This is a genomic window from Lysinibacillus contaminans (assembly GCF_001278945.1).
GTDB classification, from domain to species: Bacteria; Bacillota; Bacilli; order Bacillales_A; family Planococcaceae; genus Lysinibacillus; species Lysinibacillus contaminans.
This window is the reverse complement of record NZ_LGRV01000003.1, coordinates 230,687-346,029: the sequence shown is the minus strand read 5'-3', so window position 1 is coordinate 346,029 and position 115,343 is coordinate 230,687. Positions and strand designations below refer to the sequence as shown.

Annotated in this window: 113 protein-coding genes, 1 tRNA gene, 5 pseudogenes, 2 riboswitches and 1 other annotated feature (2 of these 122 running past the window's edge); of the genes and pseudogenes, 34 read left to right on the top strand and 85 right to left on the bottom strand. The window is 35.6% G+C overall.

Annotation, left to right across the window (positions count from 1 at the left end; translation table 11 throughout):
- Positions 1-414 carry the 5' end (the start) of an S-methyl-5-thioribose kinase gene (gene mtnK, locus AEA09_RS04070; protein ID WP_053582625.1) on the bottom strand. The gene continues 762 nt to the left of window position 1, outside the view, so only the first 414 of its 1,176 coding nucleotides appear in the window; it begins with the start codon at positions 412-414; its stop codon lies beyond the left edge, outside the window.
- A 208-nt stretch (positions 415-622) separates the two neighbouring features.
- Here mtnK and AEA09_RS04065 point away from each other — a divergent pair, with 208 nt between their 5' ends.
- Positions 623-2,281, top strand: a complete 1,659-nt coding sequence (locus AEA09_RS04065) for a glycerol-3-phosphate dehydrogenase/oxidase (protein WP_053582624.1) — start codon at positions 623-625, stop codon at positions 2,279-2,281.
- Between the two features lie 117 nt (positions 2,282-2,398).
- On the opposite strand, the gene AEA09_RS04060 is transcribed toward AEA09_RS04065, so the two are convergent.
- Positions 2,399-3,922, bottom strand: coding sequence for an LTA synthase family protein (locus tag AEA09_RS04060; RefSeq protein ID WP_053582623.1), 1,524 nt, complete (start codon positions 3,920-3,922; stop codon positions 2,399-2,401).
- 702 nt (positions 3,923-4,624) lie between these two features.
- Between AEA09_RS04060 and AEA09_RS04055 the strand changes: the two genes are divergently transcribed.
- Positions 4,625-5,560, top strand: coding sequence for an IS30 family transposase (locus tag AEA09_RS04055; protein WP_053582622.1), 936 nt, complete (start codon positions 4,625-4,627; stop codon positions 5,558-5,560).
- A 151-nt stretch (positions 5,561-5,711) separates the two neighbouring features.
- On the opposite strand, the gene AEA09_RS04050 is transcribed toward AEA09_RS04055, so the two are convergent.
- Positions 5,712-6,134 carry a universal stress protein gene (locus tag AEA09_RS04050; RefSeq protein ID WP_053582621.1) on the bottom strand — a complete coding sequence of 141 codons (423 nt, stop codon included), beginning with the start codon at positions 6,132-6,134 and terminating at the stop codon, positions 5,712-5,714.
- A 67-nt stretch (positions 6,135-6,201) separates the two neighbouring features.
- The gene (locus AEA09_RS04045) at positions 6,202-7,275 is read right to left on the bottom strand and encodes a PQQ-dependent sugar dehydrogenase (protein ID WP_053584595.1); all 1,074 of its coding nucleotides are present in this window, start codon (positions 7,273-7,275) and stop codon (positions 6,202-6,204) included.
- Between the two features lie 470 nt (positions 7,276-7,745).
- On the opposite strand from AEA09_RS04045, the gene AEA09_RS04040 reads away from it, so the two are divergent.
- The 5 genes from AEA09_RS04040 to hmpA all read left to right on the top strand — a co-directional run bounded on the left by AEA09_RS04040 (position 7,746) and on the right by hmpA (position 13,730).
- Entirely contained in the window at positions 7,746-8,471 is a 726-nt protein-coding gene (locus AEA09_RS04040; RefSeq protein ID WP_156312037.1) for a hypothetical protein, read from the top strand.
- A 161-nt stretch (positions 8,472-8,632) separates the two neighbouring features.
- Positions 8,633-8,965, top strand: coding sequence for a hypothetical protein (locus tag AEA09_RS04035; protein WP_053582620.1), 333 nt, complete (start codon positions 8,633-8,635; stop codon positions 8,963-8,965).
- A 454-nt stretch (positions 8,966-9,419) separates the two neighbouring features.
- Positions 9,420-10,424 carry a nucleoid-associated protein gene (locus AEA09_RS04030; RefSeq protein ID WP_053582619.1) on the top strand — a complete coding sequence of 335 codons (1,005 nt, stop codon included), beginning with the start codon at positions 9,420-9,422 and terminating at the stop codon, positions 10,422-10,424.
- Positions 10,425-10,832: 408 nt separating this feature from the next.
- Positions 10,833-11,477 (top strand): hypothetical protein, encoded by a 645-nt coding sequence (locus tag AEA09_RS04025; protein WP_053582618.1) that lies wholly within the window; start codon positions 10,833-10,835, stop codon positions 11,475-11,477.
- 1,044 nt (positions 11,478-12,521) lie between these two features.
- The gene (gene hmpA / locus AEA09_RS04015; protein WP_053582617.1) at positions 12,522-13,730 is read left to right on the top strand and encodes an NO-inducible flavohemoprotein; all 1,209 of its coding nucleotides are present in this window, start codon (positions 12,522-12,524) and stop codon (positions 13,728-13,730) included.
- Between the two features lie 198 nt (positions 13,731-13,928).
- Here hmpA and AEA09_RS04010 read toward each other — a convergent pair whose 3' ends face one another.
- A complete protein-coding gene (locus AEA09_RS04010; protein ID WP_053582616.1) occupies positions 13,929-15,314 on the bottom strand; it encodes an aminotransferase-like domain-containing protein in 1,386 nt (461 codons plus the stop codon).
- A gap of 146 nt (positions 15,315-15,460) precedes the next feature.
- Between AEA09_RS04010 and AEA09_RS04005 the strand changes: the two genes are divergently transcribed.
- The gene (locus AEA09_RS04005; RefSeq protein WP_082332555.1) at positions 15,461-16,354 is read left to right on the top strand and encodes a DMT family transporter; all 894 of its coding nucleotides are present in this window, start codon (positions 15,461-15,463) and stop codon (positions 16,352-16,354) included.
- A 237-nt stretch (positions 16,355-16,591) separates the two neighbouring features.
- Here AEA09_RS04005 and AEA09_RS19800 read toward each other — a convergent pair.
- Positions 16,592-16,750: pseudogene (locus AEA09_RS19800) on the bottom strand (SDR family oxidoreductase); the annotation flags it as partial.
- 95 nt (positions 16,751-16,845) lie between these two features.
- Positions 16,846-17,028, bottom strand: a complete 183-nt coding sequence (locus tag AEA09_RS04000) for a DUF6366 family protein (protein ID WP_053582615.1) — start codon at positions 17,026-17,028, stop codon at positions 16,846-16,848.
- Positions 17,029-17,274: 246 nt separating this feature from the next.
- On the opposite strand from AEA09_RS04000, the gene AEA09_RS03995 reads away from it, so the two are divergent.
- Positions 17,275-17,922, top strand: a complete 648-nt coding sequence (locus AEA09_RS03995) for a pentapeptide repeat-containing protein (RefSeq protein WP_053582614.1) — start codon at positions 17,275-17,277, stop codon at positions 17,920-17,922.
- A 367-nt stretch (positions 17,923-18,289) separates the two neighbouring features.
- Here AEA09_RS03995 and AEA09_RS03990 read toward each other — a convergent pair whose 3' ends face one another.
- The 7 genes from AEA09_RS03990 to AEA09_RS03955 all read right to left on the bottom strand — a co-directional run bounded on the left by AEA09_RS03990 (position 18,290) and on the right by AEA09_RS03955 (position 25,204).
- The gene (locus AEA09_RS03990) at positions 18,290-18,493 is read right to left on the bottom strand and encodes a cold-shock protein (RefSeq protein ID WP_053582012.1); all 204 of its coding nucleotides are present in this window, start codon (positions 18,491-18,493) and stop codon (positions 18,290-18,292) included.
- Positions 18,494-18,975: 482 nt separating this feature from the next.
- Complete coding sequence (locus AEA09_RS03985) at positions 18,976-19,179, bottom strand: cold-shock protein (protein ID WP_053582012.1); 204 nt, start codon at positions 19,177-19,179, stop codon at positions 18,976-18,978.
- Positions 19,180-19,755: 576 nt separating this feature from the next.
- A complete protein-coding gene (locus AEA09_RS03980) occupies positions 19,756-20,133 on the bottom strand; it encodes an SET domain-containing protein (RefSeq protein ID WP_053582613.1) in 378 nt (125 codons plus the stop codon).
- Between the two features lie 603 nt (positions 20,134-20,736).
- Positions 20,737-21,510, bottom strand: a complete 774-nt coding sequence (locus AEA09_RS03975) for an alpha/beta fold hydrolase (RefSeq protein ID WP_053582612.1) — start codon at positions 21,508-21,510, stop codon at positions 20,737-20,739.
- Between the two features lie 531 nt (positions 21,511-22,041).
- Positions 22,042-23,187 (bottom strand): DUF418 domain-containing protein, encoded by a 1,146-nt coding sequence (locus tag AEA09_RS03965; RefSeq protein WP_053582610.1) that lies wholly within the window; start codon positions 23,185-23,187, stop codon positions 22,042-22,044.
- Positions 23,188-23,563: 376 nt separating this feature from the next.
- Positions 23,564-24,655 (bottom strand): copper resistance D family protein, encoded by a 1,092-nt coding sequence (locus AEA09_RS03960; RefSeq protein WP_053582609.1) that lies wholly within the window; start codon positions 24,653-24,655, stop codon positions 23,564-23,566.
- A 3-nt stretch (positions 24,656-24,658) separates the two neighbouring features.
- Entirely contained in the window at positions 24,659-25,204 is a 546-nt protein-coding gene (locus tag AEA09_RS03955) for a copper resistance CopC family protein (protein ID WP_053582608.1), read from the bottom strand.
- 399 nt (positions 25,205-25,603) lie between these two features.
- On the opposite strand from AEA09_RS03955, the pseudogene AEA09_RS20585 reads away from it, so the two are divergent.
- Positions 25,604-25,654 (top strand): annotated as a pseudogene (locus tag AEA09_RS20585) (hypothetical protein); the annotation flags it as partial.
- Positions 25,655-26,041: 387 nt separating this feature from the next.
- Here the strand turns inward: AEA09_RS20585 and AEA09_RS03950 are convergent.
- From AEA09_RS03950 to AEA09_RS03920, 7 genes are all read right to left on the bottom strand, one after another.
- The gene (locus tag AEA09_RS03950; RefSeq protein ID WP_053582607.1) at positions 26,042-26,242 is read right to left on the bottom strand and encodes a hypothetical protein; all 201 of its coding nucleotides are present in this window, start codon (positions 26,240-26,242) and stop codon (positions 26,042-26,044) included.
- A gap of 290 nt (positions 26,243-26,532) precedes the next feature.
- The gene (locus tag AEA09_RS03945; RefSeq protein WP_162212717.1) at positions 26,533-28,746 is read right to left on the bottom strand and encodes a sensor domain-containing protein; all 2,214 of its coding nucleotides are present in this window, start codon (positions 28,744-28,746) and stop codon (positions 26,533-26,535) included.
- A gap of 195 nt (positions 28,747-28,941) precedes the next feature.
- Complete coding sequence (locus AEA09_RS03940) at positions 28,942-30,120, bottom strand: beta-ketoacyl synthase N-terminal-like domain-containing protein (RefSeq protein WP_053582605.1); 1,179 nt, start codon at positions 30,118-30,120, stop codon at positions 28,942-28,944.
- An 832-nt stretch (positions 30,121-30,952) separates the two neighbouring features.
- A complete protein-coding gene (locus AEA09_RS03935; RefSeq protein WP_053582604.1) occupies positions 30,953-31,396 on the bottom strand; it encodes a hypothetical protein in 444 nt (147 codons plus the stop codon).
- A gap of 215 nt (positions 31,397-31,611) precedes the next feature.
- Positions 31,612-31,881 carry a BRCT domain-containing protein gene (locus tag AEA09_RS03930; protein WP_053582603.1) on the bottom strand — a complete coding sequence of 90 codons (270 nt, stop codon included), beginning with the start codon at positions 31,879-31,881 and terminating at the stop codon, positions 31,612-31,614.
- A gap of 366 nt (positions 31,882-32,247) precedes the next feature.
- Positions 32,248-34,305, bottom strand: coding sequence for a HAMP domain-containing sensor histidine kinase (locus AEA09_RS03925; RefSeq protein WP_211263229.1), 2,058 nt, complete (start codon positions 34,303-34,305; stop codon positions 32,248-32,250).
- Positions 34,292-34,978, bottom strand: coding sequence for a response regulator transcription factor (locus AEA09_RS03920; protein ID WP_053582601.1), 687 nt, complete (start codon positions 34,976-34,978; stop codon positions 34,292-34,294). Before AEA09_RS03920 ends, AEA09_RS03925 begins: the two co-directional genes overlap by 14 nt.
- A 632-nt stretch (positions 34,979-35,610) precedes the next feature.
- Between AEA09_RS03920 and AEA09_RS20210 the strand changes: the two are divergent.
- Both AEA09_RS20210 and AEA09_RS03910 read left to right on the top strand, forming a co-directional pair.
- Positions 35,611-35,988: pseudogene (locus AEA09_RS20210) on the top strand (transposase); the annotation flags it as partial.
- Positions 35,989-36,212: 224 nt separating this feature from the next.
- On the top strand, positions 36,213-37,118 hold the full coding sequence (locus tag AEA09_RS03910; protein WP_053582600.1) for a cation diffusion facilitator family transporter: 906 nt from the start codon (positions 36,213-36,215) through the stop codon (positions 37,116-37,118).
- A gap of 363 nt (positions 37,119-37,481) precedes the next feature.
- Here AEA09_RS03910 and AEA09_RS03905 read toward each other — a convergent pair whose 3' ends face one another.
- From AEA09_RS03905 to AEA09_RS03895, 3 genes are all read right to left on the bottom strand, one after another.
- Positions 37,482-37,724: a hypothetical protein gene (locus AEA09_RS03905; RefSeq protein WP_053582599.1), complete on the bottom strand. Its 243-nt coding sequence runs from the start codon at positions 37,722-37,724 to the stop codon at positions 37,482-37,484.
- Between the two features lie 163 nt (positions 37,725-37,887).
- Positions 37,888-38,427 carry a hypothetical protein gene (locus AEA09_RS03900; protein WP_053582598.1) on the bottom strand — a complete coding sequence of 180 codons (540 nt, stop codon included), beginning with the start codon at positions 38,425-38,427 and terminating at the stop codon, positions 37,888-37,890.
- Positions 38,428-38,461: 34 nt separating this feature from the next.
- A complete protein-coding gene (locus tag AEA09_RS03895) occupies positions 38,462-39,067 on the bottom strand; it encodes a hypothetical protein (RefSeq protein WP_245622774.1) in 606 nt (201 codons plus the stop codon).
- Positions 39,068-39,369: 302 nt separating this feature from the next.
- On the opposite strand from AEA09_RS03895, the gene AEA09_RS03890 reads away from it, so the two are divergent.
- The gene (locus tag AEA09_RS03890) at positions 39,370-40,059 is read left to right on the top strand and encodes an ArsR/SmtB family transcription factor (RefSeq protein WP_053582597.1); all 690 of its coding nucleotides are present in this window, start codon (positions 39,370-39,372) and stop codon (positions 40,057-40,059) included.
- A gap of 72 nt (positions 40,060-40,131) precedes the next feature.
- Here the strand turns inward: AEA09_RS03890 and AEA09_RS03885 are convergent, their stop codons facing one another.
- From AEA09_RS03885 to AEA09_RS03850, 8 genes are all read right to left on the bottom strand, one after another.
- Complete coding sequence (locus AEA09_RS03885) at positions 40,132-41,013, bottom strand: DMT family transporter (RefSeq protein ID WP_053582596.1); 882 nt, start codon at positions 41,011-41,013, stop codon at positions 40,132-40,134.
- 490 nt (positions 41,014-41,503) lie between these two features.
- Positions 41,504-42,667 (bottom strand): acyl-CoA dehydrogenase family protein, encoded by a 1,164-nt coding sequence (locus AEA09_RS03880; RefSeq protein WP_053582595.1) that lies wholly within the window; start codon positions 42,665-42,667, stop codon positions 41,504-41,506.
- A gap of 63 nt (positions 42,668-42,730) precedes the next feature.
- On the bottom strand, positions 42,731-43,426 hold the full coding sequence (locus AEA09_RS03875; protein WP_053582594.1) for an amino acid ABC transporter permease: 696 nt from the start codon (positions 43,424-43,426) through the stop codon (positions 42,731-42,733).
- 14 nt (positions 43,427-43,440) lie between these two features.
- Positions 43,441-44,202, bottom strand: coding sequence for an amino acid ABC transporter permease (locus AEA09_RS03870; protein ID WP_053582593.1), 762 nt, complete (start codon positions 44,200-44,202; stop codon positions 43,441-43,443).
- A 39-nt stretch (positions 44,203-44,241) separates the two neighbouring features.
- A complete protein-coding gene (locus AEA09_RS03865; RefSeq protein ID WP_082332553.1) occupies positions 44,242-45,072 on the bottom strand; it encodes a transporter substrate-binding domain-containing protein in 831 nt (276 codons plus the stop codon).
- A 22-nt stretch (positions 45,073-45,094) separates the two neighbouring features.
- Positions 45,095-45,847: an amino acid ABC transporter ATP-binding protein gene (locus AEA09_RS03860; RefSeq protein WP_053582592.1), complete on the bottom strand. Its 753-nt coding sequence runs from the start codon at positions 45,845-45,847 to the stop codon at positions 45,095-45,097.
- 309 nt (positions 45,848-46,156) lie between these two features.
- The gene (locus AEA09_RS03855) at positions 46,157-46,687 is read right to left on the bottom strand and encodes a thioredoxin domain-containing protein (protein WP_053582591.1); all 531 of its coding nucleotides are present in this window, start codon (positions 46,685-46,687) and stop codon (positions 46,157-46,159) included.
- A 354-nt stretch (positions 46,688-47,041) separates the two neighbouring features.
- Positions 47,042-47,845 carry a MerR family DNA-binding transcriptional regulator gene (locus tag AEA09_RS03850; protein ID WP_053584590.1) on the bottom strand — a complete coding sequence of 268 codons (804 nt, stop codon included), beginning with the start codon at positions 47,843-47,845 and terminating at the stop codon, positions 47,042-47,044.
- 134 nt (positions 47,846-47,979) lie between these two features.
- On the opposite strand from AEA09_RS03850, the gene AEA09_RS03845 reads away from it, so the two are divergent.
- Positions 47,980-48,612 carry a GNAT family N-acetyltransferase gene (locus tag AEA09_RS03845; protein ID WP_053582590.1) on the top strand — a complete coding sequence of 211 codons (633 nt, stop codon included), beginning with the start codon at positions 47,980-47,982 and terminating at the stop codon, positions 48,610-48,612.
- A 290-nt stretch (positions 48,613-48,902) separates the two neighbouring features.
- Positions 48,903-49,628, top strand: coding sequence for a metallophosphoesterase family protein (locus tag AEA09_RS03840; protein WP_053582589.1), 726 nt, complete (start codon positions 48,903-48,905; stop codon positions 49,626-49,628).
- 235 nt (positions 49,629-49,863) lie between these two features.
- Here AEA09_RS03840 and AEA09_RS03835 read toward each other — a convergent pair whose 3' ends face one another.
- The 5 genes from AEA09_RS03835 to AEA09_RS03815 all read right to left on the bottom strand — a co-directional run bounded on the left by AEA09_RS03835 (position 49,864) and on the right by AEA09_RS03815 (position 55,507).
- Entirely contained in the window at positions 49,864-52,014 is a 2,151-nt protein-coding gene (locus AEA09_RS03835) for a pectate lyase family protein (RefSeq protein ID WP_162212716.1), read from the bottom strand.
- A 162-nt stretch (positions 52,015-52,176) separates the two neighbouring features.
- Positions 52,177-52,263: riboswitch (cyclic di-GMP riboswitch) on the bottom strand.
- A gap of 310 nt (positions 52,264-52,573) precedes the next feature.
- On the bottom strand, positions 52,574-53,320 hold the full coding sequence (locus tag AEA09_RS03830; RefSeq protein ID WP_053582588.1) for an alpha/beta family hydrolase: 747 nt from the start codon (positions 53,318-53,320) through the stop codon (positions 52,574-52,576).
- A gap of 549 nt (positions 53,321-53,869) precedes the next feature.
- On the bottom strand, positions 53,870-54,166 hold the full coding sequence (locus tag AEA09_RS03825; protein WP_053582587.1) for a putative quinol monooxygenase: 297 nt from the start codon (positions 54,164-54,166) through the stop codon (positions 53,870-53,872).
- An 82-nt stretch (positions 54,167-54,248) separates the two neighbouring features.
- Positions 54,249-54,677 (bottom strand): MarR family winged helix-turn-helix transcriptional regulator, encoded by a 429-nt coding sequence (locus AEA09_RS03820; protein WP_053582586.1) that lies wholly within the window; start codon positions 54,675-54,677, stop codon positions 54,249-54,251.
- Positions 54,678-54,868: 191 nt separating this feature from the next.
- A complete protein-coding gene (locus tag AEA09_RS03815; protein WP_053582585.1) occupies positions 54,869-55,507 on the bottom strand; it encodes a nitroreductase family protein in 639 nt (212 codons plus the stop codon).
- Positions 55,508-56,153: 646 nt separating this feature from the next.
- On the opposite strand from AEA09_RS03815, the gene AEA09_RS03810 reads away from it, so the two are divergent.
- Positions 56,154-56,411 carry a DUF7669 domain-containing protein gene (locus AEA09_RS03810; protein ID WP_053582584.1) on the top strand — a complete coding sequence of 86 codons (258 nt, stop codon included), beginning with the start codon at positions 56,154-56,156 and terminating at the stop codon, positions 56,409-56,411.
- Positions 56,412-56,435: 24 nt separating this feature from the next.
- Here AEA09_RS03810 and AEA09_RS03805 read toward each other — a convergent pair whose 3' ends face one another.
- The 3 genes from AEA09_RS03805 to AEA09_RS03800 all read right to left on the bottom strand — a co-directional run bounded on the left by AEA09_RS03805 (position 56,436) and on the right by AEA09_RS03800 (position 58,109).
- On the bottom strand, positions 56,436-57,095 hold the full coding sequence (locus tag AEA09_RS03805) for a hypothetical protein (RefSeq protein WP_053582583.1): 660 nt from the start codon (positions 57,093-57,095) through the stop codon (positions 56,436-56,438).
- A gap of 147 nt (positions 57,096-57,242) precedes the next feature.
- Positions 57,243-57,398: a hypothetical protein gene (locus AEA09_RS19795; protein ID WP_156312032.1), complete on the bottom strand. Its 156-nt coding sequence runs from the start codon at positions 57,396-57,398 to the stop codon at positions 57,243-57,245.
- A 369-nt stretch (positions 57,399-57,767) separates the two neighbouring features.
- Entirely contained in the window at positions 57,768-58,109 is a 342-nt protein-coding gene (locus AEA09_RS03800) for a hypothetical protein (protein WP_053582582.1), read from the bottom strand.
- Between the two features lie 339 nt (positions 58,110-58,448).
- Between AEA09_RS03800 and AEA09_RS03795 the strand changes: the two are divergent.
- Positions 58,449-58,703 (top strand): annotated as a pseudogene (locus AEA09_RS03795) (TSUP family transporter); the annotation flags it as partial.
- A gap of 120 nt (positions 58,704-58,823) precedes the next feature.
- Here AEA09_RS03795 and AEA09_RS03790 read toward each other — a convergent pair.
- The 6 genes from AEA09_RS03790 to AEA09_RS03765 are packed head-to-tail and all read right to left on the bottom strand — an operon-like array spanning position 58,824 to position 63,654.
- Positions 58,824-59,531, bottom strand: coding sequence for a response regulator transcription factor (locus AEA09_RS03790; RefSeq protein ID WP_053582580.1), 708 nt, complete (start codon positions 59,529-59,531; stop codon positions 58,824-58,826).
- A gap of 33 nt (positions 59,532-59,564) precedes the next feature.
- Positions 59,565-60,218: a phosphate signaling complex protein PhoU gene (gene phoU, locus AEA09_RS03785; RefSeq protein ID WP_053582579.1), complete on the bottom strand. Its 654-nt coding sequence runs from the start codon at positions 60,216-60,218 to the stop codon at positions 59,565-59,567.
- A gap of 15 nt (positions 60,219-60,233) precedes the next feature.
- The gene (pstB, locus tag AEA09_RS03780) at positions 60,234-61,040 is read right to left on the bottom strand and encodes a phosphate ABC transporter ATP-binding protein PstB (protein WP_425411991.1); all 807 of its coding nucleotides are present in this window, start codon (positions 61,038-61,040) and stop codon (positions 60,234-60,236) included.
- A gap of 21 nt (positions 61,041-61,061) precedes the next feature.
- Positions 61,062-61,886, bottom strand: coding sequence for a phosphate ABC transporter permease PstA (gene pstA / locus AEA09_RS03775; RefSeq protein WP_053582577.1), 825 nt, complete (start codon positions 61,884-61,886; stop codon positions 61,062-61,064).
- 1 nt (position 61,887) lies between these two features.
- A complete protein-coding gene (gene pstC, locus AEA09_RS03770; RefSeq protein ID WP_053582576.1) occupies positions 61,888-62,802 on the bottom strand; it encodes a phosphate ABC transporter permease subunit PstC in 915 nt (304 codons plus the stop codon).
- Between the two features lie 21 nt (positions 62,803-62,823).
- Positions 62,824-63,654 carry a phosphate ABC transporter substrate-binding protein gene (locus AEA09_RS03765; protein WP_053582575.1) on the bottom strand — a complete coding sequence of 277 codons (831 nt, stop codon included), beginning with the start codon at positions 63,652-63,654 and terminating at the stop codon, positions 62,824-62,826.
- Between the two features lie 726 nt (positions 63,655-64,380).
- On the opposite strand from AEA09_RS03765, the gene AEA09_RS19790 reads away from it, so the two are divergent.
- The 3 genes from AEA09_RS19790 to AEA09_RS03760 all read left to right on the top strand — a co-directional run bounded on the left by AEA09_RS19790 (position 64,381) and on the right by AEA09_RS03760 (position 65,554).
- On the top strand, positions 64,381-64,557 hold the full coding sequence (locus tag AEA09_RS19790) for a hypothetical protein (protein ID WP_156312031.1): 177 nt from the start codon (positions 64,381-64,383) through the stop codon (positions 64,555-64,557).
- 139 nt (positions 64,558-64,696) lie between these two features.
- Complete coding sequence (locus AEA09_RS20580; RefSeq protein WP_082332552.1) at positions 64,697-64,843, top strand: site-specific integrase; 147 nt, start codon at positions 64,697-64,699, stop codon at positions 64,841-64,843.
- Between the two features lie 381 nt (positions 64,844-65,224).
- Positions 65,225-65,554, top strand: coding sequence for a DUF378 domain-containing protein (locus AEA09_RS03760; RefSeq protein ID WP_053582574.1), 330 nt, complete (start codon positions 65,225-65,227; stop codon positions 65,552-65,554).
- A gap of 145 nt (positions 65,555-65,699) precedes the next feature.
- On the opposite strand, the pseudogene AEA09_RS03755 reads toward AEA09_RS03760, so the two are convergent.
- Both AEA09_RS03755 and AEA09_RS03750 read right to left on the bottom strand, forming a co-directional pair.
- Positions 65,700-66,264 (bottom strand): annotated as a pseudogene (locus tag AEA09_RS03755) (DUF2935 domain-containing protein).
- Positions 66,265-66,734: 470 nt separating this feature from the next.
- Positions 66,735-67,244, bottom strand: coding sequence for a DUF6584 family protein (locus AEA09_RS03750; RefSeq protein WP_053584588.1), 510 nt, complete (start codon positions 67,242-67,244; stop codon positions 66,735-66,737).
- A 746-nt stretch (positions 67,245-67,990) separates the two neighbouring features.
- On the opposite strand from AEA09_RS03750, the gene AEA09_RS03740 reads away from it, so the two are divergent.
- Positions 67,991-68,521 carry a GNAT family N-acetyltransferase gene (locus tag AEA09_RS03740; protein ID WP_053582572.1) on the top strand — a complete coding sequence of 177 codons (531 nt, stop codon included), beginning with the start codon at positions 67,991-67,993 and terminating at the stop codon, positions 68,519-68,521.
- Between the two features lie 592 nt (positions 68,522-69,113).
- Here AEA09_RS03740 and AEA09_RS03735 read toward each other — a convergent pair.
- Positions 69,114-69,470, bottom strand: coding sequence for a DUF3221 domain-containing protein (locus AEA09_RS03735; protein ID WP_053582571.1), 357 nt, complete (start codon positions 69,468-69,470; stop codon positions 69,114-69,116).
- Positions 69,471-69,960: 490 nt separating this feature from the next.
- Entirely contained in the window at positions 69,961-71,313 is a 1,353-nt protein-coding gene (locus tag AEA09_RS03730; RefSeq protein ID WP_053582570.1) for an MATE family efflux transporter, read from the bottom strand.
- Positions 71,314-71,443: 130 nt separating this feature from the next.
- Between AEA09_RS03730 and AEA09_RS03725 the strand changes: the two genes are divergently transcribed.
- Positions 71,444-72,124, top strand: coding sequence for a TetR/AcrR family transcriptional regulator C-terminal domain-containing protein (locus AEA09_RS03725; protein ID WP_053582569.1), 681 nt, complete (start codon positions 71,444-71,446; stop codon positions 72,122-72,124).
- Positions 72,125-72,554: 430 nt separating this feature from the next.
- A complete protein-coding gene (locus tag AEA09_RS03720) occupies positions 72,555-73,793 on the top strand; it encodes an IS110 family RNA-guided transposase (protein WP_053582568.1) in 1,239 nt (412 codons plus the stop codon).
- 275 nt (positions 73,794-74,068) lie between these two features.
- On the opposite strand, the gene AEA09_RS03715 is transcribed toward AEA09_RS03720, so the two are convergent.
- Positions 74,069-74,524 (bottom strand): hypothetical protein, encoded by a 456-nt coding sequence (locus AEA09_RS03715; RefSeq protein ID WP_053582567.1) that lies wholly within the window; start codon positions 74,522-74,524, stop codon positions 74,069-74,071.
- The gene (locus AEA09_RS03710; RefSeq protein WP_053582566.1) at positions 74,521-74,913 is read right to left on the bottom strand and encodes a hypothetical protein; all 393 of its coding nucleotides are present in this window, start codon (positions 74,911-74,913) and stop codon (positions 74,521-74,523) included. Before AEA09_RS03710 ends, AEA09_RS03715 begins: the two co-directional genes overlap by 4 nt.
- Positions 74,914-75,204: 291 nt before the next feature.
- Here AEA09_RS03710 and AEA09_RS03705 point away from each other — a divergent pair, with 291 nt between their 5' ends.
- On the top strand, positions 75,205-75,537 hold the full coding sequence (locus AEA09_RS03705; RefSeq protein ID WP_053582565.1) for a DUF771 domain-containing protein: 333 nt from the start codon (positions 75,205-75,207) through the stop codon (positions 75,535-75,537).
- 138 nt (positions 75,538-75,675) lie between these two features.
- Positions 75,676-76,791 (top strand): site-specific integrase, encoded by a 1,116-nt coding sequence (locus tag AEA09_RS03700; protein ID WP_053582564.1) that lies wholly within the window; start codon positions 75,676-75,678, stop codon positions 76,789-76,791.
- A 321-nt stretch (positions 76,792-77,112) separates the two neighbouring features.
- On the opposite strand, the gene AEA09_RS03695 is transcribed toward AEA09_RS03700, so the two are convergent.
- The 4 genes from AEA09_RS03695 to AEA09_RS03680 form a co-directional block, all read right to left on the bottom strand.
- Positions 77,113-78,009 (bottom strand): FRG domain-containing protein, encoded by an 897-nt coding sequence (locus tag AEA09_RS03695; protein WP_053582563.1) that lies wholly within the window; start codon positions 78,007-78,009, stop codon positions 77,113-77,115.
- 982 nt (positions 78,010-78,991) lie between these two features.
- Complete coding sequence (locus AEA09_RS03690) at positions 78,992-79,678, bottom strand: hypothetical protein (RefSeq protein WP_053582562.1); 687 nt, start codon at positions 79,676-79,678, stop codon at positions 78,992-78,994.
- 279 nt (positions 79,679-79,957) lie between these two features.
- Complete coding sequence (locus AEA09_RS03685; protein WP_053582561.1) at positions 79,958-80,365, bottom strand: DUF1700 domain-containing protein; 408 nt, start codon at positions 80,363-80,365, stop codon at positions 79,958-79,960.
- A 2-nt stretch (positions 80,366-80,367) separates the two neighbouring features.
- Positions 80,368-80,703 (bottom strand): PadR family transcriptional regulator, encoded by a 336-nt coding sequence (locus AEA09_RS03680; protein WP_053582560.1) that lies wholly within the window; start codon positions 80,701-80,703, stop codon positions 80,368-80,370.
- A 260-nt stretch (positions 80,704-80,963) separates the two neighbouring features.
- Between AEA09_RS03680 and AEA09_RS19785 the strand changes: the two genes are divergently transcribed.
- Positions 80,964-81,470 carry a hypothetical protein gene (locus tag AEA09_RS19785; protein WP_156312029.1) on the top strand — a complete coding sequence of 169 codons (507 nt, stop codon included), beginning with the start codon at positions 80,964-80,966 and terminating at the stop codon, positions 81,468-81,470.
- Here AEA09_RS19785 and AEA09_RS19430 read toward each other — a convergent pair.
- From AEA09_RS19430 to AEA09_RS03670, 3 genes are all read right to left on the bottom strand, one after another.
- Positions 81,389-81,826, bottom strand: a complete 438-nt coding sequence (locus AEA09_RS19430; RefSeq protein WP_156312027.1) for a helix-turn-helix domain-containing protein — start codon at positions 81,824-81,826, stop codon at positions 81,389-81,391. The genes AEA09_RS19785 and AEA09_RS19430 overlap by 82 nt on opposite strands.
- On the bottom strand, positions 81,823-82,047 hold the full coding sequence (locus AEA09_RS19425) for a transposase family protein (RefSeq protein WP_082332549.1): 225 nt from the start codon (positions 82,045-82,047) through the stop codon (positions 81,823-81,825). Before AEA09_RS19425 ends, AEA09_RS19430 begins: the two co-directional genes overlap by 4 nt.
- Positions 82,048-82,370: 323 nt before the next feature.
- Positions 82,371-82,444, bottom strand: a tRNA-Arg gene (locus AEA09_RS03670).
- A 250-nt stretch (positions 82,445-82,694) separates the two neighbouring features.
- Between AEA09_RS03670 and AEA09_RS03665 the strand changes: the two genes are divergently transcribed.
- A complete protein-coding gene (locus AEA09_RS03665; RefSeq protein WP_053582559.1) occupies positions 82,695-83,441 on the top strand; it encodes an SDR family NAD(P)-dependent oxidoreductase in 747 nt (248 codons plus the stop codon).
- A 246-nt stretch (positions 83,442-83,687) separates the two neighbouring features.
- On the top strand, positions 83,688-84,263 hold the full coding sequence (locus AEA09_RS03660) for a hypothetical protein (protein WP_245622773.1): 576 nt from the start codon (positions 83,688-83,690) through the stop codon (positions 84,261-84,263).
- Between the two features lie 39 nt (positions 84,264-84,302).
- Here AEA09_RS03660 and AEA09_RS03655 read toward each other — a convergent pair whose 3' ends face one another.
- The 5 genes from AEA09_RS03655 to rph form a co-directional block, all read right to left on the bottom strand.
- Positions 84,303-85,016 carry a YqjF family protein gene (locus tag AEA09_RS03655; protein ID WP_053582557.1) on the bottom strand — a complete coding sequence of 238 codons (714 nt, stop codon included), beginning with the start codon at positions 85,014-85,016 and terminating at the stop codon, positions 84,303-84,305.
- Between the two features lie 106 nt (positions 85,017-85,122).
- Positions 85,123-85,293: a DUF2639 domain-containing protein gene (locus AEA09_RS19420; protein WP_211263228.1), complete on the bottom strand. Its 171-nt coding sequence runs from the start codon at positions 85,291-85,293 to the stop codon at positions 85,123-85,125.
- A 346-nt stretch (positions 85,294-85,639) separates the two neighbouring features.
- A complete protein-coding gene (locus AEA09_RS03650) occupies positions 85,640-86,143 on the bottom strand; it encodes a metallophosphoesterase (RefSeq protein WP_053582556.1) in 504 nt (167 codons plus the stop codon).
- Positions 86,144-86,155: 12 nt separating this feature from the next.
- Positions 86,156-86,749 carry an XTP/dITP diphosphatase gene (locus AEA09_RS03645; protein ID WP_053582555.1) on the bottom strand — a complete coding sequence of 198 codons (594 nt, stop codon included), beginning with the start codon at positions 86,747-86,749 and terminating at the stop codon, positions 86,156-86,158.
- A gap of 1 nt (position 86,750) precedes the next feature.
- The gene (gene rph, locus AEA09_RS03640) at positions 86,751-87,500 is read right to left on the bottom strand and encodes a ribonuclease PH (protein ID WP_053582554.1); all 750 of its coding nucleotides are present in this window, start codon (positions 87,498-87,500) and stop codon (positions 86,751-86,753) included.
- 175 nt (positions 87,501-87,675) lie between these two features.
- On the opposite strand from rph, the gene trhA reads away from it, so the two are divergent.
- Complete coding sequence (trhA, locus tag AEA09_RS03635; RefSeq protein WP_053582553.1) at positions 87,676-88,317, top strand: PAQR family membrane homeostasis protein TrhA; 642 nt, start codon at positions 87,676-87,678, stop codon at positions 88,315-88,317.
- A gap of 75 nt (positions 88,318-88,392) precedes the next feature.
- Here trhA and racE read toward each other — a convergent pair whose 3' ends face one another.
- The 7 genes from racE to AEA09_RS03600 form a co-directional block, all read right to left on the bottom strand.
- The gene (gene racE / locus AEA09_RS03630; RefSeq protein ID WP_053582552.1) at positions 88,393-89,190 is read right to left on the bottom strand and encodes a glutamate racemase; all 798 of its coding nucleotides are present in this window, start codon (positions 89,188-89,190) and stop codon (positions 88,393-88,395) included.
- 10 nt (positions 89,191-89,200) lie between these two features.
- The gene (locus tag AEA09_RS03625) at positions 89,201-89,653 is read right to left on the bottom strand and encodes a MarR family winged helix-turn-helix transcriptional regulator (RefSeq protein ID WP_053582551.1); all 453 of its coding nucleotides are present in this window, start codon (positions 89,651-89,653) and stop codon (positions 89,201-89,203) included.
- A gap of 75 nt (positions 89,654-89,728) precedes the next feature.
- Entirely contained in the window at positions 89,729-89,950 is a 222-nt protein-coding gene (locus tag AEA09_RS03620) for a helix-turn-helix domain-containing protein (RefSeq protein WP_053582550.1), read from the bottom strand.
- Between the two features lie 191 nt (positions 89,951-90,141).
- A complete protein-coding gene (locus AEA09_RS03615) occupies positions 90,142-90,600 on the bottom strand; it encodes an acyl-CoA thioesterase (protein WP_053582549.1) in 459 nt (152 codons plus the stop codon).
- Between the two features lie 223 nt (positions 90,601-90,823).
- A complete protein-coding gene (gene sdhB / locus AEA09_RS03610) occupies positions 90,824-91,603 on the bottom strand; it encodes a succinate dehydrogenase iron-sulfur subunit (RefSeq protein ID WP_053582548.1) in 780 nt (259 codons plus the stop codon).
- Positions 91,604-91,617: 14 nt separating this feature from the next.
- Positions 91,618-93,363 (bottom strand): succinate dehydrogenase flavoprotein subunit, encoded by a 1,746-nt coding sequence (sdhA, locus tag AEA09_RS03605; RefSeq protein WP_053582547.1) that lies wholly within the window; start codon positions 93,361-93,363, stop codon positions 91,618-91,620.
- A 67-nt stretch (positions 93,364-93,430) separates the two neighbouring features.
- On the bottom strand, positions 93,431-94,045 hold the full coding sequence (locus AEA09_RS03600; RefSeq protein ID WP_053582546.1) for a succinate dehydrogenase cytochrome b558 subunit: 615 nt from the start codon (positions 94,043-94,045) through the stop codon (positions 93,431-93,433).
- Positions 94,046-94,318: 273 nt separating this feature from the next.
- Here AEA09_RS03600 and AEA09_RS03595 point away from each other — a divergent pair, with 273 nt between their 5' ends.
- Entirely contained in the window at positions 94,319-94,753 is a 435-nt protein-coding gene (locus AEA09_RS03595; protein WP_053582545.1) for a YslB family protein, read from the top strand.
- A 63-nt stretch (positions 94,754-94,816) separates the two neighbouring features.
- On the opposite strand, the gene AEA09_RS03590 is transcribed toward AEA09_RS03595, so the two are convergent.
- The 9 genes from AEA09_RS03590 to AEA09_RS03550 form a co-directional block, all read right to left on the bottom strand.
- Positions 94,817-96,043 carry an aspartate kinase gene (locus AEA09_RS03590; protein ID WP_053582544.1) on the bottom strand — a complete coding sequence of 409 codons (1,227 nt, stop codon included), beginning with the start codon at positions 96,041-96,043 and terminating at the stop codon, positions 94,817-94,819.
- Positions 96,044-96,146: 103 nt separating this feature from the next.
- Positions 96,147-96,325: riboswitch (Lysine riboswitch) on the bottom strand.
- Between the two features lie 49 nt (positions 96,326-96,374).
- A complete protein-coding gene (uvrC, locus tag AEA09_RS03585; protein WP_053582543.1) occupies positions 96,375-98,165 on the bottom strand; it encodes an excinuclease ABC subunit UvrC in 1,791 nt (596 codons plus the stop codon).
- 93 nt (positions 98,166-98,258) lie between these two features.
- The gene (gene trxA, locus AEA09_RS03580) at positions 98,259-98,570 is read right to left on the bottom strand and encodes a thioredoxin (protein WP_053582542.1); all 312 of its coding nucleotides are present in this window, start codon (positions 98,568-98,570) and stop codon (positions 98,259-98,261) included.
- A 134-nt stretch (positions 98,571-98,704) separates the two neighbouring features.
- Positions 98,705-100,063 (bottom strand): amino acid permease, encoded by a 1,359-nt coding sequence (locus AEA09_RS03575; RefSeq protein WP_053582541.1) that lies wholly within the window; start codon positions 100,061-100,063, stop codon positions 98,705-98,707.
- A gap of 58 nt (positions 100,064-100,121) precedes the next feature.
- Positions 100,122-100,357: a binding site (T-box leader), on the bottom strand.
- A gap of 639 nt (positions 100,358-100,996) precedes the next feature.
- The gene (locus AEA09_RS03570; RefSeq protein WP_053582540.1) at positions 100,997-101,974 is read right to left on the bottom strand and encodes an electron transfer flavoprotein subunit alpha/FixB family protein; all 978 of its coding nucleotides are present in this window, start codon (positions 101,972-101,974) and stop codon (positions 100,997-100,999) included.
- A gap of 39 nt (positions 101,975-102,013) precedes the next feature.
- Entirely contained in the window at positions 102,014-102,787 is a 774-nt protein-coding gene (locus AEA09_RS03565) for an electron transfer flavoprotein subunit beta/FixA family protein (RefSeq protein WP_053582539.1), read from the bottom strand.
- A 109-nt stretch (positions 102,788-102,896) separates the two neighbouring features.
- Positions 102,897-103,670 (bottom strand): enoyl-CoA hydratase, encoded by a 774-nt coding sequence (locus tag AEA09_RS03560; RefSeq protein WP_053582538.1) that lies wholly within the window; start codon positions 103,668-103,670, stop codon positions 102,897-102,899.
- A gap of 15 nt (positions 103,671-103,685) precedes the next feature.
- Positions 103,686-104,267, bottom strand: a complete 582-nt coding sequence (locus AEA09_RS03555; RefSeq protein ID WP_053582537.1) for a fatty acid metabolism transcriptional regulator FadR — start codon at positions 104,265-104,267, stop codon at positions 103,686-103,688.
- A 174-nt stretch (positions 104,268-104,441) separates the two neighbouring features.
- Complete coding sequence (locus AEA09_RS03550) at positions 104,442-106,133, bottom strand: AMP-binding protein (protein WP_053582536.1); 1,692 nt, start codon at positions 106,131-106,133, stop codon at positions 104,442-104,444.
- A gap of 554 nt (positions 106,134-106,687) precedes the next feature.
- Here AEA09_RS03550 and AEA09_RS03545 point away from each other — a divergent pair.
- Positions 106,688-107,026: a hypothetical protein gene (locus tag AEA09_RS03545; RefSeq protein ID WP_053582535.1), complete on the top strand. Its 339-nt coding sequence runs from the start codon at positions 106,688-106,690 to the stop codon at positions 107,024-107,026.
- A 275-nt stretch (positions 107,027-107,301) separates the two neighbouring features.
- Here the strand turns inward: AEA09_RS03545 and AEA09_RS03540 are convergent, their stop codons facing one another.
- From AEA09_RS03540 to zapA, 5 genes are all read right to left on the bottom strand, one after another.
- The gene (locus AEA09_RS03540) at positions 107,302-107,715 is read right to left on the bottom strand and encodes a DUF350 domain-containing protein (protein WP_053582534.1); all 414 of its coding nucleotides are present in this window, start codon (positions 107,713-107,715) and stop codon (positions 107,302-107,304) included.
- Between the two features lie 88 nt (positions 107,716-107,803).
- Positions 107,804-110,170, bottom strand: coding sequence for an endonuclease MutS2 (locus tag AEA09_RS03535; protein WP_053582533.1), 2,367 nt, complete (start codon positions 110,168-110,170; stop codon positions 107,804-107,806).
- Positions 110,171-110,188: 18 nt separating this feature from the next.
- A complete protein-coding gene (gene polX / locus AEA09_RS03530) occupies positions 110,189-111,898 on the bottom strand; it encodes a DNA polymerase/3'-5' exonuclease PolX (protein ID WP_053582532.1) in 1,710 nt (569 codons plus the stop codon).
- 61 nt (positions 111,899-111,959) lie between these two features.
- Positions 111,960-112,499 carry a CvpA family protein gene (locus AEA09_RS03525; RefSeq protein WP_053582531.1) on the bottom strand — a complete coding sequence of 180 codons (540 nt, stop codon included), beginning with the start codon at positions 112,497-112,499 and terminating at the stop codon, positions 111,960-111,962.
- Between the two features lie 5 nt (positions 112,500-112,504).
- Complete coding sequence (zapA, locus tag AEA09_RS03520; protein WP_053582530.1) at positions 112,505-112,765, bottom strand: cell division protein ZapA; 261 nt, start codon at positions 112,763-112,765, stop codon at positions 112,505-112,507.
- A 147-nt stretch (positions 112,766-112,912) separates the two neighbouring features.
- Here zapA and rnhC point away from each other — a divergent pair, with 147 nt between their 5' ends.
- The 3 genes from rnhC to AEA09_RS03505 all read left to right on the top strand — a co-directional run.
- Entirely contained in the window at positions 112,913-113,848 is a 936-nt protein-coding gene (rnhC, locus tag AEA09_RS03515) for a ribonuclease HIII (RefSeq protein WP_053582529.1), read from the top strand.
- A 249-nt stretch (positions 113,849-114,097) separates the two neighbouring features.
- Positions 114,098-114,676, top strand: a complete 579-nt coding sequence (locus AEA09_RS03510; protein ID WP_162212715.1) for an SMI1/KNR4 family protein — start codon at positions 114,098-114,100, stop codon at positions 114,674-114,676.
- A 187-nt stretch (positions 114,677-114,863) separates the two neighbouring features.
- On the top strand, positions 114,864-115,343 hold the 5' portion of the coding sequence (locus AEA09_RS03505; RefSeq protein ID WP_053582527.1) for a hypothetical protein. The gene runs 51 nt beyond the window's last position; the window shows 480 of its 531 coding nt (coding positions 1-480); the start codon lies at positions 114,864-114,866; the stop codon falls past the right edge of the window.

The window sequence follows — 115,343 nt, the reverse complement described above, 5'->3', positions numbered from 1 at the left end:
GTCTTTTGCGAAATGTGAGCTCTCTGTATCATTTATTAATGCTGTTCGCCCAACCTCTAATGGTGCCATATCCTCTGTAATTAAAATCGCTAAATCACTATCTAAATGAAGCACTTTTGGTACACTACCTACAATTATTTTTTCGTATTGTTGTAGGACCTCTGCCTCTACACGTACACGCTCAAGTGGTAATGGCATATCTTCGCCTACCGTTCTGGCATAAGGAACTGCTTGTTTATAAATAACCGAGTGCTCCTGACTGTAAATGCGGAAAACATGGTTGATTTTACCATCGCTAATTTCTACAACTTGTAGCTCAGCTGCTTGTGGAAAAAGTTCTAGTTTTTTTACATATTGTGCGATTTCCTGTTCATCTAAAAACGCATACGTCTGTTGCTGGTATGTTGTTGTCACGAAAGTATTCTCCTTTTACAATTGCTCTTTTTATGTGGAAGAAACTCAAAGCTTACTAACAAGCTAGGTTTTTTAAGGCTAATTATTCCACAAGGATTTTAAAAAGTCAAACTATTTTGGCATATCATTATTTTCTGTTTTATTATTGGCATTTTTATAATTCGTGGTATAAATTGTATGAATACATAAAATTCAAAAGGAGCTATCGATGAATAAATTAACATCTACTATTGAGCGATCTAACATCGTCCAACAACTAACAAATCAAACCTACGATATTCTTGTAATTGGCGGAGGTATTACTGGAGCTGGCATTGCGCTAGATGCAGCAAGCCGCGGCTATAAAACTGCGCTTGTTGAAATGCAAGATTTTGCTTCAGGTACCTCTAGCCGTTCTTCTAAAATGATTCATGGTGGACTCCGTTATCTAAAAAACTATGAAATAAAAATTGTTTCTGAAGTAGGACGAGAACGAGCAATTGTATACGAAAACGGTCCACATATTACCTCTCCGGAAAAAATGATTCTTCCCATTTACAAAAATGCAGACTATGGCGTGTTTATGACGTCAATTGGATTATCGGCCTATGATTTGCTTGCCGGAGTAAAAAAAGAAGAACGTAAAAATATGCTAAAGATTCCACAACTTCTTGCGATGGAACCAAAAATAAAACAACAGGATTTGCTTGGTGGAGGTTATTTCATTGAATATCGTTCTGATGACGCACGTTTAACAATTGAGGTCATGAAAGAAGCGATTGAAAAAGGGGCTACTACTCTTAACTATGCAAAAGTAAGTGATCTACTTTACACGAATAATAAAATTTCTGGGGCAAACATATTCGATGAAATTTCAGGAGAATCGTTCCAAATTCACGCTAAAAAAGTGATTAATGCCTGTGGTCCGTGGATTGATCAAGTACAGGATAAATACGAAGACAACACTATTACAAAACTCCATCTTTCAAAAGGCGTACATCTTGTATTTTCACAGGAAGATTTGCCTCTTAACAATTCCCTATACTTTGATACTCCAGATGGACGCATGGTGCTCATCATTCCACGTGATGGTAAAACCTATGTCGGTACAACTGATACTAATTACCAAGGTGATATACATAATCCATCCATTACTCATGAAGACGTTGATTATTTATTACGCATGATGGAATATATTTTTCCACATCACCCGCTATCAAAAGAACAAATTGAAACAGCTTGGGCTGGCATCCGTCCACTTATTGAGCAGAAGGGAAAAAGCGAATCCTCCATCTCTCGTAAAAATGAAATTTGGACTTCTCCTGCGGGTCTCATCACAATTGCTGGTGGTAAGCTAACAGGCTATCGAAAAATGGCAGAATCCATTGTTAACCTCGTTTCGAAACAGCTTCACAATGAATTTGATTATCCATTGAAGCCATGCTTAACACGTAAACTACCTGTTTCTGGTGGACATGTCGGCGGCTCAAAACATTGGGGCGTTTATTCAGCAAGAAAACAGCAATCACTCGTGGACCTAAACATTCCGACAAATCGTGCACAGCAGCTTGTAAAACGTTACGGTTCAAATATTGATATCCTGATTGATTTCATCAAATCAGCTGAAACCGATGCCCAAAAATATAATGTTCCCGTTGACTTATATGCAGAAGTTCTCTATTCAATCCAATATGAGCTAACGGCAAAACCTGTCGACTTCTTCGTTCGTCGCACAAGCGCGATGCTATTCCAACATGAATGGCTACAGCAGTGGAAGGCACCTGTCATTACCATTATGAAAGACCTTTTACTGTGGGATGAAGCAACATGTGAAAACTACACAGCAGAACTTGAACAATATATTCGCATTGCGACTACCATCGAATAACGAAAAAAATTGCTAGGGACAATAATATCCCTAGCGATTTTTTAGATTTAATTAATTTAGATGCTCTAGCCTGATGACAAAATCTTGTTTGGACGAAAACCGATTTCGACCGCCCTATTATCTTTGAAAACCAAACATACCAAGCTTAATAGCATATTGCTCTCCAGCATTAATGTCATATAGAATCATTCGATAGTCCTCTACCAATTCCAGAGCGCTTTTCGGTAACTCATCTTCCAATACAAATGCTTCATTTGACTGTAACAAGTACTCTCCCCACCTGATAACCGGCAGTGTTTTTTTCAGTTCATCCATGAGAACATAATAAGGTGTTGATTGTAAATTCAATTGTTCATGTACAATTGAACCCATGACATTTGGGCTTACAATTGGATAATCTAATGTTTTCGTTTCGAAGTTGTTATAAATAAAATAATCTGTTTCATAAAATGGTAAGTCTTCTTCCCTTTCCCCATCGAAGCGCTCAAAGACCCCTGAAGGCAAATGATCTCCAAAAAATAACACAGTAATGGGTTTATCGATTGTTGCAATGTTTTTAATGAAATTTTCCGTTGCCAAATCTGTATAATATAAGCCCTGAACATAGGTTTCAATTTGTGATTTTTCACGTTCATCCAGCTCATTTAATACTTGAAATTGATTGTCATATTGATTCTTTTCATAAGGGCCATGATTTTGCATCGTCGTTAATAAAATAAATAAACTACCTTCATTTTTATCATTTACAATATCTAAAACTTCTTGATATCCCGATTCATCACTAATATAATGACTGTTATCTACTGTTTCTTTATAAGAAAGATCCGGATTTCCGTCTTCATATACAAATGATTCAAACCCAAATTTTTCAAACACTTCTTTCCTTCTATAAAGATTTGCATTATAGGTGTGGACTGCAATTTTATGTTTAAATAGTTTTGTAAAGTTTGGTACTTCGTTCAAATTTGGCACTAATAATGTGTACGGAATAAGTAAAGAACGATGAAAATAATTCGTGCTAAATCCTGTTAATACTTCGTACTCCACATTTGCTGTACCCCCACCGTAGTTGGAACCCAACATTAAACCAGAAGTTGTTTCATTTTTTAGAGACCTAATAAATGGAATAGGGTCATTCGATAATTCTAGTGAAGGGATTCTCAAAGGATCCATAAAACTCTCACTCAAAATAAAGATGACAGTATGATCTTCTAACGTGTTAGTTGGCACATTCGCTTCTGTTAATTTCCCTTTATATTTTGTGACAATTTCCCTTACCGCTTCAAAGGAATAGTTTGCAGGCTCTTCTTCCATCACCTGGATATCTAAATTTTTTATAAACCCAGCTAAAGGACCGTTTGAACTATAATCTTCTGATAAATCCCAATAATTATCTGCAATCCCGAATGATGTCGCAATCACTTTATACGGATTATTGGCGTGATTACTGTTGAAAACACTAAAGAATATTAAGAGCAAAACAAATGATGCTAGAATTCGCTGAATAGGTGTGAGGATTGGCTTTGATTTGATTTTTGTGAGGAATAAAAAAGCTGTGGTTAGCAATGCTAGTACAACTATACTTGTAATCATATGGACTTCATTTATCATGTGGATAATTTGGTTTATTTCAAAAACCATCGAGAAGTCACTTGGTAAAAGCGGCTCACTTCTATAACTCAACTTTAAATAATTTGCGATTGAGAAAAGGAGAATCGTACTGAAAAATAAGAACCAAGCATATGTTTTTCGATTAAACAGAACAAGGAAAGCAAAATAAAAGATGTACAATAAAATTATATCAAAAATGTAATTATGCCAATAATTAAACGTATAGTACCATACATCTTGAAGATTAAATTGACATTGAAAAGTAACTAAAATGAATTGAGCAATTAGCAATAATAATATAGTTAAACAACTATTTTTTACTCTATGCATAATAACCTTCTTTTCCTATGATTTTCCCCTTTGTAAATCACACTAAAAATCCCATTACATTCTTTAATTTGGCTCTACACCAAAATCTGTACTTGATAGCACATTCCACTATTAGCGGACGCTTTCATTTAGTGGGGATTATTACAAGTCAAGTACATGTTTTGGCAATGACCCTTTAATTTATTTTATTTAAACTCCAAATGAACAGTTAGACTAAAGTGGAAAATGTGAACTTTTATTAAATTTATTACGATATTTACAATAGTCATACTAGCTAGTATGACTATTCTATAAGATGAATTGTAATATTAAGCGCAACACCTTTAAGACAAAATAAAAGAAGCCCATAACGACCTCGTATAAAATGTAGTTACCACACCAACATTTAGAGGAGGAATCGTTATGAGCTATACTCATCTTACCATATCTGAACGCGCTAAAATAGAAGTCTATCTTGAATTAGGTTATTCCAAACGAGAAATTGCGAAGCAGCTAAAACGCAGCCCCTCGACCATTTCAAGAGAGCTGAATCGCCATACAAATTGGTCAGCCGAAGTAGCACACAATCACTATCAAACGAATAAATCGAACTGTGGTGCGAAGCTAAAACTAACATCAGATTTAAAAGAAGCTGTTCAAGAAAAGTTGGGCGAAACGTGGTCACCTGAACAGATTGTCGGCCGCTTGTATCAGGGAAAGCTGAGCTTTAAAAGCATTTACCGCTGGATTTATAATGGCTTATTAGAAATGCCTTTAACGGTTCTTCGTCAAAAAGGAAAACGCCAGAAACCTCGTGAAACAAGAGGGCGTTTCAACATTGGCACGCCCATTTCAAAACGTCCAAAAGAAGTCCGTAAACGGGAATCATTTGGACATTGGGAGTTAGATACAGTCGTTTCTGGACGTGGACAAGCTAAGGGCTGCGTCGCTACATTTATTGAGCGTAAAACCCGCTGGTATACAGGCATTTTGATCCCAGACCGTTCCGCAAACTCAATGGAAACAGCCGTCAAACAGTTACACCAACAATTGCCCAAAGGTGCAATCCAAACGGCGACAACCGATCGTGGAAAAGAATTTAGCTGTTACAACGTGCTTGAGAAAGAACTAAACATCCAAGTCTATTTTGCGGATGCTTATTCTTCCTGGCAACGTGGCAGTAATGAAAACGGAAACGGCTTACTGCGCGAGTTCTTCCCTAAGAAAACGAATTTCGATCACGTAACACTAGATGATATGAATCAAGCACTCCATCTCATTAACAATCGGCCAAGGAAATGCCTTGGTTGGAAAACTGCATACGAAACGTTTCGGGAAGAACTGTTGCACTTAATTTGACAAACCGTCATAAAGTAAAAAATGCGAATGTCAAAATTTCTTAATAAAAAAATGCCTTAAACCCCTGATAACAAAGGATTTAAGGCGTTCAAACTCCTAATTCGTCATAGATTAAAAACTCATGGACCAATAAGGCTGTCAAAATATTAAATTAGCGAACGATTAGCACATCACATTTTGCTAGACGAACGATGCGCTCTGCTACTGAACCAATTACCATTTTTTCTAATTGATTTAGTCCTGTTGCACCGCAAACTATTAATCCAACATCAGGAAGTTGTGTTAGTACTACTTTAGGAGAACCCGTTTCTACAACAGCTTCTACATTCGTAACACCCGCAGCTTCCGCATCATTTTTCAACTTCTCTATTTTGATAAGGTTTTCCTCTTTAAGCTTCTCCGCATATTTCAAGTCATAAGCAGAAACAGATCCAAATGATCTTGTGTCAACAACATTGACTAATTGTAAAGTAGCCCCACGCTCGATTGCTACATTAACTGCGCGTTTGTATGCTTTTAACGACTGTTCTGAAAAATCAATTGCTACTGCAATTTTTTTAGTATTAGTTGGCATGATAATCCTCCTTTAAGTTAATCCAATTATAACAAATTTTATGCTATTACTAAACAAGGTAAATTACTCAGTCATTCAATTGTAAAAGTGAAATTCTATACAACTTGTCGTCATTCTCCTGTGGATTACCGCGGCCGTCTGTATTATTACTAATAAAATACAGAAAGTCATCTTCAATTAAAATATCTCGAATTCTGCCAAGACCAGTAATGATTTCTCTTTGTTCACCTTTAACAAGGTCAAATTCTAAAATTGCAGTTCCTCTTAATGATGCAACGTACAATTTGCCGCCATACGTATCCATTCCTGAAGGCGCCCAAGTTGCATTATCCCCTGATGTAAACAGTGGTGTAACCATGCCAACTTGTTCTTCAAGACCCTCGATTAGCGGCCATCCATAATTTTGACCCGCTTCTATTTTGTTAATCTCATCATGAGCTGAATTGCCGTGATCACTAGCATAAAGCATCCCGTCAGACACCCAGGTAATTCCTTGAGGATTACGATGGCCGTAGCTATACACATAGGAATCCGGAAATGGATTATCACTTGGTACAGATCCATCTAAATTTATTCTGAAAATTTTCCCTCCTAATGATTTTGGGTCCTGTGCAATCGATGGTTGACTCGCATCTCCTGCTGTTGCATAAAGTTTCACATCAGGGCCGATTTCTAGCCTTCCGCCATGATGGTAAGTACCACTTGGAATCTTATCGAGGAGCAAACTTTTTTCCTCCCAAACATTATCTTTCAAACGAATTGTTACAATGCGGTTAAATTGTCCGGAACTATCCTCGTACGTGTAATAAGCGTACGCGAGATTCGATTCCGCAAAATCTGGAGCAAGTACAAACCCCAATAACCCTGCCTCTGAGACGAGCGCAAGTTCTTTTTCGAGTTTTACACGTTGCCGCTCTACTACTCCATTTTCTATCTTCACAATGTTACCTGGTCTTTCTGATAGATAGAATGTATTGTCCATTTTCCCTATCGACCATGGTGTTTCTAGATTATTCGCTATGACTAAGAGTTCTTCATTGGCTATATTTTTGTCTTCAAGAACCACATCTTGTTGTTTATTTGTAGAGCACCCAATTATCAGGGGGATTGTCAACAAAGTTAAAAATAAGACCTTCTTCAATTGCAATCACTTCTTCCTTTTAAGTTTCATTATTACATTAATATCGGACATATGCCAAAATATGTCTTTACGAAAGATTAGCTTGGATTCTGAGTAAATCAAAATAGCGAGGTCGCATTCGTTTTTCACAAGCGAATAGTGAACAGCAAATTTTCTTAGAATATTTTTCAATCGTAAAAAAGCTTATTTGCCAAAATTGATATACGACTTAAATATAAATATGTGACAAACTAGTCTAAAGACCTAAAATAGCACTTATTTAAAAATATGTCGTATATAATAAACCCAAGATTATTTAAGTTACTATTAATATTTCCAATGTTAAAACAAGGCTCTTTTCTCAAAGATTGTTGCTGTTTACGGTTTCAAATAAAACAGAGTTACTTACATATCAAAGGATTATTGCAGGTTGTGAATATTTATTTATAATTAATTATGTTCAAATTTTGCATTAGAAAGGTTTTGAATATATGGATTGCAATCTACACCCCGCTACTTTTCCTTTCCCAGGAAAATGGATTGGTGGAGTATCAATAATACTTGGACCTATTTTCTTATTCGTAGGAGTGATTTTAAGGTTCAAGTTTAATTTCTTTTTCCCCGATCAACTTGAAGCTTTTGAGAGTTCCTCTATTTTAATGACTATTTCGTACAGCCTTTTTTTAGCCGGAAATATACTATTGAGTTTAGGAATCATAACTTTAACAAATCTCATTTATAAGCACAGTCCAACTATAGCAATATGGGGCGGGATTTTTACGGTTTTTGGTTTATTTGCAAGAACGTTTCACGCTGGAATTGATCATCTAGCGTTTCAAATTGTAAATATTAAAAACGTTGCAGTAGCAACAAATATCGTAGCCGAATCGTATGGAGCATTTCATATTGTTAGTACTTTAAACGGGGCTATTATGTTAGGGTGGATCATTTTGGCCACTGGAGCATATCGAGCTAATGTGTTAAATATTTTTCAAGTTACCTGTTTAGCATTGATGTCATCTCTTCCACTCGGTGTGTTAAAAGGAACTACCGTTTTTTCAATTATTGCGACATTAGGATTATGTATAGCTGTCATACCACTAGGCATTAAGATTTTGAAGAGCGGACCCCAACCCAGTGTTCGAAAAATTATTGCTTGGGTGGTGTTTGTGCCTATTTTAGTAGTGGTTTTCTTTGTTTTCGGAAGGTTGGGTTGATAAATTATAGCTTCATCTACAATATTTAGTTGAACAAGACAAAGTGAAATACAATTTGCCTTGTTAAGGCTGTTTTCGTATAGATTGACAGCCACTATCTTTGAGAAAACAGCCTTCAATAAACAAGGATGTAATTTTAATAAATGGAGGTGAGGGCTGTTATGGAATTATTTTTTGAATCATTAGACCCTATCCTGGTGCAGTTGTTTGCTCCTATTATGGCAGTTGTATTAGGGATTTTAGTATCTATTCTTGCTAGAAAGGCATTTGTTGCACCTTTGATAACATTGTCATTGACTCTTTTATATGAAAGTTCGTATACGACTTGGTATATGAAAAACTATTATCCCGAACACGATTTTAGTTACACATCTCTTAATATTGTTTGTCCTATAATCTCACTAATGATTTCTTTTGCAGTAGTATCATATCTGAAACCAAAAAGCAAAAAAATAGACTACCTAATGCGTTCAATGATTTTCGGCAAAGTATAACCATTGAAAATCATAAATAAGAAAGCAACAATCTTCGAGAAAACAGCCTAAAACAAAAATGACCTCGATACATGTTGATGAAAAAAAGTAGCTTGAGGAAAGATCAACAAAGAACGTTTGCTGATTTACATTCGTCTTTACAATTTTTTAGCTGCTCTAATTTTTCAAAAGAAGCTGAGTGGACTCCATGTATAGAATCCTTTTTATATAGCCGTTTTAAAGTGCATTCAAACAATCTCCACTCTTTTTCTAAAGCATCTTTTTCATTTATATACAGATTGATGTTCCCTCAAAATATAAGTAATACACCTTTTGGTAATTAACCATAATATTTATCCTCTATTTTATTATTAACACTTAAAAATAATCATTACTATATGTAAAACACATGAAAATATTGTGCCGAGTATGTTATGTTAAACTATCTACAACTAATGATTAGAAGGTGAAGACCATGTTAGAAGTAAGTGATAGTAAATTAGCACAGTATGTCGTACATTATGTAAGCGATACGCTTGTTTTGGGAGAAGAGGCATTCACGCGTCCAGAGATCATGCTAGAAGCAGCCTTTACACAATTAGCATTTAACAAACTCGACTTTGAGCAACAATACGAATTTTTTCATGAAACCGATATTGGATTAAATGAAATGTATACGTATGTGAAGTCTATTTTTGATAACGAGAATAGTTTCCTTGAACAATCAAAGCATATCGCCACACACTTACATAGTGCATCTGGGCACCCTAATATTAAAAGCGGTGAATTGTTCATTGGCTTATTCGAAAATTGTTTAATGTCTACAGAGATGAAAAAGGTAATTGCCATTGTCAAAATTGATGAAAAAGAAATGTTTTTAGATGTGAAAAACGAGCAGAACAAAGTGATTGTGAATGGCATCGACGGTATTAATGTGAAGAAAATCAACAATATGGCTGTCATCGTGGATATGGGAGCAGACGAAGCACCTGCTGTCTTTATGAAAACGAAAAGAAAAGAAGATGTTGTCTACTGGCAAGAACGCTTTTTAAAGGTTAAGGTTGCGGATGAACATTATCATAAAACGAATTTAGCGTTAACAGAATGTAAAAAATATATATTAAAAGAAGAGAGTTTTACAAATACTGAGAAATTAGGTTTGTTAAACAAAACGCTCGATTATTTTAGAAATGAAGAAGAATTCCAAGTGAATGATTATATTGAAACAGTATTTGAAAAGACAGAGCCAGCGCAAAAAGATATTATCGTAAATAAAGTAAAACCCTACGAAACCGTTATTTCCGATAGCGCGATTGCAAAGGTAGAAAAAAGTTATAAGCGGAAAATCAAACTTGATTCCAATATTGAAATTCAGGTTAACGTACGTGACATCGAACAAGTGGATGAATTGATTGAAGTCGGCTATGATGAAGCAACAAATCGAAAGTTTTATAAAATTTATTTCCAAGAAGAAGCATAATTAAAAAATGACCGAATCCCACACTTCATATAAGATGTGGGATTTTTAGTATAACTGTAACTTTCACTGTTATTTTCTATAAGTTGAATAGTAATCCTGATGCACAACCCAGCGGCTCAATCAAAATATTTACGAAAGGATCTGTTACATTTATAAGCGGACAATAGCATTTTAATAGAAAAACGGTGATCTCCCGTTGGTCGTACGCTAACAAATTGTATACAGTTTCAGGTATTTTATAACCCTTAATTTACCTAATGTGACAAAAAATGATGAAAAATGACTATGGATTAATAACCATAATTTGCTAAAATTGTAATCGGAGTGTATGGGATTTTTTGTACTATATTTTTTTGCTACATTAATAAACGTACATTTTAAATAATTTTCATTTGGAGGGAAAAAGTAATGCGGAAAGTTTTATTATTAATTCTAGCTATAATGCTAATTGGGTGTTCTGAGAAGGAAACTGAGAAGAATATAGAGAAAGATGTGGAAAAGGAAGTTGTTGTAAAAGAAGAAGAGAAAATCGTTCCAGTAAAGTATGAAGAGGTTGCTCCTGAATCAAAAGAGATGGTAGATAAATTTGTTAAAAAATATAATGTCAGAGTTGATTTTTATAAAGAGGATTTAGAAGATCCAACTATAATAGCGAAAATTGCAGAACCAATAACTAGTGAACTAAATAAAGAGGATAATATTTTTAAACAAATTCTCTTGGATACTGATTTTAAAGAATATGAAGGCCATTATAAAATAGTAGCTAAATATAATGAGGATAAAAAAATTACTGGCTATACTCTTTCTGTAGAAGGACTTCCAATAAATGAGATAAGCGAAGAGGCAGATGAGTGGGAAGAAGGGATGTTGTCAGCTATGTCCATTGTTGATTCACTAGGATTGAATTTAGATAAATTTGATGAAGAATTCGATAAAGTTTTAGATGAGGAAAAGGACACTCATACATATACTGACTCTAACTATAAGATTACTTTCCTTCTCCCTGATATCGATTTAGGATTATATGAAATTGATTATGATTTAACGAACTAGAACAAAAAAGCATCTCTAAGGATGCTTTTTCAACAAAGTGAACCCACTTTTCTACCTAAAGAAAAGTGGGTTTTAAATTGTAAATGTAAGCATAAATTTTAATGCTACAGATTAAGTGCTCTGTATAAGAAAGCAGAGAATTGAGCGCGCGTTGTTGTTCTTCAGGCTTTTCTGGTACTTCAGTTGTATTCGTTTCAGGAACTGGTGAAGGGTTTAGACTGGACTAGGGTACGAAAATCTTACTGTCACTGCAGCTACATTACCAGCAGTTGTTGCTGTTTGATTACCAGTTGCACTGGTTGCTCCTACAATCTGGTTTCTAGCATAATTAACAAACACTCAACAAATCAATAGTTTTCTACCGTATCCTCAATAATCTGATTCCAGTTATTAAGCTGTCAGTTATCCTTTAACTCCTGTACAACTTCTCTCATTTGTTTTTTAATTGCACTAATAATCCTTTTTCCGAATGTAAAAAATCGGCTAATGTATGTGGTCTAGTACATGAAGATACGCTTGTAACACTTAGTACAAAACATGTTTCAACTAGTTATCTGGTGAAATTTCACATATATTATTTGCTGTATCAAAACATTCTATTAGATAAAAATTATCTTCCAATTTACGTACAACATTCCAAATATCAATCTCTTCTTGACGCATTGACAAACGTATACCACCACCTCGGTCACGTACTATTTAGACTATACCTAAACGACCTAGCTCGTGGGCCACCTTCAACAAATATTTTTAAAAAATAATATAGATACCAACAATTTCTTTAATTGATATTAACTTCCCCTTTTTTGTACGCCTAAGAATGTCAATACACATAACGTATAACCTGTACATGAAGTTAAACACACATCATTCTTCATACCCTCTTTTAATTATATAAAAATAATATTATAAGGGTTGTAAACTTATTTCAAATAAAAGAAGTATTTTAGATGCATGTTTGTGTCTGTTTTGTTAAATATGTATTTTATATATTGCTTTAAATTGTATATAGGCTTATATTTATCACGAAAGGACGTGTTCAACATGTTAGATCAACACACAATTAACGTCATTAAATCCACAGTACCAGTTTTAGAAGTTCATGGAGTTGCCATTACAAAAACTTTTTATAGCAACCTATTCAAGGATAATCCATCCTTATTCAACATTTTCAACCAAACAAATCAAACAAAAGGTCGTCAACAAGGCGCCTTAGCAAATACTGTTTATGCTGCCGCTCAGCATATCGACAACTTAGAACCAATCGTCCCTGTAGTGGTACAAATTGCACATAAACACGTAAGTCTTGGAATTTTACCAGAGCATTACCCAATTGTAGGTCAATACCTACTTGCAGCAATTAAAGAAGTATTAGGTGATGCCGCAACAGACGAAATCATCGATGCATGGGGCAAAGCATATGGCGTTATTGCAGACATCTTCATTTCAGTTGAAGAAGATTTATATAAAGCAGCAGAACAAAATGGCGGTTGGCGTGCATTTAAACAGTTCGAAATTGCTCGTACTGTAAAAGAAAGTGATGATGTTACATCATTCTACTTAACACCAGTAGACGGCTCAAAAGTACCAGCGTATAAACCAGGTCAATATATATCTATTCGAGTAAAAGCTCCTGGCGAAGAGTATCTGTTAAACCGTCAATATACTTTATCACAACCAAGTAATTCAGAGGAATTCCGTATTTCTGTTAAACGTGAAAGCGAGCATAATCCAAAAGGGAAAGTCTCAAACTTCCTACACGAGGCTGCCATTGGTACAACAATTGATGTTAGTGCTCCAGCAGGTGTATTCACATATGAACCTACAGAAGCACCAGTACTATTCATTAGTGGTGGGATTGGTGTAACACCGTTAAATACGATGTTACAATCTATACAAAACAAAGAAAACGTTACATTCATTCAATGTGCACGTAATGAAAATGTTCTTGCTTTCCACGAAGCAATCCAAAATAAAATGAACTCATTAAACGGCCCAACTGGTTTAAGAAAGCTATTTAGTGCATTCAAAAAAGACAGTAATCCACATCATAAAGTGTTATACTCTGACAAAAATGAGTACATCGATGCTAACGTGTTACGTCCAATCTTAACAAGAGATACACAAGTATATATTTGCGGACCAACACCATTTATGGAAGCAGCAATTAACGCTTTACATGAATGCAATATTGCAGACAGCCAAATTCATTATGAATTCTTCGGCCCTGCACTACAATTAAATACAAAGTAAAAAATGAACTAGCCCCTGGTATAAGCATGGGCTAGTTTTTTTGCTCTCTTTAACTTGATTGTTATTTTTCATACAAAAACATCTCTCCTAATATGGTTCACTCTTAAACTAAACTGCAACGTTGAGTAGAAGAATTTCAACATATATATTTCATAGAGTTGGAAATCAGCATAATCTCGATACTCTCCCTCTATACAATTAACCATTCTGAAAGTGTGAAAAGTTCTTTGAAGTAAAATGATTTTTTCTACTGTCAATTAAAGTAATACAGTGAGCCAACCGCTCTACACCTAGTTTAATTTGACTTTCGTTTACTTGAGAGATACTTAAGCGAAGAAGATTTTCTTTTTTATATTCTGGTAAAAACATTCTAGAGGCATCATCAACATATATATGCTGCTCATTTAGCATATGAACTACCTGTTTTGCTGTCACATTCTTGGGCAAATAGATGGATAAAAAGAATCCTGATGTCGGTTTAGAAAAATGAGTATTAGCTGGAAGGTATAATTTACATGCTTCTTGAAGAATTTGCATTTTAGTACGATATAGCTCTTTAATTTTTTTGAGATGACTAGTAAACATGCCACTTTTCAAATAGATTTCTAATGCCCCTTGAGACAAAGCGGAACTATTAAAATCCGAACTAAATTTATAACGTAAAAAATTGTCAACCATTCGTTTAGGAAGCACGACTGTCGCAATTCTTAGCCCTGGAAGGAAGACTTTCGAAAAGCTTTTTATATAAATTACTCTTCCTGAAGGGGCATATGAAAACATAGGGTCTGACTTCACATTTGGATCAAGGTCTCCTAAAAAATCATCTTCCACGATATAAACATCGTATTTTTCAGCTAATTCCACGATTTTTTTCTTTTCGCTAATTGTATAACTATGTCCAAGTGGATTATGAAATCTCGGTATAACATAGAAAAATTTTATATCATTATTGCGGAAAATATATTCCAAACGGTCAAGGTCAATTCCTTCCATAGATAACTCGATTCCAAAAGTAGTAACTTGATGCAGATTAATGGACTCAATCATTCCAAAATAACTAGGTTGTTCGATTAAAATATTGTTTTTGCCATTAGGAAAAGGCATAGAAACGAATAAATTAAGGGCTTGCTGTGAGCCAGATACAACGACTAGTCTCTCTGGCCGAGTGAAGACCTGTAAACTTTGCAAATATTTCACTAGCTGTACTCGTAAAGAATAAAGTCCCTGTTGATCTGAGTAGGTGAACAGTTCTTCTTTATATTGTTCAATTGCTTGATTCATACAGTGCTGAAAATCAACATAAGGCATCATATTTATATCGGGACCAGCAGAAAAGAAATCAATAATTTCATTTCCCTGCTTAATATGCTGAAATTCATTGACAACATAGTAACCACTTTTAGAAACAGCATAAATTACATGCTCCTTTTCTAATTCTGTATACGCTCGAATCACCGTATTTTTACTGCATGAAAAATGCTCAGATAATTGACGAACAGAAGGAAGTTTACTACCTGCATGGAGTGTGCCATTTGCTAACTGCCCTTTAATTTCCCCCATAATTTGAATGTATTTTGAACTCATATATCAATTCTCCTTTATCTGTACCATGACAGATGGATAAAATAACTGTTTATTTATAATGTGTATACCTATTAATATTTAATTATATCAGAAATGCTTTTTTAAGCTTAAAAACTGGTACAGATAAAAAATAGGAGGTGGACCATATGCAGATGGAAAAGAGAGAAAAATTCGGGTTATTCTTAGGGCTAATAGGCGTTATTTGTTTTAGCTTAACGCTCCCTTCTACAAGTATTGCTGTAGAGTATTTTGGAACTACGGTCGTAGGTTTAGGAAGAACAGTTGTTGCTGCTATTTTAGTAGCTGTGGTATTGGTTGTAAAAAAAGAAAAACTCCCTTCCCCTCGCCAATTCAAAAGTCTACTTATTGTGGCTGTTGGTGCTGTTTTAGGATTTCCGCTCCTTACTTCTTGGGCAATGGAATCCTTGCCAGTTTCTCATGGAGCTGTAGAATTAGCCCTGTTACCATTAGCAACAGCCGGCTTTGCTATATTTAGAGCAGGTGAAAGACCATCTCTTAAATTCTGGATTTCAAGTGTAATCGGCTCTTTAGCTGTTATTATGTATGCACTTCATCTTGGATTCGGTCAATTACAATTTGCCGATTTAGCTTTACTGGTAGCAGTGATTATACTTGGACTTAGTTACGCAGAAGGTGGGGTGTTAGCGAAAGAATTAGGTAGTTGGCAAGTGATTGCCTGGGCAATTATGATTGGCGCTCCATTTTTCATTATTCCAGTTGGACTACATCTTACAACTGAAATGCTCCAGGCCCCTTTACAAGCTTGGGTTAGCTTTATTTATCTCGCAGTAGTTAGTCAATTTCTAGCATATGTTGCTTGGTATAGTGGAATGGCTATGGGTGGAATAGCCAGAGTTAGTCAGATTCAATACTTACAACCATTTTTGATGATTCTATTTGCAACTGTATTTCTAGATGAATCCATCACATGGTTCACTCTAGTCATCGCAGTGATTGTTGTCTTTTCTGTTCTAATAGGCAAAAATGCTCCTGTATCAAAAAAAGGAGATATATCATAGAAAAACTAACTGTAGCTTAAATTGAAATAACAATATAAGAAAAGCAGATGTGTTATTAAGTTCAAATATTAATAATATATCCAAAATCCAAAGTTCTCTATTGTCTAGCAGCTCACTTGTTATTGTTAGATAAATTAACGTGGTGGTTATATTGTCAAATACGAACCAAAGGACTAAAAATAGGCAGGTATGAATCCAATGCTGAATTCATACCTGCCTATTAACTGCTTTCTCTAACTTTTGGAGTCTCCTCAATTGATTAATTCTTTTAGCTAATACACAGATGTGCTTCGCACCGTTTAAAAATACAGAGGCTGCCTCTTGCTTTGTTGCTAGAATACCCATTGATCCACCTGCATGAATAATCACATCCGTTTTCAAGACCCTATGCTTGTTTCATCTCTTAAAACTTAGGTAGGCTACACTAAAAAGTAAATATAAATCTGAATAAACTTTTCTTAACACTAACCTGTTGCTTTACATCAATATGATTAGTTTGAACACGCTCTTACCAACAGTATAATTGCTACAATTATTACAATAGAACCAATATTGACTAAACAGCCACCGCTAGGTGCTCCTGTATAGGCTTGAGCCCACGCACTGTTTAAAGCGCCACCAGGGTTTTTTCGTTGTTCTTTAGCTTTTAATCTTTCTCTTTCTTTCTCAGACATAATAACCCCTCCATCTTTTGAGTGTTCTCTATAATTTGTGGATATACTATTTATTCATTTTCTCATATTGTACAGCATTACTTCCCAAAATTAAGAAATTAATAATAAAAAATACAAAAACTATTATCTATTCAAACAATTATTTTGCACACACTTTTACTAAAAAATATAGTCTTATAAATTTAGGTCTTTTTAATTATACTTATATATAAATAGTAAATAACTGCAGTTGAAAGGTGTGCTATTGTGGCAAAAGGTTTCAAAATTGAATTACCAAAATTACCCTCAGATTTAGAGAAAGCAAATTTTCAAGATGTTTTTTATGAAGAAGAACCATATTTATCAAATTGCATTATCACTAACACAGTAATTGATCAAGAGGTTGTTGAAAGACTAGTTTTATCTAAAGTTATCTTTAAAAATGTAAGATTCATAGATGTTTCATTTAGAAAAATTGATTTAACTGATGTGATTTTTGAAAACTGTGATTTATCTAATTCCAGCTTTAGTGAAGGCATTATACACAGAGTCAAATTTGAAAACTGCAAATTATTAGGATTAGATTTATCAGGAGCTAATCTAGGAAACGTTTCATTTGAAAATTGCATTGCAAATTTATGTGACTTTTCAGAGACTCGTTTAAAACATGTAATATTCGATAATTCATCTCTACAAGGTGCAAACTATTATGAATGCACACTTAATAAGGTAATATTTTCTCAAAGTGATATTAATGATGTTGATTTTTCTCAAACATCACTAAAGGGAATTGATATTAGCTCATGTAGATTTGAAAGACTTAGTGTTACTTTGGAAAGCTTAAAAGGTTGTGAAGTATCCTCAGAACAAGCTGTTGGATTTGCTTCACTGTTAGGATTAAAGGTCAAATCATAAAATTTGTGAAATTTTAATTTTTATCTTTATTTAGGTTCATCATTAAAAGTCGATAATGACATTTAATTAAAGATCGTACAGACTTCAGATTGCTTGTTGATTGGAGTGGAGGCCGGGCGACTCCCTCTTTTGGAGGAAAATAATAAAAGAACGAAAACTAAAAACGTCACAGTGTGTGACAATTTATCTGCGCGGAAATGTAGCATTGACGTAGTGACAGTAGCACACGCTTTCTGATCAACGTCGTTTTGACTCCTCCAGGAAAGCGCCAAGCCAGAACGGAATTTAACCCCAATTGTAGGGATGAACAACAAAAAAAGAGGCATCCTAATGAAAGGATACCTCTTTTATGTTTACATCATTAAAATTAAAGTTTTACGATGTTTGTAGCTTGTGGTCCACGTTGGCCGTCTTCTACTGAAAATTCAACTTTTTGACCTTCGTCAAGTGATTTGAAGCCGTCACCTTGGATAGCTGAGAAGTGAGCGAATACGTCGTTTCCGCCTTCAACTTCGATGAAACCGAAACCTTTTTCTGCGTTAAACCATTTTACTGTACCTTGTTGTGTCATTTAAATGACCTCCATTAATTGTATTAAATAATATCATATTTCTTCAAAAGAAAAAATTCACATATTGCAAAAAGTATCGAATAAAACATGATTACTCTTTGTAATATGTGAATTCATTGTTTCTTCGTTAACGATCTTATTACATTTATTATATAATAGAAAATCATATTTGTCTAGTCAAACGATTCCTTGTTAACTATCAATAGTATGTCTATAGTAAATAAGATAAATTCTAAAGTTACTTCAAAATCCAGTACTCCTCCAATTGTCCCTATAAAACAAAGCATTGCACGCTTCTCAAAACGCAACGAATCTCCTCTTTTACTTGTTGGTAGGCATCACGTATTTACGTCAAGGATACCTCGATCTTCAATATTTTTTATACAATTAGATACCAATTATTAATCGATTAGACTTCTTACATAAAAAAAAGAGGCATCCTAATGAAAGGATACCTCTTTTATGTTTTACATCATTAAAAATTAAAGTTTTACGATGTTTGTAGCTTGTGGTCCACGTTGGCCGTCTTCTACTGAGAATTCAACTTTTTGACCTTCGTCAAGTGATTTGAAACCGTCACCTTGGATAGCTGAGAAGTGAGCGAATACGTCGTTTCCGCCTTCAACTTCGATGAAACCGAAACCTTTTTCTGCGTTAAACCATTTTACTGTACCTTGTTGTGTCATTTAAATGACCTCCATTAATTGTATTAAATAATATCATATTTCTTCAAAAGAAAAAATTCACATATTACAAAAAGTATCGAATCAAACATGATTACTCTTTGTAATATGTGAATTCATTATTTCTTTATTAACGATCTTATTACATTAACTATATAATAAAAAATCATATTTGTCTAGTCAAACGCTTCCTTGTTAACTATCAACAATACATCATAGTTAATTAGTTCAATTCTTAAGATACTTTAACGTTGCATTTCATGCTTCTCAAAATGCAACGAATATTCCCTTTTACTTGTTGGCAGCCATCACGTAATTATGTCAATGCTCCTACATAAAAAAAGATTAGACGACCCGCCGTTACCATACTATTTCCAGTTGGGGTCGAGGGTCAATTCTCTCTGTCACTAACCTTTTGATGCGTTGAGATATTAAAGTTGTCCATTTGGTTCCTAAAACACAATAACCATCTATCAGTTACTTTGATAGATGGTTATTATAGATGTTGTTTTCTTAAATTCTAAATTCCCCAAGTATAAAGTTGGTTCATTTCGGAAGCCGAACCGTCACTATATCTTTTTATTCCTCATTAAACCACAGTGGATCTTGGTCATCAACGTCGCCATTATAATTAATAAAAATTTCATCGCCTGCTTTTATATCTGTAAAAGCAAAGAAATCAAATGTGTTATTTTTAAAATTAATCTCATACGTTGCATTTGGTTCATACGAATGGTTAAATAACATACCATATCCAAGAAGGATAGCAGATTGGCCTATGCCAAACTCAAAAGCGTAATCACCGAGTATTGTTTTCTCTAAATATTTATGTTGTTCATTTGGATAAGAAATGACAGGTGCTTCATGTAAAAGCTCCCCTTTTTGGATATCACGTGTAGCAAATACCCCTCTATTGAATTCTCCACCACTTATTGGAGATGTTTTTACCTCAATCATGTTTGTTCTCCTATTCACTTAAAAAATTTACTTTCTAACTGTAACATTAATTTGAACATTGAGCTCTTTTTATTTGTTTTCAAACAACTATATTACATAAAAACCTTTTTATTGTCACCGAACAATTCAAATTAGGAAAGGACATTAAGGCCTGAAAAAAGATATTTTACATTCTTAAATAATTTAACTTGGTCGTCTTAGCTCATCTTCAATTGAAATGATCAATCTTTATTAAAAACCAACACAAGTAGCATCTCCGTTCTACTTTTTCTTGTGTAGAAACTTTTTACCCCCTAACATATTCTCAAAAAAGGAAAATCACCTTCCCCCCTGATACTAAAGGATTTGAAACACTTTCCAGTTGATTCAAACTTATTCTATCTGAACCTCGAAACATCTCGAATAGCCTTTTTGAAACATAAAAACAGTAAGAACTGCTTTTAAATCAGCAATTCTTACTGTTTATTATTTGTAATTTCTTATTAAAGACAATTTTATCTACATTAAATAAATCCCGTATTTTACCCAAAGATAAGTAACTCTTCACAAAAAAATAAAGTAGAACATACTATTTTTAAATAACCTATGTAGTAAATTTCCGTGTTATTTCAATGCGTTACATAAAAATTGTAAAGATACTTCATTAAATTTCTCAGTTTGATCTACATTACATACATGACCGCTGTCTTTTAAAATCACTAATTTACTTGATGGTTGCGTTTTCACTAATCGCTTAACTGGTTCTAAAAATACATAATCCTCGTCTCCCATAATATATAGTGTCGGAATCTTTGTGTCCTTTTCATTAAATTTCACTAAATATTTTGCGATACCACCTGTTAAAGTTAACCAACGTAAAAATTCTCTATTCTTAATTTTTTTTGCCTCTTGAATAAATAAATGGCGTGAAGACTCATGGGTTTTTCTCGGCATTAAAATCCACGCGAATAATTTATATAGCCACATAAACGGAATCATTTTTTTAAACATATTGGCTATACCAAGTAAAATATGGAGTCTAGGTGTAATACGTATCACAGCGCCTGCTAGCAACATTGTGTGGAAACGTTCTGGATTCGTTTCAGCTAATTGACGAATTAACATCGTACCTAGTGAAATCCCTACAAAATGAGCCTTTTCAATCTTTAGTGAATCTAGCACATCTATAATATCCTGACTAACTAAATCCAGTGTATATTTAGTCGGACTGTTTGTAATCATACAAGCACCATGACCTCGGAGATCGACTACCAACACATTAAAATGCTTGCGATATGCTCGAATTTGCTTGTACCAAATTGTCGAGCTACCACCAGCTCCATGTACTAAAACTACCCACTCTTTGTGTTGTTGACTATATATTTTATAATGTAACAAGTACTTCTCATCCTTTAATTATTTAACTTATACTATGTATTACGAAAGTAGCACGTAATAGTTTCATTTTTCACGTATATTTCTAGTAATTTTGATATTTTTTTGCTACACAAATAAGGCACTTAAACAGATTGTATTGTTTAAGTGCCCTTTACTTTATGTCGTATATATCATATCTCCGTCATCTTGGATTTCTCCCACAATTTCAGACAGAATATCTTCCATTGTTACTAGACCAACGATAAAACCCTTACCATATGTTTACGTATTTGCAGCATTTTTAAGAATACATCTTTAATAGCAGCCGAATTTTAATTTGTAGAATATCGTGGATGAAGGAGGTCACATCATTTGTGCGCCCAGCTGCGCTATCTGTTAACATTTCCTTCGTATTAATAACTCCAATGACATCATTTTTCTTTTGGCTGTTTTCGCATAGTTTGTTGCTTCTATAAAGAAAAGGGTTCAACACAATAGAAGACCAGAGGGATCCAATACCCCTTTTAGGACAGCTCCACCCGATGCACAATATTAATCCACTTTCCGTGGATTTTTAAAATAAACGAACCACCTTAAAATTGTTTCTACTGGACCGAGTGAAAATCGCTTTAAATATAGTTGACTTGCTTTTAGCTGAATGGCATAAATGATGACCGATAAAAGTATTCCAACAAATATACCCAATTTCCCAAACAATCCAAAACCGTAACCATAAAAAATAGTCGTGCAAATGATGGATTGCATTAAATAGTTTGTGAGCGATAATTTTCCGATTGGGGCAAAATAATAGTTCATTTGCGTTTGATAGCGGCTAAATAACCATGCAAATAAAGCAATATAACCAATCGCTAACACATATGTCCCTAGCGAATAAATAAATAAGCTGTACGGTGTATAAAAAATAATGATTCCCTTCAGCAATAGCCCGCCTGGTACGAGCAGCGCCACTTTTTTATATGTCCGAGTGCTATTTTCTAGCTGTAAAAATGCGCCCCTTTTCGCCATGCCCATTCCGAATAATACAAATGGACCTACTCCAAGAAAGCATATACAAACATAGAAAAGCCAGCCAATTGGTAGGGCTAATAATAGTAAAAAACCACCATCTACCATAAATACACTTAATCGTTGCGTCAATATTTCTGCATATGTACCGTCCTGATAAATCATGATTTCCGATGCCGTTAAAGGCTTCACAAGCTGTAAAAAACTAGTACCAAATAAGCTGCCCACTCCAAGGATTGCTATTAAAATGGAGCCCCAAACAAAATACGTTTTCACACGTCGATTTAAGAAGAATAATAATAACATGAAAAGAGTCGAGCCATATGTTAATAAAATGTCGCCTTCCCATACAAGCGCAAGATGCATCGCCCCTAATACAGATAGGCCAACCGCCCGTCGAAACACAATATTTTTGTACTTTAACCCCGAAGCCTCTCGTGATTCAATCATTTTTATCAAAACATAGCCAAATACAAAACCAAAAATCGGATAAAATGACCCTTCTACAACAATTTTCACAAAATAATAACTTACTTTATTAAGCCCACTCGCCGATTCAATAATTTCTACTCCTGATGAACCAAATTGGAATAAAAGCATATTGGCTATTAAAATTCCGATTAGCGAAAAACCCCTCAATGCGTCTAGCAGTTCCACACGTTCTGCCTTCAATCTCTCACCTTCTTTTTCGTAATTAATTACTATACGAATGTAGCGGAGAATAGTTTCATAATTATTGTAATAAATGGTATTATAAACAAAATGATTACCAGGAACCCTAGACAATCGGGACTCATAGTAATACGTTTTTCTAGGGCTTGGTTCGCTTGGATTTACTTACAATAACTTAATTAAATAGGGCTGTTTCTTAAAATATTGTTGTTATTCAACTAGCAAAGTAGGTTAGTTGGAAAAGGATAAAATTTTTTCTCAAATTAATTTCGGTTTCAAAAAGTGCGCCTATTTCTTAATACAACTTCTAAAATATCCAAAATTGACAATAAAAAAAGAGCGACTCAACTTAATAATTTGTTGAGTCACTCTCCTTTTAGCGAATCACCACAGTCACCATTAGCATAAAGTATATGCTGGTTACAAATAAGCAACTAAACAGAAAAGATACAATAATCGATGCTTTTTTGAAAAACGATAAAGCAATTAATCCTATAAATAAGATGGATAGGAAAAAGAACAATACTGTATTTAAGTTCACAGCAAAGCCAATTGTATTACTATAATTGATGATGTCAGCGTGAAATAGACGGAATAAAGGTGACACCGTATCACTCGTTAAATAATTGCCATGAGGTGGTGATTGTTGTGAATAAGTAGCTGTAATCGTAAAAATTGTTAATAAAATAAAGCCCTCCACACGAATCCAAGGAATTGGATTGAATGAATCATCTTTAGATAGTTTATGTTTAACAATTAAGCTATTCACTAAAGCATAAAAAACAAGTGGCAGTAGGAATAAATGTTTTAATAATAATCCTTGTCCATAAGAAACCATCCAAGAATCGATATATCCATCAACCATTATATCCATCAGAAACAGTCCACTAAGAGCTGTAGCAATTAAACAGCCAAAAGCGACCATCGAAAACCAACTTAAAAATTCGAGCCAATTATTTTGATTAATCGAACACCAAGCAATTATAAGTAGAATCCCAACCCAAATGCTTACAGCTGTTAAATGAATAAAGTCACTTATAATCCCTAGCATTGGATCAACAGCGCCCGCATGGCTTGACCAAGCAATTGTTAAAATTAAAAAAAATGTAACAAATGCCCCTAAATAAGCGAAGATGTCCTTTTCAGGGAACCTCGTCAAAGAAATTAATAGAATTAACACTACCGAGCCAAGTAGGGTAAAGTCCCATGCATTCCCTACTGTGTAGGTTGTGAGAACGATTTTAAACGATTCAAATAAACCTAAGCGTGGAGCAATATATAATATACTCTCAAGTACAGGTATAAAGGATAAAATTGGTATAGCTATCGCACTAATAAGTAAGAAACGTTTTGGAATTTTTATATCAGGACGATATTTACTTGGGACAAGCAAAAGAATAAAACTACCAACTAAGATCGAAAAAAATAAATATAAAAGCGCCTGACTAATAATCAATATTATTTCCATAAATTATTTCTTTCTTTTAGTAAAGAAGAAGAAACCACCTGCTACAATGATAACTAAAAGAAGAATTAGAATTATTGTCGTAAAAGATGATGAATCTTTCTCTTCATCCGCTGATGCTGCTTCTTTTGTTTCTTCAACCGTATTCGTTACTTCTGACGGTTCCTCAGTTTCTTTTTCCACTGATTCAGAAACTGGCACATTTACTGTAAATGAGAAATCACCTTCTAATGGGTGACCATCTGTACTAATAATACTCCAATTAACTTGATATTCGTTATTCGGAAGGGGCTCAGCAATAGTTCCTGTTAATGTACCTTCACCAATAATAATTTCTTGTAGTTCAATAGCTTGACCCGAAGTCGTTGTTACATCAATAAAGCTACCTTGTTCAATTTGACCGTCAAAATTTAGAACAATTTCATTTAACGGTTCCGTTATAACGTCACCATCTGCTGGATTCGATCCTCCTAAATGTGAGTGAGCAAATGCACTATTTGAAAGAGACATAACTAATAAGGCTGCAGCTGCAGCTGTGAAAATATGTTTCAAAATAAATCCTCCTAAAATTTCTATTATATTGATAATGAATATCACTATTTATTATCACTGATTATTTTATCAAAAAAATGTGAAATTTATATGAAATCATCCTTATATAATAGAAATTTTATAATTGCTCACCCTCTATATCAAAGTAGTCTTCTTAAGTCTGCTAAATATACAAGTGAAAATGAGCTAATTTTAATGGAATGAAGAAAAGCAACTTACTAAATTGGGGTATAAAAAAGTGGGATTGTGAGAAGTATTTATTCAATTAACTGGGGCAAGAGTTTAAGATTAAGTTGCCGAAGTCAAAGGTAGGTTTTCTTTGAGCTAGTGGTGCCCCTTTTTTGCTATCCAGGGTGAAGTTTCAAATCACTTAACAAAGGTCAAAAAGTTGGATTCTCAGTAGAAGACGGCCAACATGGACCACAAGCTACAAACATCGTAAAACTTTAATTTTTAATCATGTAGCCATAAAAAAGAGGCACCCTTTCATTGAGGCCACTGAAAAACTCTAAATTAGTATTTTTTTATAGTATTTTTTTGCACTAATATTATTTTACTCTGCAAGGATTTATGTCTTCCACGCGAAAACAAACCGACAGCAGCGTGAGACTCCTGCAGGAACAGCACAAAACGTAAGACGCAACAAACCTACCCAAAGCGAGGGTTGCGGCTTACGCTGTGCCTGCGGAAAGCGAACGCTAGAACGCTAAATCCTTAAGGTCATACTTTTGTTAAAGAATTTATTGGATGCCCCTTTTTAAAAAGGAATTCACAATATCTTGTTGTAGATACTGGTTACTGAATTCGCCTAGAATGATTGTGAGAATTGGCATTTAGTTAATTTACGAGCCTTTGGTTATAGTCAATCCACTTTTCCATTTCCCGCTCCACTGCTCGATTTTGCCACTCAAACCAAATACCTAAACATTCACTACAATGACTGTCTACTCCACTATTTTTATGCATATCTCTACGTGTAAATAAAGTCTTTTTACGGCAGCTGTAGCAGTAAATTTCTTTATCTTCATAAAATGCCATGACTATCAGCCCCTTCATTTTACACATATTCATTACCAATTTTTATATATTCCATTCTAAATTACAAAGTATTTCATTCAGAATGATGATTGGCATTCAAGAATAGTGGTTTAATGAAGACTTCCGCTAATTGTGTATCCGAGTAGTTACACTTAACCTTATATGGGCTTTAGTACAATAAGGATTATCATAAAATAATCAGGTTTTTTATACAGAAGTTAATCTGCCCTCTTCACCTCTTTAATTAGAGTATTAATGGTAAACTATACTTAATTTTAGTGTATTACCAGTCAGTCACCCGCAGTAAGCCATTTTTCTTTGAAATCGTTTACGGAGAGTGGACGGCTTATGAAATATCCTTGAGCGTAGTCACAGCCAATCTCAGACAAGAAATGATATTCGTCTTCTCCTTCTACCCCTTCAGCTATGACTTTCAGATCGAGTTGTTTTGCTATCGCTATAATGGTTTTCACAAGCGCTTTATTCTCATCATCTCGATTCATCCCAATGACAAAAGATTTATCAATTTTCAAAGAATCAAGTGGATATTTATTCAGATAACTAAGCGATGAATATCCTGTTCCAAAGTCATCCATTGATAGATTTATACCCAGTTTCTTTAATGCACATAACTTTTCTATCATTGACTCTGCATACATCGCAATACTCTCAGTAATCTCTAATACAACGTAGGTCGCATCAATTGAGTTGTTCTCTATCGAGTTTTTCACACTTTCTAAAAATGTTGGCTCAAGTAACTGCCTCACAGATACATTAATACTTATTTTAAATGGCTTATATACTTCTTTTTGCCAACGGACATTTTGTTCAATTGCAGTATCCAAAACCCATTGACCTATTGGAATAATCATTCCTGTCTCTTCCGCAATTGGTATAAATTCATCTGGTGTAACTTGTCCCAATATTTCGTTATTCCACCTAATGAGAGACTCCATACCTATGATTTCATTTGTTTTCACATTCATAATGGGCTGATAGAAAAGTTCAAATTCCTCATTATCTAGTGCTGTTCGTAATTGTTTTTCAATCATCATTTTCCTATAGAAATGCTGTTGCATTTCTGATGTGAATAATTGATAGTTATTTTTCCCTCTTTCTTTAACATAGTACATTGCGGTGTCTGCATTTTTTATTAATGTGTTAGCATCATCCCCATCTCTTGGAAATATGCTAATTCCAATGCTTGGTGTAATAAAATACTCACAACCATCGACTAGAAAACCATCTTTAAATTGTTCCAATAATTCTTTGGCAAAAGCCTCACTATCTTCCGCATTATAATACGGAAGTAAAATAGTGAATTCATCTCCACCAAGACGATAAATATCTGCGCAGTTATGTCTTTGCTTTAGTAACATTTCAATCCGTCTTGATACTTCTGTTAATAATAGATCACCGATATCATGTCCGAGTGTATCATTTATGTATTTAAATCGGTCCAAGTCGAGAAACATAATTGCATTCTGGCTTGACTCAATTTTAGCTTTTTCCAGAAGGTTCGTTAAATCCTCATTGAACATTCTTCTATTCGGTAACCCTGTTAATGCATCATGATTTGCTTGAAACTTGATTTCATCTTCATATTGCTTTCGCTCCGTAATATCTGTTGATACAGCAAGTACCGCTGAGCTATCATTTAAATTAATAGGTACTTTGACAGTCTGTACCCATATTTCTTCTCCAGATGCAGCAGTAATGGATTCTTCTCTAATAAAAACCTTTTGCTGTAATTTGTATTGATCCGTCTCTTTATCATCAGATTGTTTCTCTACAAATGTATCTCTATCTATGTCATCATCCGTTTTCCCTATCATATCTTGAATGTTCATGCCCATTAACTTTGCATATGATTTATTCATAAGTGTATATCGACCAATTTCGTCGTTAGCATAAATGTAGTTTGGGTTTAAATCAATGACTTGGAATAGAAACTTCTTTTGCTCATTTAACTTCTTATTCATGTTGTTGACTATATTAAGGTGCATTCGGACTGAAAGAATTAACACGGAAATAGCAAATACCAGAATTGCAATCGAACTTGGGAACAATCTTGACGTTTGGAACATATTTAAGAAGCCTATTGCAAATCCAATTGATGTGAAGATATTAAAATACACTAAAAATGAACGTTCACTCTTATTTTGTACATCTAAACTAATCAAAAAACAAATAATCATATTAACTACAAAGAAGAGAATATTTGAATTAAAGATCCACGATAGGTCTCCGTTAACGGGATAGTAAAATATATTAGAACCAATTTGTATAAGTTCTAATCCACTTACCCCTTTATCACTCCATCCGATTATGTAAACAAGTAAGGCCAATGCATAGGATAGTAGAACAGTAGTACGATTTACAAGAAAACTCCACTTTTTTTTAAACTCATTTGCGAGTATTTCTTGAACAATTGTATACCCTACATAGAAAATCGTTGGTGTTACCATGATAGAGCCAAACCGAAAGAATTTAAAAAATAGCATGGTAGTTTCTTCTTTAAACAGTTGATAGGAATACAAAAATGAAACATCTATTTGCCAAAATGAGGCCAAAAGAAGAAATAGAAAAATAATTTTTGATAGTTTACTTCTTTTGAATAATACTAATATCGTAATTCCAACACAAACGGGTATACAAGATAACAAAATTAAAAAAATAAAAAACATAAAAATGGCCTCCTATGTACGTGTCAGTAATAGACAAGCATTATTCCCACTACCCCCATGAGTAGTAATACATACAGATTCCACAGTTTGATGCCTAGTTTCATAAACAATAGGTACTTCTTCAAATCCATCCCCTGATGTTTTAATTGTAGGTGGGATAAACCCGTATTCCATTGACAGCAAAGATGAAATGATTTGCATTGCTCCCATTGCACCAAATGTATGTCCTATCATTCCTTTTATTGAAGTGATAGGAACATCAAAACCAAATGTTTCCTTAAGGATAAATCGTTCTATCTGATCATTTATTTCTAAACCAAGTGCCTGACTGTTTACATAGCTTGGTATTGTATTTCCAACGGTTTCTTGAAAAACTTCAAGCATATGTCTACCAGTAATATCGGAACTTAATAGTTTTTGACCTTCATTTCTTGAAACGACACGTTCAATCTTCCCGTATATTTTCTGTTCTCGTGCCTGTGCTGATTGTCTACGCTCTAGAACGATTACACCTGCTCCTTCGGATAAAACAAAGCCGCGATGCTTGGTCGAAAATGGGACTCCAGCTTTTTCGATAGAGGTCTCAGTTGAGAGTGCTCTTATTTTTTTAAAGCCATTGATTGTCCATTGGCCTAAAGGGGCATCTGTTCCCCCTACTATGCAAGCATCTACACTTCCTGACTCAAGTAATTGCTTCCCAATCAATACTGCATCTAGACTGGCTGTACACCCCGTTGTTACGGTGAATGCAGTCCCTGACAAACCAATCGCTTCAGCAACAGAACCTGAGAGTGTATGTGTATCAACAATTGAAACCCCATGGATTGGAAATTTTTTTAAATCAAAACCATCAGCAGCGTATTGTTCGATCTCAAGAATTGCTCCAGCAGATGTTCCCATAATTACAGCAACTCGATTTGGCTCAAAATAATTTAACTTCGACATTTCAGCCGCATCCATTGCAGCCGCAATCGCCATTCTTACAGAACGCGGATATCGTCGGTAATTTACCCCATTTATCTCTAAGAAGTTATCATCAATCAAACCCGCAACCATATTAGTATGAGGCTGATCAACATTTTTTAAAATGCTCTGAGTGCAAATGCCTTTATCTAATACATTTAAAAAGCTAATTTCATCTAAAACACCAGGTGCTTTTATTCCATACCCTGTAATTACTATATCATCCAATTATTTCACCTACAAAATTCAACTTTATACCATTATATACAACAAAATTAGATATAGTCTATATTGACAAGTCTTAAGTTCTATGAATTTGATTTTAATAGGTAATATGGATTACATTAAATCAAAATACTATTTTAATCTAAGTAATATTTTTCTTTTTTATATTAATAATCCGCTACCGTTCGCACTTCTTATTGAGATTACCGTTTGAAGAAGGGAAATACTAAAATTGCAGTGAATCTTTTTTGCAAAATTAAATTATGAGAAAGAATAAAATAATGCATAAATTTATTATATTAAAATTACAAATATAACTGATTTATGTAATTTATAGATAATTATGTAATAAACATTCCGTTTCTTTTACGAAAAAGTGATTATTTCATAATTGTAAAAAATTTATATGTCCCATGATGATACCGCCGATTAGTTATCAAATAAATTAGAAACCTATTTAATTAACGTTTTAAGCATTAAAAGTTAGGCGTGCATAGCACTCAGGGTTAGTATTGCATATGTGTTTTACTATAACTCTTGTAAAGTGTGTGACTCAAAATTATTAGAACATGGGACAATATGTTTGATTAGTAACAATCAAATTTGTTGGAGAATTTATCTTTTTAGATAAGAGAAAATAGAATAAGCTGATAAGCAAAAATAAAACCGCAACCAGTGACGGCTACGGTCGTTTAGCGTGATTATAAATGTAATGGTGAGAAATTAGGCTTCATTTTTTCTGTTTCAGAAATCCATTCAGCTAGTCTATCAAAATATGATTGCACTTCTTCAGCTGAGCGATTTTCTGAAGCATCCCAACTATCAGAAACGATTCTCACAAAATACTTTTAGATGAAAAGTGAATCCAAGCTAAACACCTGGAGAAATCAGCAAACCACTCCAATGTATCAATATTTATAAATTTCCCGATTTCTGCCCTGTCTGCTATGTAAGGTATGTTGGGTGGATTTGCGATGTTTGTTGCAAGAGGTAAATCACTTGATGAATGTAAAACTTCCCACATTTTACTTCCTGTCTCGTTAACAAAGGCGCTTGTTAAAATAGGGACATTCTCTAAATCGAAAATAGTTGTTACCACTCCGTGACCTTTAGCGTGTGTGCTTTTTACTATGTATTTCTCTAATAGCTCTATTCCACTAACATCAAAAGATTCTTTATAAACTCTTTTCAGAACGAAAAAAAATTCTTTATTAACATCTCCTGGAAAGGATTTTTTTAAGTGTCCAGAATTTAATGTTATGTGATTTATGTACTCCACATTTTCACACTCCTTAAGTTGTTAAATCTCAATATATTACATATATTAACAAAAATATAAGTGTGATGTGTATTTTATTTTAATTTTACTGAACTTAACAGATTTTTGATGACATTGAAGAATAGCACACGCGAAATAAAAAGAAGAATAAAGCTAAACTATTATTCTTCTTTTTGTATGCTTTTAATTAGCGTAAATAGTAATTAGTTGTCTTATTAACTAATTTGAAGTTCTTCTTCAGTTATTACCCGCGTTCCCGCTATTTCAGCTGCGCCTATCTTCGTGGCTCCAACTTTTTCACCAATGATCAAATAATCGGTTATTGAGGATACTTCCGCTAAGATAGTGCCGCCTCTGAATTCAATTTCTTTTACAATTTCTTCGTGAGGTATTGAAAGCTCCCCGGTGATAACAAAATTTTTTCCAGTATAAATAACTCCAGCGTTTGAGTGCATAACTGAATTATAGTCAAGGTCTTTAATCAAATGAAGCTCCCCCTAATAGATTATTATTGAAGGATGCCCAAAGTGTCGGATATTTAAACATAAACTTGTAGAAGACTTTACTTTATGACTTTTGAAAAATATAAGGAAGTGCTCGTTTCTGAATTGACAAGGAGGGTCACTGGTCGTGATACAAGACCATCATTTTAAACACCTTTAACTATTGTTATATCAATAGTTAAAGGTGTTTCTTTTAGTCCTTCATATCTTAATCATCATACTCCCACTAATCCATAGTGTAGCCTATTCAGAACGTTGAAATTTTCCAACAACATCTCTATCACTTTTTTAGCTACCCTATACACAGAAAAAGAATAGGACACTCATATATCCTATTCCTTTGCTACATTATTCATTTGGAAATTTCGCTAGATAAATCATGGACTTGAATAAATCGCCATCTACTTGAACTAAGAACTTTCCTTGCTGGATGTGAATAAGGCTTTCAGCAATCGACAAACCTAATCCGCTACCTTGACTTGATCGAGATTCATCCCCTCGTTTAAAGCGTTCCATTAGCTCATCGACTGAAATATTTAATTCATATGCTGAAATGTTTTTAAATGTCACGAGTATTTCATTCCCTAAATCTTCAACATCAATATATACCCTTGATGCGGGCTGTGCGTATTTAAAAATATTCGAGAATAAGTTTTCGATGGAGCGCCATAGGAGTTTACCATCAGCCTTTACATACACCTTTTCTGTTGGGTAGGCTAACTTAAAATCTAATGCCGAGGCTTCAATTTTTTCACCCATTTCTCCTATTCCTTGAGTAAGTAATGATAAGATGTCAATCCGTTCTAACTGAACAGGCATACTTCCACTTGACGCTTTAGCCGCTTCAAATAAATCATCCGTTAAGTGCTTGAGTCTTTTCGATTTTTGATCTAACACGTCTATATATTCAGTAATTAAATCAGGGTCTTTTTCTATTTTTAATAAATCAACATACGTAATGATTGACGTTAAAGGTGTTCTGATATCATGCGAAACATTCGTAATGAGCTCTGTTTTTAAACGCTCGCTCTTGATCTCACTATCCACCGACTTTTTTAACCCATCTGTAATACTATTGACGTTCGCTGCAAGTCGGCTAAACTCCCCTTTTCCGTCTACTTCAATTCGATGATGAAGATCCCCATTCTTAATTTGCTCTACACCCTCTTTAATGCGGTTAAACGATTTCACCTTTTTCATCGCAAACCAGGCAGCTAGACCTATGGTAATAGGAAACACGAAGAACGTTGCCGCAACTACTATTGGATAGCCAACGACAAGCAGCACTACTTTCACACCTATACTGCCATTATCAAATACACTTTTTACCCAAAGAAAAACCTTTTTGAAAATTTGATATATGAGTGTATGCTGAAGTAATGATCTATTTTTGATATGCTTTACGAGCGATAAAATCATCAGTAAGGCAATAATAAAAATAGGTACTGTGAGAATCATGTACATATCAAGCAGTACTTCAACTTCAATAAGCATGGCTATCCACAACGAAGTTAAAGAAACGACTATCACAATATTAAGATCGTTATATAGCTTGTCAATAACATTTAAATTAATTTCTTTATCTTTAAATGACGTTTTTCCAATAACAATGATTAAGTAAACAAAAGATAAAATAAAACCTGCTAGAAATACAATGAATTCATTTAAACTACTTTTGGCAATGGCCTTGTCTTTCTCCCATTCCGCTATTTTCTTTTGTAAAAAAGATTCTCTAAACGCCAAATAAATGACGTCTGTTTGTGGATTCAACTCCTCAACACTGTGTGTAAAGTAATCCAAGTATTTACTTTTTTTCACTTCATTTGGGTAAAGCTTTTGTTGGTAATCCTCAAATAGCATATATGCATCAAATGATTCAAATTGCTCTTTCTTATTTAGTTCACCATTGGAGAATACATGCTCTCCGTCGCTCGCATAAAACACGATTCCTTCATTTGCTTCTAGTTCGCTTAGTAACCGATAAAATTCTCTTACCTGTTCTTTCATGCTTTCGTCTTTATTAAGATTTATATCATCAGCATATTTTTCTTGATAGATGCGATTATTTTCCTCTTCACTCAAATTGTCATTATATCTGTATGAATAACGAAACTCATTATATAAATCTTCTTCGATTTCTCTAATATCTTCTTCTGTTAGTGTCTTACCACTTAAAATATGTTCTTCACTTTTGTATTTTCCGATTAATTGCGCTAAAGAAGAAAGAATGCTGTAACTTTCATCAGCGAATGCTCGGCTTTCAAAATAATTATCTTGATTTATACTACTAAGATGAACCTCATTTACTTCCATGTCGATAATTGCCTTCGTTGTACCAGTTATACAAACGACGGCAATCAGAAACACAACCACTTTCGTAATGAGTGCATGACTAATATTTCTCAACTTTATATCCAACTCCCCATACAACTTTTAAATACTTCGGCTCTTTCGGATTAATTTCAATTTTTTCTCGAATCTTTCGAACATGAACCGAAACCGTATTTTCTGGATTAATGGCCTTTTCATTCCATACCTTTTCATAAATCTCTTCAATTGTGAATACTCTCCCAGCATTTGCTGTGAGAAGCTTTAAAATTTTATACTGCACTGGTGTCAAATGAACCTCTTGTTTATCAACGGTAATGACTTTCTGTTCATCATCAATCATGAGCCCACCCGTTTGCAATACATCGCTATTTACCTCAAGACTCCCAAATGTCGTATACCTTCTTAGCTGCGATTTCACTCGAGCCACAAGTTCTAATGGATTAAACGGCTTGGCCAAATAATCATCTGCTCCGATATTTAATCCGAGTATTTTGTCATAATCCTCCGACTTAGCAGAAAGCATAATTAACGGAATCATATGATCTTGCCGAATCTTCATCGTCGCCGTAATCCCATCCATTTTTGGCATCATAACATCCATAATAATTAGGTGAATCACGTGATCTCGAATAAGATCGATTGCCTCTATACCATTGTAAGCTTTGAATATTTGATATCCCTCATTCTCTAAATAAATGCTAATCGCCCTTACAATTTCTTTATCATCATCACAAATCAAAATGTTCAACTATATTCACTCCTCCATCTCTTTAGGCTCATGTGATCAGACCTATAGGATTCGTATAAAGATATAATACTAATTAAATCTTAACAAACGCACACACAATTTCTTAAGATTTTCTTAGTGTTTTCCTATGTACATTCATTATGCCGAATAGACGATTCTATTTTTCCTGATTCAATAACACAAGTTTAATATAATATCCTCGAAAATATTGCAGTTAGCCAACCCGTTACACCCAGTGAAATTAATGACTGTATTCAAATGCTATACCAAATACAAGTCGGGACATCGGGTAGGGTTTCGTCAGCCAAACTATTACGGTAAATTCTTACGTCGATTAACCGAGCTTATAGTACGCTTTTCCTTACTAAACAGCGTATTTCAAAAAAACAAGCGGAACAATTAATTGCTTCTGGCAAGAAAAATGGATTAACAATTTTAAAACACGATTAGGGATACTTTAAGCTATTTGGTTTTTTAGCATGAGATTTATCAGTAAGATTAAGTTTTAAAAAATCGCTCTTCTTCATACAGTGAAGATAGCGATTTTTTTTGCTTTTTGCTAAAAAAAATAATGACATACATAGAAGCATCCCTCGATTATCGTTATGCAACAACTGTATAGGCTACACTAGGTTGGACATAGTGCTGGTGCGAATAAAACCGCAGAACTTGTGTATCAAGGGATTGTGAGCATCCATGCCAATTTAAATGATGTCAAAATGTTTCATACAGACCGAGGAAAAGAGTTTGATAACAAACTAATTTCAGAAGCTCTTGAAACATTCGGTATCCAACAATCATAGAGCATGAACGGATGCCCTTATGACAACGCTGTGGCTGAAGCGACGTTTAAGGTATTTAAAACAGAATTCGCTAACGGAGCTCACTTCTCTTCTTTTGAACAACTCGCTCTTGAACTTGATGACTATGTTCATTGGTTCAATACCTTTCGAATACACGGAACACTAGGCTATTTAACACCGATGGAATTCAAGCAACAGACCTTATAATTTTTGTCCAGTTTAGTTTTGACATACAAAACTATTGAATAAAACATCTGCGAGAGTAATTTGTATTTATGTGTATAGCATTATTGAATTTTTTCAATTATAGGCCCCATTCTTTTTCGAATCTATGTTATACTTTATCTCTATAAATTGAGGTTACATTATTTGCAAAGGCAAATAATGTAGCCTCTTTCGTGTTTAAAGAAGTCTTTCGGAGGGGAAACATTTTGGAGCTATATACAAACTTGCGTGCTGGAGAAAAAGGTGCGTATTTATCTATTTTCGCTTATATCTTTTTAAGTGCTTTGAAATTAACGATTGGATATATTGGAAACTCAGAGGCTTTAATGGCCGATGGTTTGAATAATACAACTGATATTATTGCATCTATTGCCGTTTTAATTGGACTACGTATTTCTCAGAGGCCACCAGATGATGACCATCGTTACGGCCATTTCCGAGCTGAGACCATCGCTTCTTTAATTGCTTCATTTATTATGATTTATGTAGGCATAGAAGTGCTAATATCTTCTGGAAAAAATTTATCTACACCCTCTAGTGAGAATCCAAATATTTTAACAATTGTTGTCGCATTATTTAGTGCACTTGTTATGTATGGGGTATATAAATACAATATAAATTTAGCTAATAAGATTAAAAGTACCGCTGTAAAAGCAGCCGCCTATGATAATCGATCAGATGCAATTGTTAGTATAGGAACTGCGATTGGAATTACAGCATCAATTTTTGGTTATCCAATTATTGATACTATCACAGCTTTCATTATTGGCATTATTATTATTAAAACTGCGATTGAAATTTTCAAAGAAGCTGTTTATTTATTAACAGATGGTTTTGATAGTAACTTTTTACAGAAAATACGTGTCGAAGTTACACAAATACCCCGAGTGCGCGAAATTTGCGAAATCCGTGGCCGAAAGCATGGGAGTATGATATTAATTGATATAACTGTTGCAGTTAATCCAAATTTAAATGTAAGACAATCACACGATATTACAGAATCTATTGAATCAACAGTCCAAAGGCTAAGTAATTATGCAGTTACCTTTATTCACATTGAACCTTATGAACCAAAAGATGTAATTATTTGTGAAGACGATTATCATTTCTAATTTTTAAAAATCAAATTGAGGTTCTCTTTTAGGTTTATATCGCGATTTTAAAATTCGCAACCTAAAGGCTAAACGTATCTAAGTATGAACAGCCCCCAATAATGTTAGACAAAAGCAAGGTAATTTCTAAGATCTAAGTTCAGTGTTCTACTGGACTTAAATCTTTTTATTTCCTTTCATTTTTGTGCGATTGCAGCAACCACACTATTTATGTAGGTTAGTTTAAAATGCCTCAAACTGAAACCCTATTATGTTTATCCACTTATTGAACTAAACCGCTTCGTTAGTTCAATAAAGAAAAAAAGAGCTGCATATGTACCTCAATGATCTTTAATTAACGCACTTTGTTAGTTGAAGTGCCTTTTATATAAAAAATATTATAATTCCGCAAATTACTGCTACTCCTACAAATGTGAATAAGTAAAGAAAAGGAAAGTTAGCCTTACTAAAAACCACTTCACTTTGAAGTGTATCTACATTATCCCACGCACTAGCAATATCTGGTTTATAATTTCTTGTTTTTATATAACTGACTATCATCATTCCGACAAAATAGACTACATGAATTGCAATTGAACTAGTAAAAGCTTGAAGAACCAACCTCATTTAGACACCTCCTTTGCAACCCCTTCTCACCAAGATAATCCATATATCTTATTACACTAATCTGCTTCATTAGCACAAGAAGCATTATATATTAAAGGTATTGATAATTTGCTAAATGGAAGGGAAACACCAAAATAAAACGATACCCTTTTTCTCGTAATAATTATTTAAATGGAATGATAGTTTCTTCTCCACTCTCATCAATAATTACTAAATTTTTAATATCTTTAGATGTTTCTTTATCAATCTCAATTACAAATGTTCTCGGAGTTGCTGCTAAAAAACAAGCACCATATTGTTTCGGTAAAGTCAATTTGATAGCTTTGTTAACTGGGCTTAGTTCCATATTTTCATTATCTATCTCATATGGACAACTATTGGACTCCACAGTTCCGATGAAAATAATATCTTTTTTGTCAAGGTCAACTTTTGGTGTTTTATTTTCAAATCTATAAAAATTCCAAGCTTCTTCAAATTCAGACTGATTAATACTTTTTCTAACCATATAGTCAAGCCCTCCAGATGAAACGTCATAAAAGCTATCAGGTAAGGTTTTTTCACTTGCAATTAATCCAAAATCTATTTGATTATCTTCTTTACCATCACTGCAACCGAATATAAAGAATATGGACAGAACAATTGTAAAAATAATTAATGCTCTATAATCTTTCAACTTAAGTTCACTTCTTTCGATCTTCTCCAACTATTCTGCTCCTTAATTTCAACAAGAATCATTGCTATTTTCTGATTCGTCTTAATATATATATACCAACTATTAATAATCCCAAGATTAGCAGAATGATATATATTTTATTATTATTTGTTGAATTTTCGGTGGGTATATGGTTCTCACCCTTGTTAACATTTGATATTTGTTCAATTGGTTTTTCTCCTTTTTCTAATTCAGAAATATCCTCTTCTGCTGTTACCAAAGGAGTGGTTCTTGAACAACGATTCACATTAAGTGCTCCATTGGCTTCATGTGCATATACTAAATACTCTGCGTTTAAATTAAATTCGTAGCCACAACTAACTGAACTTCTTTCCGTATAAACGGTAATTTGTTTCTGATTCAGCCCCTTCCAATATTCTTCCACCTCAAATATTACAGCCAGGCGGTCAGCAGAAGATTGTTTAAACTTATTTTTGTTCTCATCTACAATTTCAACAACTTTCCCAGAAAAAACTACTGAACTTTGCTCCAATTCTTCTTCCACAGTATTAGGACCAGCACATGAACAAGCATAACTAGTAATAGTAGAAAAATTAAAAAGAGAAAAAAAAGTGATCATAAACAATATAACGTACTTAACTTTATTATTTTTCGCAAGAATTTTCTTCAAATATTTACCTCCCTTTTAACTTTATAGACGAGTCTAAACAGCTGAAGTTACAAATATAGACCCAGGGGAACTAGAGATATAACCTTAGCTCCTTTTTTATCTTTATACAATTCCATACACTTTAAATTGACATAATCACAGAAGAAGAAAGCCTAGGATACGCTCCTAACTTCCCCTTTATTTCCATATGCCAATTTACTTCAACAAACGCCTTCGTTACTTGAATAAGATTTGACTTGTCATTGTACACAATAAATTCTTCTACTATAATCGTAATATGGAATACAGAAAGGTCGGCTAAAATGAGTATAAATCCAAATTTAGTGGAAGTTGCCTCTCTACTTGGAGAAGCGTCTCGTGCAACAATTCTAACAAGTTTAATGGATGGGAGATTTCATACAGCAGGTGAATTAGCTATTATGGCAGCTATAACACCTCAAACTGCCAGTTTTCATCTAGCTAAATTGGTAGAAGGTCAACTTGTTAAAGTTGAAAAACATGGACGTCATCGCTATTATCAGCTAGCTAATAGAGAAGTAGCTAGCATTTTAGAATCGTTTCTTGCCATTTCTCCACCTCCTGAAGTGCGTTCTTTAAGACAATCTAACCAACTAAAAATGCTTCAGGAAGCCAGAACTTGCTATGATCACTTAGCTGGAAAATTAGGTGTCGATTTAACCGAATCCATGTTGAGCGCAGGTTTTATGATAAAAGAAGAGAGGGAATTTGTAGTTACATCAAAAGGAGAACAGTTTTTTACTAATATAGGCATTGATTTAGACGAATTAAGAAAAAAACGCCGATCATTTTCTCATGCGTGTTTAGACTGGAGTGAGCGTCACCATCATCTTGCTGGAGCCTTAGGTCAGGGCCTACTTACTCACTTTTTTGATTTAGGCTGGATAGTACGAGTTCCAACTATCCGCGCTCTAAAAGTCACGGAAAAAGGAAAAGTAGGGTTTAAACAAGTTTTTAATATAGATATTGATTAAACTCATAAAATACCCCCTCTTTAGTAGATAGATAATTTCTATCCTCTTTGAGGGGGTTAGATACTAGTACTATTATGTTCGATTAGGTAGACCATTTGCCTTCTGAAAATTACTATTTACCAGATAAATACCAACAAGAATAAACACCCCGCCAACTATAAGGGAAGGGTATAATGACTCCTCTAACAGTAACCACCCAGATAATACACCGAAGAAAGGTGCTAAAAATAAATAAGCACTTGTTTTTCCCGGATCAGTCTTTTGTAAAAGATAATACCAAACTGCAAACTGAACAATAGAAGATATAAGACTTAGCCATAATAAAATAATCAATGAAGTATTGTTCAAAATGAAAAATGGTTTTTCAAAGACCAAGCTTCCCAGTAATAATAGTAAGCCTCCAAATAGCATCTGATAGGCTGATAGAACCCATGTATCAAATAATGCTCCCCATTTTTTAGCTAATAAAGTTGAAATCGCCCAAAAAACAGCAGAAAGAATACCAAAAAGAATGCCAATCTTAAATTCTATTTGGCCGCCCATTGTAATACTTACCCCAATTAGCCCTAACAGAACCCCAATCCATTGATAAAGTTTATAGCGGATTTGCAGAAAAATGGTACCGAATACTATAACAAGTAACGGGTTCATGAATGTAAGAATGGATGATTCGCTAGCTGATATAGTTCGTAAACTTAAGAATATGCACCCCATAACACCGGCTGTTTGGAAAGAACCAATAATAAACATCTTTATCCAGTTTCCTTTAGTTGTTGGGTGAGGTCTTTTTAAAACAAGAACGATTAATGACATTATAATTCCAGCAAGTGTGAAACGTAATGCAGCTAACAATAATGGTGATGAATAAGGCAAACCAATCTTAACTACAGCAAAAGAAGAACCCATTAAAAATGTTGTTAAAAGTATTAACAATGTAAATTTGAATTTATTCATATTTTATCTCCCTTCCTAATTTTCAATCTAAAACTATTATAACTTTTAAATATTTCAAACATTATCGAAATATGGAATGCAAAAGAAGGTGAATTAAGAAGAGCTGTGTATATAGCGAGGCAAATTTATTACTGGGATTTGGCATTCGATTTCAGCGGGTGAGCCACGATACTCCACCAACTTATGTCTCTTGCGGAATCTTGTCCTGCTCGCTATCCCGCAAGAGACATAAGTTGGTTTGAAATAAAGTTTGATCAAAAATATCACTAGAACCTGCTTTGGATAGGTTGAATGAGGAGAGAATTTATCAAACTATTTTTATTCAATATGTATTAAAGTTTCCTTCACTTCAAGTTATTTAAAATAAAGAGATTGAGCCGAATACAACTTCGGACTCAATCTAGGTAGCAACTTTAATTATTCATCTGATTTTTCAGACAAAAATTAGAGGGACCTTTAAATAAGGCCCCCCCCTAATCTTTACATCCTACTAGTGATTTTTGATTTCTGAGATAGCTGCTTGCGCCAATTTTGAAATTGTCATATCATCCATTGGTGGATTATGAAGACCAGCTCTTACATCACGATAATATCTTTGCAATGGGTTGGATAATTGAAGACTTTTTGCACCGACTAATCTCATGGCTTTATCAACAATTTCGATAGCGGAATTTGTGACAATATGTTTTGCTACGCCTAGTTCGTTCGTCAATAGTGGTCGACGTGATTCATCGTCATAAGCTTCCGCAACACTATATAAAAAGTGTCTAGCTTTCATTAATTCTATGTCAATTTCTCCGATTAATCTTTGTACATTAGGTAATTGACTAATTGGCCCATTTAAACTATTTGGGGAGTGTTGTGTAGCAAACTGAACTGCATAGTCACGAGCAGCTTGCGCAATACCTAGATAACAAGCCGGAATGTGAAGAATCCAACCATTTATACTGTCACCTCGAGGTCCATCATTGATTTCTACTAAATTTTCTTCAGCTACTTCCACATTTTCTAATACAAGATCATGACTTGCCGTTCCTCTCATCGCTATAACGTCCCAATTTTCTTGAATAGATACGCCATGCGCATTTTTATCAATTAAGAATACGCCGATTCTTTCTTTTTCTTCTACCCATGCAGTAATCAGAATATGCGTTAATGCTGGAGACATGGTTGCATAACTTTTAGTTCCAGAAATCACCCATTTCCCATCTTTTTTAACAGCAGATGTACCCGGACGACCGCCCCGTGTTGGACTACCCGTTTGCATTTCACTAGCAACCCTGTTCACTAAAGCACCATTCAATACTTCTTCTGCAAAAGTATTTAGCTTAGTTTCTTCCCAAAGTTTTTTTTCGTACAATTCAGCGACCACCCCTTGGTGCCAGCCAATGGATAATCCTGTCGCACCATCGAAACTAGAAATTATTTCTTGAAGGAAGATCATTTCTGTCACACTAATACCCTCACCACCATACTCCTTAGGTAATGTTAGTTTTGTGTAGCCGATATCAACTAGTGCTTGAATATTTTCACTTGGAAACTTGGACTGTTCATCGATTTCTCTTGAATGGCTTTTAAAAGCCTCTTCAAGTGGTAACAATTTTTCTAGCCATTCACTCTGAGTTTTTGTTTTAACAAATAATGTTTTCGACACAGTAACACTTCCTTAATAGATTTAATTATGTACACTTATCGTTTCTACATCTTATTGCACTTATCAATGAAAACCATGTCTGAGTTTTAACTCAAATCGGTTAGATATAAACGTAAGAATTACACCAATCAGCCAATATATCAGTGCGGCTCCAACAAAGGCCTCTAGGTATCTGTAACTTAAAGCACCCACCATTTTAGCTTGGCCAAGAATATCTACAACTGAGATCAAATATGCAAGAGAAAGTGCTTTTATTATCACCAGTAAAGAATTCAAAATATCTGGAAAAGCTGCAACTAATGCTTGAGGTATTATAACTCTTCTAAAAGTCTGCCAAAAACTAAATCCTAATGATTGGGCAGCTTCTATTTGTCCTTTTTCAATAGATAAAATAGATCCTCTGATAATTTCTGATTGAAACACAGAATAACTAATTGAAAAAGTTAGAATTACTGTAACAATAGGATTCAAGGAGTTAGCATCAAATTCAATCCTTAGAATACCTGCAAAAAAAGTTAAAATTCCTGGCAGAGCATAATACATCAAATATAATAAGACAACGTTTGGTGTTCCTCTTAAAAAAGATTGTAGAACTTTAATAATTTGAGAGAACACAGGTACTTTATATTGTTGGATTAAAGCTATAATAGCACCCATAAGTAAAGATAAGAGAAGGATAAAAATTGCTAAAACTAGTGTTTTAGGAACAACGGTAGCTATTTCTATAATGCTTTCTAGTAGAACCTTAAAATCAAACAAAAATTATCCCTCCTTCAATCTAAATTAGATTTAATATTCCTTTTTGTAAACTTTTGGTGCAGCTTCAAACTTTGTGAATTAAAAGCTCTTTTATTTTCGATTTTTCTTAAATATGTATGGTTTTCGCATAATTTAATAAATCTATCTGACAATAAGCAAACCATCCAATAAATAATCGCAATAGTTAAGAATACTTCAACCTTATTTTCGCCGTACGAATTTGCCATAATTAAATTGGCTTTCCCCATAATATCCACAATACCAATTGTAAACACCAAGGAAGTATCATGAATGAGATATATCACTGCATTTCCTAACCCTGGCAAGGCTACTGGAGCCATCTGCGGGATAATAAACTTCCGTATTTTTGTGAAAGATGTATATCCTAAACTGTCTGCAGCTTCATGTTGTCCCTTCTCTACAGCTAAATAAGCAGGTCTTAGAATTTCAGATAGATAGGCACCATTAAAGATAATTAGTGTTATCATAGCTGACACTATTGCACTAAGATCATTCATATTCAGATTTAAAAGAGAAAAGAATACAGGTAATCCGTAATACACTAAAAATAATAGTAATAATATAGGAATACTTCGCATGAAAGAGATATAGGCTTCCAAAATTGGTGATAGAAACTTTATTCTTTTAATTCTTAGAGCAGTTATTACAATACTAAGCATTAATCCCAATATACTTGACGTTAATATAATTAATAGAGATATTGGCAAGGTACTAATTAATTTAGGGAAAATTTCTATCATATACCCTATATCCATTGGGCCACCTCCTGATGATAAATAGATTAATCTACTAATCTATTCATAAATGAAAACATCTTCATCGTAATATTTTAAAGATAATTCTGAAAGTGTTCCTTCACCTTTCAATTCTTTTATTGCATTACTAACAGCTTCTGTTAAAGCTTTATTATCTGCAGAATTATGAATTAAAAAATGAGTTGGGAATACTTTAAGTGGCTCTGAAACTAGTATTTCTAAATTTTGTGATTCAATAATTTCTTTTTGACCTAAGTTTGAAGGCAACACAAGTGCATCATATTTCCCTGATTCTACTTCTCTTAATCGTTCAACCACTGCAAATCCTTGATCGGATGTTGCAAATTCTATTGGATTATCCGGATTTTCCTTATTATAATCTGTTAATAAATTAAACACCCCACCACTTGGTGAAGAAGGGAAAATCTTCTTGCCTACCAAATCCTCAAAAGAATCTATATTTTCATTGTTTTTATTACTGTATACACGCATTAAACTTGCTCCGTTACTTTCTTCAGGAATTAAGTATTTTTCCTCGCGAGCTTCACTTCTAAACAAACCTTGAGCAATCATGTCATATTTCCCTGTATCTAGGCCTATTTCTGCTGCACTATCTGCGACCCCAACAATATCAAATGAATAATCCTCTAATTTTTCATCAACCAATTTTAATATCTCTACTTCATATCCAGTTAGTTCCCCTTTCTCATCTGTATAGCTAAGTGGTTTTGCTGCAGGCGGCACTGCTACTGTAATGGATCTTACCGTTGATTCACCAGAAGCATTACTTTCTTCTTCACTTCCGTTACATCCAGTCAAAACTAATACAAGCAATAAAGCTGGATATAATAAATTTCTTTTTTTCCACATAAATAAATTCCCCCTTCTTTAATTAAACGCCAACTGTTTGATTAGATTTAAAATGATTTAAAAAAGCTTTAGTGCGTTCATTATTAGAGTCTTCAAAAATAAATTGCGGCGAACCCTCTTCCACTATTACACCTTTATCCATAAAGACTATTTTTGTAGAAATACTCTGAGCAAATGACATTTCATGCGTTACTAAAACAATAGTCACACCTGAACGAGCTACATTTTCGATCACTCTTAATACTTCACCAACCAATTCTGGATCCAGTGAAGAGGTAGGTTCATCAAATAAAATGAGTTCAGGTTCTAAAGCTAATGCACGTGCAATACTAACTCGTTGTTGTTGTCCACCAGACAATTCAGAAGGATAGGACTCAAGCTTGTCTAATAGCCCTACTTTTTCTAATTCTTCTATACTTTTTTTGTAAGCTTCTTCTTTCTTCTTTCCCTGTACAATTATTTGAGCTTCCATAACGTTTTCTAAAACTGTTTTATTTTTAAAAAGATTAAACTGTTGAAACACCATAGCCGTTTTACGTCTAAGTTTTAAGATGTCCTTTTTGCTAATAGTTTCATAATTTAATTGTAGATCAGAAAGCGTTATTTCCCCTTTAGATGGATTTTCAAGACAATTAATACAGCGTAGCAAGGTAGTCTTCCCTGTCCCACTTGGGCCGATTAATGTTACTACGTCACCTTTATTGACGGTTAAATCTATTCCTTTTAGAATTTCATTACCATTAAACGACAAATGCAAGTCTCTGATAGCTAACACTATAATTTCTCCTTCCTAATCTAATCAAAATGGGTAATCTTGAGGTGACCAAAACAATTACCCTATTTAACTTATTTTTGCGAATATTCAATTCCAGTTCTAAATATAACTAAACACATAGGGATTGTAAAGATGTTTCGACAAAATGTTTGATTATTAAATTAATAAACATTCATCATGCAACAAAAAACCTGTGTTAACAGTCTTTTAGGCAGCATTCTCATTGGAAACCGCAATAAAAAACAAGACCTCTTGTTTGAGATCTTGTTTTAGTAAAACGATATGACGAACTCTTCCTCATCCACCGTCTTATGAAATTTTTGCTAATGACGTTTCTACTGCTTGTTTTAAATCAGATGGCTCTAGCTCATATGTAAAACCTAATAATTTTTCACCATTGAAGAATAAAGTTGGCACAATTTTCACTTCTCGCTCAATCGCTTCAGCCGTAATCGCTAAGCTTACATCAACGTTTTCAAGGCGTTCCTCTTCTTGCAAGTTGTATTTATCGACAAGTAATCGTTTTAACTCTTTATTTGATAATTCATGCCATTCTAGTTGTGTTTCAAGTAATTTACCAATCACATCTAATGTTTCTGTTGGATTCGTATTGTCAAATGTCCAGTGAATCAATGAACCAAGCAAAAGCTCTTCGCGCGGTTTATCGTATAATTTCACAATAACCTCAATTTGACCATTTTCGATATATGGAGGTAATACTTCTTTTGCTAAATGATAAATTTTCGCACTTCCTGGGCACGCCAAATTAATAAAAGCCTCTAATTTCAAAGGTGCATCCGTACTGCCAAATTTCAAATGATCATTTTTAATCGTTGTCATACTCAATCTCCCCTTCAAACTTAATATCACTAATATATACTATTTTTATCTGAATTGTAAATATTAGAATGGATAATACTGTATTAAGCTGATAAATGCGATTGAAACAGAAAAAATAAGCCGCACTTAGACTACTCACGGTGAACCGCATCATAAGTAAGTAGGGCTTTAATTTATGGCTGTTTTCGCAATGAGTGTTGCTAAACAACATCATAGTGAGTAACAAAAAAAAGAGTTAATCCACAAAGCGTAAAAACTAACTCCTTTTTTATAATTCGCAAACTGGATATTTAACTAAAGCCCTCCGTTTGTTTAAGTGTATTATTTTACAAACTATTAGCTGGATTAACTAATCTAATTCTCTTCTATAAGCATTTGAATCTGACAACTATAGTATTCTGTATTTAAGAACTCATTTAATAACTCTACTTCAATACAGCTTTTAACATTTATATTATTCACTTTTATATAATTAAGTATTTTGTTTATATTTTCCTTCTCGTCATCCTTACTATAAGCTAAGGTTAAATACTTACCTCTAGGTAATATCATTATATTATCATCAACTTCTATACTATAATTTTGCTTTAGTCCATTAAATACATATATCGGTTCTACATCCCCATTAATATTAAAATTATATATTATTCCTCTCTCCATAGTCATTTCTAAATTATTTTCTGTTATAACTTTATCTAAATTAGAATAGTAAAGTAACTCCTTTAAACTACCCACTTCATTACATGGAGCAAAAATTATATAACGCTCTTCTAAAACTTCGATATTTATTTCTTTATTATTTAATATATCCACAGAATGCTCAACAAAAGAATTAAAATCATCAATATTCTTAATTACTTCTTTCATCTTATTTATATTTTCTTGTGCTTCATATTTTTTTATTTTTAGAAACTCTAATAGCTCATCAATATCACATTTCTTAAAAACCTCTTGAAGTTCCGCTATACTGACCCCTATAACTCTGCACCCTTTTATAACATCTATATAAATAAATTGATCTAAAGAATAGTATCTATAACCAGTTGACTCATCGATATATCGAGGAATAAGAATACCTACCTTATGATAATATCGTAAAGCTTTTATTGTAATTCCTTTGATTTTAGCAACTTCTCCAATAGAAAATAAATCGTTAATTATAATCACTTCCTTATATTTCAATATAATTAATTGTAGACTCTACCCTTAGGGGACATTTTATACTATCTATAGGCTAGTAACAACAACATACTAAATTAAAGTTTATTTATATGAAAGGGTAGTGTATAAACATGGATAAATTAACGTATAGAGAGTTAACTAAAAAAGATTATGAACGTGTTAAAGAATTGATTTGTGATGCATTTGGATTTGGTGAATTTATTGAGGATAAGAAATTTTTAGATTCAATATTAAATATTTATCTCCATAGTTGTATCTTAGATAGTTCCTTTAGTAAAGTTGCTGTAAAAGATAACAAGGTTATCGGTGTTATTTTAGGTAGTGCAAAAAAGGATAAGAAACGCCTTCCTAAGTCTCATAGTATTTTAGTCACTGCCTCTGCATTTTTAAAGATAATGATATCTAGCAAAGAGAATAAAAAATTATTTAAAGAATTTATAAAAATCCAAGATATTTACAAAGAAATTATCCAAGGAAAACAGGATTCTTTTCAAGGTTGTGTACAATTATTTATTGTATCCGAAGAATCTAGAGGGCTTGGCGTTGGTAAAACTTTGATTAATTATTTATCTAATTATATGCAAAGTATGGAGGTAGACTCTATGTATCTATATACAGATACTAGATGTAACTATGGCTTTTATGATAGCCAAAACTTTAAACGCTTAAATGAAAAGGAAATATATTTGGATTCAATCCAAGAAAAACTCAATATATTTCTATATGGTTATGACTTCAATTAAGTAAAAATTTTATCACAAAAAACCGTCTCACTTACTTATGATAAGGTTCATACAAACTAATATTAAATTGTATTTCTACTTTTATCTTCGATCATCTAACCTGATATTAAACGGCAAAACCAACATCTTGTTCCATTGAACTTCCCCGTTCGTTGAATATGTAAAGAGATGAAAATAAAGAACTAGGCGCTTTATTTTCTGTTTTATCCCATTTTTAGTAGGATGATAATAAGAATTCCACTTTAATATAAAGGGTAGTGGTGGTCAATGAAGGAAAGGAGTTGATGTTAATGAAGACAGCAATAATATCTGATATTCATGGAAATAAAGATGCGTTAATTGCAGTGTTATTAGACATTAAAAACCGTAATATACATTCTATATATAATTTAGGTGACAGTATATATGGACCGTTATTTCCTATAGAAACATATGAAATCTTAGTCAAATCGAATATACAAAATGTAAGAGGAAATTGCGACAGGATTTTGCTAGAGCAAAATTTTGATAATCCAACCGTTCAATATGTACAAGATTTATTAAAAGATGAGCATAAGACATGGTTATCAAATTTGCCTTTTTCATTAGAGACAAAAGAATTTTATTTTTGTCATGGTACTCCTACAAGTGATGAAATGTACTTGATGGAAGAAATGAGTGCTACTGGACCTATACTTAAAAAGACAGAAGACATTTCAAGCATGGTTAATGGAATTTCGCAGAATATTATATTTTGCGCACATACCCATGTCCCTAGAGTTGTTTATTTACCAAATAATAAAATAGTTATTAATCCAGGTAGCGTTGGATTACCTGCCTATGAAGATAGTTTTCCAATTTATCATAAAATGGAATCAGGATCACCTTTTGCTAATTATACAATTGTTACAAAACAAGATGATGATTGGATAGTGGAACAAATCCATGTACCCTATAATCGAGATGCAGCTATACTACAAAGTGAGAAAAATGGACGAATTGATTGGGCGATAGCTTTGAAAACAGGTAGAATCTAAAATTATGGTTCTGGTGCAAAAACCTCAAAACATATGAAAGCTGCAACAGTAGCAGTAGTCATGAAAAATACATCCGAACCTATGAAACGCAAGTCGTCATAACCCTAGCTAATGTTTCGAAATTAACTAGTACCAATGTCTACGAAGATATAGTTATATATAAAAAAGGAGGAGAAGCAGTTTAAATTCACTATGCGTCCCTCCCAATTTATAATAATCTATTTAAATCAATAATTTATTCTTCAACACTCATATAATAAAGCTTAGCTGCATCACCTTTTGTAATAGTATGATCTCCAGCCTCTAATTCTACAGTAATTAAACCTTCATTAGCTTTGTATTTAACTCCGTCTACAAGTATATATTTTGAGAAGTCTGAATTAAGCACTAAAGTTAAAGTTGAAATACTATCTGTAGCAAATGAAATGCTTGTACTCGTTTCAATCTTTAAATAGTCAGTTAAAAGTAATCCACTATATGATATTCCAGTTTTGTCTGCCCCTAACTTACCTTGGATAATAAAGTATGAACTATCTTTGCCATACTCTGTGAAATTCTGCACAGTAACTTTAGATGTTTCTGGAATATCTGGAATCACTGGTGTTTCAGGCTCTGACGGAACTTCTGGTGTTTCAGAATTATCACCATCATCAGGAGTAACGACTACTGAATTCCCTCCAATAGAAACGATTTCAGACTTATAATTTAGTATTTTTTCCATAAGAACTTTATTTACTGAAGATGATGGATCATCTTCAGATGTAAATGTCCATGCAAAATCTCCCCCATTAACTCTTCCTGCAAAAGCAGTAACATTATCTACCACAGCATTCACATCATCTGCTTTATATTCATACATTTTTGAACTTGTATCAAAATTATTATAAGTTGTTCCTCCACTTACTGTCTTATAAGAAGCTGGTACCACTTCATCTTTTGAAACTGCAAGATAGGCATCAAATTGGACAGCATCATCCTGTGCATAAACTACATCTTTTCCTCCAGTTATGCTATTGTTGTAAGCCTTAATCATTCCTCCTGCTTCACCTGAGAATGTTCCCTTAGAGTTTCCAGCAACATCTGATCCCTGAAGTGAACTAAGCATTGGATATTTACTATTTCTAAATTCATTTGCTTCTACAAAAGCTGATGCTCCCTTTGTAACACCAACACCATATTTTGAATTTCCATCAAAATAATTATTGTAAATATGTATTGTACCTACTCTAATACGTGGGTGTCTTGAATCTGAATGATCAAACCAATTATGATGATACGTTACAAAAAACTCTTCTGAATCGCTCATACCACAAAGTGAAGACTTTCCAGAATCCCAGAAATGGTTATGTGAAATAGTAACATTAGTTGACTTTCCCTTAACATCTGCAGAACCATCACCTTTAGCTTGGTCTGCATCGCTTCCTGCTGCACCGTAGAAAATATCATTATTATGAATCCATATATTTTCATTATCAGTATCTAAGGAAATTGCATCATCTGGGAAAAGCATTATTCCAAGATTTCTAATTTCTACGTTTCTTGATCCTCTTACAAGAATTCCCCAGCCATTTACGGTAGCATCTTCACCTACACCTTCAAGCGTAGTATTATAGAGTCCCTTTAATTGAATATATCCACTACTGTTAATCCCAGCTATATCTGAACCTTTAATTTCTCCAATTACACGTATGATAAGATGAGATTGGTCATAACCTTTTTGACGCTTTGTTAAAATATCCACAAGACCAGTACATGTAGTTTTAGAACCCTTTGAGTTTGTTATCACATCAGCTTGGATTGTATTTATATTATCTGATGTCACATAAAGTATAGTAGCGTCTTCAGCTACAGTTCCATCATCATTATATCCTCCTGAAGCAGTACCCATCATAGAGTCTTTTGAAAAAGCAAAACCTTCTCTTGTATGAGACTTTACATCAATTGAAGAAGTAACTGCAGATTTTAATGTGCTTTCCTTACCATCAAATAAAGGAACTACCTTTATAACATAAGATCCATCTTCAATTCCAAGTACATCAGCTCTAAAATATGTTGAATATTGTCTTATTAATTCGCTGTCTAATTGTCTGTATTTAGAATTAGCTTCTCCTATCTTCTTATAGTACACATTATATCCTGATGCATCTTCTACGCCTTGCCATTCAACGCTTGCAGTTTCTAAATCTCCATAGCTGTTCAAAATAACTACATTTTCGTTATCATAATTACTTAAAGATACTAAATCCATTCTGTTATCAAATGCATAAGTATTAACTGCAGTTCCCTGCGTAATTAAAAATGATGATACTAATGCAATAGCCATAATCTTTTGCGATGATTTTTTAGACATAAATCTGTTTTTCTTTCCTTTTGATTCTTTATACATTTTTCCATCTCCCCCTAAATATATTTATTTAAAAAAGTCCATAAAAAAAACTGCTCATAAAGAGCAGCAGGAGTAATCATAAAAAATCGTAAATAAATATAATTATCACAATCTCATAAATATACTCATAAAGATTTTAATATAACAAAAAGTAATGCACTCTTTGGCAACTGGCTGACATAGTTTGTTGAAACATTAGTCCCTATAGCTTTGCGTCCTTAGATTTCCCTAAGTTTGCCTATTAAATTTTATTTGTTAAGTATATATTGTGTTTTTTTTAAATGTAAATTCTAATTTTAATATATTTTTCTAAAATAAGTATATTGCTCTATAAAAAGAACTGGTGCTAGTATAGGGCACTGCCTGTCTTTTTTGAAGGCTATTTTCTAAAAGATTGTTACTATTCAACTAACTGAGGACTTTACTTGAAGTTCATTGAGCTGTTTTAGATCACTCTTTTTTCTTATTGTAATAACGAGGCAGTTTAGTTGAATAAGTGGTTTCCCCTTTTTAAGGTTCGTACCATTTCGCCTAACTTTAATAAAATCAAATTATTTCATCAACGTAAACTATCCAAAAGTTCAATAATATATTTTGATGTGTCCATCATCTGCTGTTTATTTGTTATTGAAGATTCCCCGTCACCTTTTTGATGTCCATAGTCTCCAAAACCTCCATGATTTCCACCTTTTATTTCTATAAATTCTGAGTCACTTGGCATAACATTTTTGGCCTCTTTTACTTTATTTAAATCTGCAACTTTATCATTGCTTCCCCATAATGATAATACTTTTATTGGTTTACCAGTTAAATTTGTTTTATCTTGGGGATATGATGCTAACAATACTAAACCTTTTATTTCATCATTTTCAAGTGCATAATTTGATGCCATAACTCCCCCTAAAGAATGTCCTCCTATAACCCAAGTATCAATATCTTTATAATTACTTATTATACTATCTGCTCTATTAGGTGATAAAATTGCTAAGTTAAAGTTCATTTTAGCAATAATAACGGTATATCCATTTGATGCTATTTCTTTTGCGATAGTTGCATATGCTGAAGGTTCTACCTTTGCTCCTGGATAGAAAATAAACCCTATATTTTTAGCATTAGATACTGGTTCAAATAAAATATCTCCATTTTCTTCAACTTTAACTAAAGAGTCGGATTTTAAACTATCCAAAGCTAACGAACTGGCCTTATAGTATGAACTTACATACATAAAAAATCCCGAAACTAATATTATTAGAAAAATAGCGATCCCAGTAAAAATTTTATACTTGAAAGATTTTTTTTGTTGCATATTCTAGCTCCTTTTTTCTACTCATTATTATATTTAACTACAGCATATGTTTTATTATACTTCAACTATTAATCAATATATAAGTTGAAGTATGATAAAAACTCCCCTACTTATGATGCGGTTCACCAAAACAAATATTAAACTATAATACTTCTATGATTTAGATTTCTTGCATAGCACTTTTTGAAAATAAACATAGAGTACACATTAGCAGCTTTAGGAGAACAACTTTTTCCTGTAATAACTGGTTATGCAAGATTCGGGGGGGGAATATATAGATTCTCGATAGCCGTCCTTATTTAGGATACCGTTCAAAAAACTAATATTAAACTTATAGTACTTCTTATTTCTTCAACCCTTTATCTGTATGTTAAACGGCAGAACAATCTCGTTATTTAACTAAATTGCTTCGTTAGTTGAACAACAAGAGCATAGTTATATTGCTCATTCAGATTTTATAAAACAAAATTTATACTTGTTGATGAAAATGAACTTAAGCAAACACCCCAAGAATGAACTCCTTGGGGTGTTCGCTATTTACTACAAAAATTATGCTTTTACAGGTTCTCCGCTGAATACTTTAAGGTCCATTGGTGCAGCCATGAAAGTTAGCGCTTTTTGAGTAAAAGCAGTGAAATGCTCACTCGTATTATGGGTTGCAGTAGCTTCTACATCTTTCCAAATTTCAACCATTGTATAATGGCAATCTTGTTCAGTAGATTTCATCAAATCATAGCTAATGTTACCTTTTTCAGCCCTTGTTGCTGAAAGAAGTATTTTCGCTTCTTCCAAGAATGCTTGCTCTTGGTCCGGTTTTACTTGAAGGTGTGCGTGAATAATAATCATAGTTATCCATCCTTTTAATTAGATTTATTGAACTAGAGGCTTATACTTGATAATATCTAGTCCGATTTATTTTTGTAAAATTTCAGTATTCACTGATATTGTTTTGCATGCGATTAAGCATGTCTGATAGGGATTCCAATTCTTCTGGTTTAAAATCATGAAGCATTTGGTTCACGAAACTAATCTTTTCTTTTTTGTAACCGACAATTTGTTTACGCCCTTCCTCAGTTAGGCGAACAAATATCACTCGATTATCGATAGGGTTTCTTCGTCTTGTCACCATGCCGTTTGCCTCAAGTTGTTTTAAATGACGAGTAATCGCACCACTGTCTATATTAACTGCTTTTTGAAGGGTAGATTGATTAATTTCTTCTGTTTCATAAAGCTGGTGTAGCAATTCATAGCGTGATGCGCTAATGCCTGTACACCGTTCAAATTTAGGGCTAATTTGATTATTAAGTCCTTTAAGCAGATGTAAGATTTGTTCTTGATTTGATAGTGAACATCTCATCAATTGACCTCCTAAGTAATTTATGAGGTCAACATATAAGAATGTCTCCTATTAATTGACTTCTCAACAATTGACCCATCAATAAACATAATGCAAAATTATCTAACATGCAACCAAAATGATAACCTACCCAAATTTAATTGTTGTAAAACTAAATAAAACATACCAAGTTTAATTCAATAGATTCTATCTTATCTCCATTTTGTAATTGTATCGACAGGCAGGCGATACGATTGAAAACCTTCATTGATGGCTTTACCGATGGAGATTAACATAACCGGAATATAACGTTCTTTCTCCAGACCATAGGCTTCAGCAATCAGGTCTTTTTCATAACCACCGATAGGATTTGTATCATATCCGTAAGCACGGGCTACTAGCATAAGTTGCATTGAGACAAGACCAGCATCCAGCATAATGGTATCTTTCATTTCTTCATCGGACATCTTTTCATAAAGCGGTTTAAAAGCATTCAATTGAAATTCTTTAACTTCCTGAGGCATATATCCAAGTTCAACGGCTTTGCTGTAAATTTCTTCGGCATAATCAAAATTATTTATGTCAGCGAATACAGCGATTACTGCTGATGAGCTCAAGACTTTATCCTTGTTGAATCTGGAAAGAGGGGCTAGTTTTTCTTTTCCTTGCTCACTGTCAATCACAAGAAATCTCCAAGGTTGCATATTAATAGATGATGGGGCTTTTGAAGCTTGAGCTATAATTTCACTCATTTCTTCACGGCTGATTTTAACCGTAGGATCATATTCCTTAATGGAACGACGTCCGTATACAATTTCATTGAAATCATTCGTTTTTTGATATTTTTGCATGGTGTAAGTGAGCCTCTTTTCATTTTATTTTAATTGACTAATCAATAGTTGACGTATCAATAATTGTTTCGTCAACTAATGTAATATAAATTTGATAACTATGCAACACTTAAGATCCATTCACCGAAATATAACCCCAAAAGCACAACACAAAAACATTTACTTGACTAGTAGTATTATCTAAAAAAAGCCTCGATGCACTCCAGTAAAATCTGTTGCTTATAGTTTTTCAGATTCCATGTTAAGTAATACCGGTCATTTCTCTAACGTTATTTTTTATTTACGTATCAAGATGCGATTAAACATAAGCGTAAAATAATGCCCACCTGTTTTTTAGGTGGGCATTCAGGTATATTTTATTTATTTAGATTGATGATGACGAAGGGTGTAATTCGTCTAAAGTTTGTTCGTCTATAGGATCTGTTCTGTAGATTTCCCATTCATGCCGACGCAGAGAAAAAGGACTGATAAATGGTTTCTCCATCATTTCAGCCCCTTTCTATAATTCCCTTTTTATTATTATCTCTTTTTATAAAAATACTTTTGTATAAAACTACACTACTATTCACAATACATTGCTTACTATTTTGTTTATTCGAGCTGTGTTATAGTCATCTCAATTATGATATGGATGGAGGCAATGTACATGCTAAATAATAACTTAACTTGCCGCGAACAATTACTTATTATTGTGAAACAAATTACCAATCACAAAGGGGAAAATGAATTTACGATTATAGAGTTGCTAGACGCCATGCACAAAAGCGGCTCTATCTTTAAAGAGTCCACTATTCGAACACACATCACTTCTCGATGCTGTGCGAATGTTACTAAATACCATCATCAAACACATTACGATGACTACATCCGCATTAGTAGAGGTATCTACGCTCTAAATAAATAATTTTCCTTTTTTCTATAAATAGACTTATCTATTTTTCTTTTTTCTTATTTTCAACTTTTCTTCAATGTATGCCTGTAATGCGTTTAACGGATTTAGCACTGCTTGGCCTGATAACTTACTGTACACGATGGCTGCGTTTGACATTGATAACTGGGCTGCTGCTACCGTATATTCAAATAAATCCTGCGACACTAAGTATTCAATAATCTTTTGATCATGCTTCACCGTTTCGCCAGCTAAGTACTGCTCAAAGGCAGCTGGGATTAAAACGACTTCAATTTCCTGTTCACATGAGCAAATTGCTTTAAATCGTTTCATTGTTCCTTTTACAGTTGCTTCGTTCGTAAAAAGCATTTTAATCGGTTTTTCAGCCCTAGCCACTTGTTCAAAGAATGGTTCGTCGATTTTGATAATTGGTAGCTTAAATTCCACAGCCAGTTCCTCAAGTAAAGCAATATAATTGGTGCATGTGATTAATATACAATCACCATCTGATTGCTCGATTTGTTGTAACTGATGGATTATCTTTTTTGAAAGTTCTTCCTGCGACATACCACCACGTATCTGATGAATTAAGTTGTCATCCACAACATGTGTTAACACAACGTCATATCCGTTAAAGGCCCTATTGATATAAGCAATATTTGAAGCACTCGCATGTAAACAAGCAATGTGTATTGTCATTTTCAATTCCTCCCTGAAACTACTACCACCATCGTATCAAGAAGATATCCCAAAAGATATATTTCTATTATTCCCTTTTTATAAAATAATATATTTTCATAAAGGTACTTTTAGAAATTCCCATTTGTAAAAACAGCATTTAACTCATTACACGTACGCTTGCACACCCGAAACCTTTCCTACATACTCACCATTTGGCACATAGCGAAAAAAGCATTTTGGGAACGGATTCCTTGATACTTTAATCTTGTCATCCATCATTTCCGTTACCTGCACGCGAATATGATCACCTGTTTTATACATGGTACGTAAATCATCACCCCAACCATATGAGGCGTCTCGTCATAAAAATGCGTATTTACAACGTTAAGAAATTGTCTGTATATGCACGATTTTATACAGACAATGCACCAGCAGCGTTTTTCTGCAAAATCCCAAAAAGCCTTATAGTAACTGCGTTCATTCGCCTTTGCATAAATACTGTATCGACGTATCGCAAACAAAAAAACCTCAACACGCTGTACTAGCAACGTTTTGGGGGTTTTTTGGTGTGTCCAAACTTTCATTTTGGAACGTTTTTGTATGGTTTTGTTTAAAATATGTATTTAATGAATCTGATTATTTATTAGATTGCTATTTTTTATTTTAAACATATAATTTTTTAAGACAAAATTATTCTCTTTCGATGAAATATTCTCTAATTTCAATTGGTAATTCTTCTATAGCTATAATTTTCATTTTTTTCGTTCCAGGAGTAGTTTGAATGAAGTAAGTTTTCTCATCAAATTCTAATAATGTAATTTGTTTAACAGTATTAGGGTCAAATTCTTCTTGAATATATTCAATACTCTTATAGTCAATATTTTTAGAATCAAGAAACAGTGACTCTGGATTTTCTGAATTCCTTAATGTCTGCATTAATTCTAATGAATTAGAAGGGTTAGTAATAGCCCAGTGAATGGTTGGTGCTGCAACAATCAATAAAATAAAAATAGTAGCTAATATTTTCCTCATATAAAATACCTCCAAAAAATTATTCTTACTATTTTTAGTAAATATATCATTTGTTGAGTTAAATGTATATAATTTAAGAGTTTTTTATTATTTTCAAACAAAAATCACTCTTATAAAAATATATTATTATAACAATGGAGTATTCTAAATTAATAATCTAAAAAAAGGGAATTCCTCAGTATTTTCGAAAAATCTAAACCTCCATTTTTATAAGTTTTTCAAATTTATATATATCTAGCAGCCAACTTCCGACGATTTGCTCCGTGAACCAATGATGTGAAACTGCTTGTGCCAATCGTACCTTTTGTCTTTATCGATTCCATGTAAGGTGCGTATACTGTTCATCAAGTGTCTCCTGATATTTTACAAACACTTGTTTTGCTGTTATTAATTGCAGAATTAATTTATACGTTAATTACAAAGAATTTTGGGAAAGTCGGAACAGAAGGCAAAGTAATCGGAAAGAAAAAATGGATTTGCTTATTACTTCTAATTGCGCTTGGATTTTACGATGTTTTTTTCGGTCCTGGCACTGGCTCATTTATGATTTTTATTTTGCTTTTTATGGGCTGTGGGCTGATTTTAGGAGCTTAAACAGGCTCTGAAACTGCACTATGTAAAGGGGCGGGCTTCGTAGGTATTTTATTTGTCGTCGTGACCATCGTTCTAATTTTTAAAAACGGCACCTATTATTTCCAAACTAAAAGTCTCCCACTAATAGTAAGAGACTTCTTTTGAATCAATATGAAAATAATAGCCTATGCCGTTTTTCGTTTTAATCCATTTTGGAGCACTTGGCTGCTTCTCAATTTTTTCACGCAACCGGCGAATGATTACATCAACTGTACGCCGGTCACCTTTTGAAGATTCCAGCACCTCTATAATTTGTTCGCGCGTCTGAATATCGCCTGGTTGTTGCATTAAATGCAAAAGTACCTTGAATTCTCGTTGTGTTAGTGGTATCTCTAAATTATTTTTATAAACTTTAAAAGCGATTAAATCAATATGGAATGGTCCGATTGAAAACTTCGACACATATTCTTTGCATTTTCGTTCATTTTCAAAGCGTTTCATATGCATACGCATGCGTGTTAGAAGTTCACGGAAACCAAATGGCTTTGTTAAGTAATCTGTCGCGCCTAACTCTAAGGCAAGTACGATATCTAATTCTTCCGTTCTCCCGCTAATCATAATAATTGGAAAATCATGTTGATAGCGTACTTGTCTACATACTTCAATACCTTCCATCTTCGGTAACATCCAATCAAGAAGCATACAATCTGGTAGGCAACGTTCCACAACTTGCAACGCCTTTAACCCATCATGCACGCACTCTACTTCATAGCCTTCTTTTTTCAAACGTACTTGAATCAAGTCTGCCATATGACGATCATCTTCTACGACTAATATTCTTTTTTTCATAAATTAGTCCTCTTTCACGTATCAAAGATTCCGTTAATTTAAATCAAATAATTCCCCTTTAATGAAGTAAGCCGTTGACTCTGCCATATTCGTAATATGATCTGCTGTACGTTCAACGAAACGATTAATAAACAGTAGCTGTACAATTTCTTCTGCCTGCTCGGGATGTTGTTGAATTGAATCGATTAATGCTTTATAGTTTTGATAATTTTTTTCATCAACACGATCATCTAAATCGCATACTTCTTTCGCTAGTACAATATCCTCTTCCACAAAGGATTTCAGTGCCTTTTTCAGCATATCCATCGAAATATCTTTCATTTGTACTAACGATGTTAGTGGAAGTAATGAGTCCGTCTTGCCAATTTTAATCGTTGATTTAGATATATTTACCGCGAAATCTGCAACACGCTCAATTTCTGCAGACATCTTAATCATGCTTAGTATGCGGCGTAAATCACGCGAAACTGGCTGTTCTTTTGCCATCAGCCAAGTTGCCATTTGATTTATTTCATTTTCAAGTGCATCAATGTCCGCATCTTCTTCAATAACCGCCAAAGCAATTGTCATATCTTGCTTTTCGAGTGCGGTGAAGGCTTTTTCCATTGCTACCACTGTCGCCTCCACCATCTCACCCATTTTATTTTGAAGTTCAAGCATATTTTTTTCGAAGTTTTCACGAATCATTTCTATTTCCCCCTATTAGCCGAAACGACCTGTTACATAATCTTCTGTTCGTTGATCTTTTGGAGTAGAGAAAATCACATTTGTATCATCGTACTCTACAACCTCTCCATTTAAGAAGAAAGCTGTCTTATCACTAATGCGCGCAGCCTGTTGCATATTGTGCGTTACAATGACGATTGTGTAGTCTTTTTTCATTTGCGTAATCAGTTCTTCTACTTTTAATGTAGAAATTGGATCTAGTGCGCTCGTTGGCTCGTCCATTAAAATAACATCTGGCTTCATTGCAATAGTACGTGCAATACAAATACGCTGTTGCTGACCACCTGAAAGACCTAATGCTGATGTTTTCAAACGGTCCTTTACTTCATCCCAAATCGCCGCGCCACGTAAAGATTCCTCTACTAAAGCATCTAACACTTTACGATTTTTAATCCCTTGCATACGTGGACCATAGGCTACATTGTCATAAATACTCATCGGGAACAGGTTCGATTTTTGGAATACCATTCCTACTTTTGTACGTAATTTTATAACATCATTTGAAGCGTAAATATCTTCACCATCAATAGTAATGTTACCGCTAACACGTACACCGTCAATTAAATCATTCATACGATTTAATGTACGTAGAAAAGTGGATTTACCACATCCCGAAGGACCGATTAAAGCCGTTACTTCCTTCTCCTTAATATCTAATGAGACATTAAATAATGCTTGCTTTTCCCCGTAGAATAAATTTAAATCATCGACAAGAATTTTAGATTGCGCTGATGCTGTAGAAACTTGTTGTTTGTTCACTGCTGCTACCTCCGTTACCATCATTACCATGCCCATTCTCCTTTGTTAATAATCTGCTTTATTGAACTTCTTCGAAATATATGTTGCCGATAAGTTAAGTGCTAAAATAATGACAATCAAAACGATACCGATTGCTGCTGCTAAACCAATATCCCCTGATTCCTGCGTTACTAAATACGAGTGTACTGTTAATGTACGAGCCGATGAGAAAATACTATCTGGCATAGCGGCTACTGTACCTGCTGTTAAGAAAATTGCTGCCGACTCCCCTACAATACGGCCGATTGACAAAATAATACCCGACAAAATACCAGGCATTGCGCTCGGTAAAATGACTTTATAAAGTGTTTGAAGCTTTGTCGTTCCTAATGCTAATGAACCTTCACGATATGATGCTGGTACCGTTTTTAACGCTTCCTCTGTCGTACGAATAATAACCGGTAAAACGATAATTGTTAAAGTTAATGAAGCAGCTATGATCGACATACCTAACTTCAAAGTCGCTACAAAGAATACGGCACCAAATAAACCATAAATAATTGATGGAATACCTGTTAAGCTTTCCGTAGCATAGCGGATGATACGGACTAAGCGACCTTGCTTCGCATACTCATGTAAGTAAACCGCTGCTAAAATACCAATAGGTGTTGCAATAATTAATGAAATGAGTATTGTGTAAATCGTTGTGACAATCATTGGGAAAATCCCGCCGCCACCTATTGGTGAATAGTCTCCAAAAATAAAATCAAAGCTAATGTATGAAAAACCCTTGTAGAATAAATATCCAACAATCGTAAATAAAATCGCTACTGATACAAACGCTGAGCCCCAAAGCATTGCGCGTAGTAGATTATCTTTTGCTTGGCGCACCTTAGTGACCACCTTTCGCTGTTAATCGAGCTAATACAAAGTTTAAAATTAAGATGAATGAGAATAATACGATACCTGTCGCAAATAACATTTCCAGATGCGTACCTGCTGCATACCCCATTTCAAGTGCAATATTTGTAGTTAATGGACGTATACTGTCTGTCAGGCTTGTTGGGATAATTAATGAGTTACCCGCAACTAAAATAACAGCCATTGTCTCACCTAATGCACGACCAAGACCTAAAACGATCGCAGCCATAATACCTGATTTTGCTGCTGGTACGACAACCTTAAAGATTGTCCCAATTTCAGACACCCCTAGTGCTAATGAACCTTCACGATATGATTTTGGTACTGCACGAATCGCTGTTTCTGCTATTGTTACAATTGTCGGGAGCATCATAATCGCTAATACTAAAATAACCGCGATTAAGCTTTGTCCACGAGCAAGCCCTAAATTGTCCTGTAAAAATGGTACGATAATTGCTAAACCAAATACCCCATACAATACAGATGGAATACCTGCTAATAATTGAATTGCTGGTGACACAATTTTCGCCACGCGCTTCGGTGCTATCTCTGCTAAAAAAATAGCTGTAAATAAACCAACCGGAACCCCGATTACTAAAGCACCCATCGTCGCATAAATCGATGCAACAATCATCGGGAAAATTCCGAATTTATCTTCACTTGGCACCCATTCAGATCCGAAGATAAAGCTTAAGAAGCTATAATCGCCTGTTACGAATGGGTTAGCCCCTTTATAAAAAACAAATCCTACGATAAGTAATAAACTAATTACAGATAGCAATGCACAGGCTAAGAAAATTTTCGATGATAATTTTTCAAAAAAGTACTTTCGTGCATTCCCTTTACTAATCTGTTGTTCAACTTCTTTTGTATGTTGTGTTGCCACTTTTTCGTCCTCCACGACTAATTATTTCGTTAACGGAATTGCACCAGCTGATTCAACAATCTTTTGCCCTTCTGGCGTTAAAATAAACTCCATAAATTGCTTTGCTGACCCCGGTACATCTTCTTTATGCACAAATAAAAATGGTCGAGATAGTTCATATTGTCCTGCTAAAACATTTTCAGCCTTTGCTTGCACTCCATTGATATCCATTGTCGAAACTGATTCATCAACATATTCAAAGGAAATAAATCCGATTGCATGCTTGTTCATTGCAACTGTCGTTTTAATATTCCCGTTACCACTTGCTACAATCGCATTTTTAATAAGCTGACCTGATTCATAGCCTACGATTTCTTGGAACGCATCGCGTGATCCTGAACCGTCTTCACGTGAAACAACAACAATTTCCATGTCCTTGCCACCAACCTCTTTCCAGTTCGTAACCTCACCTGTGAAAATTTGCTTCACCTGCTCCATCGTTAAATTTTTTACAGGATTAGATGGATGTGCTACAACAACAATGCCATCATAAGCAATAATCAGTTCTTGTAAATTACTGTCCTTCTCTTCTTGCTTTAAGTCACGTGATGACATCCCGATTTGAGAAACACCACTGATTGCATTTGTAATACCTGCCGAAGAACCTATTTGGTTTACTTCAATTTTCACGTCGTTTTCTTCTTCATATTTCATAGCTAGCTTCTCTGCAAGAGGCCCTACTGATGTTGAACCTGAAATCGTTACTAGCGAACCACCAGTTTGTGTATCTGCTGTTTCTTCTCCATTACTACAAGCTACAAGAATAGTGAATAGTACTGTAAAGCAAACAAAGTAAAGTGATTTTTTCCACATGTTTGATTAATCCCCCAAGTAGTTTCTTTCGTTATCTTAACAATAAAGGAGTAAAATTAACCCCATATAAAAAGAATGTAAAGCTTATGTAAATTTCATAAATCAACCGTTGATAGCCTGTAAAATATATTAAGTATTTCCTTTCTTTTCTAATAAATGTATCTTTTATAAAATAAAATTTACGTTTATGCATTAGTTCAACTAATGAATTCCTTATTTATTTCCACTTCAATTCTTGCGATTTTTCCACTACTAATAGCAGTGAAATAAATTAATTTTCCACTTCCTTACGTTACATTTCTGTCATCATATTTGTCTAAAATTTGCCGATGCGCTGTTAGATTTCTTTATATTGGAAATATATCTTCTTTAAAATAACCCTTTTTGAAAATAAATTTACATAGCGTTTACAAAAAATCAACTTTGTTAAGTATGTGTAGCTATCACAGTTTTAATGGCTGGGAAAGTTCACATATTATTTTATATTTAGACGGTATTGACGAAAATAAAGTTATGGTTGAAGAAATGAAAAATGCGATGGTTATTGCTCTTACACATGTGAATTCATTTTCGGATTCTAGAAGTTTCACTTGATTAATAGCCGCGCTGAATTTAATTATTTATCGGATTTTTTCAAAGTGAGGGATTTAATAGATAACATTAGGCTTATGTAGAATAATAAAAAATCCGATTACGTTTCTTTCAACGTAATCGGATTTTTTAAGTGTGAATAAACAAATATCACAACGCAAAGGTCATAACTATTTGACAAGTGTTTTAAACGCTGAGACAGAGCGTATTTTAGCCATTGTGCCCAACCGAGGTCAAGTGGCGATTGAATCAGTTTTAAAGAAAGTAACATGCAAAATTCAAAATGAGAAATTTTTTAGAATAAGTGGTTAAGAATTTTATTGTACGTAGCTTGGTACGAATTTAATGTAATAGCACCAATATCCTTCTAGAAACGTCTCTTCAAAAAGTCACAAAGCGAGATTATCAAAATTTCATAAATGACTTAATTGACCAAGGGATTGAAAATACTATGCTAATTTTAGCTCTATCTACAGGGCTACGATACGGAGAGTTAATTGGTTTATGTAGTAATGACTTAGACTTTAAAAACAATCGGATTAAAGTATATCGTCAGTGGCAGTATAAAGAAGGCGGTGGTTTTGACAAATTGAACTGAGTGGATCATCCTGTCATATTAACCTCACTTTATAAACATTGATATATCAACGGGTCTGACCCATTTAAGTGGTAATAATATTTTTTCACTACATACTAAATTTAATTATGTTATGTCATACACAAATGAAGCTCTACGATGCTTATGGTGACATACTCTCCCATTTCTTATCATCCTCCACAATTAACTGAACTTGCATGTTTCTACTATTTCCCACTTTTAATGGACCTTTAAGCATACTTTAATTAACTTTCATTTCTTATAACTTTGTATAAAAAAACGGTTATTGGGGAAATTAAAGAAGAGATATAGATAGCGGGTTCTTGTGTATTTTGTAAGCATAAAGAGCTTTGTATCTAAAAATGAAGGAGATGTTATATGATGGGAACAGTATATAGAATCGCCTTAGTTCTGGTGATTATTGGTGCAATAAACTGGGGACTAATTGGATTTTTCAGATTTGATTTAGTGGCTTATTTATTTGGCGGGCAAACGGCAGCGTTGTCGAGAGTGATTTATGCTCTTGTTGGACTTGCCGGCTTGATATCTATACCGATTCTTATGAAACCATTAAATGACGATGAGGATGTTGCTTCCAATTCACATACACGTGTAAACAACAAACCGAGTTATAACATGGAAGCTGGTAAAGAAGCAGATTTCTCAGATGTATCAAAACAAAAAAATAAAGATCTTAAAAATAAGAAATAATTTACCATACGGCTATTTACGTAAAAAAGGCCAGGCTCATGAATAAAAGTGAGTACCTGGTTTTTTTATGCGTGTTCCTTTGTATTTACAAGAATACATTGAAATTACTAAATCGTTCTCGATATAAACACTTTGTTGATGACCTCTATACTTCCTCACCACTTGCTTGTGCAAGCTTTGTTAAATAATACTGTTCCTCCCTCCACATATGATCAGCCATCGAAGCTGGAAATGTACCTAATACTTCAGCACTTAGTTCCATTTCCTCTAACTCTCGTAAAAAAGTTTTAAATAATTTTATTTCGATCTCTACATCTTTATTAAAACGTGATAATGCTGGAAATGAATTTATATTGGAACGTAAGTAACCTGTTAGTTCTACTGCCTTTAAATAAAATTGGGCAAAATGTTGGGCAAAAGTATTGCTCTATATTTCCAGACAATTGGTGTCTTAGAATATGAAATTTAAATTGTTTGAATTGCTTAACGACCTCATCCACAGTTAGAGAGAAAGTGACTGCTTCATTGGATGCATTAATTGAATTTGCAAAGGCTAGTAGCTGGGAAAATTGATGAATGTATGAATTGGCCGTTTTAATATTCTCATTCTCCGATGGATACAGAGAATCATGAATAAATTGACCATGATCTTTCAATATTTCTAGCCAAAACTTATGTTCAAATACTGCCTGCTGTACATAATTTAACAACCATTCTCATCACCTTTAATCCTTTACGTCTAATCATTCTATTCTTCTTAACATCTAATAAAGGTTGCTAATTATATCCAAAAGTTAAGGCGTAATTGCTTTCGGTAGATTAGTTGGTATTAAAGCAAAAGAAAGGGTATTTATTAGATACAAAAAAGACCCACTAGGCTAAATTAGCTTTGCTGGTCATCAATCTTTACACTTTTACGAAAATTGTCTTTTTTAAAATCCTTTTACTGCTCTACTGTTCATTTCTCGAGTCCTTAGGGCTCTGAACCATTGCAAGCAAAGTATGAAGATTATTAAAGCATCAATTACATCTCCGCCATAGTACATGATCATACTTCTAAGTTCTGCTTGTTCTAGAGGCACCCCTTCCGGCGGATGAGCATAAATATACTTGGTTAATATTCGCCCCTGTTAGTAAGAAAATTCATTCAATTATCCTCTAATGAAAAACTAATTACAATTTAAAAAATCCAGTTAAAGAATGTATAAACTCCAACTGATGCAAGAATAATTACTAATATTATTATTAAAAGACAACCAAACATAATTAACCTAACATCTGGTTCTTCTACTAATACTTCTTTTTCTTTTTCTTTTTCTTTTTCTTTTTCTTTTTCTTTATATTGAATAGATACAAGTACTGGGTCTAATTCCAGTCCTTTTAAAAGTTCAATATCACCTTTATACTTTAAAGCTCTTGCTATATTATTGATGTCATTTCCCATAGAGTTTTCAAATTTAAGACACGCACGTACCATTTTTGGAGTCTTATTCTTTTCTAAATACCAGTATCGACCAGCCATTGCAGGATATTTTAACTCGAAATAAATGTCTCCCAACTTTTTACGGAGTTCTAATTCATTAGGAAAGGTTGATATTAACCCGTGTAATCTATCCCTTGCTTTCCCCAAATTATCATTTTTAATATCCTCTTCTATTCGCTTTAAAGTCTTTGAAATTTTCTTTTCAATAAAAAACACCCTCTTTTATCCTAATTCCTTACTCTAATTATTTTTGGCTGTTTTCGTATAGATTGTTGCTTATACTTTTTTTTGTTGTTGATTTTCATTATCCTTGGCATAACCTTTTAAAAGAGGGCATAAAACGATCAAGCCCACAATTAAAAAGGCATTCAATGTTGAATTTTCAAAAATGAACATACAAACAAATGCTACCAAAAAATAAATGGACAGTATTATGTAAGCTTTTTTATATGTCATATATCCTCAATTCTTTTTACTAAGCTGCTTCGTTGAAGAAACGCCTCCGTTCTAATTTCTTTCCCTAGAACACTTGACCTATCAAATCTTAACAATGTATTGCCTTAATTTATATATGTAATTTTTCCCACATTTAATTAAACTGCACCGATGGAATGCTGCCCGTTAGCACAAGAAACAACCGCTCTAAATGGGCAATCGCTCTCCGTTAGTTAAAGTATGATTCTTCACAAATTCTTGGTTATTCGTAATATGTAGTGGATTGCCTTATTTGTTAATTTTCTCAAAGTATTCAATAATTTTTCTAAAGTTATAGAAATGCTAAATAAATCTTTTTAGGTATTTCATCAAATGATAAGGTGTAAAAAGTATTTGCTAATGTTCCTTTATTTTGTTACTCTTTGTATCATTAAAACATACAACCTTGAAGGGACTGAACTATGCGCAGTGGGCAATATTTTTTATCTAACTGATTAAAAATATTGGAGGTACAAGTATTGATAAAAGAACTAAACACCCAAAGATTGCATTTAAGAAGAATGGAAGTTTCAGACTCACATAGCTTGTTTAAAATTTGGTCTGATCCAGATGTAACTAAATTCATGAACATCTCTAGCTTTACACATGAGGCTCAAGCAAAAGAAATGATTGAACTTCTTGAGGATTTGGCTCAGGCTAGTGAAGCTATTCGGTTCAGCATGATTGAGCGAAAATCCAACGAAATAATAGGTACGTGTGGATTCAATTCTATAGACTTTGAAAACGCTAAGGCAGAAATTGGTTATGATATCGCTAAAGCCTATTGGGGCATGGGGTATGCTCCAGAAGGTATAAGTGCATTACTTAATTATGCTTTCGAAACTTTGAAACTAAATAGAATAGAAGCAAAGGTAGAACCTGCGAATGTGAATTCTATCAAGGTTTTACAAAAACTTAATTTCACATTTGAAGGAACGCTTAGACAGTACGAAAAATCTAGAGGAAACTTTATTGACATCAATATGTATTCGTTATTAAAAACAGATTGATTTAGAATTCCCAGGCCTATATCTTTATTGAGATTTAGGCCTTTATTTTTATGTGACCATATTGCTTTAGGATTTGTCACAATTGAAGTTACAATATGTCATGTTATTATTCTTTAACCTCTAATGTTTCTTACTGAACCTTTTCCTTCAGATATTCAATCAATATAGTAATGGAAAATAAAATTCCACTTTGGTATATCTGTTTAAAGTAACCTTCTTCTTCTCGTTTAAGTGTAATTCTTCACAAACCATTAGCGGGTTTCATATTATAAGGGGTCCCGTCAGAAAAATGCGGATTTACAACGGTAAGGAATGGGCTGCGTATGCAATATTTTATGCAGCACGTGTGCCAGTGCAGTTTTTTTGAACATCGTTGAAAACTTAGTTATCTCTAGGTTCAAACGATTGTGCATAAAAAGCTGTATATGAATATAATAAAGAAAAACACTTAAAACATTGATATGACAACGTTTTAAGTGTTTTGTTATGGACCCAAACTTGCGTTTGGGAACGTTATTTAGATTAGTTTTGCATACATTATAAATCTTTAATGAACTAAGATATTCTGAAGAATCATTATATAATTTGTTAGTTATTTTGATATTATATCTACCTTTTCTAATCCACGTTGAGGGGGATTAGAATCTAATTGGAGTCCATTCCAATATACAATTACGTGGGCTCCTACTTCTAATTCTTCATACTTACCAATTTCAAAACTATAATATGCTCCGCCCTTTTCCTGAGCAAGCTTTATTAATTCGTCCAGCTTCTTATTAGAAATATCTTCATCAAGAATATTTGGTACAACCAATATTTGATTTCTCCCATCTGGATGCTCCTTTATATCTACAATAATGCCTTCTTGTTGTTCCAAATTTGTTTCTTCTTGTCCACAACCAACTACTAGGAAACTCAATGCAATAAATAAAGCGAGTAATTTTTTCAATAATCTTCCCTCCCTATTGAATTAGTCTTTATGTAATAGTTTGTTTACGACTTATGTTAAACAAATTTAGTAAATAAATAAAGTTACCAAAGCGTCCTTTGGTAACATTTCATTGAGATTCTATCTATATGTTACCGCCATTCAGAACAAGTGGATCGAACAGTCTTCTTTAAAATTATTTTTCGCAGCGTCTCAGCGTGTTATTTTCTATAAAAAACAGCGACAAACACTGATTTAACAGTGTTTGTCGCTGTTTGAAATGTTACCAAGCTTTCATTTGGGAACGTTTATTAGGTTTATTTTGTATACTTTTTTAATCCTTGTTTCACTCAAGCTCTCGTTAAATCCCAAAGCAATGACTTGTATAGCTTCTTTGCTGAGCTATTTTCAGATAGAGCTGTTTGCTTCTCCGGAACGTAAAACGAACATGTTTTATAGAGCATGAAGCGTCGGGATTTCTCCCAACGCTTTTTTATAAGTTTTATTTTTTCTACTGTATTAAACTATCTAAATCCGGCTGCAATTTGTTCCGTAAAACATACAGCATGATAGCACCCACAAGGAATGATAAGGCATCTGCAATGACAAGCGACCAGATTACTCCGTGGAATCCGTACATATGATTGGCGATAAACAACATAGGAATTAGTGTAATTCCTTGAATAATTGACATAATAAACGCAGCAGTTCCTTGTGCAGTTGCTTGAAATATACCCGTAAACAACGTGGTCATTCCGGTAATAAACAAGGATAAGAACGTTACATGCAGTATGTAACTTCCCATCTCAATTAAATGTGGGTCATTCGTAAATAAACCAATTAAGTTATCAGATATCAGAAAAACGATAACACCGAATAGGAAGGCTAACGCCACAATTGTTTTAATTGTAAATCCGATTGTATGCTTCATGCGCATTTTATTCGCTGTAAAAGAAAAAGCGATAAGCGGCACTACTCCCTCACATAAGCCCATCAGGATAAACTCAGGAAATTGCAATAAACGTGATGAGATCCCGTAAGCTGCTACTGCCTGATCCCCATATTCTATAAGAAAGTGGTTTAAGATGAGCGACATTGCACCCAAAAAGATACTCATAATAAAGATGGGAACACCGATTTTAACTACATTACTCAGAATCTCTTTAGTAGCCTTGAACCATTTTGCTGATACGGTTAAGAATTGGCTTTTATATCTTATATGAAAAGCGTAAAATGCACTGGCAACAACGTTCGAAATTACCGTAGCGGTCGCAACCCCAGTTACGCTCCAATGGAAGACGAAAATGAATAGTGCATCTAGAATAATATTCACGACAACGCTGATAATCATACCAATCATAGACGTGATTGCTGCACCTTCTGAGCGCACGATATTCTCCAGTGTGAAGAACAATATGACGAATGGTGAGCCCATGATCATAATTGTGACATAGTCCTTTGTAAATTCGAAGGAGTCAGACGTTGCCCCAAGGCCATAAACGATTTGATCAATCAATGGGAGGCCTACAGCTATCGCGATAAGACCGAGAACTAAGCTGCTGTAAAAGGCAAATGAAGACACATGCTTTACATCATCATATTTTTTCTCTCCCAGCAAACGTGAGATGAATGTACCACTCCCCATGCCAATCAAATTTCCTAGCGCCATAATGATCGCGAATAACGGCAAGGTTAATGCGAGTGCAGTTAACATGGCAGTATTATGTAGCATACCAAGGAAATAGGCATTCAAGATGGAATATATGACACTCATTGATGTGCCTAGCATCATCGGTACAGCAAAGTGAGCTACAGCCTTTGCGACCGGTGCTTTTTCAAAGTAATAGAGGTTTTCTGCATCCATGTGGATCACTTCTTTCTTTTAAACATTTATCTAACGATGTTAGTTTGAATCTTACAGTGTTAGATGTTATCATGAACTTATGAATCTGTAAAGCATAAACTTACAGTGTTAGATGAAATGGAGGATACCAATGAAAAAACAGCAGCCTCAGATTTCGGAGGATAAAATTTTTGAAGCCTCATGGGAGCTTCTTGGAGAGGAGGGTATCGAGAAACTCAGTATGAGACGATTGGCAGACAGGCTCGGAATTCAGGCGCCCTCTTTGTATTGGTACTTCAAGAGCAAACAAAATCTCTACCAGCGTCTCGCCAACCAGGTATCTAAAATAATTTTGGAGGAATTCCACTCTGAAGGGGATTGGAAGGAACAGTTGACTGAGCTTGCCCTAACGGTAAGAAGTGTGCTCAGCCGCTATCCTTGCTCTACGCAGATTATGATGATGACACTGCCCCACGAACCAGATATCATCCGATTCACCAACCGGATGCTGCTATGTGTGGAATCAACACCGCTTGAGCAAGAGCAGAAAATACAAGTGGTTACTACACTTGTTAACTATGTCTACTACTTCGTTCTAGACGATTATCAACATCAACGCAATGTCTCCGCTATCCTTAAGGACAATGAAACGCCTCCGGGAGAAGAAATGATTCGCCTTCTAGACTCTATGAATGAGACGGATGTGGGACTGTTCCGGAGGATGTTCACGAACGGACTGTTTGAGCTGATGGGTACTGACAGAGCATTTGAATTTGGTTTAAAGTTGATTTTGCTCGGAGTCGAGCAGGTGATTAAGGAACAGGTGGAGTAAATGTAAAAAAAACGCCCATCCAGTTATCGGATGGGCTGATACGCTAGCTATGTATTATTACCAGTTAGAAGGTCTTCTACAATCTACAGAAGTCCTAACTAAGTGCTTCGTTAGTTGAAGCAAACAAAGCGGGATTTGGGGACATTTCATAAAAGGATGTTATTCAACACTATGGCCCGATCGTAATATGAGGTTAGCCAGATTTTTCTGGTTGACCTTTTTCTTTTAGGTCTTATTATAACGGTAGTCGGGGTAGAACGTCTGGCCCGTGGGACTTGATCCCGTCCGCAAAACTGTTCACCCCCTACTTGTATAAACATGTTTCGAGCTGGTTGGGACAAGGATCCCGTTTAACAAGCGAACCTATGACATTACAAGCAGCTTTAGGGGTTACCGACGAATTTAGTTTTCTTAAGGAGGAGATTTGATTATGAATCCAGTCGTAGGTCTGGATGTTTCAAAAGGAGAAAGTCAGGTTCAAGCCTTTTTAGATAAAGGCAAACCATATCGTAAGAGCTTTAGTATTAAACATACTCTTGATGGTTTGGATGGTTTATTAGGATTTCTAAGGGATATAGAGAAAGTGGCTGATGGTAAGCAACCTTCGGTTATTTTAGAATCTACAGGTCAATATCATATGCCTATCATTCAATTTTTGGAGGAGCAACAATACGTCTATATTATTGTAAACCCACTTATCTCTCATCGTGCTAGAAGTACAAATTTACGCAAAGTAAAGACCGATGCCATTGATGCCTATCATCTATGTGAACTATATTACAAGGAAGAGTTAGAACCATATAAAAAAAGAGGCATACAACTCTTAAATCTTCGTAATCTCACTAGACAACAAGAAACCGTATCAAGTACGGCTGCACAAACAAAGTTACAGCTACAATCAATATTAGATCAGGTATTTCCTGAATATAGAGGTGTCTTTGGGAATCTCTACTCAAAAATCTCGTTACAGATTCTATCAATCTTCCCAACCTCCAAAGAGGTTTTAAGTGTTAACGAATTAGATCTTACTAATAAAATTGCGGAATTATGTACAACCCGTTCAGAAAAATGGGCAAAAGAAAAAGCAATTAAATTGAGAGAAGCTGCATTACGTAATCCATTTCAAAACAACTTATACCAAAGCCATATCTTTAACCTAAGAATGTTTATTAACATTGTTCTTCAATATCAAGAGCATCTATCAAAGTTAGCAGCAGAAATAGATGCCCTCGCTAAAGAAATTGAAGAATATGAAATAATCCAGTCTATCCCTGGAGTTGGAGAAAAGATTGCGGCAACAATCATCTCCGAAATAGGAGAGATAGAGCGGTTTAATCATCCTAAAAAGCTAGTAGCATTCGCTGGGATAGATCCTAGCGTTTACTCTTCTGGTAGGTTTACTGCTTCAATAAATCGCATAACCAAAAGAGGTTCTAGCAGGTTAAGACAAGCGTTGTTTATGGCTGTACAATGCGGTATAAGAGATGCACGTAAGCAAAAAACAAGTGATGAAATAATCCCTAGAAATAAGAAATTAAGAGAGTTCTACGATAAAAAACGCGAAGAAGGAAAACCTTTTAGAGTAGCAATAATTGCTTGTGCTAATAAGCTTTTACATTGGATTTATGCCCTACTTAAAAGGAAGATGACCTTCCAAAATACAGATTAAAAAGAAATAACTAATTACATTAAATAAAACCTTCCAATTTTATAGGAAGGCTTATTTGGTATACCCTTTTTTAGTATATCATGTAGGTTTTAATTTTTTTATTGAAAAATCTTGACAACTATTAGCTGGTTTTGTTGAATAAGAAAATACACCCAAAGCGTCGTGATTTTTCTTTGCTTAACGTTGTAGATCCGCATAAATCTGACGGGACCCCCTATAAAAAAGTTCAACCAGAAAGTTCTGGCTGAACTTTTTTATACGAAAGCCCTTATCTTCTAATAATCATACTCCCACCAATCCACCGCAGCTTTCCGCTCCGCTCCTTCACTAACAAACTCAATAATATAACGCGAATTTTTGAATTCGCTCGATTTTAAAATTTCTTCTAAGTAACCTAGTAGTTCTTCCAGCACTTCGCGATAATCAAAAAGGTATTGATGTATGTGTTCGCCTAGTTGCCACATTAATATCGTCTCATTATGTAATATTGCACTCAGCTTCCAACACCACTTCTCTAATCCCTCACGCGTTAGTTCTTGATATCCTAGCACACCATCCCAAAAAGTTGTTTCAAAGCCAACTAAATCAGTCCATACATACGTTGTTGCATTCAGTAAATAAAATGTTTTTGTCTTCTTCAGGTGCAAACAGTTCTGAGCCACTTCATACATCTGTGCTCCTTCTCCTAGCATTTCAAGAACTTTTCCATTATCAACACAATAGATATTCATCTTTCCCCCCTCCCTTCTAAGAACGACGTTTGAATAAACGATACTTTGTTAGTCTCCAGTAATGGATCTTCTAAAAGAAAATGACATACAGCTGTCAATTCTACCAACCCTTTATCGAAATCTTCTAGAGTTAGTAGTGCCTTGTAATCACGGATAATCATTTTAAAGTAAGAACGATTTTGCATACATTTTTCTAAATGACTCACTAGCTGCGCTATCTCTGGTCTTGATAAATCTATTACCACTCTTTGCTTTGTCTCTTTCATTGATTGTATTATTGCCAACACAATACTCGCATTCATCGTTAAGCTACACACATAATTCGCATCATTCATGCGACTATTAGCGATAGTTCGTTGATAATGCTTCTGAACTTGATAAAAATACATTCCATCTCCTCCTTTTCCGCTATAAACTACTCAATTTTTAATAATAATCAAGAAAACAAACAACCTTTATATAAAAAACGAAATCGAAGAAATCTTTTGATCAGAAATAAACTACTTAAATCGTTTTTTCTCTCTATTAAACACCTTTTTTGATAACAATAAGATTCTCATTAAAATTTATAGTATCTGCCGTTGTTTTTTCATACCCCATAGAATCTAATGTATTCGAAATCATTCATTGATTATATATTTTTTAGGATGGTTTAAATATTTCGGTAAAGGGAGATTCAAATGCAACAAAAATTAAACTTAAATGTTACTGTTCAAATTCCTGAGGGGTATGTCATTGTCGACAAATTCGAGTTAGAGGAATTACAGAAAAACCAATTAGACGGTGTTTATTGGTCAATGCAAGATTTACAGGGCCACGTAAATAGGAAACAAGATTGGATCAAAGAGAATATTCTCTATATCCCTAAATTCAAAAAAGAGCTGGATGCATCGTTAGGAGGGTTCGTCTTTTATCCCTATAAAAAAGGACAGCCATGGAGTTTCCATGCAAAGAGAATGATGAAATTTCTAGATGAAAACTTTAGTGCCATTCATGATTCCAAACAAAAATAATAAATTTTATAGAGTTAACGAGAGCAATTATTTCGAGAATTGGGGGCTAGTTTTTAACTCACTGAAGTAGTGGGAATACTGTAGCTATAACTGAAAATTATAATAGACACTTGATGTGTCGAAACGGAGGAACAAACAATGGCAAGTATCACAAAACGCGGAAACACTTGGCAATATACTGTAAGCTATATGGAAGATGGAAAATATAAACCGATTCGTAAGGGGGGATTTCGCACTAAAAAAGAGGCGTCTGTAGCAGCAGCACTAGTTGAAGCAAATATAGCTCAAGGGATTATTGGTATCAAAAAGGATATAGCCTTCGCTCAGTACTTTTTAGAATGGTATCAGACTTATAAGAATGATGTTGGTACTATTACATTAAAATCGTATCAAGCAACGTACAATAAATTGCTTAGTCATTTTAAAGATGCGCCTCTTCAAAAAGTCACAAAGCGAGATTATCAAAACTTCCTAAATGCCTTAGGAGAAACAAGCGCAAAGGATACTAACCGAAAGCTAAATGGTTACATTCGTACCTGTTTGAAGGAAGCTATAGATGAAGGACTATTAAGAAATGATTTTACTCGAAATGTCACTGTCACAGGTTCATCCGGTAAAAAGAGTTCTGAAAAGTTCCTTGATTATACAAGCAGCCAATTGCTACTACAAGATTTACACAATAATATTGACCAAGGGATTGAAAATATTATGCTAATTTTAGCTCTATCTACAGGGCTACGATACGGAGAGTTAATCGGCTTATGTATTAACGACTTAGACTTTAAAAACAATCGCATAAAGGTACATCGTCAATGGAAGTATAAAGAAGGCGGTGGTTTTGGTCCCTTAAAAACCGAAAAGTCGGAGCGGACTATTAGTATTGATAAACTAACAATGAAGGCTTTAAAGAAGCATCTAATTACCGTGAAAAATGATCCAGCGAATGTGTATAACTTAGTTTTCTTTGAACCATCTTCGGATATATCCGTTGTCACAAACGATAGACTAAATGATACCCTTCGTTCTATTCTAAAACGCTTAAGTATTAAACCGCTCATTACTGCCCATGGACTACGACACACGCACTCGAGTATCTTACTATACAAAGGTATTTCGATTTTATATGTATCAGAACGTCTAGGACACTCTAACATCGACATTACAACATCTACGTATGCACACGTCTTAAAAGAATTGCGAGAGCGTGACTCTGAACAGACTAGTAACATCTTTGAACAACTTCTTGTTGTGTAGATACATCGTTTTCAAACTTATAAAGAAGCAAAACCGCTTTAATCCTACTAAAGGCTTAAAGCGGTTTTTTTCTCGAATTTTCTATACAATCTACAAGAGGCTAGTTTCCCAAGATTTTTAGTGAAATCCTCTCGAGTACAGTTATTCCTTTAAGAATAATAATTGGATGGATTATCGTACGATTTTGAATCTTTTTTATTTAATTTGCTTATCTAAGTAACACTCCTGTTCTATATGTAGCTTTTGAAAAAAGTTTGAATATATATAGGCTGTTTTCTTAAAATTTGGTACTATACATAATCTTATTGAACATCAAAAGAGTTAATAAAACTCCGGCTTATTGTATTTTTCTTTTATAAATTCAGCAACTTTATATAATTCAGGATGTAATGTAGCTTTAGAAATACCACAAATAGACAATTGATCAATAATTTCACGTTTTGATTGTCTATCTATTATTATTTTATAAGATTTCTCACTATCTCTATCGGCATTTTCTTCAACTTCAAATTCTTCATTACCTAGCCCAAAAATCATAAAAGCTCCACTTTGTCTAATAATTCGCGCATTATTTTTTCGTGGTATGAAAAAATAATTATTTAATAAGTCACATGGATTAATAATGTTTTCAAAAGCAGGTTTTTCTTTTTTTATTTCGTGCAGAAGTCTTTTAATTAAATGGTGCTCATTAAAATCTTGAATTATTGCTATTTCACTTTTCACATTCTCCTCAAGCTTATTCTTAGCCTCCTCAGCTAATTGCTTCATTATTTTTTTTTCTTCAATTTTGAATCTTGGTAAAGAAGATAAAATTGAGATTACATCGCTATCAAACTGCTTAATTTCACTACCATTTGTTCTAATAACAAATACGGCACCATCTTCATCTTTATTATTCTCACAAGCAAAATATAATGCTACTAACGCATTTACGGTAACGTCAAGTAACCTTGTGTATACACCATAATGTTGCATCTTCGATAAAATCTCATTATGTAATTTAACTTCTTCAAATTCATGGGAACATTCTGTCATAATATCGGAATAGATTTTATTCTCATTCTTTAAATTATTATTTCTTAATATCGAAGGCGTTAATTTATAATCAGTTTTACTTTGCCCTCGATAGAAAATATTCTCTCTAATCTTTACATCTAAACTTGGTAGTTGCTTGAAAAACTCTTCTATATTTGTAACCTTATCCTTTACCATTTCCATTTAGTCAGTCCCCTTTAAATGTAAATACAAATTTTAAAAACTAGAAATTTCATTATAATTCTAGGTCAATCATTAAAGATAATGTTCTAATTCTTCTGCAGGATATGCAGTTGTCCAATGGTATGACTGTAATTCATTTAAGGTCATCAACCTTAGAGCCTTATCGGGAGTAGTAACACTGACCTAGACGTCTACGCCCCCAAAACGTAATCTGCTTAACAGATACCGCAAAGCAAAAGCACCTTAAAAAGGCTATTTTCATCATCTCATACAATACACAGACAGTGGGCTACACGTACATTGTATTTATGGGCATCGCACATTGCTCCTACTTCAATACATAAATCTACACTCGAATTTGCTGTTTCAGTTGAAACACTAGTAAAATTTTGTTCATCTTCTGAATGGATTATTGCTACGCCGCCCCTAGCCTTTTAGAAATTTAATCAGTGGCTCTAAGATACATTTCCTGTTCTATCATTCTTCCATTTCCCATATAGTGCTTTTTGCTAGATAATGTATTGTTTCCACATTTTTAATTTAGATCTAGCGACAGTTAAATTATACCAATATGATTGGAATGTGTAACTAACATATTATTGATCATCCTTATTAAAATGACCTACTGTTAGTAAAAAAACTACTTCACTATAGCCCTTTTGGAAACAGAACTATAAAAATGGATATATATTCCGAAATGCAAATTGAAATTTTGTGAAGAAATGTACTCAAACAAACAGTGCAGCTTAGTGTCAGAAGGGTTATGTGACTTTGTAGTAAAGTTATAAATGGGGGATTGTATATGAAAATAAATACATATATAATTTAATTGGCAGTTAGTCCTTAAAAAAACAAGAACTTGATGCCCATGAGAAACATGGTTGGGTAACAATTCAAGGCGCAACTCCTATAATTGGAACAAAATAGCTAAAAAACCATCACTCTCAATATATTATTATTGAAAGTAATGGTTTTTTTTCTATTATTCAGTATAACACCATTTAGTAAGTGCTTGTTTAGTGTTTGCTGTAAATCCTGTACGTACTACTCCTATACGAGCAACACCCCATGAACCAACACCTAAATCATAACTGAAAGTAACTTGTCCAGTAAATTTTGTACTTGTAACACTTTTAGTAGAACTAAGTTTTTTAGTTACTACTTGTGGTAACCATTTACGAATAACTATTCCATTCATACTATCAGCACTAACAAATTTAGTTTTTGTGCTATTTACAGTAACTTTACCTGTTAATTCATATTTAATAAGGTCAATTCCTGCTGCGTTTAAAGCTGTTACAACTGTAACCTGTCCTTTATAAGTCGTTGCGAAAGGAGTCATAAATGGATTTCGCAAACCATTTTCGTTAGTATAATCTACTTCAATGGATTCTACTGTTAAGTTTTCAGGGTTGCTTAATTCTTCACTTAGTCGATCAGGATTAGTAAGAATGTCATTAAGATTGATTAATTCTTTTTCTGGTAACGCTTCAATTTTTTCAAGGTTTACAATAGCTTCTTTACTTCCATCTGCTTTTAATTCGTCAACTACTCTTTCTAGTCCTGGGTAAGCATCGTAATTTTCATCATTCGTAGCTGCCAATGTTGTTGCATCTGTTACTAAAAATAACGCTATTGCTGTTAACAATGTTAAAAATATTTTCTTCATAGTGAACTCTCCTCTTAATATAGTATCTTTTTGATTTATGAAGGAACGCCATACTAAATTACTTGATAGTCCATAAAATGAATATATATGTAATTTCGAGTATAAATTTTTCTCCAAATAAAAATCATACCATGTAAATATTAAGATTTACATGGTATAAAGTGGGTCGTCTGGATTGGTATAGTAAAATAACGTTATAACTAGAAATATACTTCAAAACGCGAACAAAAAACGAGTTATTTAACAAATATGACTGTTAGATAACTCGTTTTATATTTGCTAGTCTTTTATTTCTTCATACTCAATAATTCCAGGAGTATCAATAGGTTTATCCGATGAATTTCCCATAAATACAGCAATTGCTACAAATATAGAAAGTAATATTATACTTACTAAAACAGATAATATTATCCATATTCTCTTGTTACTTTTTTTTTGTTTTATTGGAAAACTTTTTTCAATAGGAGCTGAACTATATAAGTTTTGAAACTCAGCTTTAATTTCCTTAGCTAATTCATTAGGTGGAAGAAAGTCTTTTAATGCCTGGTCTACCGATTTACCGTCATTTACTGACTGCAATAAATGATCTTTCACTTCCATAATATGATTATCTCTATCTTTTTTCGGTAATATATTTATTTCAATTTCAAGTTGCTTTATGTATTCATTTATCTTCTGATTATCCACTTTTAATTCATCTCCTTAATTTCTTCTAAATATTTAAATATCGCTTCTAATTCATTTAATCTACTTTCTATTAATGATTTTCCCAAATCAGTAATCCTATAATATTTTCTAATTCTCCCCTCGTATTCTTCTGAAAATACATCAACATAATCATTGACCGTCAAACGTTTTAATATAGGATAAATCGAACCATCAGAAATAGAAAAACAATTACTCTCTTTCAATTCTTTAGTCAATTCATAGCCATACATCGTTTTTTTCTGAAGCATCATTAAAATGGCAATTTCAAATAAACCTTTAAGATATTGAGTATTATTATTGTAATTTTTGTTATCCATATCGCATATCATATCTTATTCAAGCATATAATTCAATGATATATATGAATGATTGATACATATAAAAGAAATAATGAATGATTTTCTAAAAATATCACAATATTATTTTTGTTTTTAGAACTCTAGATATAAATACAAAGTAATAAATACACACCTGTTAAATATCTAGTTTCTACCAATAAAATATAACAAAAAAGAGAGCTCCTCTAGTAAAATAGTAGTCACGACAACAAACTTTTTTACGAAATGAGGAATCTCTCTTGGCTAGGAATAGCACGATTTTCAACCTACTTCAAAACTTTCTTTCAGAAGAAGAACTTCAAAGCATTTTAGCGGAATTTGATTTTACAGCTACCGCACGTAAATGCACAGTTTCGACTATCATTTCCTACTTAGTCGACGCTGCATCACATGAATGGAAAAGCATGCGTCATGCGGCAGATGTCGCACCTAGCGTAGGTTTCGTTTCGGTGGATTACTCTTCCTTATCCAAACGATTGACAGCGTTAGATTACCAAATTATGAAACGTATTTTAGCTGTAATCATTGGTAAATGTAATCGCTCCGCTAAACGTACACTATCCATAAAAAAAGAGCTGATGGCAGTAGATTCAACGACAATTACTGTTGGGAAAAGGCGTTTGCCTTGGGCTTTGTATCACGGTGAACGTGCAGGTATCAAGCTTCATATCAGTTTCACAAATGAAACAGCGATCCCCCTCCAAGTCCTTGAAACAACAGGTTTAAAGTATGATGTCCCATACTGACGTAAGCAATTTTTAATTGTTTCTTTTTTACGATTCGATAAAATATCAATTGGCTCGCGCGTCTCCGCATTCGCAATGATTAGTTGATACGTACCTGCATCTGTATCGCCTTTATACTCATCAATCGCAATCACTTTTGGTAAACGTACACCTTCTACTAATTGTTTATTCGCGACCTTTTTAAAACGGCGAATGACAGTTGTAGGTGATGTACCTAGTACTTCCGCAGCTTCTTTAAACGTTTTTACTTTAACAGAACGAACATTTACTACTTGATTCCATTCCTTTGAGTAGCGTTGATATTTATCCACGAAAGGGGATTTTTCAGAGAAGCGCTTGCCACATTTACAAACTATCGTCGGCGGTTATAAAACAAAACAGTTAAACGTTCGAACCATTTTAAATGCTTAATCTTTTGCATGCGGTAATCATGTACTCTCATTGTTTCTTGTTTACAAACAGGACATTGATACGCGCATTTCGGCATTTGTACATATAACGCGATTCGATTGCCCACTTCTTCTACTTTCGTAACCTCTACATCTTTCAATCCAGGAATATTCATGTTAAAATTCATGCGCACAGTTCACCTTTCTATTACTTGTTTCTCGACAATTCAAGTATATATAAATCGGTGAATCTGTGCTTTTTTTTGCATGCAATTGTGTGAAAACCCCAACAAATATTATAGAACCAAAAAATTAGGGAGAGTTCAATTCAAAACAGACAAATAGCAACTTCAAACCACTTTTGCTTGTGTAGAAAATGTGTAGAAACTCTTCATTTTCTATCCTTTTCTAACGTATTCTCAAAAACAGGAAAAGCGCCTCAAATCCTTGATATTAAAGGATTTGAAGCGCTTTTCCGTTGGTTCAAACTTATTCTATTTGAACCTTGATACGTCCCAGGAGGGATTCGAACCCCCGACCGACGCCTTAGAAGGGCGTTGCTCTATCCAGCTGAGCTACTGAGACATGGTTACTTCCTTAACATTTCTCTTAGGAAGACAATATTTATTATATACGCTACAAAACATAAAGTCAATATAAATTTTTCTATCAAGGGAAGGTTTACCTAGATGTTATTATATCCACTTTCATGTACGATAATTTCTATTTTACGATCCTTTTTTGTATTTCACAAACAAATCCTATCTTGACTAATCCCATAAAACTGATGATTTTTGTTAAAATAATTTAAAACAGATAAAACGGAGGCATCTTTATGTTTCATGATTCGGTTGTTGTGGTTACTGGCGGTGCGCAAGGAATTGGTAGAGGCGTAGCCAAAGCTTATGCAAAAAGCGGCGCAAAGGTCGTCATTGCAGATATAGATCTCGATAAAGGAAAACAATTAGAAAATGAATTGCGGGCCCTTGGCTATTCTAGTATATTTGTCCAAACGGATTTCTGTAAAGAACAGGACATTGTTTCTTTAATGAAGCAAACTGTCGACCACTTTGGCACAATAAATATTCTAATTAATAATGCAGGTACGTTTCAATATGCCTCCCCCTATGATTTATCCATGGAGGATTGGAATCATGTCATTCAAACAAATTTAAGTAGTGTGTTTTTCTGTTCCAGAGAAGCTGCTAAGATTATGCGTAGCAATGAAAATGGTGGTTCAATTGTGTCTATGGCCTCTACGCGTGCTACGATGTCTGAGCCCTACACAGAAGCCTATGCGGCAACAAAAGGGGGCATCGTCGCATTAACCCATGCACTAGCACGCTCTTTAGGTCCTGATAAGATCACTGTCAATTGTATCTCACCTGGCTGGATTGAAACCGGTGATTATGAAAGTTTACGCCCCATCGACCATGAACAACATTTATCAGGTCGAGTGGGTACGCCCGAGGATATTGCGCAAGCTTGCCTATACTTAACAAATCCAAACAATATCTTTGTGACCGGAACAAACCTTACGATCGATGGTGGGATGACGAAAAAGATGATATATGAGGAATGAGCAAAAGCATAATCATGTAATTTTTATACAATGTGCAGTCAATACACCTACAAATCCCTAATTTTTTTCACATTCCGAAGTACCTCTGAGTATTCTATTGAAAGAACTTATTTTTTTGTTCAACAATAGTAAGAGGAAAGGAATGAAAGTAAAGTGTTCCCTTACCAGTATAGATATTACGCGAATTCGCTAAGCTCGTTCTATACACAGCCATCCACACAATATACTGCACTGATTCGGCACTTTTTGAACCAGCAGCCAACTGCTAATGATTATCGTTGCATTAGTAAGGCTGAATCTGATTTTATGGCGATGAATCGCCTGCTATGGATGGAGCATGTCAATTGGACGAGGATGACCATTACCAGCATTGTATTTGGCTTGCCTGATTTACCGTTTGTGCAAGAAAGACTTTTACAAAATGCGACTGATTTAGGTAATTGTCTTCGTCCACTTTACGGCGATCAAATCGCAGACCGCTATGCTGCACTGATTAAAGAACATCTGGTCATCGCTGCTGAACTAGTAACTGCTGCTGTTAAAGGTGATGCCGCAACAGCAGAGGCAAAAGAAAAAGAATGGTATCGTAATGCAGATGACATTGTATTGTTTTTAAGCAGGATTAATCCTTGTATAAATAAAGAAGAATTAAGAAAAATGTTTTATACACATTTATCATTAACGAAAGATGAAGCCGTGGCGATGATTCAAAAAAAATATCAAAAAGACATTGAAATTTTTGATGAAATCGTAGCAGAGGCTTTAGCCATGTCTGATATGATTGCATCGGCTATCGTTATGCAATTTTATTATCGTTTTTAACAAATGTATAAGTACCAAGTCATCGGCAATTTCGAATTGTTAACGACTTGGTACTTTTTTTGGTTCCAAAACAGGTGGGAAAATCCGAGCATTTTTACTTTTTGAATAATGCGCGATTGGCTGATTATAAGGCGTAAGAGCTTTTATAAACGGTGTCATTGTATTGTGATGGATGGTAACATTCACCTTCTGCAAACGCCACTGTGAATGGCAAGTATCTATGCGAAGCAAACGGTTTTTCACCTTTGTCCATAAATGATAGCGCTCTACTAACCAACTTTCAAATGCAAGACTTTCTATCTGACCCGGCATCGGTTCAAATGTAACAGTCAACGCTTCATCTATTAATTTCGGGTTTTGATAGCTGCTAGTGAAAGATAAGGCCGTTCCCTCTTTTTTCATTGACATCTTGGCACGACGGTAAGGTAGTAAATGACCGATTGTTGTCATTTGTACGATGAGCGCATTATTCGCATCCAAGTTAAAGAAATGGATACCTTTCAACCCGTTACAAGTGACGTACGTCCGCACATTTAGTTGTAAGAAGGAACTCACACCAGGGAAAGAAGGTGTGAATCTTAGCCTATTTCTACTTACTTTAAAAAGGACAAAACTAAGCCAAGCTCTATTTTCATAAAGGTCAAGTTCAAGCTCCTTTGGGATGTGTTGCACTAATTCATGAGGTTGAACTGGCCAATGAAGAAATAATACATCTTCCCACTGCTGCGTGATCATCCAAGGTTTTTTTCGCATAAAATGCCCCTCCCTGTAGAATATAGTTATTTCCCACAGTAGCACCATTCAAACGAAAACAAATGAAAAACACCCAATTTGGTGATTGGATGCTTCATAACAGTTACTATTTGTCCTCTACTTCCAGTTCTTTTTCAAGCAATTTATAATATAAATGACGTAATTCTGATTCCTTATAGAGCCCCAAGTGATTGCGTAATAGAGGATGTAACATGATGCCTCTTGCTCGCAATTCCTTAACAAACCAACCTTTAGAATACCTATGCACAATGATCATTCTCCAATCAATTACGTCTCAGCACAATTCAAAATCCGAGACATCCGCCGGAGCCTTTAACATGATTCAGCAGGTGATTGAACACCACTGAATAGATCGCTAAAATTGCATTCATCCCGGCACTTATGAAGTTGGGGGACTTCCGCTGAATCTTGTTAAATTCTCTATCCATACATACGATATGCTAGCAAACTTTTATCGGTTCCTCTTCACAAAAACATTCCTTAACCACAGAAAAAAGCACCTCACTAATCATTCAATTTCAGATAAACAGTCAAATGACCGATACCTGTTTTTTTGAATCATCAGCAAAGTGCTTATTCTACTAGTGTTCACCTACATATATCTACTGCCTCACGAACGTATGTGAAGAAATACTTTCATTGTCATCTGTAAAAAAATCCACTTGGAATTGATCGTCACGTATATCTACAACTGCAAAGCTTTTCTCCTTGCGTCCACGTGGTTTTAGTAAGCTTCCTGGATTTAAGAATAGTACACCATCAATCATTTCAGCACCTAAGATATGCGAATGGCCGAAGCAGGCGATTTGCGCACCTACCTCTTTCGCTCTGTAGGATAAAGATAAGATGGAAGACTTCACATTAAATAAATGCCCATGCGTCACAAAAAATGTCACATCACCAACGTCAAATACCGCTTCATTCGGAAACGATGACTCTGCATCACAATTTCCACGCACCTTTTGCATACCTGCTAGTGCAGTATGAGAAAAGGCAAGTTCGCTATCACCACAATGAATTATCGCATCGACTTTCGGATAAAACCCACGTACTTTGTCTATGACCTGACTATCTCCATGTGTATCACTCATGACTAAAACTTGCATGGACATCACTCCTTATTTCATAAGAGTTGGTAGTATTTCTTTCAACTGGCGAATGGCGTTGCCTCGGTGAGAAATCGCACCTTTTTCTTCAGGTTTAAGTTCTGCCATCATGCGATTCAAGCTAGGTACGAAGAATATAGGATCGTAGCCAAAGCCATTTGCACCGCGTTTTTCATGGGCAATAACACCTTCACATGTGCCAAAAACGGTTGTTGTCTCAATGTTTGGACCTGCAATAGCGATACAGCAACAGAAACGAGCTGTACGTTTTTCATCTTCTACACCTTGTAAATTTGCAAGTAACTTCACCATATTTGCTTCGTCGTCATGGTCGCCAGCGTAACGTGCTGAATATACGCCTGGCTCGCCGTTAAGAGCGTCTACTGCAAGACCACTATCATCTGCAATCACAATTGTACCTAGTGCTTTAGCAAGTGCTTCTGCTTTTAACACAGCATTTTCTTCAAATGTTGTACCCGTTTCTTCAATTTCCATATCAGGCGCTACATCAAACATCGTGACTACTTCATAGCCTAGGGGACCAAATAGTGCTTCAAAATCCTTCGCTTTGCCCTTGTTTTTAGTGGCAATAACAACTTGTTTCATATTAGCAGTTCCCTCCAACTTTACTTGCAAGTTCGCCTAATGCTTCTTTTTGCATGTCGATTAATTCGCGAATGCCTTTTTCACCAAGTGCTAATAGCTCATTTAATTCCTCACGTGAGAATGTTGCTTCTTCACCTGTTCCTTGTAATTCTACAAAGCGACCAGCGCCTGTCATGACAATGTTCATATCCACTGCGGCTGAAGCATCTTCTACATAGTTCAAGTCTAAAACAGCGCCTTGTTCTGCAACAATGCCAACACTTGTAGCAGCTAAAAAGTCTGTTACAGGGAATTTAGCTAGTTTTTTTTCTTCTGCCAACTTGCCAATCGCCTGTGTCATTGCTACAAATGCGCCTGTAATCGATGCTGTACGCGTGCCTCCGTCTGCTTGAATAACGTCACAGTCAATCCATACAGTACGCTCTCCTAGTGCCTCTAAATCGACAATAGCACGTAATGCACGGCCAATTAGACGTTGAATTTCCATTGTACGGCCGTTCACTTTACCGCGAGATGATTCGCGTACTGTACGTTGCGCTGTTGCACGTGGTAACATTGAGTATTCCGCTGTAATCCAGCCCTTACCTTGTCCTCGTAAAAAGCCAGGTACTTTATCTTCTATTGTTGCTGTACAAATTACTTTTGTATTCCCTACTTGAATTAATACTGAACCTTCTGGGTGTAGTAAATAGTCGCTATCCATGTTTACAGGACGCAGTGCATCCGCATTTCTTCCATCAAATCTAGTCATTATATTCGTTCCTCCTAAAATCTTTCGCGCACTCATTTTAACATATTTTATGATTGCATGACGACACAAGCCTGTATTTATATGATATTTATCATACAGGATGCATTACATTTTCATCTACAGTTAATTTCATTATACTGTTATAGTAGGCATATTAGAGAAAGAGGTGATGGTCATGACACAATCAACGATTGAACAAAATGGTTATACAGTAAAGGAAGAATTTTGGAATGCTCTGACACATGGAATTGGTGCTTTATTGACTATTCCCGGCACCCTTTTATTAGTACACAAAGCACTAACATCTGGTTCAACAACTGAACTTGTGAGTTATATTATATTTGGATTTTCTATGTTCTGCTTATACTTAGCATCTACGTTGTATCATGCAATTCCGACACATAAAGTGTTATTAAAAAAACTAGATCACAGCTCTATATTTTTATTAATTGCTGGTACATATACACCGGTAGCACTTGTTGCTGTAGGTGGGCAGCTTGGTTGGACTATTTTTACGATTGAATGGGTACTAGCCATCATTGGCATTGTGTTAAAACAATTCTTCGTTCATCGTTTCAAAAAAGCATCACTGCTCGTATATATCGGCATGGGGTGGCTCATTATATTCGCTTATAAACCATTAGTCGCGTATATTTCCTTTGACGGCTTCATGGTACTTTTACTCGGTGGTATTTGTTATACAGCGGGCACATTCTTTTACAAAAACAAAAACATTCCGTATAACCACGCTATATGGCATCTATTTGTCATGGCAGGCAGTGCCACGATGTTCGTTGCTGTGTATTTATTTATTTAAATGTGAATACCTGGACACCCTAAATCTATCCTTTTTAAAAAAGAAACAGCCTAGCTACTAAGCTAAGCTGTTTCTTTATTTTAATGTAATGCGGTTTATATCTAATGTACCTTGCTCTAGCCAACTTTCTGCAATCGAGCGGAAAATCGGTACTGAACCGGTTGCAAAAAATTTATGGGCAGACTTAGTATCTGAATCTGCTAATGTGCCGTTATACGCAAGCATTTCCTGCACATCTTTTGCTGTTTCCTCTGCAGAAGATAACACAAAGACATCTTCTCCGACCACAGCTTCAATTTGCTTTTGCAAAATTGGGTAATGCGTACATCCTAAAATAACTGTATCAAATTGCTCATTTTTTAATGGTTTTAAACCCTCAGCAATCAATTCACTTGCAAAATTGCCCTTGTACTCACCACTTTCTACTAAGGGTACGAAAGTTGGACATGCAAGTGGAATAATATGTGTTGACGTATTGAGTGACGTCAATGCTTCCTCATAAGCCCCACTTTTAATCGTCCCTTCTGTAGCAAGTACAACGACCTCATGTCGCTTTGTCTTTTTAACAGCTGCACGTGCACCAGCATTGATGACACCTAATACTGGAAAGGGCATATTTCTTTGTAAACTTTCGAGTGCCACTGCAGTAGCTGTATTACATGCAATGACAAGCATTTTGACATTCATTTTTTCTAATGCTTTTGCCATTTGCCAAGTGAAATTCCGTACTTCCTGTCTAGATCGTGGACCATACGGACATCTTGCTGTATCACCAATATAATAGATTGTTTCGTTCGGTAACAGCTTCATAATTTCTTTTGCTACGGTTAAACCGCCTACTCCTGAATCAATAACGCCTATCGGGGCATTCATACTTTCCGCCTCAATCCTGTTTCATGTGTACATGTAGTTTTTGTAAATAGCTCGAAAATTGCTCGGTTTCTTGGACATCAAAGCCAACCAGCATTTCTTGCAAATATTGCTGTCGTTTTTCAATTACTTCTTGTATAATACGTTCGCCTTTTTCGAGAAGTTGAATGACCACAACACGACGATCATTCTCGTCGCGCACGCGTTTAACTAATTCATTTTTCTCCATTCGGTCCACTAGATCTGTTGTTGTGCTAAAGGCTAAATACAAACGATTAGACAAATCGCCAATTGTTATATCTCCGAGCTCTTCTAACCACTGTAATGCAACAAATTGTGGCGGCGTAATCGCATATTGCGAAACAATTTCTCTTCCTTTTTGCTTCACAATTGCCGCTATATAGCGTAATTCCTTTTCAACCGTTGCAACGGTTTCAGGTGAGTGCTTTGTTACTTCATCCGACATATAACTATTCCACTCCTAAAAATACGTTGAATAGTTCTATTTTGTCGTTTTTTTCTCAAAATAGCAAGAGTGCATTTATTCTAATTTGAATTCTTCTAAGCGTAAAAGCTCAATAATGGCTTGTGAGCGATTACTCACACCTAGTTTTTGAATTGTATTTGAAATGTGATTGCGCACTGTTTTTTCACTAATACCAAGCTGCTCTGCAATTTCTTTCGTTGTTTTTTCCGCTAATAATAGCGCAAATATTTCACGTTCTCGGTTAGTTAAAAGAGAACGATGATGGGAGCCATTCATATTTAGTCACACCCTCCTCCCCCTCACGTATTGTAACTTATGTAAAGAAATGAAGAGCGGTGACGGCTATTACATGAATAAATCAACATTCGGCAATTTTTTTGCGTATTTCTTCTATATTAATCAATTTCGGCCCATGTAATCGTGACATACGCCTTACTTTTGGGATTTAAAACATTTACTACATTAAGTTAATTAACTGCTAGTGATTTTAATCGAAGTTTATCTTCCTCTGAAATTGGCACGCTCTTACCAGTCTGAGGGTCCATTTGAACAATGGTGCCTCGTCCAGTAAAACATACTTCATCCCTTTGATTTTTCGCTAAGTAATGTAGGTCCATCGATGAATTGCCAATCTTTGCGACCTTTGTATAAATACGTAGCACATCATCAAAGAAAACCTGTTGCACATAATCACATTGTAAATCTGCCACAATCGGAATACCCTTTACATTTTCATCAATAGCTGCTGGCATGAGTACCCCTAGATGACGGAAATAATCTATGCGGGCCTGCTCAAAATACGTAAAGCTTACCGTATTATTCATATGCCCAAACATATCTGTCTCAGAAAAACGTACACGCACCTCAATATGAAATTGAAATCCCTCTACCCATTGCTCATAATCCCCCACATAACTTGCCTTCATGTTGTCCATCCCCTTTATAATCAATTACAACGCTTAAAATGAATACTAGTTCATTATATAGGAAAACACTTCATTATCCTATATAAAATCAGATATTTCAGTTTTTTCTGCACTTACTTACACACATCGATCCTCTGTTCTCACAAGTTTTATCCGTCTAATAAGGCATTCAAATAAAAAAACGCCCTTACACATTATCGTGTAAGGGCGTAGAGTAGTTGTATTAGTCAACCATATGATCTGAACCGAAGAAGTTACGGAACATTTGTACTGTAGTCGCACGGTTTAAAGATGCGATAGAAGTTGTTAAAGGAATACCTTTAGGACAAGCTGCTACACAGTTTTGAGAGTTACCACAGTTAGCAAGACCACCGTCGCCCATGATTGCATCTAAACGCTCGTTTTTAATCATTGCCCCAGTTGGGTGAGTGTTGAAAAGACGAACTTGTGATAGTGGTGCTGGTCCCATGAATGAAGCTGATTCAGACACGTTTGGACATGCTTCCATACAAACACCACAAGTCATACATTTAGATAATTCATAAGCCCATTGACGTTTGTTTTCAGGCATACGTGGACCTTCACCTAAATCATACGTACCATCGATCGGTACCCATGCTTTAACTTTTTTAAGTGCATTGAACATACGATCACGGTCAACTTGTAAATCACGAATAACCGGGAAAGTTTTCATTGGCTCAAGACGGACAGGTTCAGTCAATTGGTCAATCAGTGTTGAACAAGATTGACGTGGACGTCCGTTGATCACCATTGAACATGCGCCACAAACTTCTTCTAGACAGTTCATGTCCCATGCTACAGGTGTCGTTACTTGTCCATCTGCAGTTACAGGGTTTTTTTGAATTTCCATTAATACAGAAATTACGTTCATACCATGACGGTAAGGTACTTTAAATTTTTGCGTATAATCGCTTCCACCTTGCGTATCTTGACGCAAAATTTCAACATCTATCATTCTTCCAGTATTAGCAGTTGCTTGCATGTTTATCAGCCTCCTTAAGCAGAGTAATCACGTTTACGTGGTGGGATTAACGATACGTCAACTTCTTGGTAAGTAATAACTGGTTCACCAGTAGCTGGATCGAATTTCGCCATTGTTGTTTTTAAGAATTGCTCATCATCACGTTCTGGGAAATCTGGTTTGTAGTGTGCACCACGAGATTCATCACGTAATAAAGCGCCTTTAGTCATTACTTTTGCAAGGTATAACATATTTTTCAACTGACGCGTAAAGTGAGCACCTTGGTTACTCCATTTTTGCGTATCGTAGATGTTGATGTTTTCCCAACGCTCTTGTAATTCAGTTAATTTTTCGTACGTTTTTTCAAGACGATCGTTATGACGTACTACTGTCATGTTGTCAGTCATCCACTCACCAAGCTCTTTGTGTAGAAGGTAAGCGTTTTCTGTTCCATCCATTTTAAGGATAGCATCCCATTTGTCTTGCTCTTCTTTCACGCGAGCATCGAAGACTTCTTGTGGAATATCTTCCGCATGCTTTTTAAGGCGTTTAATATAATCAACTGCATTTGGACCAGCGACCATACCACCGAAAATAGCAGAAAGTAATGAGTTTGCGCCAAGACGGTTTGCACCATGTTGAGAATAATCACATTCACCCGCTGCGAATAATCCAGGGATTTCAGTCATTTGGTTGTAATCTACCCATAATCCACCCATTGAATAGTGAACTGCTGGGAATATTTTCATTGGTAATTTACGTGGGTCATCTCCTACGAATTTTTCGTAGATTTCGATAATTCCACCTAGTTTAATATCTAATTCATGCGGATCTTTATGAGAAAGATCTAGGTATACCATGTTTTCGCCGTTGATACCAAGTTTTTGGTTTACGCAGACGTCGAAAATTTCACGTGTCGCGATGTCACGTGGTACAAGGTTACCATATGCAGGATATTTTTCTTCAAGGAAGTACCAAGGCTTACCGTCTTTGTACGTCCAAATACGACCACCTTCACCACGAGCAGATTCTGACATTAGACGGTTTTTGTCGTCTCCAGGAATCGCTGTTGGGTGAATTTGAATGAACTCACCATTCGAGTAAGAAGCACCTTGTTGGTACACGATAGAAGCAGCAGAACCTGTGTTGATAACAGAGTTTGTTGTTTTACCGAAGATAATACCAGGGCCACCAGTCGCCATGATGACAGCGTCACCGCGGAATGATTTGATTTCTCCTGTACGCATATCTTGCGCTACGATACCACGACAAACGCCGTCAGGATCGATAATTACACCAAGGAATTCCCAGTGCTCGTACTTATTTACTAAACCAGCTACTTCGTGAGAACGAACTTGCTCATCTAGTGCGTATAGTAATTGTTGACCAGTTGTTGCACCAGAGAATGCTGTACGGTGCATTAACGTACCCCCGAAACGACGGAAGTCAAGTAGACCTTCTGGCGTACGGTTGAACATAACACCCATGCGGTCCATTAAGTGGATAATACCAGGTGCTGCGTCAGCCATTGCTTTTACTGGTGGTTGGTTCGCTAAGAAGTCCCCACCGTATACTGTATCATCAAAGTGAATCCAAGGAGAATCCCCTTCACCTTTAGTATTTACTGCACCATTAATTCCGCCTTGCGCACATACAGAGTGTGAGCGTTTTACGGGAACTAATGAGAATAATTCAACTTCAGTACCAACTTCAGCTGCTTTAATCGTTGCCATCAGACCGGCTAAACCGCCGCCAACAACAATTACTTTGCTTTTCGCCATGATTATTTCTCACTCCTCTTTAAAAATTGCAATGATTGTATAGGTTGCTAATTTTGCTTCTATATAATTATACGAAAGCTAGAATAGCAGCCACACCAACTACACTTAAAATTACGAAAAGAATGTTAGTTACATATGTAGCGATCTTTTGAGACTGAGGAGATTGTGTAATACCCCAGCTTACTAGGAATGCCCATAACCCGTTTGATAAGTGGAACGTTGCTGATAAGATACCTACAATGTAGAATCCAAGCATGAATGGATTAGAAACGATTTCTTCCATCATATTGAAGTCCACTTCAGTACCAAGCGCTTTTTGAATACGCGTTTGGAAAATATGCCATGCAACGAAAATAACTAAGAAAACACCAGTAAAACGTTGTAATGAGAACATCCAGTTACGGTATGTACTAAAACGACCTGTGTTTGGTTTAGCTGTGAATGCGATGAATACACCATAGAATGCATGGAACATTAATGGGATGTAAATAACAACCCACTCAACTAGCAACAATAGACTATGAGGAACTAATTCCATAACCCCCGTTGCATCATTGTAAGCTTGTTCACCGCCAACAGCAGTGAAATTCAATGACAAGTGGAACACTAGGAACAGACCTACTGGAATGACACCAAGTAGAGAATGTAAGCGTCGCCATAAAAACTCTCGATCCTTCGACAAAACTGTTACCCCCCTTTAGTACTTAAAATAGCACATCAACAGAAGTCACCAAATTGTAAATGATACTTCATTGACTGTGTATTTCATCATGGTACAATATTATGACATGTTTATTGTACTCTCAAGAGCAACAAGCGTCAAGGTAACTTGGCGTTTTTCGCGCTCCTCATTAAACGATTATTCTAGTGCAATATGTTCGTTTTTCGCTCGAAAAAACAGCCATTACTTAAAGTTTATGTAATAATATGAAAATTCTATGAAAGAAGGCTTTATATGATAAAAAATCCACCTAATGCAGTATCTTCCTTTGGCTATGAATTAATTCGCGACCATGTTCTATCTTCTATACTAGGAAAACACGAGGATGACATCCTTTATTGGGCAGGAAAAGAGCTTGCTCGTAAGTTCCCTTGTAAAAGTCAAGAAGAAATTGTCGCATTTTTCGATGATGCGAGCTGGGGTACATTAACAATTGCCAAAGAGACGAGGGATGGACGTATCTTCCATTTAACAAACGGCCCGGAGTTTTTACAAATTAGCAATCGTAGTTTTAGACTTGAAGCTGGTTTTATAGCAGAGCAAATCCAGCAAATTCAAGGCTATTTAACTGAGTGCTACGACGAAAAGCATGACAAGCAACAACTCATCACCTTCACTGTCAAATGGGATGTTAAAGAACGCATTTTAAATACTATTCCTACAAAATAATAAAAAAAGCGCAATCACATAAAAGGAGGTATCTCATATTCAGTTGAGATACCTCCTTTTACTTTAAGCGTGCAATGCTTCTTCCAAATTGAATTCCTCGTGTAATGCATTTGCAGCACGGATCATATCATCTTGTGGCACTACTACCGATACTTTAATTTCAGATGTGCTCACCATCTTGACTGGAATGTCCTCGCGACGTAAACGGTCGAACATACGGGCAGCAACGCCTGGATTCGATGCCATCCCCGAACCGATAATGGATATCTTCGATAAACCGATTTCAAAATCAGCAAAGCTAAAGCCTAGCGATAATTTACTATCCTCAAGTACGCGAAGTGCATCAGCAAATTCATCCTTCACAATTGAAAATGACACAGATGGTTTCACCCCATCAATAATGGCCTGCACGATAATATCGACATTAATGCGATTTTCAGCAAGTGTCGTGAACATATCTGCTAATGAAGCATCTGAATAAGCATCATATCCAACAGTTAGGCGAATAATATCTGATTCAAAGGCTACCCCTCGTACTAATAAATTTTTCTCCATTTCGACTTCCTCCTTCAATAAGGTACCTTCTGCTTCCGTTATACTTGAACGAATAATGACTGGCATTTGAAATTTTTTCGCTAGCTCCACCGCACGTGGATGCAATATATGTGAGCCAAGATTAGACAACTCTAACATTTCATCATAAGAGATTTCTTTCAACTTTTGTGCTTCAGGTATGTAGCTCGGATCGGCCGTATAGACACCATCGACATTCGTATAAATATCCACACGTTCCGCTTTAAGTGACGCCGCAATTGCAATCGCTGTCGTTTCAGCCCCGCCCTTACCAAGCGTTGTGATATTCTGATGTTCATCAATACCTTGCTCGCCAGCAACGACTACAACTTTACCTTCAGCAAAATGCTCTTCAATACGTCTTACATTCACGTTATTGATACGTGCATTATAATGAACCGAATCCGTTTGAACGCCAGCTTGCCAACCTGTTAAAGACACCGCATCATAACCCAATTCCTGTAGTGCCATTGCAAAGAGTGCACTCGTTAATTGTGAGCTTGTCGCTAATAATACATCTAGCTCACGCTTTGACACGTCATCCGATAAATCTCTCGCCATTCTTGTTAAATCCTTTGTCGTCCTTCCCATTGCCGCCGTCACAACAACTACATTAAAACCGCGTTCTTTTTCAGCAATCACTTTTTTCGCTACCTCTTGGATACGCTCTGTTGATGCAGTAGCTGGTCCGCCGAATTTTAATACAATACTTCCCATCTGTCATTCCCCCCTACACATAATCGTTTCGTTGAACGTAAAAAGGCAGCCTTCACATAACGTGAATAGCTGCCTTCAACATGTACAATTATAAAGCTTGCGCATGTGTGATAGCTCTCCGAAACGTAAAGATTCGACAGTCTTACATCTCTTAAATGCAAAACCAGCATGACATCGGAAACAACGATGTCCTACTTCGGCAAGCTCCCCTTTCACACATATTCAGCGGATTTGTTCATCCTCCTATGTGTTACTGTTGAATCTTGCGCCTCTATCATCACTAAAATAGTGACTATATGAAATTCTTAATTGTCCCTACCTTAGCATATGTCTAGTCCTTTGACAACGCTTCCTGCTGAAAATACGCATGGATATTACTTGCTAGGTTAGCTGGCATACCGGCTTCTTGTAGTTCGTGTTCACTTGCCTCACGAATTTTCTTAACCGAGCCAAAATGTTTGAGTAGTTGCTGTTTGCGCTTGGGTCCAATACCTTCAATTTCATCCAGTACAGACTGGATGGCATGCTTTTCATGTTGTTGACGCAAAAATGTAATCGCAAAACGGTGCACCTCATCCTGAATACGCTGTAGTAAATAGAAGCCATCACTCGTACGTTTTAACGCTATAACTTTTGGTGGATCGCCAAATAATAGCTGTGATGTATTATGCTTATCGTCCTTTGCTAAGCCGGCAATCGGGATAGATAAACCGAGTTCGTCTTCTAATACTTCACGTGCAACCTCCATTTGCCCTTTCCCACCGTCAACTAATACTAGATCTGGTAGTGGTAGATTTTCCTTTAGCACCCGTATATAACGGCGACGAATAACTTCCTGCATCGCGCCGTAGTCATCATGCTTGGCAGCTGTGCGCGTTTTGTACTTACGATATTCCTTTTTTGCTGGTCTTCCATCAACAAAAACGACCATTGCCGACACGGCGTCTGTTCCATGCATATGGCTATTATCAAATGCTTCAATACGCAGCGGCGGAGCAATGCCCATTGCCTCACCAAGTGCTTCACATGCTCCAATTGTGCGTTCTTCCTGCCGCTCAATAAGTTGGAATTTCGCCTTTACTGCGATTTCTGCATTTTTCGTCGCTAAATCAACAAGCTCTTTTTTCTGTCCACGCTTTGGCGTTAGTACCTTCACACCAAGTAATTCAGTTAAAATAGCTTCGTCAATAGCCTGTGGAATGAATATTTCTTTTGGCTTGATATGTTCCGGTTTTTCATAAAATCGGCCGACGAACGTTAAAAACTCTTCCTCCGCATCTCTGTATATCGGGAAAATGGATACATCGCGCTCAATGAGTTTACCTTGGCGTACAAAAAATACTTGCACACACATCCATCCCTTTTCGACTGCATAACCGAACACATCACGGTTCGTTGTATCGCTTGAAACAATTTTTTGTTTTTGCATCACCGTATCAATATGAGTTATTTGGTCACGAAATTCCTTCGCTCGTTCGAACTCCAAGTTTTCCGCCGCTGCGAGCATTTTCTCTTCCAACTCTTTTTTTACTGTCTCCACACCGCCGTTTAAAAACTTTGTCATTTCCTCAATCATTTCTGTAAATACTTGCGGCTCAACATCCTTTACACAAGGTGCTAGGCATTGCCCCATATGATAGTACAAACATACTTTTGATGGCAGTTGCACACATTTCCGAAGCGGATACAAACGATCGAGTAATTTTTTCGTTTCACTGGCCGCATACGCATTTGGATATGGACCAAAATACTTTGCTTTATCCTTTTTGACTTTGCGTGTCGTAATCAAGCGCGGGTATTTTTCATTTGTAATTTTCAAATAAGGATATGTTTTATCGTCCGTTAGCATGATATTGTATTTCGGATCATGTAATTTAATCAGATTCAACTCTAGAATAAGGGCCTCTAAATTTGATGATGTGACGATATAGTCAAAGTCTTCGATTTCACCAACAAGTCGCTGCGTTTTCCCCTCATGCGTTCCATTGAAATAAGAACGCACACGATTTTTAAGAATTTTGGCTTTGCCGACATAAATAATCGTGCCTTGCCTGTCCTTCATCAAATAGCAGCCAGGCTGATCTGGTAAAATTTCAAGCTTACGTTTGATTAAATCATTCATCGCCTACCTGCCTCCTTCACTTTTCCTTTTATTATACAATGTAAAAAAGCCAAGCACATCTTAAGATGGCCTGGCTCAGAAATATCTAGAAAATTATGCGTGTTTAGCGATAAGAGCTTCTAACGCTTCTTTTGGTTGGAAACCAACAGTTTTGTCTACTAATTCACCATTTTTGAATAAAAGTAGTGATGGGATAGACATGATTTGGTATTGCGCTGCAGTACCTTGGTTGTTATCAACATCCACTTTTACGATTTTAGCTGCGCTACCTTCAGCGTCCATTTCTTCAAGAACTGGTCCAATCATTTTACAAGGTCCACACCAAGCAGCCCAAAAGTCTACTAGTACTAACCCCTCTTTAATATCATCTTGGAAAGATGCATCTGTTGCATGTACAATTGCCATTTGAAATCCTCCTTAAACTAACTATATTTGTAGTATAGCACGTTCAAAATAACTTGAGCGAACAATCTGCCTTGATTGTATAATTTATGAAAAACATGGAGAAGCAAGTCAAAAAAAGTTATTTAGACGATTAACTATTCAGCTTCATTTTCATGAAAACGACCTTTATAAACATACGTTAACGTAATAAAAATATAAATGGCTAGCGTAATACCTGTTACGATAATAGATGTTGTAAAAATAATACCAATTAAGATCGCACTCAAGGCGATAATAGCAGCCCAAGTTGTATACGGGAACCATTTCACCGCATAGGCGCTTGTTTTTTCCGGCTGTATTTTTCGCGATTTTAGATGTGCAACTGCGATGATTAACCATATAAATAACACGGTATATCCTAATGATCCCATCAGGAATTCAAAAGTCTTACTTCCAGCAAACAAAGAAATGATTACGCCCATATATAAAGCTAATGTACACATCAATATCGCATACACAGGAACCTTCTTTTTCGATAAATGTGCGAAGATTTTAGGGATTCGACCGTCCACAGCTTGTGTATACAACACGCGTGATGAGCCATATAATCCCGAGTTCATTGATGAAATTATTGCAAGTATCACAACAGCGTTCATAATATGGTCGGCACCAGGAATCCCAATCATTTTAAATACCATGACAAACGGACTTTCCGCTACCCCATTAACTTCATTCCATGGAATTAAACTCACGATAATAAAGAATGGCAGTAAGTAAAAGAAAATAATTCGTACTAATGTACTGCGAACAGCTTTTGGAACCACTTTTTCAGGATTTTTTGTTTCTGCCAACGTAATACCAATAATTTCAGTGCCTCCATAAGAATAGATAACAACAAGCATTGCGGCAACTAAGCCTGTTGATCCGTTCGGAAAGAAACCACCGTGATCCGTTAAGTTAGAAAAACCAACAGCTGTATGATTACCAAACGTGACAAGTAATAATACGAATCCTGCTATGATAAACACTACAATAACGGTAATTTTAATTAAAGCGAGCCAGTATTCTGTTTCTGCAAAAACTTTCACAGATAACAAGTTTATGACTGTAACCAATACCGAAACGGATAATGCAAGCATCCAAATTGGATAATCCGGCAACCAGTATTGAAGGAAAATCGCTGCAACCACCGATTCAGCCGCAATATTTAAAACCCACATTTTCCAATAGATCCAATCTAGAAAATAAGCGGGGAATTTCCCTAGAATCGATTGTACTAAATCTCGAAATGTTCTTGCCTCACTATTACGGACAGCCATTTCTGCTAGTCCTTGCATTACAAATAATAGAATAATACCACCTATTAAGTATGCAATCAGTACTGATGGTCCTGCCAAATCAATGGCTGCACTACTCCCTTTAAATAATCCTGCGCCAATGGCACCACCTAATGCCATCATCGTAATATGACGTGAGGTCATTGTTCTCTGTAATTTCTGGTTGTCTTTGTCCATTTCTTTTCCTCCTAAAAATCAAAAAAGCACATCGTCTCTTCTTTCATTATCAAATGAAAGAAGAGACGACGTGCCTTAAGCAAACCGCGGTACCACTCTAATTAGTCCTATAAGAACTCTACTTAAAAAACCTGGTAACGAAGGTTAATCGTTAAAATAAATAGAATAGTCCGTCATTTCTATTTACCTTACCACTCCTAGGCAAGTTCAAAGTATTATTGGACTGCGTTGCACCAACCCGCAGCTCTCTTCACCAAATAATGAGCTTTTACTACTCCTACTCTTTGCGTTTCGAAAAATTTTAATTAATATCGAACACTATACTCACTTGTTTTCATCCTGTCAACTCTTTATTTTGAAATAACTTTCGAAATGGATAAACCCTACAATATTAGGATAAGCAAGGATCATCACCAAAAGTCGGGGATGACATTTGATTAAAGAATATATTGATTGTATTCGAGGTTGGGCGACTCCTGAGGGATTAGAGTGAGGGTAATGAAAAAGTGTTTTTTTAATAAATTCTCTAATAAAAATAGGACCTAAAGGATTTTGCGCTCTAGCATTCGCTTTCCGCAGGCACAGCGTAAGCCGCAACCCTCGCTACGCGCGGTTTGTTGCGTCTTACGTCTTGTGCTGTTCCTGCTGGAGTCTCACGCTGCTGTCGCTTTGCTTTCGCGCGGAAGACATTCGCTGCCGCGCAAAATCCTTGCATAGTAAAATAATGCTCCTGCGAAAAATTACTATAAAATAATCTTAGTTTAGAGTTTTCCAGTGCCCTTATTATAGTCCTAGATGAGACCCTGGAGCGAGGCTTGCCGAGTGAAGCGGCTCATCGGACGACCCCGGAACGGAAATCAGCGCTACGTTATGGTGATGAGCCACAAGGAAACATAAAAAACAGGGAAGAAGTATCCTCCCTGCCACTAAAAATTATGCATTTACTTTTAACGCTTTGAATTCTTGAATTAGAAGAGGAATTACTTCGAATAGATCGCCTACGATACCGTAGTCTGCTACTTTGAAGATATTCGCTTCTGGATCTTTGTTAATCGCAACAATTACTTTTGAGTTGGACATACCAGCTAAGTGCTGAATTGCCCCAGAAATACCTGCTGCAATATATAGGTCAGGAGTAACTACTTTCCCTGTTTGACCAATTTGCAATGAGTAGTCACAGTATTCTGCGTCACATGCACCACGTGAAGCACCAACAGCACCACCTAGTAATGTTGCTAATTCTTGTAATGGCTCGAAGCCTTCTTCTGATTTCACGCCACGACCACCAGCAATAACCACTTTTGCCTCTGAAAGATCAACACCCTCTGAAGTTTTACGCACAACTTCTTTAATAATTGTACGTAGGTTTGTAATGTCAACAGTAACTGCAGATACATCACCTGATTTACCTGCCACTTTTTCTAAAGGTGCAATATTGTTAGGACGAATTGTTACGAAAATAACGCCGTCTTTTACTTTCACCTTTTCGAAAGCTTTACCAGAATAGATTGGGCGGACGAACACAACATCATCGCCAGCACCTTCAATAGAAGTTACATCTGAAATTAAACCAGATTGTAATTTACTTGCAATTTTCGGTGATAAATCTTTACCATTCGCTGTATGACCGAACACGATACCTTGTGGGTTTTCTTGTTCAATAACAGCTAATAACGCTTGGCCGTAGCCGTCAGATGTATAGTCTTTTAAATGTGGATGTTCAACTGTTACAACACGGTCTGCACCACTCTCGAATAATGGACCAGTAAGACCTGTTACTGCATCCCCTAAAAGTACACCAACTACCTCGCCACCGTCAGCAATTTGTTTCGCTGCTGCGATCGCTTCAAAAGAAACGTTACGTAAGCTTCCTTCACGAACTTCACCTAATACTAATACTTTTTTCGACATAGTATATTCCCTCCGTTACCCTCTTCGATTTCGATTAAGTTAAACTACTTTTGCTTCTGTATGAAGTAAGTTCACTAGCTCTTTTACTTGTGCAGAAAGTTCGCCTTCTAATACGCGACCTGCTGCTTTTTGTGCTGGTAAGTAAATTTCGACAGTTTCAATTTTTACTTCTACATCATCTTCGTCGATATCCAAATCATCTAATTCAAGCTCTGCAAGCGGTTTCTTCTTCGCTTTCATGATGCCTGGTAAAGATGGGTAACGTGGCTCATTTAGACCTTGTTGAGCTGTTACTAAAAGTGGTAAAGATGTTTCGATTACTTCTGAATCGCCCTCGATATCGCGTACGATTTTCGCTGATAATCCATCGATTTCAAGATTTGTAATTGTTGTTACATAGTTGATGCCTAATAGGTCAGCAACACGTGGACCTACTTGACCAGAACCGCCATCAATTGCAACGTTCCCAGTTAAAATAAGGTCAGCCTCTTTATCTTTTAAATACTCTGCTAAAATGAAAGCAACAGCATTTTGATCTAATTCTTCTAAATCGTCTTCTGTGTTAATAAGAACCGCTTCGTCAGCACCCATTGCTAAAGCTGTACGTAGTTGTTTTTCAGCATCCTCGCCACCAATTGTGACTACAGTTACTTTGCCGCCTTCAGCGTCACGTACTTGGATTGCTTCTTCAATTGCATACTCGTCGTATGGGTTGATGATGAATTCAGCGCCATCCTCTTGGATTTTACCACCTGACACAACGATTTTTTCTTCAGTATCAAATGTACGTTTAATTAATGCAAAAATGTTCATATATCCATACCTCCTGAAACGATTTTTAATTTCTAAGTAAACTTGTAAATATTATATATATTCAGTGTCGGTAAACTCCTTATTTTATGTCACCGACACTGATGTATAACTATTTGCCAGTAAATACAGGTTCGCGTTTTTCAATAAACGCTTGGATTCCTTCTTTTGCATCTTCTGTCACGAACACCGTACCAAAGGATGTTGCTTCAGCTTTAATACCCTCGTAGAATGAAGCTGATTTTGCATATTGAAGTGTTTCAATTGTTGTTTTTAGAGCTATCGGACTTTTCTTAGCAATTTTTTTCGCCAATTTCAATGTCTCGTCTAGTAGTTCTTCTTCTGCAAATGCACGATTCGCAAGACCCCATTGTACAGCTTCTGCTCCTGAGATAGGATCACTTGTAAACATCATTTCAGCGGCTTTTGCAACGCCAACATAACGTGGTAAGCGTTGTGTGCCACCAAAACCTGGAATTAGACCTAATTGTAATTCAGGTAAGCCTAATTTTGCTTTCTCAGTTACAAAGCGCATATGACAGCTCATTGCAAGTTCAAGTCCACCACCTAGTGCTGCACCATGGATCGCTGCAATAACTGGTTTAGGGAACGTTTCTACACGTTCAAACACTACTTGTCCATGGTTTGAAAGTTTTGCAAACTCTTCCCCTGTTGCCACATCTGTAAACTCCTTAATGTCTGCACCTGCTGAGAAGAATCGTCCCTCACCATGAAGTAAGAGTACACGAACTGCGTCGTCGTTTTCTACCTCATTCAATAATTCATTGATTTCTGCAATCAACCCACCTGATAATGCATTCGCTGGTGGACGTGCTATCGTAACGATTGCTACCCCATCTTCCACTTTCCACTTTAGAAATTCCATTTCTCCACATCCTTCTTAAGCTTTTATGCCGTTCAAGATCAACTCTTGCACTTTTGGAACTTGCTCTAATAGATCATATCGATAATCATTCATCACCCAGGATGTAATCATTTCATCGATTGTGCCAAACACCATTTGACGGGCTAGCCTTACGTCCATCGTCTGGTTAAACTCACCTGAAAGCATACCTTCAATTAAAATTTGATCGAGCAGCTTTAAATATTCTCTTAATACTGCGTTAATCTTCAATCGTAGCACTTTGTTTGATTGTCGTAGCTCTAATTGAGTGACGGTTGCTAAATATCGATCTGTTACCAGAACATTAAAATGATTTTCTATCATTCGTGAAAGTTTATCTTGAGATGTACTTCCATTTTCTATTATATCTTGTAATGACTCTACAAAAACAGCCATTTTTTCATTAAAGACAGAAATTAAAATATCTTCTTTATTTTTAAAATATAAATAGATTGTTCCGTCTGCCACCCCTGCTTGTTTTGCAATTTTCGATACTTGCGCTTGGTGATACCCATTTTCTGCAATAACGATTACAGCTGCATCAATAATTTGCTTATATTTTGGCTTATCTCGTTTCACTTTTATATCACCACCTAGGAAAAGCGTAAGCACGCCCACTTTCATTCGAGAGATCAAAACGACCTTGAGGATGTGGCGTGATTACCTAAAAATAAAAAATATGGAAAAATGAATAGTCATTCATATTTCCATATTATAATTAACACTATGACTTGTCAATACTTTACTGTGTAGTTATTTTGCTTCTTTACTCGCCATTTTCGTTTTTTCTTCTTCTATCAAAGTACGGCGCAAAATTTTGCCGACTGCCGTTTTTGGCAGCTCGTCACGGAACTCGTAGAAACGAGGCACCTTAAACGCTGCTAAATGCTGACGGCAATATTTGTTTAATTCGTCTTCTGTAATTGAATATCCTTCTTTTAAAACAATATAAGCTTTTACAGTTTCTCCCCGGTACGGATCTGGAATGCCCGCCACGATGCATTCTTGAATTTCATCAAGCTCATACAGTACTTCCTCAACTTCACGCGGGTAAATATTGAATCCACCTGCAATGATTAAGTCCTTCTTTCGGTCTACTACATAGAAGAAGCCCTCTGTGTCCATATAGCCTAAATCTCCAGTTAAAAACCAACCATCAGCAAACGTTGCCGCTGTATCTTCTGGTCGATTCCAGTAGCCTTTCATCACTTGAGGCCCTTTTACAGCAATTTCGCCAACTTCACCGACTGGTAGCTGCTCTGTATCGCCTGTTCGTAATATCACCGAATCCGTATTCGGCCATGGCATACCGACTGAACCGATCACACGTTTCCCCCAAATCGGTGTCGCATGTGTAACAGGGGACGTTTCTGTTAAACCATAGCCCTCTACAAGCTTACCTCCTGTTACCGCTTCAAATTGCTCCTGCACCTCAACCGGTAGTGACGCTGACCCACTCAAACAAGCCTTTATAGAAGATAAATCATATTTCTTAATATCAGGGTGATTCAGTAGACCAATATACAACGTTGGTGCCCCAGGGAACAGCGTTGGCTTTTGCTTATCGATTGTTTTCAACGCTGTTTCTGGATCGAATTTTGGCAATAACACCATTCGATTGTGCGTAAATACTGATAACAACATCACCGTTGTCATCCCATACACGTGGAAGAATGGTAAAACACCCATGATCGTTTCTTCCCCATGTACACATTCGTACATCCACGCATCACACATCGATGTATTTGCAATTAAATTTTTATGTGTCAACATAACACCTTTCGGGAAGCCTGTTGTTCCTCCTGTATATTGCAGCAAAGCAAGATCTTCTTCAAAATCAAAAGGCATTTCAATCGTTTTTATAGGTGAAGATTTCATAATCTCTGTAAATAAATGATTTTGTCCACTATGCTCAACCTTCACACTAAAACCATACTGTTTCTTCTGAATAAACGGATATACTAAGTTTTTCGGGAATGGTAAGTAATCTTTAATCCCAGTCACAATGACATTTTCAAGTGCAGTTTCCTTAAGGACCTTCATGACGCGTGGATACAAAATATCCATTACTAAAATAACCTTCGCGCCCGAATCAGCCATTTGGAATTGTAGCTCTCGTTCAGTATAAAGCGGATTCGTCTGAACCACTACTGCCCCAGCATACATTGCCCCGTAGTAAGCGATTACACTTTGTGGAGTATTTGGTAGCATAATTGCCACGCGATCCCCTTTTTCCACCCCAAGTGACTGCAAGTAATTGGCGAACCTAAGTGATGACTCGTACAGCTCTGTATACGTCAGATCTCTGCCCATGAAATGTATGGCTACTTTAGATGGATTCGCTTTATAGGCACGTGTTAAAAATTCTTGCACTGGAATTTCCTCAAACGATAAAGTCGATGGTATTTCTTTAGGATAATTTGCTAACCATGGTTTTTCTATCATACGCCTTTCCCCCTTGTCCCAAACTTTGTAAATTCTTACTTTCATTATAATGAAAAAGAAATACACTTACAATCACAAAAAATAGAAAATAAATGCTTTTTCGATTAATTATTATGCATTTACCAACATTTATATGAATGTTAGTAAATGACCAAAAGCGCGGTCCACCACTGAATACTCATTCATTTTCTTGTTATCTATGAAAGTTTTAGTGCTCATATCCCTATCGTGAAAAAATATATATATTTTTCTGTTGGCGACTATTTTGGCCCAATCACAGCCGTTGCAAAATTTAAATTAGTAAATGAGCTCGGTGTCAAAAATTCAAAAAGGCTAACAAAGGATGAATCATTCCTAATCTATGTGCAGTCAGTCGTCATAATGTGTTAGTGCTACGTAACGAAAAATATAATGAAATTCAATCGCGCGTCTACTCTAAAGGCAAAATCAATGCCATAATGCACAACCCAGCTTTAGGGCATGGTTTGACGAAAATGGCGCTTCGGAAGAATGACCGTATTTTGGTAGATCAGTTTGCGGAGTGAGGATTGTTTTTGGGGAGGGTTGAGCGACTTGGGCTCGAGGTTGAGCGATTTGAGTCTGAGGTTGAGCGACTTGGGCTCGAAGTTGAGCGACTTGAGACCGTGGTTGAGCGACTTGAGACCGAGGTTGAGCGATTTGAGTCTGAGGTTGAGCGACTTGGGCTCGAGGTTGAGCGATTTGAGTCTGAGGTTGAGCGACTTGGGCTCGAGGTTGAGCGACTTGGGCTCGAGGTTGAGCGACTTGAGACCGTGGTTGAGCGATTTGAGACCGTGGTTGAGCGACTTCAGCTCGAGGTTGAGCGACCCGGTCCCCTAGTTGAGCAGCCTAGACACGAGCTTGTTGATTGCTGATTAACAGGGTATATTCCTTTAGCGTTCCACTATGTGCCTCTACTTCTTGGTGCTGGCATCGAGGACAAATTTCCAACAGGTACCCTGAGTTCATTTTGAAAAAACGGAGTATTCCTCAGGAGAATAGATTACTTAACACAAAAAAACACATCCAAGATTTTTTCTTGGATGCGCTGTACAGATTATATATTCATCAAATAATAGACGCCGACTGCTAAAAATGCGATACATACGACGATTAAAACTTTCGCTAATTTTTCCATCTATCTACACCCCTATGCAATACTTGCCCCAATGACGAACGACAGACCGACTGAAATGGTGAATGAAATGAAACCCACCGAACGATTATCTTTGGCGATTTCTTCATCTACATTAAAACTTGGAGTCATAAATTCAAATAAAAAATATGCCACGATTAATAAAGTGAAACCAAAAAGTCCCCACCCTATCATCTCGCTCAAGGTACTGTGACGAGAAATAGAATAGCGGAAAATATTACAAATCCCTAAAATTTTCCCGCCAGTTGCGAGTGCCACAGCGACGTTGCCTTTTTTTATTTCTTCCCAATTTTTATATTTCGTAACGACTTCGAATAATGCCATCGAGACGACTAAACATAATACAACCACACTAAAATATCCTGCCGTTTCGACAATCGGATAGCGCCAAAAACTAGAATCCAGCACTTTCTCAGTCCCCTTTACAATAATGTTTAAGTATTCGCACCGCTCGCACTCACGTTCCATGCGAACGGTGCAAATACACTTTTCTTATTTACTTCAATTCGACAACTGTTACACCAAAGCCACCTTCGCCCGCTTCCCCAAAACGGAAGGACTTCACACGCTTGTGTTTTTTCAAATAGCTTTGAATTCCTTGGCGTAACGCACCCGTACCGACACCGTGAATGATTGAAACACGACCATAGTTGGCAAGTAAGGCATCATCGATATATTTTTCTGTACGTATTAGTGCATCCTCATAGCGTTCACCACGTAAATCTAATTCTAGTTTCACATGGCTATCACGATTTTTCACACCAGCTACTCGACGGACTGGCTCTTTTTCTGGCTTAATGTATTCTAAATCGCTATCGGCAATTTTCATTTTTAGGATACCCATTTGGACAACCCACTCGGTATCGGAAATTTTTTCAAGCAACGTACCTCGTTGACCATAGCTTAACACCTTTACTTCGTCACCGACAACTAAGTTTTGAGTACGTGCCTTTACTTGTGCTGCTTTTTTCAGCACTTTGTTATTTTCAAGAGGAGCCGCTTCCTCTAAACGTTTGCGTGCTTCTATCAGTTCGTGTTCTTTGACTACCTGATTGGCGTTTTTACGCATTTCACGAAGCTCTGCAATAATTGATTCGGCCTCTGATTTTGCTTCATCGACAATTTTACGAGCTTTTTCTTTCGCTTTCTTTTCGAGGGCCTCTTTGCGCTCATCGTAGGCTTGTAGCTTATTTTGTAATTCTTCACGTAATGCTTCTGATTCTAGAAGTAATGCATGGGAACGTTCAGCGTCATCTTCTGATTGACGGCGAGATTCTTCAAGTGAGGCAATCATCGACTCGACTTCATGACGATCTGTACCTGTGAAATTTTTCGCACGGTCAATGATTGATTCCGGTAAGCCAAGGCGACTTGAAATTTCAAAGGCATTCGAACGTCCTGGGACACCGATCAGTAATCGATAGGTCGGGCTCAATGTTTCAATATCAAACTCAACACTTGCATTCGTGACACCTGGACGATTGTAACCGTATGCCTTCAGCTCAGGATAGTGAGTTGTTGCCATTACGCGAGCGCCTTTACCATGCACCTCGTCTAAAATCGAAATGGCTAGCGCAGCACCCTCTTGTGGGTCCGTTCCTGCACCTAATTCATCAAATAACACGAGTGATTCATGATCAAATTTTTGCAGAATATCTACAATGTTCACCATGTGAGAAGAGAATGTTGAAAGAGATTGCTCAATCGATTGCTCGTCCCCGATATCCGTGAATACTTGTTCAAATACAGCAAGCTCTGAACCATCTAACGCAGGTACTGGTAGACCAGCCTGAGCCATTAATGTGCAAAGGCCGACTGTTTTTAATGCAACCGTTTTACCACCTGTGTTAGGTCCCGTGATCACTACCGCCGTAATGTCCTTCCCAAATTCAATGTCATTTGGGACAGCTGTTTCGATAGGTAGTAGTGGATGGCGTGCGCGCACAAGGCGAATATAGCCATCTTTATTAATTTTCGGCTTCGTGCATTTATTGGCTTGGCCATATTTGCCTTTTGCTAAAATGACGTCAATTTCACCTAGTATTTTCACAAGATTGAAGAGATCTGGTGCGACTTCTTCTACCATGGCACTCAGTGCTAATAAAATGCGCTCAATTTCCGCTTGTTCCTTCATTTTGAGGCGGTGAATTTCGTTATTTGCCTGTACCACTGCATCAGGCTCGATAAACAGTGTTTGGCCTGAAGAAGATTGGTCATGCACAATTCCGCCGTAATGATAACGATATTCCTGTTTAACCGGAATAACATAGCGGTCATTTCGAATTGTGACAATTGCATCTGAGAGCATTTTTGACGCATTACTGCCTCGTGTTAAGCTCTCGAGTTTAGATCGTACTTTAGCTTCTTCCGATCGTAGTGATTGACGGATTGAGCGCAGTGTTTGACTCGCTGAATCCAGCACGCCGCCGTTGTCATCAATACAGTTATTAATTTCATGTTGTAGGCCCGTTAGTACAGGCATTGTTTCCTTTTTTTCGATAAAAAGCGGAATTTCAATCGCTGCTTCTGTCTGGATATCTTCGATGAAATTACGAAGAATGCGGCTTGCACGAATCGTACTCGATACTTCCATTAGTTCCATTGCAGATAGCATCCCACCGATTTGCGCACGTCTTGCTGCTGGACGCACATCGAAAATGCCACCCAATGGTACATTACCCTTAACACGTAAAATGGATAGGCCTTCATCCATTTCATCTAATAATTGCACTACTTTTTCAAAGTCTGTTTGTGGCACAAGTTCGTCAATGGCAGATTTTCCGATAGAAGATGTACAATGCTTTGCCACCTGTAGACGAACTTTATCATATTCTAGTGTTTTCAATGCGCGCTCTGCGATCATCGAGAACACCTCCTCAACCTATTTATTTCGTCGAATGAACGCCTCGAATTGCTCTTGCGTCCATGTATTTACAATCATATCTTTTTTCAACCATGCTTTATTGGCATAACGTACACCTATATCCATAAAGCGTAGTTGGTCAATCGCATGTGCATCTGTGTTGATAGCGACCGGCACACCTGCAGCGACCGCCATTTCCAAATGTTCAACACATAAATCTAAACGATAAGGATTGGCATTTAACTCTAAAATTTTACCATATTCTTTTGCCCATGCAATGAGCTGTTCCATATCAGGATTATAGCCAGCACGGTCCTCAATAATTCGACCAGTTGGATGTGCGATCATATGGACGTATGGATTTTGCATTGCCGTTAGTAGTCTCGCCATAATTTTATCTTGTGATTGCGTAAAACTTGAATGAATTGAAGCAATGACAAAATCTAGCTTACGCAATACATCATCGTTAAAGTCTAACGTGCCATCTGGTAAAATATCCATCTCCGTACCTGCATATAAATGAAAGTCTGGATGCGCTTCGTTAAATGCATCAATCTCCAAGCGTTGCTTCTCAAGTCGCTCTGGTGTTAAACCATTCGCCACTTTTAAATACTGTGAGTGGTCAGTGATAACGCTATAGCGATAGCCACGTTCAATCAGCGCCTCTCCCATTTCAGCTACTGAGTATCCACCGTCAGACCATGTTGTATGCATATGTAGATCCGCCACAATATCCTCTAGCTTCACTAAATCAGCAATTTCTTCGGTACGGTCAAATTCCGTCTTACCTGTCCGCAAACTTGGTGGAATAAACGGTAAATCAAAGTGATTAAAGAATGCCGTTTCATCCGTAAATGTTAAGACAGAGCCGTCTTCTTGCTCGACACCGTATTCACTAATTTTCTCGCCGCGTGCCTTTGCAATTTGGCGCAATCGCACATTATGGTCTTTAGAACCTGTAAAATGATGCAGGGCTGTTGCATATTCCGCATCTTTCACTAAACGGAAATCCACACTCACTGGCTCATCACGGTCTAAAATAACCGAAATTTTCGTATCCCCTGCTGCAACTACCTCTTTTATCACTAGCTCACTTAATAATTTTTCACGCACTGCTTCAACAGCCTCTGTCACGACAATAAAATCGACATCCTTGCTCGTTTCAGCTGCACGGCGGAAACTTCCAGCAACGGAGAAACGCACTACTTCTTCCATACTACGGAGAAGTGCCTCAATTTGTAAAACGACAGGCTCTAATTGCCAAATAGGCAGACGCTCTGAACGATTCGCAAAGTTTGCAAGCTCCTTTAAAATCTTCTCTTCCGTTTTTGCTGCAAAGCCTGCTAACTCGCGTACTTTGCCAGCCTCACACGCAGCCTGTAAGCTCTCCGCCGAATCAATGCCAAGCTCTTGATGAAGTTTCGCGATTTTTTTGCCACCTAACCCTGGTAACTTTAATAATGGCAGTAATCCTTTTGGCACAATTTCTTCTAGCTCTTTTAGTAAGCTCGATTCACCTGTTGCAATTAAATCTTCAATCACCGCTGCAGTACCTTTACCGATACCTTTTAGCTTCGTCACATCATCCATTTCGCTTAAAGAACGCTCGTCCGTTTCAAGTGCTCCCGCTGCTTTGCGGAAAGCCGACACTTTGAACGGATTTTCGCCCTGTAATTCCATATATAACGCAATTTTTTCGAGTGTACGAATAATTGTTTTTTTGTTCATGTGAAAATTCCTCCTATCGTAAAAACACTTCCCTCAGACGCCGAGAGAAGTGTAAAGTTTGCTATTTCACGTAAATATACCACCAATTTTGGAACATCTTCGTAATAATCGGAGTATGCTCCAAAATCAAGCCTGACAACAGTGACTTCGACATTAAATTTTGAATGGGCTCAATTGGTAACAATGCGAACACATAAAGTACAATAAACATCACTAAATAATACTCGATAACCCCTAAAAGCCCTCCAAGTATGCGATTTAGTGATTGCAGTACCGGTAAATACGCGATAAAATCAAAAATCGATGCCACAATTTGTAATGTGAGTTTCACAGCGAAGAAAATCACCGCAAACGCAATAACACGATAAAATGTTCTGTCTAAGTCTAAACTATCAATCACAACCCCAAGACTTCCTGTATCAGTTACGCCCGGATATGGCACCCAAAACACAAATTTCTCTGCCAATGGCTTATAATAAATGTACGCAACAATCAATGCAATCACGTAGCTGACAATATGCATAATTTGCACAATGAAGCCTCGTTTTCCACCAACTATTAGTCCAACCAGTAATACAAATAAAATTATTAAATCTAGCATTCACTTCAACCCTTTAACTTTTTCAATTCTTCTTCTAGTACTTCTACTTGTTCTTTTAATAGCAAATAATCGTGAACCGTATTTGCAGCTGTAAGGACGGCTAATCTTGTACTATCAAGTGATGGATTATGTAGATTAATCTCGCGCATCCGATCATCTACAATCGAAGCAACGAGGCGCATATGTCCTGTTGATTCTGTGCCGACCATTTTATAAGTATGTCCATATATTTCCACAGAAATTTTGTTTTTTTCTTGATTTTCCATAGCCGCACCCTCCAATAAAATCTATTCGCTCACGATTTTAACTGTGAAATGAACAATATTTTTACCATCACATACAAAAAAGCTATTTCTAATCATACCATGAAAGGTATAAAATTGTGAACAATGAGGACAGAAAGGAATGGTTTAATGTCAAATATTGTACTTTTGATACCAACTAACGTGCAAAAAGAGGTGATGTCCTACTATTCTAGTTACTATGTGGAGCGTAAGGCACCTGGTGTGGTGTTTGCTGCCAAACTAACGGATACGTCCATTACGATGTATAAATCGGGCAAGCTGATGTTTCAAGGAGGTGGCGCAGAACGTGAGGCGGCACGGTGGGGTCATGAGCAAAGTACTGCGGTTGCAACAGGTGTAGCTGCGAAGATCGGTGCGAAGGGTGACAAGCTACCAGAGGGCTTCGCGGCAATGTCAGTCCTTGGGTCAGATGAAACTGGCACTGGCGACTACTTTGGCCCAGTCACAGTCGCGGCAGTCTATGTCCCCGCTTCAAAAATCGAACTAGTCAATGAGCTTGGCGTCAAAGATTCGAAAATGCTAACAGATGACTACATGCGCCGCATCGCCCCTGACCTACGTGCAGCATGTGTTAATAGTGTATTAGTGCTACGCAATGAAAAATATAATAAAATTCAAGCGCGTGGCTACTCCCAAGGCAAAATCAAAGCCATGATGCACAATCAAGCTTTGAGACATGTGTTGACGAAAATGGCCCCTGAAAAACCTGATCATATCTTGATAGACCAGTTTGCAGAGCGAGGCGTGTACTATAATTACCTAAAAAATGAGCAAGAGATTGTGCGAGAAAATGTACTTTTTTCTACGAAGGCAGAGCAATTGCATGTAGCCGTTGCGACAGCTTCGATTCTAGCGCGCGCATCATTTTTAAAAGAAATGGATCGTTTGAGTGAAGAAGCTGGTATGGAAATATTGAAAGGTGCTTCGGGCAAGGTGGATATGATGGCTGCCCGTATTTGGAAGCAGCAAGGAGAAGAAAAGTTGCGTTCCATGACAAAGTGGCATTTTGCGAATACAGAAAAAGCTCGGAAATTGATGAAGTGAGAGTTGGGCTGATTTAGTTTGGGGTTGAGCGACTTCGGCTTGACGTTGAGCGACTTTGACTCGAGGTTGAGCGACTCCTAAGTATGCTCAAATGGCAATCACCATTTTACGAACCTACTATAACTTTTGCCAACCTTTTAAATCCTTTGGAGAGGAACTAACACCTGCACAGAGAATTGGAATAGTAGACAGAGCGTACAGTTGGAGAGATATTATTTACAAACGATAAGAAGGGGTAAATGAATGTGTATGGAAGAAGTAATTGAAAAAGCCTTGGAATATGATGGTCCGGTTGAAAGGTATAAACAGAGTGGACTAACTATCATATATCTGTCTAAAGAATTAAAAGAAGATAAAAACATTGTATATCCAGACAATGTTGCCCACTCCTATTTTTCTCCTGTCTCAGATGATTTCATACGGGAAAAAGAAAAGGAGAACAACATTGAGCTTCCAAGTATATACAAAGAATTATTAAAAAGGTGTAATGGTTTTTCTTTAAAATCAGGGTATTTAAATTTTTATGGATTACCTTTGGGGTTATGGAAGGGATTCTCTCAAAAAGAAAAAGCATTTTTTTGTAGTGATGTATTCGAAGTAAATAATTCATCTGCACCCAAGAAAATAACAAATAGATACTTTGTTATTGGCAAGGACTATGCTAATAATAATTGGTTGGGGATTAAGGAGAATAAAATATTCGTTATTAACAAGTATGGTAAGCAGTTAGGTGAAATTGATTTCATTAACGAATGTATAAAAACAATTCAAGAATTTAACTGCAACGCTGATGAAACAATCGGCTGTATTAAGGATTTGTATAAATAGTAGCCTCCTTTGTTGTAATTACGGAGGCTGTCGGTTAATAAGAAGAAAAAAATAAAGCAAAAGCTCAGTTCATATCGGACTGGACTATTTTTTTCTATGGCTGTTTTCTCAAAGATTGTTGCTATTGTACTAAAGGACAGTAAAATGAGTAAAGGATAACACATACTTACTTTGGAAGGTGACCGGATTGATAACCAAAGCTGAAATAATAGAACTACCATATTCGGGGCAATTCAAAGAGAGGATTTATGACATTTCAAATGCGTGGAACTCTCAAGATTGGACTTGGATCAAATTTGAAGATGAGAATTATAATGAATGGTGTGGTCAATTTAGAGGGGCACAACAAGCAGTTGCATTATCTAGTAAGCATAATAAGATTCTAGTTGCTACTTTTGATTATCTATTTCAAATTGATTGTGTAAGTGGCGAAATGACTGATTATGAGCCAACAAACACATATAAAGATTTAACAGTAACACCCTTTGGGGATTTCATAATTGCTGATTATTACCACATTGAAATAATCAGGGGGACAATTCACGATAGGCAACTCTTAGATATTCCGATACAAATGGATATGATTAAATTTAATGGTTGGTCAGGAAATAAGCTATCTATTAGTTGTGAGGAACTGGGAGTCGTGGACAGTAAAGTAGAGTTAGAA

Bases quoted from the DNA above. Each gene is read 5' to 3' on its own strand.
- AEA09_RS04065 (WP_053582624.1), top strand. From the start codon at position 623: ATGAATAAATTAACATCTACTATTGAGCGATCTAACATCGTCCAACAA.
- AEA09_RS04060 (WP_053582623.1), bottom strand. From the start codon at position 3,922: ATGGTTTTTGAAATAAACCAAATTATCCACATGATAAATGAAGTCCAT.
- AEA09_RS04055 (WP_053582622.1), top strand. From the start codon at position 4,625: ATGAGCTATACTCATCTTACCATATCTGAACGCGCTAAAATAGAAGTC.
- AEA09_RS04050 (WP_053582621.1), bottom strand. From the start codon at position 6,134: ATGCCAACTAATACTAAAAAAATTGCAGTAGCAATTGATTTTTCAGAA.
- AEA09_RS04040 (WP_156312037.1), top strand. From the start codon at position 7,746: ATGGATTGCAATCTACACCCCGCTACTTTTCCTTTCCCAGGAAAATGG.
- AEA09_RS04035 (WP_053582620.1), top strand. From the start codon at position 8,633: ATGGAATTATTTTTTGAATCATTAGACCCTATCCTGGTGCAGTTGTTT.
- AEA09_RS04030 (WP_053582619.1), top strand. From the start codon at position 9,420: ATGTTAGAAGTAAGTGATAGTAAATTAGCACAGTATGTCGTACATTAT.
- AEA09_RS04025 (WP_053582618.1), top strand. From the start codon at position 10,833: ATGCGGAAAGTTTTATTATTAATTCTAGCTATAATGCTAATTGGGTGT.
- hmpA (WP_053582617.1), top strand. From the start codon at position 12,522: ATGTTAGATCAACACACAATTAACGTCATTAAATCCACAGTACCAGTT.
- AEA09_RS04010 (WP_053582616.1), bottom strand. From the start codon at position 15,314: ATGAGTTCAAAATACATTCAAATTATGGGGGAAATTAAAGGGCAGTTA.
- AEA09_RS04005 (WP_082332555.1), top strand. From the start codon at position 15,461: ATGCAGATGGAAAAGAGAGAAAAATTCGGGTTATTCTTAGGGCTAATA.
- AEA09_RS04000 (WP_053582615.1), bottom strand. From the start codon at position 17,028: ATGTCTGAGAAAGAAAGAGAAAGATTAAAAGCTAAAGAACAACGAAAA.
- AEA09_RS03990 (WP_053582012.1), bottom strand. From the start codon at position 18,493: ATGACACAACAAGGTACAGTAAAATGGTTTAACGCAGAAAAAGGTTTC.
- AEA09_RS03985 (WP_053582012.1), bottom strand. From the start codon at position 19,179: ATGACACAACAAGGTACAGTAAAATGGTTTAACGCAGAAAAAGGTTTC.
- AEA09_RS03980 (WP_053582613.1), bottom strand. From the start codon at position 20,133: ATGATTGAGGTAAAAACATCTCCAATAAGTGGTGGAGAATTCAATAGA.
- AEA09_RS03960 (WP_053582609.1), bottom strand. From the start codon at position 24,655: ATGGAAATAATATTGATTATTAGTCAGGCGCTTTTATATTTATTTTTT.
- AEA09_RS03950 (WP_053582607.1), bottom strand. From the start codon at position 26,242: ATGGCATTTTATGAAGATAAAGAAATTTACTGCTACAGCTGCCGTAAA.
- AEA09_RS03945 (WP_162212717.1), bottom strand. From the start codon at position 28,746: ATGCTATTTTTTAAATTCTTTCGGTTTGGCTCTATCATGGTAACACCA.
- AEA09_RS03905 (WP_053582599.1), bottom strand. From the start codon at position 37,724: ATGAGGTTGGTTCTTCAAGCTTTTACTAGTTCAATTGCAATTCATGTA.
- AEA09_RS03890 (WP_053582597.1), top strand. From the start codon at position 39,370: ATGAGTATAAATCCAAATTTAGTGGAAGTTGCCTCTCTACTTGGAGAA.
- AEA09_RS03885 (WP_053582596.1), bottom strand. From the start codon at position 41,013: ATGAATAAATTCAAATTTACATTGTTAATACTTTTAACAACATTTTTA.
- AEA09_RS03870 (WP_053582593.1), bottom strand. From the start codon at position 44,202: ATGGATATAGGGTATATGATAGAAATTTTCCCTAAATTAATTAGTACC.
- AEA09_RS03865 (WP_082332553.1), bottom strand. From the start codon at position 45,072: ATGTGGAAAAAAAGAAATTTATTATATCCAGCTTTATTGCTTGTATTA.
- AEA09_RS03855 (WP_053582591.1), bottom strand. From the start codon at position 46,687: ATGACAACGATTAAAAATGATCATTTGAAATTTGGCAGTACGGATGCA.
- AEA09_RS03845 (WP_053582590.1), top strand. From the start codon at position 47,980: ATGGATAAATTAACGTATAGAGAGTTAACTAAAAAAGATTATGAACGT.
- AEA09_RS03840 (WP_053582589.1), top strand. From the start codon at position 48,903: ATGAAGACAGCAATAATATCTGATATTCATGGAAATAAAGATGCGTTA.
- AEA09_RS03835 (WP_162212716.1), bottom strand. From the start codon at position 52,014: ATGTATAAAGAATCAAAAGGAAAGAAAAACAGATTTATGTCTAAAAAA.
- AEA09_RS03830 (WP_053582588.1), bottom strand. From the start codon at position 53,320: ATGCAACAAAAAAAATCTTTCAAGTATAAAATTTTTACTGGGATCGCT.
- AEA09_RS03825 (WP_053582587.1), bottom strand. From the start codon at position 54,166: ATGATTATTATTCACGCACACCTTCAAGTAAAACCGGACCAAGAGCAA.
- AEA09_RS03820 (WP_053582586.1), bottom strand. From the start codon at position 54,677: ATGAGATGTTCACTATCAAATCAAGAACAAATCTTACATCTGCTTAAA.
- AEA09_RS03815 (WP_053582585.1), bottom strand. From the start codon at position 55,507: ATGCAAAAATATCAAAAAACGAATGATTTCAATGAAATTGTATACGGA.
- AEA09_RS03810 (WP_053582584.1), top strand. From the start codon at position 56,154: ATGCTAAATAATAACTTAACTTGCCGCGAACAATTACTTATTATTGTG.
- AEA09_RS03805 (WP_053582583.1), bottom strand. From the start codon at position 57,095: ATGACAATACACATTGCTTGTTTACATGCGAGTGCTTCAAATATTGCT.
- AEA09_RS19795 (WP_156312032.1), bottom strand. From the start codon at position 57,398: ATGTATAAAACAGGTGATCATATTCGCGTGCAGGTAACGGAAATGATG.
- AEA09_RS03800 (WP_053582582.1), bottom strand. From the start codon at position 58,109: ATGAGGAAAATATTAGCTACTATTTTTATTTTATTGATTGTTGCAGCA.
- AEA09_RS03790 (WP_053582580.1), bottom strand. From the start codon at position 59,531: ATGAAAAAAAGAATATTAGTCGTAGAAGATGATCGTCATATGGCAGAC.
- phoU (WP_053582579.1), bottom strand. From the start codon at position 60,218: ATGATTCGTGAAAACTTCGAAAAAAATATGCTTGAACTTCAAAATAAA.
- pstB (WP_425411991.1), bottom strand. From the start codon at position 61,040: ATGATGGTAACGGAGGTAGCAGCAGTGAACAAACAACAAGTTTCTACA.
- AEA09_RS03765 (WP_053582575.1), bottom strand. From the start codon at position 63,654: ATGTGGAAAAAATCACTTTACTTTGTTTGCTTTACAGTACTATTCACT.
- AEA09_RS20580 (WP_082332552.1), top strand. From the start codon at position 64,697: ATGCTAATTTTAGCTCTATCTACAGGGCTACGATACGGAGAGTTAATT.
- AEA09_RS03760 (WP_053582574.1), top strand. From the start codon at position 65,225: ATGGGAACAGTATATAGAATCGCCTTAGTTCTGGTGATTATTGGTGCA.
- AEA09_RS03730 (WP_053582570.1), bottom strand. From the start codon at position 71,313: ATGGATGCAGAAAACCTCTATTACTTTGAAAAAGCACCGGTCGCAAAG.
- AEA09_RS03725 (WP_053582569.1), top strand. From the start codon at position 71,444: ATGAAAAAACAGCAGCCTCAGATTTCGGAGGATAAAATTTTTGAAGCC.
- AEA09_RS03720 (WP_053582568.1), top strand. From the start codon at position 72,555: ATGAATCCAGTCGTAGGTCTGGATGTTTCAAAAGGAGAAAGTCAGGTT.
- AEA09_RS03715 (WP_053582567.1), bottom strand. From the start codon at position 74,524: ATGAATATCTATTGTGTTGATAATGGAAAAGTTCTTGAAATGCTAGGA.
- AEA09_RS03710 (WP_053582566.1), bottom strand. From the start codon at position 74,913: ATGTATTTTTATCAAGTTCAGAAGCATTATCAACGAACTATCGCTAAT.
- AEA09_RS03705 (WP_053582565.1), top strand. From the start codon at position 75,205: ATGCAACAAAAATTAAACTTAAATGTTACTGTTCAAATTCCTGAGGGG.
- AEA09_RS03700 (WP_053582564.1), top strand. From the start codon at position 75,676: ATGGCAAGTATCACAAAACGCGGAAACACTTGGCAATATACTGTAAGC.
- AEA09_RS03695 (WP_053582563.1), bottom strand. From the start codon at position 78,009: ATGGAAATGGTAAAGGATAAGGTTACAAATATAGAAGAGTTTTTCAAG.
- AEA09_RS03690 (WP_053582562.1), bottom strand. From the start codon at position 79,678: ATGAAGAAAATATTTTTAACATTGTTAACAGCAATAGCGTTATTTTTA.
- AEA09_RS03680 (WP_053582560.1), bottom strand. From the start codon at position 80,703: ATGGATAACAAAAATTACAATAATAATACTCAATATCTTAAAGGTTTA.
- AEA09_RS19425 (WP_082332549.1), bottom strand. From the start codon at position 82,047: ATGAATTTTAACATGAATATTCCTGGATTGAAAGATGTAGAGGTTACG.
- AEA09_RS03665 (WP_053582559.1), top strand. From the start codon at position 82,695: ATGTTTCATGATTCGGTTGTTGTGGTTACTGGCGGTGCGCAAGGAATT.
- AEA09_RS03655 (WP_053582557.1), bottom strand. From the start codon at position 85,016: ATGCGAAAAAAACCTTGGATGATCACGCAGCAGTGGGAAGATGTATTA.
- AEA09_RS19420 (WP_211263228.1), bottom strand. From the start codon at position 85,293: ATGATCATTGTGCATAGGTATTCTAAAGGTTGGTTTGTTAAGGAATTG.
- AEA09_RS03650 (WP_053582556.1), bottom strand. From the start codon at position 86,143: ATGCAAGTTTTAGTCATGAGTGATACACATGGAGATAGTCAGGTCATA.
- AEA09_RS03645 (WP_053582555.1), bottom strand. From the start codon at position 86,749: ATGAAACAAGTTGTTATTGCCACTAAAAACAAGGGCAAAGCGAAGGAT.
- rph (WP_053582554.1), bottom strand. From the start codon at position 87,500: ATGACTAGATTTGATGGAAGAAATGCGGATGCACTGCGTCCTGTAAAC.
- trhA (WP_053582553.1), top strand. From the start codon at position 87,676: ATGACACAATCAACGATTGAACAAAATGGTTATACAGTAAAGGAAGAA.
- racE (WP_053582552.1), bottom strand. From the start codon at position 89,190: ATGAATGCCCCGATAGGCGTTATTGATTCAGGAGTAGGCGGTTTAACC.
- AEA09_RS03625 (WP_053582551.1), bottom strand. From the start codon at position 89,653: ATGTCGGATGAAGTAACAAAGCACTCACCTGAAACCGTTGCAACGGTT.
- AEA09_RS03620 (WP_053582550.1), bottom strand. From the start codon at position 89,950: ATGAATGGCTCCCATCATCGTTCTCTTTTAACTAACCGAGAACGTGAA.
- AEA09_RS03615 (WP_053582549.1), bottom strand. From the start codon at position 90,600: ATGAAGGCAAGTTATGTGGGGGATTATGAGCAATGGGTAGAGGGATTT.
- sdhB (WP_053582548.1), bottom strand. From the start codon at position 91,603: ATGCAAGCAACTGCTAATACTGGAAGAATGATAGATGTTGAAATTTTG.
- sdhA (WP_053582547.1), bottom strand. From the start codon at position 93,363: ATGGCGAAAAGCAAAGTAATTGTTGTTGGCGGCGGTTTAGCCGGTCTG.
- AEA09_RS03595 (WP_053582545.1), top strand. From the start codon at position 94,319: ATGATAAAAAATCCACCTAATGCAGTATCTTCCTTTGGCTATGAATTA.
- AEA09_RS03590 (WP_053582544.1), bottom strand. From the start codon at position 96,043: ATGGGAAGTATTGTATTAAAATTCGGCGGACCAGCTACTGCATCAACA.
- uvrC (WP_053582543.1), bottom strand. From the start codon at position 98,165: ATGAATGATTTAATCAAACGTAAGCTTGAAATTTTACCAGATCAGCCT.
- trxA (WP_053582542.1), bottom strand. From the start codon at position 98,570: ATGGCAATTGTACATGCAACAGATGCATCTTTCCAAGATGATATTAAA.
- AEA09_RS03575 (WP_053582541.1), bottom strand. From the start codon at position 100,063: ATGGACAAAGACAACCAGAAATTACAGAGAACAATGACCTCACGTCAT.
- AEA09_RS03570 (WP_053582540.1), bottom strand. From the start codon at position 101,974: ATGTCGAAAAAAGTATTAGTATTAGGTGAAGTTCGTGAAGGAAGCTTA.
- AEA09_RS03565 (WP_053582539.1), bottom strand. From the start codon at position 102,787: ATGAACATTTTTGCATTAATTAAACGTACATTTGATACTGAAGAAAAA.
- AEA09_RS03560 (WP_053582538.1), bottom strand. From the start codon at position 103,670: ATGGAATTTCTAAAGTGGAAAGTGGAAGATGGGGTAGCAATCGTTACG.
- AEA09_RS03550 (WP_053582536.1), bottom strand. From the start codon at position 106,133: ATGATAGAAAAACCATGGTTAGCAAATTATCCTAAAGAAATACCATCG.
- AEA09_RS03535 (WP_053582533.1), bottom strand. From the start codon at position 110,170: ATGATCGCAGAGCGCGCATTGAAAACACTAGAATATGATAAAGTTCGT.
- polX (WP_053582532.1), bottom strand. From the start codon at position 111,898: ATGAACAAAAAAACAATTATTCGTACACTCGAAAAAATTGCGTTATAT.
- AEA09_RS03525 (WP_053582531.1), bottom strand. From the start codon at position 112,499: ATGCTAGATTTAATAATTTTATTTGTATTACTGGTTGGACTAATAGTT.
- zapA (WP_053582530.1), bottom strand. From the start codon at position 112,765: ATGGAAAATCAAGAAAAAAACAAAATTTCTGTGGAAATATATGGACAT.
- rnhC (WP_053582529.1), top strand. From the start codon at position 112,913: ATGTCAAATATTGTACTTTTGATACCAACTAACGTGCAAAAAGAGGTG.
- AEA09_RS03510 (WP_162212715.1), top strand. From the start codon at position 114,098: ATGGAAGAAGTAATTGAAAAAGCCTTGGAATATGATGGTCCGGTTGAA.